Source organism: Pseudoalteromonas sp. SA25 (genome assembly GCF_011378705.1).
Taxonomy (GTDB): Bacteria; Pseudomonadota; Gammaproteobacteria; order Enterobacterales; family Alteromonadaceae; genus Pseudoalteromonas; species Pseudoalteromonas arctica.
The window spans coordinates 1-115,343 of the sequence record NZ_WTKV01000011.1 but is presented as its reverse complement, the minus strand read 5'-3'; the positions used below and the strand labels follow the sequence as shown (position 1 = coordinate 115,343).

Below are 115,343 nucleotides of genomic sequence, written 5' to 3'. Positions count from 1 at the left end.
ATAAGCATCCATCATCTGCTCTGCGGTTATCACTTCAATTTGATTAGGGTATGTGTTTAACCTGTAATGAGCTGCAACACGGGCAATTTCACCTTGGTACTCATCTAATAAATCAAAGGTCCAATCTGGGCCATCACTCATTCGTTTGTCTTTCATAATGCTACCTCGCTTTAGGCTATGCAGAGTTTTGCTGTTGACGACCTTTTTTAAATAGCTCCCTAAAAATTGGGTAAATATCTTCAACGCTTTGAATATGCTGTATGGCGAAATTATTATGGCTGTGTGTTATAGATTCATATTCGCGCCATAGGCTTTGATGGGCACGAGTGGTTATTTCAATATAAGCAAAATAGCGTACTGCGCTTAAGAGCTTATTACGCAAAATTTCACCACACTGCGGGGTGTCGTCCGCCCAGTTATCGCCATCAGAGGCTTGTGCGGCGTATACATTCCACTCGTTTGCGTGATAACGCTCTTTTATTATTTCGTTCATTAATTTAAGAGCGCTTGAAACAATAGTGCCGCCAGTTTCTTGAGAATAAAAAAACTCTTGCTCGTCTACTTCTTTTGCTTGTGTGTGGTGGCGAATATAAACAACTTCTATGTCTTTATAGCTGCGTGTTAAAAATTGATAGAGCAAAATATAAAAACGCTTTGCCATGTCTTTTGTTGGCTGATCCATTGAGCCTGACACATCCATAATACAAAACATCACCGCTTTGCTGGTGGGGTGAGGGCGCTTTTCGTAATTACGAAAACGTAAATCGTAGTTATCAATAAACGGAACCGACTTAATTTGCACTTTTAATGCAGCAATTTCTTTTTGTAATAAAGCAATTGCTGCTTTATCGTTATGTGGACCAGCAAGCAGCAGAGCAAGTTGTTCTTCGAGCTCTTTTAAACGGCGTTTTTTACCTGCACTCATTGCCACACGCCGGGCAAGCGAGCCTTGAAGAGAGCGGACAATATCAATATTGCTAGGCATACCATCACTACAAAACCCTGCGCGATGGGTTTTCATTTGCACTAACTTATCAAGTTGGTTTTCTTGTAAGTTAGGAAGTTCTAAATCTTCAAACAGTAAATCAAGGTATTCATCTTTTGATATCGAAAATACAAACTCATCTTGCCCTTCGCCAGAATCGCTGGCGTCACCTTCACCGGCACCGCCGCCTTGTCCGCCTTTAGGGCGCTCAATTTTATCACCCGTAGAAAATTGATCGTTGCCTGGGTGAATTTGTTCTCTATTCCCGCCTTGCCCTTGATGAAACGTAGGTTCGCTGATATCGCGTTGTGGAATAGAAATACTCTCACCAGAGCTTGAATCTGTAACGCTGCGTTTGTTAATTGCATCTGAAACTGCTTCTTTAATTTGCTTTTTATAGCGCCTAATAAAGCGCTGGCGATTAAGCGTACTTTTATTTTTGCCGTTTAAACGCCTATCTATAAAATGCGCCATAATGACCTCCTATATACTACGACTATGAAGGTTATTGCGATTTCCTAACCCGTAAATACCACTCAGAAAGCAAGCGAACTTGTTTTTGTGTATAGCCTTTTTCGACCATACGGTTTACAAAGTCTTCGTGCTTTTGCTGATCCTCAGCAGACGTTTTAGTATTAAACGAAATTACGGGGAGTAAATCTTCGGTATTAGAGAACATTTTTTTCTCAATCACCGTGCGTAGTTTTTCGTAGCTTGTCCATAGTGGGTTTTTACCGTTGTTATGCGCACGGGCACGTAATACAAAGTTCACTATTTCATTACGGAAATCTTTAGGGTTAGAAATACCTGCTGGCTTTTCTATTTTTTCAAGTTCGGCATTAAGTGCCTCACGGTCAAATAGTTGTCCCGTATCAGGATCGCGATATTCTTGGTCTTGTATCCAAAAGTCTGCATAAATAACATAACGGTCAAAAATGTTTTGTCCGTATTCTGAATACGATTCTAAATAAGCGGTTTGCAGTTCTTTACCTATAAACTCTACATATTGCGGAATTAAATAGCCTTTTAAAAAGCTTAAATAACGTTCTTCTATTTCACTCGAAAATTGCTCGCGCTCTATCTGTTGTTCAAGCACATAGAACAAATGCACCGGATTTGCAGCAACCTCAGTGGTATCAAAGTTAAACACGCGGGATAAAATTTTAAACGCAAAGCGAGTAGATAGCCCCGTCATGCCTTCATCAACACCTGCGTAATCACGATACTCTTGATACGATTTTGCTTTAGGGTCGGTGTCTTTTAGAGTTTCGCCATCGTATACCCGCATTTTTGAATAGATGCTTGAATTTTCTGGCTCTTTTAAACGTGATAGCGTTGTAAATTGCGCCAATGTTTTAAGTGTACCTGGTGCGCATGGCGCGTTGTATAGCTCGCTGTGCTCAAGTAATTTGTCGTAAATTTTAATTTCTTCAGTTACACGTAAGCAGTAAGGTACTTTTACAATATAAACACGGTCTAAAAATGCTTCGTTGTTTTTATTGTTTTTAAAAGTTTGCCACTCAGACTCATTAGAGTGAGCGAGGATCATGCCATTAAAGGGCAGGGCACTAATGCCTTCTGTGCCGTTGTAGTTACCTTCTTGGGTTGCGGTAAGTAAAGGGTGCAGCACTTTAATAGGCGCTTTAAACATTTCTACAAATTCCATCAGCCCTTGGTTAGCTAAACATAAAGAGCCAGAGTAGGCGTATGCATCAGGATCGTTTTGAGCAAAGTGCTCAAGCTGGCGAATATCGACCTTACCCACTAGCGCCGAAATATCTTGGTTGTTTTCATCTCCTGGTTCGGTTTTGGCAATCCCTATTTGGTTTAAAATTGAGGGGGAGCGCTTAACCACTCTAAACTGGCTAATATCACCATTGAATTCTTTTAAGCGTTTGCCAGCCCAAGGGGACATAATGGTTTTTAAGTAGCGCGGTTTAATACCGTATTCTTTCTTAAGTACGTCAGCGTCCTCTATTAGGTCAAATAATGCAAGAGGATGGTCGTTTACCGGTGAGCCTTTAATTGAATAAATAGGCACTTGTTGCATTAAATATTTTAGTTTTTCAGCAATGGATGATTTACCCCCACCAACAGGTCCAAGTAAATAAAGCACTTGTTTGCATTCTTCAAGCCCTTGGGCGGCGTGTTTTAAATAAGAGACTATTTGCTCAATGGCGTCTTCCATACCATAAAAATCAGCAAAGGCAGGGTAGCGCGCAACTACTCTATTAGAAAATAACCGGCTTAGTCGTGCATCCGTTGCGGTATCTACCATGTTTGGTTCGCCAATTGCCATGAGTAGGCGTTCTGGTGCGCTGGCGTAGGCAGACTTATCGGTTTTACAAATCTCAAGAAATTCAGCGATACTGTATTCTTCTTCCTGTGCCGCTTCGTATCGTGCTTGGTAATGCTCAAAAATCGTCATAATAACCTCCGAAACCCGCTGTAAAAAGGTGCTTACCTTTTAAAGTCTAGTCACGAATCTGTATTTTTGTGCAATAAAATTAAAAATTTAAGTGAAAAAAGATCATGTTACTAAAAGTGTTTTATTAAATGATGAGGCGCTTGGGTGTGATAAATAAGAAACAAAAAAAGACGCCTAAGCGTCTTTTTTACATTAGCGTTTAAAGGCTAATTAAGCGAAGTTAGCGTTCGCGAATTCCCAGTTAACAAGCGACCAAAAACCTTTAAGGTAATCTGGACGAACGTTACGGTAATCAATGTAGTAAGCGTGTTCCCATAAATCCACTGTAAGGATTGGAGTAACGCCATCATCAGTTAATGGTGTAGCAGCGTTAGATGTATTAACGATGTCTAGTGAACCATCAGCAAGCTTAACTAACCACGTCCAGCTTGAACCAAAGTTATTTACTGCTTTGTCATTTAATGCATCTTTAAACGCATCAAAAGAACCCCATTTAGCGTTGATTGCATCAGCAACTGCGCCAGTAGGCTCGCCGCCGCCGTTTGGAGATAAGCTGTTCCAGTAAAAAGTATGGTTCCAGATTTGTGCTGCGTTGTTAAATACGCCGCCTTCTGATGAACATACGATCTCTTCTAGAGATTTGTTTTCAAACTCAGTACCAGGGATTAAACCATTAAGCTTAACCACGTAAGTGTTGTGGTGTTTGCCATGGTGAAACTCTAGTGTTTCTTTTGAAATATGTGGCTCAAGTGCGTCGATTGCATATGGTAGTGACGGTAGTTCAAATGCCATTTTTTTATCTCCATCTTCTTTGGTTGATAGTCCATTTGGTAATACGTAATGCCTGTTGAAACAGAGCAGTTACCTATACCAAGCGGTAATATAGTGTTACTATAATTGTTGAGTATTTTACTCAAGTTTAAGCAAACAGCAATGCTATTGCGAAAGACTATTTCAATTGCGGCTTTATTTGCCCATTTTAAGTTATATATTTGTGGTCACGATGAGTTATTTTCAAGACCTAAATATATTTAGCTATCGTTACTTTGAGGTTGTAGATGGAAACCATTGATAAAATTAAACAGCAAATTTCAGAAAACCCAATAATCCTTTTCATGAAAGGGTCACCAAAATTACCAAATTGTGGTTTTTCTTCACAAGCATCGCAAGCGTTAATGTCATGTGGTGAACCATTTGCATACGTTGATATTTTACTTAATCCAGACATTCGTGCTGAGCTTCCAGCATACGCAAATTGGCCAACATTCCCGCAATTATGGGTAGATGGCGAATTAGTTGGTGGTTGTGACATTATTATCGAAATGTTTCAACGCGGTGAATTACAGCCGTTAATTACAGAAACTGCTGCTAAATATAAAGAAGCTGACGCAGAGTAATTTATTACTCAACCTGCTATCAGGTTATTAAGCTCTTTAAACACAAAGCCACTTTTTAAGTGGCTTTGTTGTTTTTAATTTTTGTGAATTTACGAATAAGGAAGGCTCACTTGTACGTTTAAGCCGCCCTCTATTTTGTTATGTAAACTTATATGCCCCTGGTGCGCTTCTGCTATTTCTCTGCATAAGGCTAGCCCTAAACCACTCCCCGTACTTTTTGTAGAATAAAAGGGCACTAAAGCATTTGCCATTACTTGCTCGCTCATTCCTTTGCCGCAGTCGCTCACATTTATAACACAAGCTTGGGGTACAAATTCGACCTGAATATGTATTTCATTGGAGTTGGAGCCTGACTCGTGTGAATTTTTTAATAGGTTTATGAGCAGCTGCTCGAGTTGGGCTTGATCAGCTTGTAATTCATTGTGTGAATTTTTTATTTCGTAGCTAAATTGCCAGTGATTTTTTAAATTATTGAGTGTGTTTTGCCAGTTAATCCGTGTTTTTTGTGGCTGAGGTAATTTAGCAAACTTGCCATAGCCTTGTACAAATTCAGTTAAATGACTAATTCGCTCATCAATAGTTGCAAATACACGGGCAAGGCGGGGCTCATCAACTTTATTTGCGAGCAATTGTGCGCTGTGTAACATGGACGACATAGGGCCGAGTGAATTATTCAATTCGTGGCTGATAATGCGTATTACCTTTTTCCACACGGCAACTTCTTGGCGACTAAGCTCACGGGTTAATTGTTTAAATATATATAAATGATGCTTTTGGTTATTGAGTAAAAACTCTCCGGTGGCTAAATGCCAAGTTTGCGAGTCTTGATTCTCTATTTCTATATTAAAGAGGCCATCAACACCGTGCTCTATAGCTGCTATTAATTGCAGAGGGGAATTTTCGAGTAACTTACTTAGCTGCATACCTTCAAGGCGGGTTGCGCTATTAAATAAACTACGGCTAATTAAATTACTAAATACCACCGTATTATTATCATTGACCAGTAATAACGCTTGCGGCGAGCTTTGCAATACTTTATCAAGCATTAACTCGCGCTGGTAAATCCATTGTTTTTCTTGGCGAAGCTGTTTAGCGGTTTGATTATAAAGTCGGCATAGTTTTCCAAGTTCATCATTACTTTTATACGCTAGTAAGCTGGAGAGCTCACCATCTTTAAAATTAAGCAACCCGGTTTCGAGCGATTGCATGCCAAGCTTTATTGGTTTGGTGAGAGCTCTTGAAAGCAAGGTGCTAAATGCAAGCGTTAGTAATATTAAAAACAGAGTGTAGTACATATCAAAACCACTAAGTGCGGCAATAATAAAAACAGGCAGCGCGCTACAAAGTGCGCAAATTAACACAACCTTTTGGCTTAGGGTAAAGTGGCTAATAATGTTTGGCATTAATAATCAATACCCATTTTTTGTAATCGACGATAAAGAGCTTGTCGGCTTAACCCAAATTCACGGGCCACTTTGGCTATAACACCTTGATGAGCGCGCATTGCGTGTTCTATTTCCTGTTTGGTCGGTTCTGCTTTTGCTTCTTGTTGAGCAGTAACCGATGACGAAAGTGCAAAGTCATCGACTGTAAGCGCACCTGTTGGTTTTAGCACCGCTACACGTTTACAAGCATTTTCTAGCTCTCGAACGTTACCTGGCCATTTATAATGTTGAAGTGCTTGCTCTGTGTTTATAGTCAGCTCTCGGTGAGGTAAAAAATGGCTAATAAGTGCTAAAACATCATCTTGCCTTTCGCTAAGGGCAGGCACATTGAGTTCAATTACATTAAGGCGATAATATAAGTCTTCTCTAAATCGACCTTGTTCAATTGCTTGTAGTAAGTTTTCGTTAGTAGCCGATATTACTCGCACATTTACTTTTTGTGTTTGTGTTGAGCCTAAACGTTCAAACTCGCCGGTTTGTAGTACGCGTAGTAATTTTATTTGTCCTGAAAGTGGTAAATTACCAATTTCATCTAAAAATAACGTACCGCCATCAGCTGCTTCAAATCGACCAATACGTTGTTTGGTTATCCCCGTATATGCTCCGGCTTCAGCGCCAAAAAGTTCGGCCTCTATAAGTTCTTGCGGTAGTGCACCTGCGTTTACCTTAATAAAAGGCTGCGATACAAGCGGGGAGTTTTTTTGAATAATATGCGCAATACACTCTTTACCACTCCCATTAGGGCCTGTAATTAATGCAGATATATCAGATTTAGCCACTTGAAGCGCCATAGTAACCAGTCGTTCCATCGCAGTACTTTTAAATATTAGCCCAGCAAGGTCTGCGCTTTTAAATGTACCTTCACGTTCTTGTTGATGGCGATTATGTGTCGCCACTATTTTTTTAGCACTGCCTAGCTCTATTAAGTTACCGATACAAACTAGTAGTTTTGCATCATCCCAGGGTTTTGGTAAGTAATCAGCAGCACCTGCTTTTACAAGCTCAATGGCGGTGGCAAGTTCGGTCCAGGCTGTAATAAGTATAATAGGTAGGTGTGGGTTTATTTCTCGTAGTTCATAAAACAACGCTTTACCTTCTTCGCCAGAGGTGGTGTCACTGGTAAAGTTCATGTCTTGAATTACAAGCTCAATTCGTTGATAGCGAACTATTTGCAAAGCATCAAATGGATTTGTTGCAGTAACAACCGAAAAATCGTGGATCTCGAGCAACAATGAAAGTGCGTCGAGTACTGCTTGGTTATCATCAACAATGAGTATTTTATGAGTCATAGGTTATTTTTATAATTTTTTAATGGCTACACTGCCTTACTAAGCAGTGTAGCATAGTGATTTACATATTATTAAATAGTGCGAGTTGCGATACTGGGCGAAATATTAGCAGCGCGTTTAGCCGGCGCTAATACCGCAAGTAAGCTCATTAAAAATACGGCAATGGCGGTAACGGCTATATAACTTGGCGGTAGTGCAGCTACAGAAAAATACTGCATTAACATTTTCCCAAGCAGTATTGCTGTTACTACACCTAAGGCTAAACCTAGGCTACAAATTAATGCATTTTCTACTAAAAAGTAGCTAACAATAGCTGACTTTCTTGCGCCAAGTGCTCTGCGTGTACCAATTTGCTTAGTACGTTTGCTAATATTAAATAAGGTTAAGCCAAAAATACCGAGAGCGGTTATAAGCACTAAAATAGTGATTAATACTATGAGCATGCGCATCATGAGGCGATCTTGAGCGGTATACTCATTTTTTAATTCATCAAGTCCTTTAATGTTATTAATAACGCGTTTGCTGTAATTTTCGAGCATAGCATTTTCTATTTCTTTCATTACAGCTGCTCGCTGACCAGGCTCTGTACGAACGGCAACTTGTGCATAACTTGCTGCTTTAATATAAGGAATAAACGCAAGATTATCGGGTTTACTGTCTTTGAGCCACGGGCCTTTCATGTTTCCGATCACGCCAATAATTTTAAGTGGTAGGTCGCCAAAATAAACTATTTTCCCTAAACCATCTCCATCAGGGTAGAGCTCATCAAGTAAGGCTTTAGTGACTATAGTGACGTTGGTGCGCTTTTGTGTAATTTCGTTTGTAACTAGCACTTCATCTTCGGTAAAGTTTCGCCCAGCAATTAAGTTAACGCCGTAGGTATTAATTGCGTGGTCATCTATAAAAAAATAAGCGGTCCTGACACTTAGACCTTCTTGTGGAGCAGGTTTTAAATTAAAGCTCGAAGCGCTGCCACTCCCTGATAGTGGAATACTACTGCTTAATGCGGCATCGACCACGCCTGGCATTTTTCTAAGCATGCTTTCATCAAGCTCAAACTGCTGACTTAAGTTAATATCAGTACCAAAGGTCATTACATTAAACTTAAATATATCTTGTTCAGGGTAGCCCGTTTCTTGGTTTAAATAGCTAATTCTGTCTTGAATGATAAATGCAGCATTACTGACTATTGCCGTTGTGATTGCAATTTGAATTAGCAGTAATACAGCCCCCACCTTTGAGCGGCATAAGGCGTTGAATATAGGTTTTATTTCTAACATTGTTAAATTCCTTATTGGCTCTTAAGATAAATGGCAGGGTTGGTTTTACACACTAGCCAAGCTGGGTACAAACCAGCCAAAATGCAGGTTGTAATTGCAATCAATGGGGCGCTCAATAGCATGGTTAAATCCATTGTCGCTAAGTTTTCATAGTAGTCGTAGCTTTGCCCTACGCCCATTAAGCCAAGTTGTGCTAGTACAATTCCTAGCATGCCACCTATAAAGCCAAGCATGGCGACCTCAACTAAGTGCTGTAAAAATATTTGCCTTTTACTAGCACCTAATGCGCGTCTTACACCTACTTCTGGCGCTCTGCGTAAAAACTTAGCTAAAAGTAAACCTAAAATATTGGCTAAGCAGACACCTAAGAACATAAAGCTCAGGCCCACTAAAATTTTATTGTCTTCGGTGACGACGTTGTTGTATTGCATCCATTGGTTTACATCGCGAAGTTTATACTCAAGTTCTTTACGATTAAATCGACCACGTTTTTGTTGTTCTTGCATATAGGCTAATAAGTAATTTTGATAGGCTTGTTTTTGTTCAAGCGTATTTAGCTCTGCCCAAAACTGGATCCATACTTGCTCAGATTGCAGTTTATCTGCAAAGGTTGGCGTGTTTTCGTGCTTCCAACCATTGCTATTACCCCAACTAACGAGCTCTTTTGCTTTAATTAAACTAAAAGGCATAAATAAATCTTCGGCTTGATTAAATGCGCCGTTATTTAAATCATAATATTTAATATTCAGAGGCCAGTGCTTAACAACGCCAACTACTTGATAGCTGCCATCATCTAAGTAAATTAGCTCTCCGACGGAGTTTTGTCCTGCAAATAGTTTATCGTTTATCTCTTGGGTAATAACAACCACAGGTGCGGCTGAGTTTTCTTGCTCTTTGCTCCAAGCCCCTCCGTATAGAAATGACAAATTAAACATGCTAAAAAAGTCAGGCGTTGTCATGCGAGCATTACCTATAAAAGGTTTTATTTTGTCGGAGTCCAGATAAACTGAAAAGCCGGTACGCATCATAGCCACTTTTTTCTCTGACGTGGGTGCGTTTAATAAGTTCTCAGCATCTTGATAGGTCAGTTGCAGTGGCATGTTATCTTCTGTCCACCACGTACTACCATCGTCCATTGTTTGTAATTGCACACTGTAAAGTTGGCTGCTTTTTTCTGGGATAGGATCGGCCGACATCATGTGATAAACACTAAGGCTGGTCATTGTTATGCCTATACCTATCGCAATGGCAAGTACCATTAAAAAGCTAACCAGTGGGGTGCGCTTGAAGCTGCGCCAACTTAAATCTAAATAATGAATAAACATTAGTTAAACCCCCTATGCTGTTTTTATAGTTTGCGCGCCCTGATAAAGCGTAAAGTCGGCAAGTTGTCCATCAACTACTTGAATATTACGCGGAGCACGGCGGGCTAATTCGCTATCATGCGTTACCATTACAATAGTGGCACCGTCGCGATTTATTTGCTCAAGTAACTCCATAACTTGGCGAGCCATTAAGCTGTCAAGGTTACCTGTTGGCTCATCGGCTAGTAAAAAACGAGGTTCACCAGCAAGCGCACGGGCTATTGCAACACGTTGTTGCTGGCCACCGGAGAGTTGTTGAGGTAAGTGTTTAGCGCGAGATGCTAAACCAACTTGTTCAAGGCATTGCTCAATTCGACGTTTTCGCTCATTTGCTTTAATCCCTCTGTAGCGAAGAGGAACTTCTATGTTTTCATATAAATTTAAATCGGGGATCAAATTAAAGCCTTGGAATATAAAGCCAATTTTTTGATTACGTAAATCAGCACGTTGGTTATCGTTTAGGCTGCCAACATTAACGCCATCCAACAGGTATTCACCTTCGTTAAAAGGCTCGAGCATACCTGCAATATTTAAAAAGGTTGTTTTTCCTGAGCCGCTAGGACCAGTAACAGCAATAAATTCGCCTTCGTTTACTTGCAGATTAAAATCTCGAAGCGCATGGGTTTGTACCATTTCTGTTTGGTATACTTTACTTACATTGTTCATTTGTAACATGGTTGTTCCTAATTATTTTTAGCGTTGGTTGAGAACGTCTGTTTAATTTAATAAAATCGTGTTGGCTTGCTTAAAGTCGCTGTAGCTTGAAATAATAATTTCATCGTTTTCTTTTAGTCCGCTTAAAAGCTCAACCGCATTAATGCTGGTGGCGCCTATTGTAATAGGTATACGCTTTGCAATATTGCCTTCTACCTTATAAGCTATAATTCCGCCTTGCTGCATAAATGCACCACGCTTTACTTGCATTACACCTTCTCGGTTGTCGAGTAAAATACGTGCAGTTAAGCGTTGGTTCTGACGAATGTTGTTAGTAACACCTTTAAACCGGACGCGTGCTGTTACTTCACGATTATTAACTTCTGGTGATATGGCGGATAAATTCCCCATCACTGTTTCATTGCCTAACTTAAGCTCTACTTCCATACCGAGCCCTAATTCGTTTGCGTAACTTTCAGGAACCTGGAGTTCGGCTTCAAAATTACTTAAGTCGACGAGAGTCATAAGAGGTTGGCTTTGCGTCACTGCGGCTTTTTGTTGCACTAATAGGTTACCCACGATCCCTGTAACGGTAGCTTTAATAGATAGGTTGCTTACTTTTCGGATTAAGTCATCAACAATAAGTTGTTGGCGGGTTACATCACTTTTAGCAGCTTGTAGTTCAAAAGCGAGCGTGTCTTTGGCAAGCAATACCTCTTGCTGCGCATGCTTATAGGAGAGCTTAGCTCGGGATAAATCATCAACTGCTTTTTCTAGATCAATTTGGCTAATTAAGTGCTTTTGTATTGATAACTGTGCGCGACGATTTTCGCGCTCAGCGGCGTTAAGCTCGACTTGTGCCATATCGAGTGTTTTATTTAAGGTGAGTGTTTGGCGTCTTGCTTGCAAATGTTGCCTTTGCTGTTCGCCTTCAAGTCTTTTAAGTACAGACTCCTGTTGCTTCAATTCATTAGTTAACTCAGGGCTTTGCAGCAGGGCAAGTGTGTCGCCTTGCTTTACTGTATCGCCGGCCTTTACTTTTAAATCTATAAATCCACGTTCTGGACTGTAGATTTTAGGAGCATTAGCAGCAACAATTTTACCACTGGCGGCAATGTCTCGAATGAGCGCTTTAACATGTACTTTTGCAATCTGTACTTTTGAGCGGCTAATAGAGCTTTTAGCGCTATGGCTCGTTAAAAAAATATAAGCAATTGCAGAGACCACAATGAAAACAATCGCAATGATCATCGCGTATTTTTTATAGCTTATAGGTGCCTTTACCTGTACGTCTTGTGCGCTGGTATCTTTAATCATTTAATTTCCCCTAAATTGCTTTTATGTATTTTTCGCACAGCAGTAATAAAGCTGCTGTGCAAATAGCGGCAATAGGAGAGAGTAAAAATAAGCTTAGAGTAAACATAGTAATTCCAATTAGCGATTATATATAAAGCTATACGATTAATATACCAACTATTATCTTATTGATATTTAAGTGATTTTATTTTTTTGTTATTGAAATTTATGTCCGCGGACAGTTTATGTGTCCGCATCGGACATAGTTTTAAATAAAAATTCACTATTAACGTACAAAAAATGACATGAACTTTCATAACTATACTAATGAGCAGCAATAATCAGGGATGTTAAGCCATTAAAGTAATGAAATAGCATAAAACTATCTAAATGTTAACTGAATAGCCCCTCTAGCGCTGAATACTTATTCACTTTCGGCTGCCTTTACGTTTACGTAAGCTGTCACGCTGAAGACTCGTGTTTTTTACAATATGTTAAACTTGACACCAGTGTCATGAAAAAATAGTGGTTAAAATAACGCTAAATGTTAAAAATAATGATAAAAAGAAATCTTGCTATGAAGTGAGAAATATTCAAGAATGTGAATATGTATTCAAAGTGCTATTGACTCTATTTAAGATAGAGGCTAGTTTTGTCCGTCTGTTAGCAAATCGTCGAGCAGTTCATCCACGCTAACAGTGCAGCAAGGGGAGGGGTCTATGTTATACGACTCAAAGTTAGAAAAAGAAAATTGTGGCTTTGGCTTAATAGCCCAAGTTAATGGTCAAGCTAGTCATAGGCTTATTCGTACTGCTATTACGGGGCTTGATCGCATGCAGCACCGTGGTGGTATATCTGCCGATGGTAAAACAGGTGATGGCTGTGGTTTATTATTACAAAAACCAGATAGCTTTTTCCGTGCTATTGCTAGTGAACATAACTGGCACTTAGGCAAAAACTACGCAGTGGGTATGATATTTTTAAATTCAGATCCTGTTTTAGCGCAAGCTGCAAAAAAAATACTTAGCGAAGAATTAGAAAAAGAAACGTTAAATATTTTAGGTTGGCGCGTTGTGCCAACCGACCCATCTATGTTGGGTCCTATTGCTGTACAGCAATTACCTGGTTTTGAACAAATTTTTGTTAGCGCGCCAGAAGGTTGGCGTTCTAAAGACTTAGAGCGTCGCTTATATGTAGCACGCCGCCGCGCTGAAAAGCGCATTGTTGATGACGAAGCTTTCTATATCGCAAGTCTATCTGGTTTGGTAACTATCTATAAAGGCTTAATGATGCCTGCAGATTTACCAAATTTTTACCTAGATTTAGCTGATATTCGTATGACGAGTGCGATTTGTGTTTTCCATCAACGCTTTTCTACTAATACTCAGCCGCGTTGGCCTTTAGCTCAACCTTTCCGCTATTTAGCACACAATGGTGAAATTAATACTATTGAAGGTAACCGCCAGTGGGCACGCGCACGTTCATATAAGTTTGCGTCACCGCTTATTCCTGATTTACAAAGCGCAGCGCCGTTTGTAAACGAAACCGGCTCTGATTCATCAAGCCTAGATAATATGCTTGAGCTATTTTTAGCTGGTGGCATGGATTTATTCCGCGCTATGCGTATGCTCGTACCACCTGCATGGCAGAAAAACCGTGCAATGGACGACGATTTACGTGCATTTTACGACTTTAACTCTATGCATATGGAACCATGGGATGGCCCGGCAGGTATTGTTATGTCGGATGGTCGTTTTGCGGCTTGTAACCTTGACCGTAATGGACTTCGCCCAGCGCGTTATGTAATTACACAAGATGGCTTTATTACGCTTGCATCAGAAGTGGGTATTTGGGATTACACTGCCGATGAAGTAGTTGAAAAAGGCCGTGTTGGTCCAGGTGAATTATTAGTTATTGATACTAAGCTTGGCAAAATTTGGCACTCAGATGAAATCGATCAAGATTTAAAGTCTCGCCATCCTTACAAGTCATGGCTTGAGGAGAACGTTAAGCGTTTAGTACCATTTGAAGAGCTTACTGAGCAAGACGCCGGTAATCGCTCATTTGATGACGAAACGCTAGCTAAATATCAAAAAATGTTTGGTTATACCAACGAAGAGCTTGATAGCGTTATTCGTGTAATGGGTGAAAACGGCCAAGAAGCAACCGGCTCAATGGGTGATGACACGCCATTTGCAGTGCTTAGTGAAGGGCATCGTTCGCTTTATGATTACTTCCGCCAAAAATTTGCGCAAGTAACAAATCCACCTATCGATCCACTGCGTGAAAATCATGTAATGTCACTTGCGACATGTATTGGTAGTGAGCAAAACGTATTTAACGAAACAACAGGCCATGCTAAGCGCCTACAGTTTGATACGCCAATTTTAATGTACGCAGACATGCAGCAGCTATTAAATGCTGATGAAGCGCATTACAGCTACTGTAAAATTGATATTACCTACACAGTTGAAGAAGGTTTAGAAAATGCGGTCACGCGTATTTGTGACCAAGCACAAGAAAAAGCAGCCGCTGGTTGTATAATGCTTATTTTAACTGACCGTAACTTTAATGAAGCAAATTTGCCGATTCCGGCAGCTATGGCTGTAGGTGCGGTACAAAAACGATTAGTTGATAACAATCTTCGCTGTGAATCAAACATTATCATTGAAACCGGTAGCGTGCGTGATGCGCATCAGTTTGCTGTGTTATTAGGCTTTGGTGCTACGGCAATTTATCCATACCTTGCGTATGAATCGTTAGTTGCGATGAGCGACAGCAAAATTATTAATAAGTCGTATTGCGAAGTAACTCTTGCTTACCGTAAAGCCATTAACAAGGGCTTATACAAAATCATGTCTAAAATGGGCATAAGTACGGTTGCGTCATATCGCTGCTCAATGTTGTTTGAAGCGGTTGGTTTATCTGACGCTATTGTACAAATGTGCTTTAAAGGTGTGGCAAGTCGCATACAGGGCGCATGCTTTACCGACTTTGATGACGATCAGCAAAGCTTACACAAACTCGCTCTAAGTAAGCGTAAATTATTAAGCCACGGCGGCTTGTTTAAGTACGTACATGGCGGCGAGTATCATGCTTATAATCCTGATGTAATCCAAACCCTGCAAAAAGCAGTTCGTTCTGGTGAATATAGTGATTACAGTGAATATGCAAAACTTGTTAATACGCGTCCTATTGCCACTTTACGTGACATGCTTGCGCTTAAAATTCCAGAGCAAGGCATTAGCATCGATGATGTAGAGCCTGCAGAAAACCTATACAAGCGTTTCGATTCAGCAGCAATGAGTATTGGTGCATTATCGCCAGAAGCGCATGAGGCTCTAGCAATTGCAATGAACCGCTTAGGCGGTTGTTCAAACTCTGGTGAAGGCGGTGAAGATAAGCTGCGTTATGGTACCGAGAAAAACTCGCGTATTAAACAAGTTGCTTCAGGTCGATTTGGCGTAACGCCGCATTATTTACGCAGTGCTGACGTTATTCAAATTAAAGTAGCGCAAGGTGCAAAACCAGGCGAAGGCGGTCAATTACCGGGTGAAAAAGTAACCCCATACATTGCTAAACTTCGTTATTCGGTTCCCGGTGTTACGTTAATTTCGCCACCACCACATCACGATATTTATTCAATTGAAGATTTAGCGCAGCTAATTTTCGATTTGAAACAAGTAAACCCTAAAGCGCTAATTTCTGTAAAACTGGTTTCAGAACCAGGCGTAGGAACCATTGCAACGGGTGTTGCTAAAGCGTATGCCGATTTAATTACTATTTCTGGCTATGATGGTGGTACAGGCGCAAGCCCACTTACTTCAGTTAAATATGCAGGTAGCCCATGGGAGCTAGGACTTGCAGAAACGCAGCAAGCCCTTGTTGAAAATGGACTGCGTCATCGTATTCGCTTGCAAACAGATGGTGGCTTAAAAACGGGTTTAGATATAATTAAAGCGGCAATTTTAGGTGCAGAAAGTTTTGGCTTTGGTACCGGCCCAATGGTTGCGCTTGGTTGTAAATACTTACGAATTTGCCATTTAAACAACTGTGCGACCGGTGTTGCAACACAAGACGAAACACTTCGTCAAAAGCATTACCACGGCTTACCAGAAATGGCGATGAACTACTTTAAGTTTATAGCGCAAGAAGCACGTGAAATCATGGCTAGCTTGGGTGTTGTAAACTTAACTGATTTAATCGGTCGTTTAGATTTGCTTGAAGCAATTGAAGGCAAAACAGCAAAACAGAAGAAAATTGATTTATCTTCAGTAATTGCTCAGCCTAATAACCCAACTGGCGAAACACTTTATTGTAGTGCGCCTAATAGCTCACATTATTTAGGCAAGCTTAATGAGAGCCTACTTGCTAAGGCGCAAGAAGCAATTGATGCTTCAAGCGGTATTTCACTAGTAAGTCGTATTTGTAATACCGACAGATCGGTAGGTGCAATGCTTTCTGGCTATATTGCCGATAAATATGGCAACCAAGGAATGGCGGCAGATCCTGTAGCAATTGAGCTACACGGTACTGCGGGTCAATCATTTGGTGTGTGGAATGCCGGCGGCCTTGAAATGACACTGGTTGGCGATGCAAACGATTACGTAGGTAAAGGCATGGCGGGTGGCAAGTTAGTTATTCGTCCACCACTTGGCTCGTCGTTCGAAAGTCACAAAGCCACAATTGCAGGCAACACATGTTTATACGGTGCAACAGGCGGCAAACTGTTTGCTGCAGGTTGTGCAGGCGAGCGCTTTGCAGTTCGTAACTCAGGTGTGCAAGCGGTTGTTGAAGGTGTAGGTGACAACTGTTGTGAATACATGACGGGCGGCGTTGTATGTGTACTGGGCAATGTAGGCGTTAACTTTGGCGCGGGTATGACAGGTGGTTTTGCTTATATTTTAGATGAGCGAAATGATTTTGAAAAACGCATTAATCCAGAGCTTGTCGAAATAGTAACACTAGACGAATTAACGTCGCATCAAGAACATTTACGCGGCTTAATTGCTGAGCATTTAGAGCTTACGGGTTCGTGCAGAGCAGAAAGTATTTTGGCTAACTTTGAATTGTACTTACCGATGTTCAAATTAGTAAAACCAATATCAAGTGACGTAAAAAGTTTACTCGGGCATCGCGCTCGCAGTAGTGCCGAACTACGTGTTCAGGCGCAATAAGGGGGCAGTATGAGCGAAAATGTATATCAATTTATAGACGTGCAGCGTGTAGACCCACGCAAAAAACCAATCTCGTCACGTAAAAAATCTTTCGTAGAAATTTACGAACCCTTTTCAGAGAATCAGGTTAACTCACAAGCTGACCGTTGTTTAGATTGTGGTAACCCATACTGTGAGTGGAAATGTCCAGTACATAACTACATTCCACAATGGTTAAAGTTAATACGCACGGGCCGTATTATAGAGGCGGCTGAGCTTTCTCATCGTACAAATAGCTTACCAGAGGTTTGTGGGCGTGTTTGCCCACAAGACCGCTTGTGTGAAGGCTCGTGTACGCTCGATGAAGAGTTTGGTGCGGTTACAATAGGTAATATTGAAAAATACATTACTGATGAGGCATTTAAAATGGGCTGGAAGCCTGATATGTCTTATGTAACATGGACTGACAAAAAAGTAGCCATTATTGGTGCGGGCCCTGCAGGTTTAGGGTGTGCTGATATTTTGGTGCGTAACGGTGTTAAACCAGTAGTGTTTGATCGTCACCCAGAAATAGGTGGACTACTCACATTTGGTATTCCTTCTTTTAAACTTGAAAAATCAGTAATGCAAAAGCGCCGTGAAATTTTCACTGAAATGGGCGTAGAGTTTAAGTTAAATGTTGAAGTAGGTGTTGATATTACACTTGATCAAATTTTAGCTGATTACGACGCTGTGTTTTTAGGGGTTGGTACGTATCAGAGTATGCGTGCAGGTCTTGAAAATGAAGATGCAGCGGGTGTTCACGATGCATTGCCGTTTTTGATTGGTAACACGAACCGTGTAATGGGCTACGACGAGACAAAACAACCGTGTATTGATATGGCTAATCAAAAAGTAGTTGTACTTGGTGGTGGTGATACAGCGATGGACTGTGTGCGTACGTCTATTCGACAAAATGCTGCAAAAGTAACGTGTGCTTATCGTCGTGATAAAGAAAATATGCCAGGCTCTAAACGTGAAGTTAAAAACGCGAAAGAAGAAGGCGTTATATTTACGTATAACGTTCAGCCTAAAGGCATTGTACTGAACGATAAAGGTAAAGTGACCGGCGTTAAAATGGTTAAAACTAAATTAGGTGAACCTGACGCAAAAGGCAGAAGCCGTGCTGAAGAAGTACCTGGTTCAGAACATGTTATTGAAGCTGATCAAGTTATTATGGCGTTTGGTTTCCAACCTCACAAAATGGATTGGTTAGAAAAATACGATGTAGAAATAAACAACTGGGGCGGTATTAACGCACCAGAACAAGGTGAGTTTACACATCAAACTACTAACCCTAAAATATTTGCTGGTGGCGACATTGTACGTGGTTCAGATTTAGTGGTAACTGCTATTTTTGAAGGACGTAACGCTGCAGAAGGTATTATGGATTACTTAAAAGTTTAATTTTTCGTTTTAAAATAACGATATTTAAAGCAAGCCAAGTGGCTTGCTTTTTTATTTGTTTTATCCAAATGTAATGTCAACGTAATTAGTGACAAATGGGGCTATATTTATACCACCTTTTGTATGGCTTTCTTGAACAACACCTTTTGTTAGTAACTTCATGTAGAAACCTTATATAGTAACTTTCAGAGAAACTGCTTTGTTATTATGGGTTGTTCTTTATAAGCCAAATGCGATTTCTTTGGGTATCTACTAAGCGGCTTTCAGGGCTCATTTCATATATATAAACGTTATCGACACTTCTTTCTTCTATGTCGTTTATACACTCTAATACCAATTCGCTTAATTAAGTAATCTATTTTGAGATAACAAAATTATGTCGATAATGAGGCTAAAGTTTCGCTACTTAGGTGTTCTCGGCAATTACCTCTACATTGCTTTGTATTCATGCAGTCGTATCTCGAAAGTTTTAACGCAGTTAGCGCCAAGTTCAATCCTTGAAATTGATTGAGTATTATCGCGGATTGGTATAATGCGTGTATTTTTTTGTAACGGCACTTTTATTGATTAATGTGTTGTTTACTCGGTCCAGGCACAATTCATAGAATAGTTACTACCATCTTTAACTATGCAGGTTTAAATTATTTTTTGACTACCAGTCAGTTCGATTATTGCAGGAATAAAAGGGCGTACTTATATAATTTAGCAAATGGTATTAGTGCCAAGCAATTTAATATCGTAAAAATGTACTTACCTGAGATAAATGCAAGAGGCTAAAAATATGTGCACAATTGTCAGTGCTGATTACTAACCTTAATAGTTGATTTAAATATAAAGTAGGTTCATTATTGCACGCTGTTTACGGTTTGCTTACTTTATATCTATAAGTTTGCTTTTATACATTAATAAATAAATAGAAATTATGTACGAATATTCAAACAATTTAGAAAGGAAGCTCATTGTTCGGTTCTTTTCCTCAATAGGCTTTATAGCAACGTTTTCGATGGCTAGCTTAGCCTTTATTAACAGCAGCTATTTATTAGCATTTACTTTGGTTGTTTCTTCGTTTGTTTACTTATCTGCGTTTAATATAGGTAGAGGTGTAGAGAAGTCTGCAACTGTAATTTTATATAACCTGTATGCACTGATGTTTTATCTTGTACTTACAGGAGGAGCACAAGGTACAGGGCCTATATGGATATTTATAGTGTCTCCTGTTACTTATTCAATTCGAGGGCTTAAACGAGGGACGTTTGATATTGTTTTATTTTTATCGGCGATTGTTCTCGGTTTCTATTGCGCTGATACATTTACTATATATGACTACAATCCTGAGCAGTTTCCAGTCAGAATCATACTCGCTTTTATAATTGTTGCATCGCTGAGTGGTTATTACGAATTTTCAAGAGAAAAATACAGCAGTAAATTAATTGCTTTAAGCCAAAAAAATGAATTTTTAGCAACTATAGATCCACTCACTAATCTACCAAACCGTCGTTTCACTATGAATAAGCTTATAGCTTTTAAAAATGAGCTTAAAAATAATAATATTCCGTTTGTAATATTATTAGCTGATGTAGATAACTTTAAAAAAATTAATGATCAATTCGGCCATGATTTTGGCGATGAAGCTCTTATCCATTTAGCCAAAACATTTGAAAATAATATTCCGCAAAATGCGATTGCTTCACGTTGGGGCGGTGAGGAGTTTTTAATTGTGATTCCAAATGTAACCGTTGATGAGGGCGAGATCGTTGCAGAAAAAATCCATAATGCCCTTAAAGCTTCAGCTGTAAGCTTATTTTCAGATAGTGTAAATATAACGCTAAGTATTGGCATCACAGCTGCAAACGCTGAGCGCTCAATTGACCTAGATATTAAGCATGCTGATGAACTACTTTATAAAGCAAAAGAGCAAGGTAAAAACAGAACGTGCTCTTTTTAAATGTTTATTTACTTTAATCCATTGAAAACGAATCAAGGGATGGCCTTATTTTAGCCTTTCTGCGTTTTAAGCTCATGTAGCATATTACAATACACGCAATCTGCATTGTAATTAAAACCCAATAACTAACACCTAAATCACTTAGTCCATTTATTTTTTCGCTAGTAAAGTAATAGGCCACAACGATTAGTTGAAAAACTAAAAAGCTATTTAAAAACTTAAATAAACGTTGTTTAAAACAAGTATGTTTATATTTACTAAATATAATTAAACAGGTGCTTAGTACTAATAACAACCAACTTAAAATTATACAAAAATCAACTAAAGTACTGTGCATTATTTAATCCTTGAAGACGTTATTTACTAACACATTAGGCATGAGCCATTATTAGTTCTTTAGCATTTGCTTTAGCTGTTTTGCTTATGTTATCGCCGCCAAGTAAACGGGCTATTTCATTAATACGGCCATCTTTATTTAAAGGCAGCATATGAGTAAACGTTTCGCCTTGTGCTATTTCTTTAGCTACAAAAAATTGCTGATGTGCACTACTGGCAACTTGCGGTAAATGAGTAACACAAATTACTTGAGTTGATTTACCTAATTGGCGTAATAACTTACCTACAGCAGATGCCGTTGGGCCAGAAATACCTACATCAACTTCATCAAAAATAAGTGTTGGGGTTGTTACTTTTTGGGCAATAATTACCTGTATAGCAAGACTTATACGAGAAAGCTCACCACCTGATGCTACTTTAGCTAATGGCTGAAGTGGTTGCCCTGGATTAGTTGATACTAAAAACGAGACATTATCAAAGCCTAGGCTGTTTGGTGTACGATTACTCTCTTGAGTTAAGGCTATTTCAAAAACACCGTTTTCCATTGATAAATTAGCCATGCTTTCACTTATTAGTGTGTTAAGTGTATTAGCATACTCGCAGCGGCTTTTACTTAATTCATCAGCAGTTTGCTTGTAACTAAGTAACGCGCTTTCTATTTCTGACTCAAGCTGCTCCAGACGATTACTATTATTACTTATTGACTCAAGTTCTTGAGCAATCGATTGATGAAACTCAACTAACTGCTGTGGTTTTATATGATGCTTACGCGCTAAATCCATCGCTCCACTTAGCCTATTTTCTACTTCAACTAAGCGTGCCGGGTCTAAATCTGCTTGCTCAGTGTAATTGCGCACTTCGCGGCTTGCTTCTTCAACTTGTACAGCGGCTTCGCTAAGCATAGCAGCTACGCTTGCTAAACTTTCGTCATATTGAGCCAGTTCGGTAAATTGTTGAGCGCTGTGCTGTAGTAATGAGCAAGCGTTTTGCTCATCACTTTCATATAAGTGTTGTAACTCACGTTGGCACGATTCTAATATTGTTTGGCTATTGCTTAGTTTGTAATGCTCAGCCTCAATTAAATCAAACTCATTTTCTTGTAATGCAAATTCATCAAGCTCAGCAACTTGATACTCTAACAATTGTTTTTGCGCTGCTTGTTGCTGCTGTTGTTGTTCTAAGTGTTTAAATTCTTTTTGTAAGTTAGCAAACTGTTTATAGTTTTTATTTACTGAGTTTACTAAGTGGTGATGCCCTGCATAGGCATCTAAAAGCTGTAACTGATGCTCAGCTTTTAATAAATATTGGTGGGCATGTTGTCCATGAATAGATATTAAATATTGACCAAGTTCTTTTAATTGTGATGCGGTAACTGCACTACCATTAATATAGCTTTTACTACGGCCATTTTTACAAACAACACGACGTAATAAGCACTCGTTGTCAGAAGTGCTTAGCATATGTTGCTCTAAAAATGCTTGAGCAAGCGGTAGATCTGTTAAGTCAAATTGTGCACATACTTCCGCTTTATCAGAGCTTGGGCGAACTGCTGATGCTTCAGCGCGCTCACCTAAGCATAGCGATAGGGCATCAATAGCAATAGATTTACCAGCACCTGTCTCACCTGTGATCGCAGTCATACCGCTGCGCCATTCGGTGCTTAAATTACTTACGATTGCAAAATTTTTAACTTCTAAACCAATTAACATACTGTTTATCCATCCAGTCAATTAACTGTTAATTTATACAGTGTTTTGGTTTTTTGCAAATTAATTTTTTATTATTTAAGCAACACTTACATCTTGAGTAAACTGTGTATCGGAAGTTTGGGAAGATGCATCAATTTGATCATCAACAATATCAGTAGGTTGTATACTTTCTTCGGTTTTAAGCAGAGCAATGAGGGGAGGTAATGTATTAATATAAAAACTCTTATTGTATAAAATGCCTTGCTGGGGCAACTCAGATACAAAGTACTGTATATTATCAATCAATGGTTGAATTATATTTGTTTGATTGATTTTAATTAACTCGTTGGACAACGTATTAATTAGTAGGTCGGCAGTATCTTCAAGCTGTTGCAAGTTCTCGTCTGTATGTGATTGAACAACAAAAAAATTATTTACAATAGCTTGAATGCGAGGAACGTATTTTGGGCGAATTATTTTAGCATCAAGTAGATCATTAAGCTTTGCTTTAAGGCGCGTATTTACATGCGAAACACGTTCATTAAATAGCTTTTTTCTAGCTTCTATCGCTTTTTTACGGTTACTCTCAATTTTGAGGTAACTGTATAAAAGTGTAATTAATAGCAGTAAAGCAAAGAATACTACATAAGTCATTGCTACTCGTTCCTAAATTAGTTGATTATTATTTTAAGTCGCCATTTTGCTTTATAGTACTAAATTTGGCAATAAAATTAGTACAAACGACTACCCCAATTCAGTTTTGTACGTAAAACGTTGTAGTAAGAGTAATTTTTTGGATGAATTAAGCGCAATTGTTTATCGGCTTTTTTAATTACTACCTCATCGCCGGGTAATACGGCTAGCACTACGTGGCTGTCGCAGCTTACCTGTAGGCTATCTGTATTTTCTAGGCTTAGCTTTAAACGAACTTCATTATCGGCATCTACCACTAAAGGTCTGCTAGATAAGGTATGAGGAAACATAGGTACTAACGATATAGCATTTAGTTCTGGCGTTAATATTGGACCGCCACCTGAAAGTGAATACGCCGTAGAGCCTGTCGGGGTTGATACTATTAAACCATCGGAGCGCTGAGAAAACACAAAGTCATTATTTATAAAAGCTTCAAATTCAATCATGTGCGCTACTTTATCGGCATGAAGTACCGCTTCGTTAACGGCTGAGTTTGCACTTTTTAATTCGTTGTGGCGATATACTTCTACTTCTAATAAAAAACGTTTTTCTTCAAGATACTCACCACTGAGTACTTGCTCTAAGCTCGCTTCAAACCCTTCGGGGTTTAAATCAGTTAAAAAGCCAAGGTTGCCTCTATTTACACCAATTACAGCAATGTTAAAGCGCGCAAGTACGCGAGCTGCGCCAAGCATGTTACCGTCACCGCCTACAACAATGGCTAAATCGGCTTGTTCACCTAAGTCGACTAACTTAACAAGTTTGTCATGCGGAATATCGTCTAACTGACTCCCTGTGCGTTTTTCTACTATTACCTCAAAGCCAAGCGCAAGTAAAAAGGTATGTAAACGCTGAAGGGTAGCAGCGGCTCCCGGGTGATTAGGTTTGCCAATTAGGCCTATGGTGTTAAAAGGAGAGTCCATAATGTACGCACAAAGAGATTTAATAATAGTAGAGTAACTCAAAACAGAAGTGTTTGAAAATACAGATTATAGCAATATTATAAACCTTCAATTTTATTCGCAGTGAGTTAGCTGCACGACTTGAAAAAGAACTAAACGCCCCGATATCTCTTTCATGCAACAAGATGTAGATACCATGAAACTAAACCCACGAGATCAGCAAATTTTTTCAGCTGTTATGAACATGTACTGTAATGGTGAAGGCTTGCCTGTTCCATCAACAAAAATTGCCAAGCTCAAAGGCATGGCAGTGTGTTCGGCTACGGTTCGTAATGCTATGGCTCGCTTAGAAAAAGTGGGCTTATTGTATTCACCTCATACATCCGCAGGGCGAGTGCCGACAAATGAAGGGTTTGATTATTGGTTTGACGAATTTTTTGTGCTTGCTGATATTGCTAATTATTGGCAACCACAGCAGTCACAACTCGTTGAGCTAGCGCATGGTTTGAGCCAAAAATACCAAGTATGTTGTTGTGTTGGTTTACCTCAAGCCAGTTCACAGCAAGTGTTTAGAGTAGAAGTGCTTGATTTTGATTCTACCGACTGGCTTATTTTATTAATAGATAGGGCAGGGCAGAGTCACAATATTTGTATTGATAAACCTCATGATTCGTCAGACTCTGTTCGTTATCAATTTGCCACTTGGTTGAACACTGTATTTAGCCAACAAACCTTAATGGAAGGTTTGTACCGTATGCAAGCTATGGCAAATACAGCGCCTCGAAATTGCCATGATTCGCTTAATCAATGGACGCGACAACTAAGCCAAAAATTAGGCTCAGATAATAGTATTGTTGTTGGTGAAAATTACCTCTACAAACAAATAGACTGCGAACAAAGTTTAAATATTGGTGTTTCGTTTTTAAATTATGTAGAAGATAAACTCGCTTTTAAAAATGGTGTATCGGTACTTAATAGCGAAAAATTACCTTTTACTGAGTGCGATGAATTAATTGTAATAAGCGTGCCGTACTTTAAAAATCAAGAATATCAAAGCCGTTTTTGTATAATTTGTCCTAAATCAGCGCAGATTGAAGAAATAATTCAAGAATTTAAATTAATTGAGGCATCTAACTCTTGAATCTTTTTATTCAATCCCCATAATTACCGCAGTTGTAAAGAATTGGAGCACGTATTTTATGTCTGAGCAGACACAAAACCCTGAGCAAGAAGTAGAATTAAACGAAGAAATTTCTAAAATGCAGGCTGATGTAGAAGCAGCAGTAGAAGCCGCTGATCAGCATGCAGAACAAGAACAAAGCCCTGAAGCAGAAATTGCGATGTTATATGCAGAGCTTGAAGCTGCAAAGCAAACAATTGCTGATCAAAAAGACGGTGTTGTTCGTGCCGCAGCAGATGTAGATAATATTCGTCGTCGTGCAGCACAAGATGTAGAAAAAGCGCATAAATTTGCACTAGAAAAATTTGCTAACGAATTACTACCTGTAATTGATAACCTTGAACGTGCTATTGAATTTTCTGATAAAGAAAATGAGACACTAAAGCCGTTGCTTGAAGGTATCGATATGACGGTTAAGAGCTTTAATGACGCTGTTTCTAAATTTGGTGTTGAAATTGTAAACCCACAAGGTGAGCAGTTTAATCCAGATTTTCATCAAGCAATGTCAATTCAACCAAGTAACGATGTAACACCTAATACAGTACTTGCTGTTATGCAAAAAGGTTACACATTGAATGGTCGTTTATTACGCCCTGCAATGGTTATGGTTTCTAAAGCTGCTGACGCTTAATTAATTTAAGGTTATTAGCTTTGATAAAAATGCCTCATATTGAGGCATTTTTTTTGTCTTTTTTATAGTGAATTAGCTGTACGAGCATAGTGAGTAACACAGCACTAAACATTAAACTTGAAAATGGTACTGCGCTTTTTGCATGCATAATGGCGAGTAACGGGCCAACTAATGCACCACTACCAAAACGAAGTGTGCCAATTACGGCCGTTGCTGTACCTGTGTTTCTTTCAAACTTCATCAATATTAGCGAATCAGCATTACTTGCAGTGACACCTAAACTCATCATTAATGGCGCAATAGCAGCCACAATATAATAAAGTGATAAGTGCAATAAGCTAAATGTTAACAGCGAAAGGCCCGATACAAACCCACATACAAGCCCAATATAGAGCATTTTTCGAGAGCCCAGCCTTGGTACAATTCGCGTATTTAAAAAGTTACCAAACATCAGCGCCATTACATTAAACGCAAATAACACACCAAATAATTGTTCTGATACTTCATATAAATCCAAATATATAAAAGGTACTGAGGTTAAAAAGCAAAAAAATCCAAACGATACAAACATAGAACTGAGTATATCCGCACGTGCGTCTTTATTACTCAGTACTGTTTTATAGCTATCAAAAAATAGAGCGAGGCCTTTTTTCTCATTTTTATGAATAGGTATATCTATTAAATACACTTGTACAAACGCTAATATTAAAAAGCTATATCCAGCAAGAACCAAAAATATGGTTGACCAAACAGAAAATCCTAAAATAAACGAACCAACAGAGGGGGCTACTAACGGTGCTACCATCATGATCATCGACACATACGACATTCCCTTAGCTGTATTTTGCTGATAAATATGGCGAATAATACCCGGTACGACTACGGTTGCTGCCGCTCCGGTAAATGCTTGCACTGCTCTAAGAGTCCAAAACGCATGGATTTCGGTTGTAAATGCGAGTGCAAGTGAGCTTGCGCCAAATAGGGTTAAGCCAATACGTGCGAGCTTACGGCGGCCAATTTGATCGGCAATAGGGCCAAAAAATAACATCCCCAATGAATAACCCGCTAAGTAAATACTCAACGATATTTGTACATTTGGCATATTAGTTTGTAAATCGCTTGCAATTACCAGCATGGCAGGCAAATACATATCAATAGCCAAAGGAGTAATCGCCACGATACTGGCTAATAAAGGCAATAAAATACGGGTATTAAAAGACGAGGCTGAGGCGTCCATGTGTAAACTCAACAATCACTAAAAACAAGGGCTATAGTGTAACAGGGCATTGTATTTGGATAAACTTAGTTTGCCTGCTAAGTTTATCGTCTTATCGCATCCTTTTAATATAAAGGTATATAAAGCAAATATTTTAAATTGGTACTGTGTTTGCTATTCTACAAGCAATAAAAAATTCATTACTTAAGAGAATTATCATGAAAAAACTAGTACTTGCAGTATTAGCGACAGCCGTTTTAGTCGGTTGTAAAACGTCACCAACAGGACGCACTCAAATAGCGCTTTACTCAGATCAACAAATGAGTGAAATGGGCACTGCTAGTTTTGCGGATATGAAAAAAAGCCAACCAATTAATAAAGATGCAAAAACAAATGCATATGTAAATTGCATTGCTGAAAAAGTAGTGGCTGTATTACCAAAAGAATACGCGTCGCAAAATTGGGAAGTAGTTGTATTTGAAGATGAATCTGCTAACGCTTTTGCACTACCTGGTGGTTACATTGGGGTTCATACGGGCTTATTAAAAATAGCCACCAATCAAGACCAACTAGCAACAGTGCTAGGGCACGAAGTAGGGCACGTAATTGCTGAGCATTCTAATGAACGTGTTTCACAAAGCTCTATTTTAGATACCGGTATGCAACTTGGTAGTGCAGCACTTGAAATGGGTAACATTCAATACCGTAATGAAATTATGCAGGGTCTAGGCTTAGGCGCACAGTATGGTGTTGTTTTGCCATTTAGCCGTTCGCACGAGTCAGAAGCTGATGAAATTGGTTTAGATTTAATGGCTGAAGCAGGCTTTAATCCACAAGAATCAGTAACCCTTTGGCAAAATATGAGTGCAGCAGGTAGTGGTACAACACCTGAGTTTTTATCAACTCACCCAGCGCCAAGCAGTCGTATTAAAGACTTACAAGCACAAATGAGTAAAGCACTTAGCGAGCAAAGTACAGCTAAAACACAGGGTAAAAACCCACAATGTAAGCTGTAATCTAGTTTAATTACTAAATAAAAACCCCTGTGAGTAATTACTTACAGGGGTTTTTGTATTCAGTACTCACCTTTATTTAGTTGTAAGCGCTTTTTGTAATACATTTTTAAAGCGTTCAAAATCTTCAATGTGCGGCAGGTGCCCTAAGTTATCTAGTTCGAATAATTGTGCGTCAGGAATAAGTGTTGCAGCGTGTTTGCCTAATTTATCGTATCGACCAAGCTCGTAATCAACATCCTCTTTTTTCCAGTTACGGCCTGGACCGGTTCTATCGCGTGTACCAATAATTAATTTAACTGGCACAGTTAAATCTTTAAATTCGGTTATTACAGGTTGAGTGAAAATCATATCGTATGTTTTTGCATTCACCCATGCTATTTGTTCTTTATCTGGGCCTTGTATTTGCCCTGTTATAAAGTCAGTTAAGGCTGAATATGTTGTATTCCACTTACCATCGTAGTAATTTTTTTGCTGATAACGTTTAACGCCTTCCGGTGTTTTTGAAAGCTCGTTTTTATAGAAAAAATTAGTATCTTTGTAATCAACATACTGCAAGTAGTTTTCAAGCCCAATAGGGTTTAATAAAATTAGCTTTTTAGTGGCGTTTGGGTACATTAATGCAAAACGACTCGCTAGCATCCCGCCCATAGAGTGCCCAAGTACAATCGACTCTTTAATATTAAGTGAATCTATTAACGCGTGAGTATGATGAGCAAGCGTCGCAAACGAATACTGGTAATTAGTTGGCTTAGACGACTTGCCAAAACCAATTTGATCAGGGATTAATACCCCATAACCTAAAGATTGCAGATACTGAGCGGTTGTAGTCCAGTAGTCGGCGTTAAAATTTTTGCCATGCATAAGTGTAACTGTAGGCATACCGGCTTTAGTAGGCTTTAAGTAAATATAAGCCATTTTTAATGATTGTTTTTGCGACTCAAGTGCAAAGTAATTTACCTTAAAATCGTATTCGTAATTGCTTAATAGTGCATCATAAGAAAGGGCGGATGTATCTTGAGAAGGGCCAGCTAAGGTATTGTTTGTTAGTACTAATAAAGTAGAGAAACAAATAACTTTAATCGACGACATTCAGTTACTCCTATTAAAGGCGAACGCTTGGCTTAAAAAGAAGTACAACAATAACTAAGTATTTAAACCTGTTCAATTAAATGTTTTACGTGGACGAAAAAAAGCGAAGCTAAAATAGTGCTTCGCTTATTATTACTGAGTAAAGAGCTGATTGTTGAAGCTTAAAATGTCCACTCAATATGGATTTGTGGTACCGATTCAGTGACTTCAGTACCTAATTTGTTGTGCCAGTATTGTAATTCCATTCCCAGCAGTAGTGTGTTTTCTTTCATTTGTAGGGCGTGACCCATATCCCACACTAAAATAGGCTGTGCTAGTATCCAAGCTTGTACATCGTTACCAAATTCATCTTCACGCTCTGCGATGTATTCAGCGTGGCCTTTAAAGCTAAACTTTTGTGAGCCAATAGTGAAAGGATATTCAAAAGCTACATCAAGCATCCAACTATTAGTTTCAATAGGTGCGCCGCCTTTTGCTACACCTTCACTATCGTCAATGTAGGCTGTGAACAGCGTTTGAAAAAAGTTAAACCCAGGTACATCCCAGCTTAATTTAACACCTGGTAGATACTTCATTACTTTTGCATCACCAGCAACGTTAATACCGCCCGTTAGGCCAACATCTAATAATGCGCCAGAGCCAATTTGCTTACCAGTGATGGCAGATAAGCTAACCGTTGAGTACCACTCACCATAAAAATCAGCATCTTGGTAACCGTCATCTATATCGTCTTTACTGTAATCAATAAAAAAGAAATTATCGCCGTAGTCATAGCCCGATGCATGTTGAAGCGAGTAAACAGTGGTGTCTGACTCTTGCTTAGAAAATGGATTTTTTTGGCTGCCATTATTTATATGTACTGCTGTACTGCTCCAATTGGCAGCGAAAGCCGACGATGATAAAGCGAGAGAAGTAAGGGTAATAAAAGGGAGTGATTTTTTAAATTTCATAACTGTTTATAACTATAATTTTAGTGACACGCGGAAGCGGCAATTATAGCAGAAGAGATTGATTTGTTGATCGCTAATTTAACACATGTTGCAGCCTACTTAATAAGCTGCAACATGTAATGACTCAATTTATTACGCTTTATTACGGCGTAAACAAATAATAGTAATCGCCGTAAATGCTAAAATAAAACAGTAATAAGAAGACGTTGATACTTCCCACGGGCTAATTTTAAACGTAGCACCTAACAGTAGCGCTTGTGCGCCATAAGGAAGTGAGCCTTGCGTTACACAAGCAAATATATCAAGCAAACTTGCAGAGCGTTTACCGCTTATTTCACCATCATCTGCTAGCTTTTTAGCAATAGGGCCAGCAACAATAATTGATACGGTATTATTGGCAATACACATATTACTTGTCATAACCAATGCTGCAATACCTAATTGGTCAGCCACTTTACGGTGCCATTTTGCGATGATTTTAGTTATGGCTTGAATTTTTTGAGCAATGTAATCAAGGCCACCATTAATGCGAATAAATTCAGATAAGCCACCAATAAACATTGATAGTAAAAATATTTCCTGCATATCGGTAAAGCCCTTGTAAATGTCTTTTACAAAGCTTGCGCCTTCATAACTTCCTGTAAAGCCCATTAATGCAGCAAAAATAATACCGCTAAACAACACGACAAATACGTTCAAGCCAGCAACTGCTAACACTAAAATAAAGGCATAAGGAAGTACTAACCAAATATCGTAATCTTTGGTCTCAACTACTTGTGCTGCAGGTGTTAAATAAAACAACAAGCCAATAGTTAGTATTGCAGCAGGGACTGCAATTTTAAGATTCTCTTTAAATTTGTCTTTCATTTCACAGCCCTGCGTTCGCGTGGCTGCAATAGTGGTGTCGGAAATAATTGATAAGTTATCGCCAAACATAGCGCCAGATACAATCGTACCTGCCATTAATGCTGGATCGATACCTGTTTTAATTGATACTGCATAAGCAATAGGCCCAATAGCACCGATTGTTCCCATTGACGTCCCCATAGCTGTTGATACAACCGCTGCAATTAAAAATAAGCCAGGGAGCAATAACGCAGGAGGAATAAGTGATAAGCCAGCATTTACTACCGCATCTACACCACCGGTTGCACTGGCAACAGCAGAAAACGCACCTGCAAGTAAGTAGATTAAACACATGGTAATAATATTGTTGTGTCCGGCACCCTTAATAAAGGTCTCTACACATTCGTTTACTGTGCCTTTATTTAAAATAAACGCAAGCATAATGGCGGGTAATATAGCCACTGGAGCAGGAAGTTGATAAAAAGCGTAGTCAACCCCTTGCGATTGTAAATATAAACCAGAGCCCAAAAATAGTGCTACAAAGGTTAAAAGGGGTAGTAAAGAAAGTATTGCTTTATTTTTGTTAAATGATGGCTGCATCATAATCCTCGAAACCAGTTAATTTACAACAGCCAAAAATTCCTCTTTTAGCTGAATTTAGCAAATCTACCTACTATGTTAATCATTAACAAAATTAGGAGAGTGCAGCGCCCGCAAGCCAAAGACCAAATCGACGCGAAAGAGAAGTTTAAATGTATAGATGGCTAAAGTAAACTGGTATTGTTATTATTATTAAATTAAAAGGTCACCTGACTATTGCATGACTTTTAGATAATATCTACAAAGTAACGCTATTTTCAGCGATTAATATTTGTCCAACTGCATAAAAATGCCCAAGCGCGTATTTGTAATGCACCGGATATATACTCAGATTAGTAAAAAACGGATCCAAATTTAAATTAGGTAAAAACAATGACTACAAATCGAATAGGCGTTTTTGGTGCTAATGGCAGAATGGGCTTAGCTCTATTAGAAGCAGCGACAATTAAAGAGCAAACACAACTTACAGGTGCATACGTTCGTAGCAGTTCATCGTTATTAGGTATTAATGTAAATCAAGTAAATAGCGCAGCCGATAACAGTGTTAGCTTTAGCGAAGAAACCACAATAGATAATGTAGATGTTTTAATCGACTTTACGCTTCCCGCTGGTATGAAAAACCATTTAAAAACCGCTGTAGCACAAAAAATTCCTATGGTTATTGGTACAACGGGCTTAACAAGCGACGATATGGCACTTTTACACGATGCCGCTAAGCATATTCCTATTGTATTTGCGCGAAACTACAGTGTAGGAGTCAATGTATTACTGAACCTTGTGCAAACCGCAGCGACCAAATTTGGTGACGATTTAGATATTGAAATATTTGAAGCGCATCATCGTCATAAAATCGATGCGCCATCGGGCACAGCATTAGCCATTGGCGAATCAATTGCACAGGCTAAAGGCTGGGACCACGACGAGGTTGCTGTATATGACCGCAGCCAAGTGGAGACCGCTAAATCGCAAAATGAAATTGGTTATTCGGTACTAAGAGGGGGCGATATAGTAGGTGAACACACCGCATACTTCGCCACAATGGGCGAAAGACTCGAATTAACCCATAAAGCAAGTTCAAGAATGACATTCGCTCTAGGTGCTGTAAGGGCTGCAAGCTGGTTGAAAAACAAACCTGTAGGACTTTATGATATGCAAGATGTACTAGATCTGAAGTAGTTTAGTTACTTTTTTAACTGTTTGGGTCTAATTTTGCCTACAGTGACTTGTTTGTAACAATTTACTAAATAATATTAGACCTAAAAGCTAACTTAATGTACTATGCAGCCAATTTGCCAAAAATTACTAAATGCGTGTTTCCAATTATACCCAAGTGGCTAGTAAATCCGGGGTTTCAGTGGGAATAAAAATAGTTTTAGGCAAGAAAAAATGATTGAAGGTTGAATGCTTTACATCTGCATCATTTAAGACTGCGTAAAACAATTTAAGCTCACAGAAATCTGGTTTTGACGATCCCTCTGGGTATTGGCGGGGTGTTAAGCAATTGCTTACTCCCGTTTTTTACTGTTAGGAGGTTTAACTTGACTAAATCCGCTCTGTTAGTCCTAGAAGACGGCACAGTGTTTCGCGGTACTGCAATCGGCGCTGACGGCATGTCAGTCGGTGAAGTAGTATTCAATACGTCTATGACTGGTTATCAAGAAATTTTGACTGATCCATCATACGCGGAACAAATCGTAACTTTGACGTACCCACATATCGGTAATACGGGTACCAACAGCGAAGACGAAGAAGCGAATCAAATTTGGGCTAAAGGCCTAGTGATCCGTGATTTGCCACTGCTAGCAAGTAATTTTCGTAACGAGCAATCGTTAGATGATTACTTAAAAGAACGTAATATTTTAGGTATTGCGGACATCGACACCAGAAAGTTAACTCGAATTTTGCGTGATAAAGGCGCACAAAACGGGTGTATTATTGCTGGCGACGAGCTAGACGAAAATAAAGCGCTACAAGCCGCGCAAGCCTTCCCAGGCTTAAAAGGTATGGATTTAGCAAAAGTTGTCTCAACCAAGGAAAATTTTGAGTGGCGCGAATCAAGCTGGACATTAGGCGAAGGATTTAAAACCCTTGATGCTGCTGATGAAAAGTTTCATGTTGTTGCCTACGACTTCGGTGTAAAGCGTAATATTTTACGTATGCTTGTAGACCGTGGTTGTAAACTTACAGTAGTACCAGCGCAAACCTCTGCCGCTGACGTACTGGCTTTAAACCCTGATGGTATCTTCCTATCTAATGGCCCTGGCGATCCTGAGCCATGTACTTACGCTATTGATGCAATTAAAACCTTTTTAGAAACCGACACACCAATTTTTGGTATCTGTTTAGGTCATCAGTTATTAGCCCTTGCCTCAGGTGCTAAAACAGAAAAAATGAAATTTGGCCACCACGGCGCTAATCACCCAGTTAAAGACCTAGACCGCGATGTAGTTATGATCACAGCTCAAAACCATGGTTTTGCAGCTCAAGAGTCAAGCCTGCCAAGTACGCTTCGTGCTACGCACAAATCGTTATTTGACGGAACGCTTCAAGGTATTCATCGTACAGATAAACCTGCGTTTAGCTTCCAGGGTCACCCTGAAGCAAGCCCTGGTCCGCACGATGCAGCCCCATTATTTGACCACTTCATCGATTTGATGCAAGCGCGTAAACACTAATTTAACTGGAGTAATAATGCCAAAACGTACCGACATAAAAAGCATTCTTATCTTAGGCGCAGGCCCAATTGTAATTGGTCAAGCTTGTGAATTTGACTACTCTGGTGCTCAAGCGTGTAAAGCACTTAGAGAAGAAGGCTACAGAGTTATATTAGTTAACTCAAACCCTGCAACTATCATGACCGACCCTGATATGGCTGATGCAACATACATCGAGCCAATTCACTGGGAAGTGGTAGAAAAAATTATTGAAAAAGAAAAGCCAGATGCAGTACTGCCTACAATGGGTGGTCAAACGGCATTAAACTGTGCGCTCGAACTAGACAAGCACGGTGTATTGGCTAAACATGGTGTTGAACTAATTGGTGCAACGGCCGATGCAATCGACAAAGCAGAAAACCGTGAACGCTTTGACGTAGCAATGAAAAATATTGGTCTTGAATGTCCTCGTGCTGAGATTGCTCACTCTATGGATGAAGCCAAAGACATCATAACGCGCATTGGTTTACCATGTATTATCAGGCCTTCTTTTACTATGGGCGGCACCGGCGGCGGTGTGGCGTATAATTTAGAAGAGTTTGAAGAAATTTGTGAACGAGGCTTAGATTTATCGCCAACGAACGAATTACTAATTGATGAATCACTGATTGGTTGGAAAGAGTACGAAACAGAAGTTGTACGTGATAAAAACGACAACTGTATTATTGTTTGTACCATTGAAAACTTTGACCCTATGGGTGTTCACACTGGCGATTCAATCACCGTTGCACCAGCGCAAACGCTAACCGACAAAGAATACCAAATTATGCGTAACGCCTCTATGGCAGTATTACGTGAAATTGGTGTAGAAACTGGCGGATCTAACGTGCAGTTTGGTATTAATCCTGAAGATGGCCGTATGGTTATCATTGAGATGAACCCACGTGTATCACGTTCATCTGCATTAGCATCAAAAGCAACGGGTTTCCCAATTGCTAAAATTGCAGCAAAACTAGCCGTAGGTTATACGCTTGACGAGCTTCAAAACGACATTACGGGTGGCAAAACTCCCGCGTCTTTTGAGCCTTCAATCGATTACGTTGTTACAAAAATTCCTCGCTTTAACTTTGAAAAATTTGCCGGTGCAAACGACCGTTTAACTACGCAAATGAAATCAGTTGGCGAAGTAATGGCAATTGGTCGTAACCAACAAGAATCATTACACAAAGCATTACGTGGTCTTGAAGTGGGTGCAACGGGATTTAACCCGATAGTTGCGCTTGATGATCCTAAAGCAAAAGAAAAAATAATTCGTGAACTACGCGAGCCAGGCGCTGAGCGTATTTGGTACATTGCCGATGCAATGCGCCATGGTATGAGCGTTGATGATGTTTACGAACTGACTAAAGTTAACCGCTGGTTCTTAGTACAAATAGAAGACATTTTAAAAGACGAAGCAAAAATAGCGAAAGTAGGCATGGCGGGTTTAAATGCTGACTTCCTACGTAAACTTAAACGCAAAGGCTTTGCAGATCCGCGTATAGCAGAAATTGCAGGTGTATCTGAAGCTGAAATTCGTAAAAAACGTCATTTATTAAACATCGTGCCAGTATACAAACGTGTTGATACGTGTGCAGCAGAATTTAGCTCAGACACTGCTTACATGTACTCAACTTACGATGAAGAGTGTGAAGCTAACCCAACAGATCGTGATAAAATCATGGTTATTGGTGGTGGTCCAAACCGTATCGGTCAAGGTATTGAGTTTGATTACTGTTGTGTACATGCCTCGCTTGCGCTTCGCGAAGACGGTTACGAAACTATTATGGTTAACTGTAACCCTGAAACGGTATCTACCGATTACGATACATCTGACAGGTTATACTTTGAACCAATTACGCTTGAAGACGTACTCGAAATCGTACGTGTTGAAAAGCCAAAAGGCGTTATCGTGCAGTACGGTGGTCAAACACCACTTAAGCTAGCGCGTGAGCTTGAAGCCAATGGCGTACCAGTGATTGGTACTTCACCTGATGCGATTGACCGTGCAGAAGACCGCGAACGTTTCCAACAACTTGTTGAGCGTTTAAACTTACTTCAGCCAGAAAATGCAACAGTAACTTCAACCGAAGAAGCCTTACTTAAATCAGTTGAAATTGGCTTCCCGTTAGTAGTACGCCCGTCGTATGTACTAGGCGGTCGTGCGATGGAAATTGTATACGACGAAGATGATTTACGTCGCTACATGACCGAAGCTGTACAAGCATCAAACGAAGCACCTGTATTACTGGATCGTTTCTTAGATAACGCGATTGAAGTTGACGTTGACGCAATTTGTGACGGCGAGCAAGTAATTATCGGCGGTATCATGGAGCACATTGAGCAAGCGGGTGTTCACTCGGGTGACTCAGCCTGTTCATTACCAGCACATTCTTTATCACAAGAAGTGCAAGACGTAATGCGCAAGCAAGTAACCGACATGGCGCTTGAACTTGGTGTTGTTGGCTTGATGAATACACAGTTTGCAGTTAAAGATGGCAAAGTGTACTTAATCGAAGTTAACCCACGCGCTGCACGTACTGTACCGTTTGTATCTAAAGCAACCGGTGTGGCGCTTGCAAAAGTAGCTGCACGTTGTATGGCTGGTCAGTCTTTAGCAAGCCAAGGTATTACTAAAGAAGTGATCCCTCCTTACTACAGCGTTAAAGAAGTTGTTTTACCATTTGCTAAGTTTCAGGGTGTGGATCCAATCCGTGGTCCTGAGATGCGTTCAACAGGTGAAGTGATGGGTGTTGGTGATACTTTCGCCGAAGCATTCGCAAAAGCACAATTAGGTGCAAGCAACACTTTACCACGCGGTGGTCGCGCGCTATTATCTGTTCGTAATAGCGATAAGCCACGTATTGTTGAATTAGCCAAAATCATGACCGACTTAGGTTTTGAACTTGACGCAACTGGTGGCACGGCACAAGCTCTTGAAGAAGCTGGCATTGAAGTACGACGTGTAAACAAAGTATATGAAGGCCGCCCGCATATTCTTGATTATATCAAGAATAAAGAGTACAGCTATATCGTTAATACCACCGAAGGTCGCCAAGCGATCGAAGATTCGAAGGTGTTACGTCGTGGTGCATTGCAAAATAAAACCAACTATACGACAACCTTGAACGCGGCATTCGCTAACTGTACTGCTAATAAAGCAGATGACCGCAGCAAAGTGACGTCAGTTCAAGAGCTACATCTGCGATTGAACTAAGGAAATGTGCCAAGGCCAACTAGGGCCTTGGTGTTAAGTGAGAAAAGTATGCAATCAATTCCGATGACAGTTCGTGGCGCAGATTTACTGCGTAAAGAGCTTAACGAATTAAAAACAGTTACCCGTCCTAAAATCGTAAGTGATATTGCGGTTGCACGTGAACATGGTGACTTAAAAGAAAACGCTGAATACCACGCTGCGCGTGAGCAACAGGGTTTTTGTGAAGGGCGTATTCAAGAAATTGAAGCTAAACTTTCAAATGTTCAAATTATCGACGTAACTAAAATGCCAAATACCGGTAGAGTTATTTTTGGCACTACGGTGACTATTGTAAATATAGAAACCGATGCTGAAGTAAAATACCGTATTGTGGGCGATGACGAAGCAAATATTAAAAACAACTTAATATCTGTTAACTCACCGATTGCACGTGGCTTAATTGGTAAACAAATGGACGACGCAGTGTCTATTCAAACGCCAAAAGGTATTGTTGAGTTCGAAATTATTGAAGTTGAGTATCTTTAACGCATAACTCACTTTAACGTTTTTAAATAAAAACCGATGTAATTACATCGGTTTTTTTATGTCTATAATTTAACCTTTAATGGTAGGCGCGTTTGTACAGTATTCATGTTCTATAAATATGGTCTATGTTGGTATAGTAGGTACTTATATCAATTTACTAAAAACATGAGCATTTAGCGCATCAAATAACTCGCTGATTTAATGTAATTGGTATTAACGTATTCTCTAAAAAGGAAAATATATGCCTAATATACTTTACCCAGCGCCTTTAAAAGTAGGATCAAAAATAGCAATTTGTTCACTTTCATCAGGCCTTAAAGAAAAGTACCATGCACGGCTAGACATTGTTATTAATGGATTAAAACATCGAGGGTATGATGTTGTTGAAGGAGAGTTTTTACGTCAAAGCAAACCGCTTGGACAGCTTAACGCCAAAGCGCACGCTCAGCAGTTAATGGTTTTTTTATTAGATGATGAGATAGATGCAATTATGCCTCCATTTGGTGGCGAGCTTGCAATGGAAATACTGCCCCTACTTGATTTTAATGCAATTAAAGAAGCAAAGCCTAAATGGTTAGTTGGGTTCTCTGATGTAAGCACCATTGCATGCGCACTCACGGCAAGATGCCAATGGGCCACACTACACAGCGCTAATCTTATGCAGTTACATCCTGACGAAAAAAGTCCTTATTGCCTGCAAATATTTGAAACACTAAGTTATGAAGCAGGTAGCAAATTTGAGCAAGCACCGTCATCGCATTATCAAAAAAATAGACCTGATTACGTACAAAACCCGAATGCATTGTTTGAACACACAGAAGTTACTCAGTGGCAGTGTTTAAATTACTTTGATTCACGCACTATTGAAATGTCGGGTCGCTTATTTGGTGGGTGTTTAGATACAGTTGGCTTATTGCTCGACTCTCCATTTTTGGCTCTGCATGAATTTAAAAAACACAGTGCACCCGAAGGGCTTATTTTATACCTAGAAAACTCAGAGCTGACGCCAACAACCGTTGCACGGTTTTTACTTTCATTAAAATTAGCAGGTATATTTGACGATATAAACGGTATTATTATTGGTCGCAGCGTGATCACTCAAGGTCAAGATGCTTCTTTTGATTACCGCCACGCGCTTGACGTTGCACTAGGTGGGTGTTTATTTCCTGTGATTGTTGATGCCGATATTGGTCATGCTCCACCTAACTTGAATTTAGTAAACGGCGCTACTTGTACAATCACCGCTGACATAAATGAAGGTAAAGTAGTCAAAGCCTCATTAAATACCGAGCTTTGTTAGAAGTTTATTCACTTACCTTTGATAAGTAATTAAGTTAAAGGGTATAATAAGCCCGCTTTTATAGCGCTTTAGTTATAAAAGTACATTCTCAGGGCGGGGCGAAATTCCCCACCGGCGGTATGTCTAATGTTATTTATAACTTAAACGAGCCCGCGAGCGCTTTATTTAACCTAGGTTCAGTAAAGGTCAAGCAGATCTGGTGAGATGCCAGAGCCGACGGTTACAGTCCGGATGAAAGAGAATATGGCTTATTATACTAATACCAATTTTATTAAAGACACGATCATTGTATCGCGTTAAGTGAGCTATTTTTTAGCGTTATAATAGGTCACTAATTTAATGCCGTTGGTATAACAGTGTGCGCTGCTTTTTGCTGCGTGCTTTTTGTTATTTTATTTAAGCTATTTTGGTAGTGATCGTTTTAAATTTAAAGCGATATATTACTGATCCTTTCACAGTCCTGAATCTATTATTTTTTATTTGGAATATAATGATGATTCAGTCTCTACTTACTCAATTCGGCGAAAGCCATATCCGCGTACAAAGCGCAATTACTGCACTACAGCAAGGGCAAGGCGTACTTGTTGTTGATGATGAAAACCGTGAAAATGAAGGCGACTTTGTATTTTCAGCTGAGCATTTAACGACTTCTCAAATGGCCGAAATGATCCGCGAAGGCAGCGGTATTGTTTGCTTATGCATGGGGGAGGAGCGCATTAAACAGCTCGACTTACCGCAAATGGTAACCCACAACACAAGTCAAAATAACACCGCTTATACAGTCACTATTGAAGCTAAGCATGGCGTTACAACAGGCGTGTCTGCTGCTGATAGAGTAACTACTATAAAAGCAGCGACAGTCGATAACGCTAAACCAAGTGATTTATCGCGCCCAGGGCATGTATTTGGTTTAAAAGCACAAACGGGCGGCGTATTAGTTCGTCGTGGTCATACCGAAGCATCCGTTGATTTAATGCAGCTTGCCGGCTTAAAACCATTTGGCGTAATATGTGAACTAACAAATTCCGATGGTTCAATGGCGCGCTTACCTGAGGTGATTGATTATGCTAATAAACATAATATGACTGTGGTTTCTATTGAGGATTTAGTGCAATACATTCAGGCTGCACAGCTTCAAGTAGGTTAAATCACTTTGTGCTAGGGTCTGTTGATCTTTCAAGGTTAAATTTTCAGCAGTCTGTTTGGTATTTAGGCAAGGCAGAGCCTATGTAGTGTGGTTATTCCCCATAAATGGGCGATAACGTAGCATTAATGCCAAACAGGCGCTGCCCAAAGGGTTCTTCCTAGGGGCTATTTACTCTTTGTTGCTCGGTTTTTACTTAGCCCACTAGGTTACAAACCTCGCGCCGCGATTAAATAGCCCCTAGTTTGAACAAATTTTAATCCGCAAAGATCAACAGACCCTAGTACCCATTTTATTATAAAACCCAGCATTGACGCTGGGTTTTTATTACTAATAAAAAAGTTATTACTCGTTTTTATTTGAAAATGTTTCTCTCCAATGCGGGTTTTTCAAAAATTTATAGCCTGTAAACTTTACCTCAATAGTTAGTGCATCAGCACATAGTTTATTATTTAGGTGAAATTATGAAAATTAACACGTTATTGCTAGCAACTTCTCTTTTAGGCGCAAGTTCGTTTGCTGCAAAGGCAACTATTGAAGATCAAATAACATCCGCGCCGGGCATGGGAATATTTGCAAACTACAACGAACATATCACTAACACGCCATTTTTACTCAATCTTGATAGCCAACCTAAAGAGCAGATGGGGCCGTATTTAACACGTCAATATTTTCATGGTACACAATCTACGTTTGTAAAATGGGTGGCTAAAAAAGGCGGTAAAGTGCCTTTACACAAACACCCAAACGAGCAAGTAACGTGGATCATTTCTGGCGAGGCCAAAGTGTTCTCCGGTGGTAAACAATATCTTATGAAAGCAGGCGATATGATGGTAATACCTGCTAACGTACCGCACGAGTTTCACTTCAATGAAGATACTGTAGATATCGACTTTTTTGCCCCAGCGCGTCAAGACTGGATAGATGGTACTGCTAATTACATTCAACAAAAGTAGGGTAAGTTATGTTTTTAAATAAATCTAAATTAGGCTTAACGGCAATTGCCATACTTGTAAGCTCAACAGTAATGGCTGAGCCTGAAACGGTTAAGTCAGAGATTTACGCACAAACAGATGCCGCAGTAGGCGGTATTACATATACGCAAAATAAGCGCTTTATTTTCAGCTATCATCCATTTTATAACCCCAAGGTTAAAGTAGGCGAGCTTTTAAAAAATGGTGATGTAGTGCCATTTCCTAATGCGCAAATGCAAAACGCATATAAAAGTGATGGCAGTTTAAAAAATCCTGCTGATTACTTAAATTGGGTACTCGGTGTAAGAGCCGACGATACTGGTAATGTGTGGATATTAGACTCTGGTCAAGCAGTGCCGCGTACAACACCAAAGTTGATAGCGTGGGATGCGATAAGCAATAAGTTAGATAAAATTATTTACTTACCAAGCCCTATCTCTTTGCCACAATCGCAACTTAATGACTTAGCTATTTCTAGCAAATACCATACGCTAGTCATTGCAGACGAAGGCATTGCCGATGGCGGAAATGGCAAGCAAGCAGCACTGATTGTGGTTAATACACAAACAGGAGCGAGTCGCCGTGTGCTGCAAGGGCACGATAGTGCTTTACCCGATTACTCAATGCCAATAATAATAGATAAAGGTACGAGTGAACAAAAGCAACTTGATGCCTTTATTGGTGCCGATGGCATTGTGCTTGATAACGCACAGCAGTGGCTTTATTTTGCTCCACTTAATAAAAAATATGTTTACCGTATTAAAATGGCCGATATCGCCAATGAACAATTAACCAATAAGCAAATAGGTGAGCGCGTAGAGCAATACGCACAAAAACCAGTAAATGGTGGTTTGAGCATAGATGCAGACAATAACCTGTACTTAACTATTGTTGGTGAACGTACGGTCGGCGTTATAGATGCTAAAACGCGCCAGTACCGCGATTACACCTATGATAAAGAGATGATATGGCCTGATGGTGTAAGTATTGGCCCTGAGGGTTACATGTACACAGGTGCAGCGCAGTTACCGTTATCAGCACAACTCAACAATGGAAAGGCAGAAAACAAAGCCCCTTATTATATATTCAGATTTAAACCTTTAGCTGAGGGAGTAATAGGGCGCTAAGCACTATTACCAAAGCTAAATACTTACTTTATTAAACACGCTTAGCAGCGTGTTTTTTTATGCGACTTAAAGTTGAATAACGACTGAGCTAGTGTGTGTGGTATTTACTGGGGATTATCAATTAAATCATGATAATGTTTCAATCATTAGCGCGTTTTTCGCTACTCAATAGTTCGCTATATTACACATACCTTATTACTGACCCTTGGCATATACCATGAAATTATATACTTACTCACATTGTCCATTTTGTGCGCGTGTGAGCTATATAGCAGGAAAACTCAATATTAAGCTTGAAGAAGTTATTATTGATTATGATGACATTGAAACACCAACAAACTTAATTGGTAAAAAAATGGTACCTATTCTTGAAAAAGACGACGGCTCAATAATGGCTGAAAGTAATGATATTATTCGCTATTTTTTACAACAAAAAAATGTTGATGAACCAATGGAGCCATCAAAAAATAGTCTTCAATGGCAAAGCAGTGCTTTTTTACCGCTACAACAAATTGGTTATCCTCGCTGGCCGTTGCTTAGTCTAAATGAGTTTAAGACTGAGTCTAGCCGGGTGGCTTGGGAAGATAAAAAGCAAACAATTGATCTTAATTTTGTCCAACTATTAGCATCGACAAGTGACATTGTTTCTCAAGTAAACGCATTTTTAATCGGTAGTGAAAAGCTGCTTAATATTGAAGACGGAAAAAGTAATATTTCGTTGTTTGATAGTGCCATTTATTTTTCTATTTTAAGAGGCTTGTATTGTGAACCTACAATTACATGGCCGCAGCAATTAAATGTGTGGATGAATAATGAAGCACTAGATTCAGGCGTTCCTTTATTGAAGTAATAAGCCCATTTTTATAAATAGTGCGACTCCATTCGTATAGCGTTTCAGGCCAGTGACTTTGTTACTGGTCTTTTTTTGTTTCAAAAAATATTAGGCAACAAAAAGCCACTTTAAATATAAGTGGCTTAGTTTATTTTGATTTTGTGAATGCTAACGTTTGTTAGCCTTCACAGCTTTAAAAAAAGCTTATAGAACTTGGATTATTTGCTCTTTTGCTAAACGTGATTTAGGCAGTTTGGCGTTATAATCTTCAGAGTCATCATGGTAGCCAAGCACTAAAGCTACATCACAAATATAGCCATCCAGCTCTTTTTCAAAGATTTCACCAATAAGTTCAGCGTCTACGCCTTCCATTGGGGTTGAATCAATACCTAAACGTGCTGCTGCATGCATGGTGTTACCTAGCGCAATGTAAGTTTGTGCTTTAGTCCATGTTGCATTGTTACCTTGCTCATCGGTATTCATATCAACAAAGGCAAATGCACCAAAAGCCTGTTCGCGGTTTTCTGCTTTTGTACGACCATTTCTAATGTCAGCATCAATGATTTGTGCGTAATCTTCGCGTGTATATTTAGGGTTGTGAGCAAATAAAATAACGTGCGACGCTGTTTTAATATGAGGCTGATTAAATTGAAACTTATTAGCAAAGGTATTATGCATACGCTCTTTTGCTTCGTCAGACTCAATAACAATAAATTTCCAAGGTTGTGAGTTAATAGATGAAGGAGAAAGACGCATAGCTTCAAAAACTACGTCTAGGTCATCTTGAACAATACGCTTGGTTGTATAACGTTTAGTTGTGTAACGTTTTTCTAAATCACTAATAATTGGGTGAGTCATTTGTTTCTCCGTTAAGTGGCCTGTTTGACCGATGTTTACTATATTGAGCCGTTTTATTAAAAACAAAGCCCGTATAACTATTTAATTACTTACTGGTTGAGCCACTGGCGCGTTACGTCATCAAGTACTTGTCGCTCTTTGCTAACTTTATAATCAAGTGCGGCAATTATGTCGTTTGAAAAGTGTAATTTATCAAGTGTGTCTAATTGAGCTTGACTAAAGAGCGCTTGTTTATCATCACGCAGCAATAAAACTGCTCTATCAACGCAGCTAAGTAAACCTTGTGGATCGGCAAGTTCACGTATTTTATGTTTATGGTGTAAAAATTGAGGTTTCCAAAGGGGAACTACGCACCATGTGTGAGTTGCAACGGCGTTTTCAAAAGCGCTAAAGCAATCATCTTCTGTGCCAGTTAAAAATTCATAGCCAGCTTGAGATAACCCGTACTCTTTCATCATGTTAATTGAAAAGCGCGTAATGCCAGCACCGGCATTTATGCCCTGAATCGTTTTTTGCATTTTGGCAAGGACATCAGGTTTCAGTAAGTCGCTAATTTGGCTTACGGCATGCTCTGGTATGTAATCGGGTACGCCCCAGTGAGCATAAGGCTGGTAATGTAAGCCAAGTTCAATAAGTGGCATAACCAGCTCCACATCCGCTTTATAAATACCGTGGCTTGACGGAAGCCACGCAGAAGCGAGTAGGTCTATCTCACCTGATTTTAAATTTTTAAAGTTATCTTGATGCGGCGCGTAAATACGCTCAACGCTAAAGCCCATATCAGTTAAAACATGGCTGATAATTGAAGCGGTAACTCGATGAAATGATAAATCGGTTACACCTAATTTTAAATGTGGTGTACTCATAATGTATTACTCCATTTAATAGAGCAGCCCATGCTAGGTGTTTGCTGCTGAGGGCCTTTGCCTGTTGCGGCAATTTGGCGCATTGCATTAACTAACTCAGGGGTACGATGTGTGGTGCCATTCATTTTTGTATCGTCTAAGCGGCCACGGTATTGCAGTTGCCCATGCTTATTAAAACCAAAAAAGTCAGGTGTGCATACCGCGCCATAGGCTTTGCCTACGCGCTGGTCTTCATCAACCAAATAGGGAAATAAAAAGCCATGTTGTTTAGCAAATTTTTCCATATTGGCAGGAGAGTCTTCTGCTACATATTGGTAGTCGTTTGACATGATAGCTAATACATTAATGCCTTCACTAATAAGTGTCGCGGTGTCTTGGCTCAAGCGATTGGCTATACGTTGTACATAAGGGCAGTGGTTACAAATAAACATAATAAGTAAGCCATTTTCACCCAGATTATCGGCTAATGAAAACGACTCACCTAATGGGTTTTTTAGTGTGAAGCTAGGGGCTTGCCAGCTAAAATCACAAATTGGTGTATCTAATAACATACGTTAACTCCTAAAAAGCCAGCCCGTATGGCTGGCTTATAAAAATAATTAATTATTTTTGATTAAAGCGAAAACGCGTTAATACGTAAGGCGGTTTTGCATTACCAAAGCCTTGGCTAAATGCAGGGTGTTGGTGGAGTTGATCTTGTGTTACATAAATCCAACCATTGCTTACTGCTAGGCTGTCAGGCCATGATAATCGTTTATCTTGAACAATTATTTCGTAGTGGCCTTTAGTGGTTAAGCCAATCGCATTGTTTTCAAGGTCGGTTACCAAAATGCCGCCGCCAGGAACGTAGGTCATGCCATCGCTTGGATTTTTAGGGCCAAACACTTCAATATTCTTTGCTTTTTTAGTGTCGGAGTAACTGTTATTAGCCAATACTTTTGCTGGGATACGGTAAACCTTAGTGCCAGTAAATGAGCCAAAGTAAACCCATTCGTTATTGTCATCAATCGTTATTGGGTTTAAACCAAAGCGAAGATTAGTGGTTTTTCCTTCAGGTGATTTAGATGCAACTGGTGAGGCTTCAATAATTATATCGCGCTCCTGTGGCATTAGTGTGGCACTGCCTTCGAGTACGCGAGTAGACTCACCTGTGTTTAAATCAACCACAATAAAGGCGGGCTTGGTTGCGCCCATAAAATTACCAAATGACATATCAGCTATGTAAATTTTGTTATTAAGTTCATCAATTACAAAGTCTTGTAAGAATGAATTAGCAAGTACCGCCGATTTATTTAGTTTTATTGTGTTTACTAAGCTGTTATTTACGCTATCCCAAGCTATAAGTTTAGGGGTTACTTTTTCGCTCCCCATATCTAAAATCCACACAACGCCTTTACTGTCGCTGTGAATGCCGATAACTGCCGCAAGGCCTACCTCGCCAATTTCTGGGCCGTCTGCCCAATCGATAGTTGGAAATGGTTGCTGTACGCCATTAGCCATAATTTCAACAACGCGTGTTTTTGGGTTATCTAGCGGATGCATACTTACTAGTATCCTGCCTGCAGGTGTAATTGTAATACCTGCACCGCGATATTTAGTAAACGTAGTGACGGTTTCAAGTGGGCCGACTTCTAAGGCGTTAGCATTTGTTAAGACGCTTGCTACTAGTGAAAGCGTTGCTATGGCTAAAGTACTTTTAAATTTTTTCATTTTTTGCTACTCGCAGTATTTATCTGAATTTGAAGTGGTATAAATCACTTGCTCATTTATGAGCAGCTTTATTACTTGAGTGAATAATAAGCGGATATTAAAAAGCAATAAACAGCGTAATAATTGAATCTTTATCAAATAATAATAGATAATAAAAATAGCCAATAAAAAAACACCAATCTAAATTGGTGTTTTTATTAAAATCGCCACTTTTAACGAATAGTGGTTAGTTCATTAATAGTAAAAGAAGCAATGCAGCCTTCAACTTTTGCTAAGTAGTTTTTGATGCTTTGTGCTTCCATATGTTGTTGCCAAAGTTCATAATTTTGCCAGTTCTCATAAAACACAAAGTGAGCATCATCTTGATTATTTTGATGCAAGGTATATGTAACACACCCAGGCTCTTTTTGTGTTTGTTCAACAAGCAATAAAAGTGCACTTTTTACCGTGTCTATTTTATCGGTGTTAGCAAAAATATTAGCGATTATAGTAAGCTGAGTCATAACTTCCCTTATAATGAAAAATGGTATTTAAAAGCCTTCAAGTACAATTTTACCGATTGATTTACCCGCTTCTAGCTCTTCGTGAGCAATACGTAAATTGGCCGCATTAATAGTGCCTAAGTTTTTACCAATCGTGGTTTGAATGTAGCCTTGGTCAATCAAATCGGCAACATGATTTAATAACTTACTTTGCTCAATTAAATCTTTGGCGTTAAACATTGAGCGGGCAAACATAAATTCCCAATGTAGAGATAAACTCTTCATTTTTAATTTACTTACATCGAGTGACTCAGGATCGTCAATCATTGCAATTTTACCAAATGGTGCAAGTACCTCTGTATACGCTTCAAAGTAAGTATCAGTACTATGCAGGCTTGCTACATGTGTTACCGAGCCAATGTTTAATGCGTCAATTTGAGCAGGTAATGGTTTTGTATGGTCAATGACATAATCTGCGCCTAGTTTTTTAACCCATGCTTGCGAGCTTTTACGCGATGCCGTGGCAATCACCGTTGCGCCAGTAATCGCTTTAGCAAGCTGAATAAAAATAGAGCCAACGCCGCCTGCGGCACCTGTTACTAAAATAACTTCGTCTGATTTTGTTTTTGCATCAGCTGCTTGTTTTACAATGTTTAAATGCTCAAATAATAATTCGTACGCTGTTATTGCAGTAAGTGGTAATGCAGCAGCTTCAGCATCGTTTAAGCTCTGCGGTTTAAACCCTACAATGCGCTCATCCACTAATTGAAATTCTGCATTACTACCTGGGCGAGTAATATCACCTGCGTAATAAACCGCATCACCTGGTTTAAAGCCTGTAACAGCTTCACCTGTTGCAACCACTTCGCCAACTGCATCCCAACCAATTACTTTTACTTCACCGTTTGTTGGTGGCATATATAGGCGCACTTTATAATCGGCAGGGTTAACAGCAATAGCCTTAACTTTTATAAGTAAATCGCGACCTGTTGCAATTGGCTGTGGTAGCTCAACATCAATTAGCGACTCAGGGTTTGAAACAGGAAGTGATTGTGTATAACCAATGGCTTTCATAATAAATGTCCTAATTTGTTTACGTATAAGATGCAAGCCATGCTTTGGCTAGCTGATGGATATATAGTAGACCTTGCTTTAATGTAAATAAACCGCATAATCGTTGAATCATTATCAAATATAAATAGATAATATGAACATAGAAGATTTAAAACTTATTTTAAAAGTCGCTGAGTTTAGAAGTATTACGCTTGCAGCTGCTAAGTTAGATATGCGTACAGCCACAGCAAGCGCCGCTATTAAACGCGTGGAGTCAGCGCTCGGTAGCGAACTGTTTGTTCGTACAACACGTCATTTGAGGTTGTCGGCTGCTGGGGAGCGCTACATACCACAATGTGAACAGGCTCTAGCAGTGCTTGAACTCGCAAAGCAAAATCTAAAAGGCGAACACGGCGAGGTAGAAGGAAGGCTGCGTGTTGCACTTTCATCTGATTTAGGACGTAACTTAGTGATCCCATGGATTGATGAACTCATGGATAGTTACCCTAAATTAAGTTTAAGAGTGCATATAAGTGATAGTAATATCGACTTTTACCGCGATTCAGTTGATATAGCACTTCGTTATGGCTCGCCTAGTGATGCAAGTGTTTATGGTTTTAAAATTTGTAATGTACCGCGCTTGTTGTGTGCTAGCGAAGAATACCTGCTACAAAATGGAAGCCCTGTGCATCCCGATGATTTAGCGTCGCATCAAGGTTTGTTTTATCAGTTGCAGGATATTATAAATAATACGTGGGAATTTAGTGATGGTGAGTCAAAATATAAAGTTAAAATGGATGGCAGGCGCGCCTCAAACGATGGCGATTTAGTCAGGCGTTGGTGCGTTGCGGGTAAGGGCTTAGCTGTAAAGTCGGCTCTTGATATGGCCGACGATTTACTCAATGACAGAGTGGTTACTGTAATGCCAAATTATCAACATGTTAATGGTGAACTTTGGCTTATTTGCCCAAGTAGGCAGTCAATAACCCCAGCGGTGCGTTTACTACGTGATGCATGCAGAGCAAAATCCCAAGCTATTTTGCAGCAGTTGGTAAATAAAGGAATTATTGATAAAAGCGTATTAAAGGATTAATACGCAATCAGATCAACTTAGCTTATTATTAAAAAACTCAACGGTACGTTGCCATGCAAGCTCGGCATTGTCTTTATCATAACGACCTGTAGAGTCGTTATGAAATCCATGATTTGCCCCTTTATACATATGCATAGTGTATTCAACATTATTGGCTTTTAAGTCTTGTTCGTACTGTGACCACGACGCGTTTACACGTTTATCTAGCTCGCCCAATTGAATCATTAATGGTGCTTTAATATTTTTACGTAAACTTTCGCTGGCTGGAGTACCGTAAAAAGGCACTCCGGCGCTGATTAAATTGCTATCTACTGCCGCTAAATAATTAACAATGTAGCCGCCAAAACAAAAACCGACAGCGCCTAACTTACCGTTACTGTTAGCATGCGATTTTAAAAAGTGTGCTGCGGCTACAAAATCGTTTTGAATTTTAGCGCGATCCATGGTTTTTTGCATAGCGCGTCCTTCATCATCATTACCAGGGTAGCCACCCAGTGGAAATAGCGCATCGGGTGCAAATGCAATAAAACCGACCTTCGCTAAGCGTCTTGCTACATCCTTTACGTATGGGTTTAATCCACGGTTTTCGTGTATCACAAGAACAACAGGGAGCTTACCTTCTACATTTTTAGGGGTTGCTAAGTAACCTTTGCCTTTACCGTGCCCGTCTGGCGAATCAAATTCTTCGTATGTTGCTTTAATATCATCGTCATTAAACGATACTTGTTCAGCAAGTGCATAGTTAGGTAATAATGCTGATGTAAGTACAGCCATCGAAAAGCCAAGTGCAGCAAGGCCACCGAGTTTTTTCATAAAAGTACGTCGGTCCATTAAACCGTGGGCGTATTCGTCATACCAATCAAAGGCTTCTTGAGGAATGTGATCAGAGGGAGATGTATTCATGGCTGTTCCTTAACTTTATTATGTCTATTTATTATTTAAATACCATAACGTATTAGGGATAAAAAACGAGCAATATTTCTATCAATTATTAGGACTGTTGCTAAAGTTATCCATCAAGCAAGGAAAGGAGCACATTCCTTTGTTGTGCGGATATTAAAGAAACCATTTCAAGGTGATTTAAATCTTTTACCTCATAAATGCTCACTTTTGGGTTACTAAGAGTAAGCAACCCATTATATGGACTCACTTTGTCTGCATTACTTGAAAAGATGTAAGTTTGCCTTGCATGAGGGGTCTTATTTAGATTACTTAATATGTCGAGTTTATTAAGAGCTACTTTACTTTTTTCAATTACCTTAGCCGCGACTTCGTTTATATAATCATCACCTAACAGTTTGCTATAAACAGGGTATGATAACTTAGCAATTGTTCTTAGTGCGGCTTCAAAATTAATCATTGGAGCAAAAAGTATATGCTTATTAATATTGAGTTTGGTTGTGAGGTCGATGCTTGCAACTGCACCCATTGAGTAACTAAGCAATGAAATGTCGGTGTATTGGTGTTCATTTATATATTTTACTAATAAATCAAGGGAGTTTAAGCCATACTTAAATTCATCGTATTGATTACTTGCAGGCATCACTATTACATTCTTTCCAGTGATATGGCTAAGCCATCGGGCTTGCATGGTATAAACCAAACTATTTACGCCATATCCCGGAAAAATAATTAAAAGCCCATCGTTTGACTTACTCGGTAAGTTATCAGCATTGAGTTGATATTCAAAAGTATCGTCTTCAGTGCTTCTTTTACTAATTAAAGTTAATGTTAACGTATTGCCACTTAGTAGATAATTATCAATATCCTTAGGTGAAATAACCCTAAAATCAAGACAATCTATTTCGCTGCTACAGTAATGGGTTTGTGCTCCAGATAAAGCGATAGAGCTCTCAAATTCTTTAGGGAGAACTTTCTCAGGAGGCTTAGTTATTTGATAAGTGATATAGCTCTGGCAACCACTTAAAAAAATAACTAAAGAAATAATCAGTATGTATAAGCGCATTAAAGTCCCTTTAATTTTCAAGCTAAAATTTTTATTGATTAATTAATGCCTGATATCCCTTCATCTACGCCGATTAAAAAGTCGAGCCCTACAAACGCAAACGATATTGCAACGGCGCCTAATAGCATTAAGTTACGGTTATTCTTTTTGTAGCCAATTGTGGTTAGTACAGCAAATACAATAAATAAAATAAGTTGAAGTGTGCCCATTATTATTCCTTTTGAGGGTTATATTTATAGAGTCAAACTATCAGTAAGATAAAGACTTGGCAAATAGGTGAATATCATTTTTAAGCTAAAAATAAAAAGCTCGGCATAATATGCCGAGCTTTTTTGGTTGGGATGTTACTTAATTTAGCTGTGAGTAGGCGCTGGTTGGGCATCTACTAGTGGTGGCTTGCCACGCATTTTACGTACTAATCGTTTAGCATCTTCTAGTGCAACATACTGGCACGGTATAAGTATCAGTGTAATTACTGTGGCAAATAACACACCAAAAGCAAGTGATACAGCCATCGGGATAACAATTTTAGCTTGTAAACTCGTTTCAAAAATAATTGGCATGACACCAATAAAGGTAGTGATTGAGGTGAGTAATATTGCTCTAAAGCGACGAGCACCGGCTTGCATTACAGCATCCTTAATCGAAACACCTTCAGCGCGGGCTTTGTTTACAAAATCAACCATAACGAGGGAATCATTTACGACCACACCCGCTACAGCAATAATGCCAAACATCGATAAGCTACTCATGGTCATACCTAAAATCATATGGCCAAACATAGCGCCCACTACACCAAACGGAATAACCGACATTATAATAAGTGGCTGCGAGTAAGAGCGAAGTGGAATCGCTAACAAGGCAAATATAATCATCATTGATATACCAAAATCACGAAGCTGCTCTGAAGCGCTATCCATCTCTTCTTGAATGCGCCCAGCTACATCACTTGTAACGCCAGGGTAGCTTTTAAGTAATGTTGGTAAGTATTCGTCACGAATTTCCTCAGCAATCGCAAATGGTTCGGCTTGGTCGGTATTTACCGCAGCCCATACATTTACAGTACGTTTAGAGTTTTCGCGGCGAATACGGTTTACACCGTCAACCAGCTTAACTTCGGCTACTTCGCTAAGTGGTACTTCAGCGCCAGTAGGCGTAATAATACGCACACTTGCTATGTCGCTAATTGAGTTACGTTCGTCTTCTGGATAGCGGATCATAACTTTAATTTCTTCGCCTTCACGCAATATTCGCTGCGCTTCTAAGCCGTAGTAACTAAAGCTAACTTGCGACGCTACATCAGCAAGCGTTAAACCCATGCTGTAAGCGAGTGGTTTTAAATCAAGTTGCACTTCGTCGGTAGCGCTTTGCATTGAGTCGTTTACGTCGCCAACGCCTTCCATTGTTTGTAATTTGGCTTTTAATTTACCAGCCACTTCTTTTAGCTCGTCAGCATTTTTGCCTTCAAGTTTAAAGCTAACGTCGCCATCATCTCGACCGCCATTCATTATACTGTCTTGAATGGTCATGGTTTTAATGCCTGGTAAAGCGGGCATTTGCTCACGCCATAATGCACTTAGGGCAAAGGTATCGATAGGGCGTAAATCAGGCTCTACCAAAATGGCCATAATATTTGCTTGCGTTCGTCCGCGCAGGCTTACCGATAAATCGCGGATCATCGGTTTACCGTATTGCTCTTGTAGTTGCTGATCGACCTTTAACAACACGCTTTCTATTTTACGTGCGGTTTCAAGCGTTGCTTGCTCAGATGAAGCAAGGTTCATCTCTATATCAATACGCGGAAAGTCGTGCGGTATTTTAGGGTTTGGTACAAACTTAACTAAACCACCTGCAAACATACCTGCGCTTACAATAAGCAAACACATAAAGCCAACAATTACGGTATAGCGGTAGTGAATACAGCGGCTAACAAAAGGAAGGTAGTAGTTATTCACAAAGTCTTTTAAACCACTATCAATCACCATACGTAAGCGATGTAATAGATTTTTAGGATTTGGTTTACGCGGGTTCATTGCTGCAATATGCGCAGGTAAAATAAGTTTTGATTCAATGAGTGAAAAAATCAAACATAAAATAATCACGCCACCAATTGCCTTAGAAAAAGCAGCACCAGGGCCGGTTGCGAGTGTTTGTGGTAAAAATGCCGCAATAGTTGTTAGTACACCAAAGGTTGCTGGCATCGCAACACGTTTTACGCCGCGTACTACATTATCAAGTGTATGGCCGTATTTTTCTATTTCGGCACTGGCTGACTCGCCCACAACAATGGCGTCATCAACAACAATTCCGAGCACAAGTATAAAGGCAAAAAGAGAGGCTAGGTTAATTGTTACGTCTAAAAAGCCAATGGGCATAAACAAAAAGGCACCCAGAAAAGACACCGGTAAACCCATCATTACCCAAAATGCCAAGCGTAACGGTAAAAATAGTGCCAGCACTATCATTACTAACAAGCCACCCCAAATCATGTTATCGACCATCATATCGAGTCGACCTTCAAGGTAGTAAGTTAAATCAACAATAGGAGATAGCTTAACACCTGCAGGTAAAAGTGGCTCTTTAGCCGCCATGTAGCTTTTAAGGACTTTTGCTACATCGGTAATATCTTGATCTTTTGATGCGTTAACTTCAAACGAGAGTGAATTTTTACCATTGTATTTTGAATACTGCAGACCTTCTTCAAAGCCATCATTAATAGTTGCAACATCGCCTAAATAAATTTGTGCGCCATCAGCAAGGGTAATAAGGGGGAGTTTTTCAAACTCAAAACCACGGTAGGCTTGTTTTTCAACACGCATCGAAATATAACCGTTTTCAGAGCGTATTTGCCCCGCCGACATATTGGCCGAAAAGTTTTGCACAGCGCCTGCAATATCTCTAAATGTTAAGCCGTACTCGCGCAGTTTATCAGGGCTGACTTCTATACCAATTTCGTATTCTAAGCCGCCGTTAAAATTAACAAGATTCACGTGAGGCAGTGCTTGTAACTCGTCTTTTATATCGTTGCCAAGCTCTTTTAACTGGTAGTTACTCATGTCGCCATAAAGCGCGAGTATCATTACTTCTTGCTCAAACTTATCGCGGCGAACAACAGGGCGCTCCATTCCCGCAGGAAAGGTGTTTATTGAATCAACTTGTACTTTAATTTCATCAAGTACTTCTTGTGGATTGTATTGTTCTTCTATTTCAATCCACGCTTGTGAAAAACCACGGTTAGAGTAAGTAATTAGGCGTTTAATGCCTTCAATACCTTCGAGGTTTTCCTCAACTTTTATGGTTATGCCTTCTTCAACTTCTTGCGGGGCGGCACCTGGGTAAACCGCTTGTACGCTTATCCAGTTACTTTCAAACTGTGGGAACATTTGTTTGCGAATGGTCATCGCCATTAAAATACCGCCCACTAATATAAATATCATTAGTAGGTTGGCAGCAACCGGGTTTCGGGCAAACCATGCTATTAACCCTGTTTCACGAGTGTTCATGATTATTCCTCTTTCAGCGCAAGTTGAGTTACATCAGTTTTATCAGGCGCAATATCTTCAACTTTTACTGCCATACCTTCAGTTGGATACTCAAGCGCTGAGGTAACAATTTGCTCGCCATTTTTTAGCCCTTGGCTGGCTATAATCATGCCGTTTTGTTCGCGTATAATATTGAGAGTTTTAAACGATAATGTTAAATCGTCATTTAAAATTACAATTTTATTATCTTTAACTAAATGATGCGCAACAATAATTGCGTTATCAAGCGGGCGACCTTCAATGGTAGCGTTAATGTATGAACCAAAACGAAGAGGGCGTGTTTTATCGCCATAAGGTGTTGCAAGTTGCGCAACCAAGTAGCTCATACGGCTTGTTTGATCAACCACACCTTCGGTGCGAATTACTTTGGCTTGCCACATTGTTTGCTTACCCGCGTATTCTGCGTTAAATGTAACATTTGAGCCTACGCCGCCATTTTTTAAATATTGTAGTTCTTGATCGGCAACGGGTAAACGTACCTCTGCAACTGAGGTTGCACTCAATGCACCAAAACTATTACCTGGGTTTACTACTGAACCCAAGCTAATTGTGCGTTCATTAATAATGGCATCGTATGGGGCTTTAATATAAGTACGTTCAAGATTACGGCTAGCACGTTTAACACTTGCTTGAGCAGAGCGGTAACGCGCTAATTTTTCGGCCAGTTGTGGTTTACGTAAATAAAGTTCTGAGGCAATAGCTTCGCTTGAGTCCGATTTAATACGCTCCCATTCAGCTTTTGCTACATGTGCTTGTGCGCGTTCTATTTCAAGTGCTGAGCTTGCTTGTGCTAAACCTGCTTGCGCTTCAATAAAGTCTGCCTCGTAATCATTTGCATCAATTCGTGCTAAAATATCGCCTTGCTTTACAAACGCGCCTTCAACAAATTGATCTGATACCGAAATAACTTGCCCACTAACTTGTGCTATCAGCTCGGTACGGTCCTTTGGTTTAACAATGCCGTACGATTTAACATCAAGCGTTATAGAATCTAAAAGTATGCTTTGTGTTGCAACTAAAGGGCGTAAATCTTGCTCTGGCTTTTCTTCGGGTGGTTTTTTCATTGCCATAAAGGCGAAAGCTAAAGCAATACCGCCTGCTAAAACAGCAATTGGGAGTATTATTTGTTTTGTAGTAGCCACAAGGCATTCCTTCATAATTGGTGGTGACAGAGCAATAATACGCAATAAAGTGTTTACAAGGCGTTTTAAGATGTAACAAAGCATTACATATGTACATTACAACTCAACATGCGGCTAATTACGTTCCTAAAAAGGAATTAAAGTAAGTGTGTTTTATTCAGAGGATATTATGAAAACCGAATCGATGAGTTGCAGGCTAGGCTGCGGCGCATGTTGTATTGCGCCAAGTATTAGTTCGCCTATTCCAGGTATGCCAAATGGTAAAAAGGCCGGAGAGCGCTGTATTCAGCTGGACGAACGTAATTTATGTAAGTTATTTGGTGATTCAAGCCGACCTAAAGTATGCAGTGATTTTAGCGCCACGCTTGATGTGTGCGGGTCAACAAATGCACAAGCTTTAGCACTTATTACAGAGCTTGAAGAGCTAACTTAATCCTCGTTTTTAATACACATCTATTTACAATATATTATTAATAAAAATCTTCACAAGGTTATTAAAAGCAGTCGTTAATTTATTTGATGGCGAAATATTAGACATATTTAATTTTGTTGCTAATATAGGAAATTGTAAGATACTTTTTATAAATCTCATTTATAGGTGATTTCGTTCAATCTTAATTTTTAAAAGGAAAGAAAAATGAAAAATTTACTTACAGCATTTACATTAGGTGTGACTTTATTAGGTTGTTCAAACTTACCCATTAAAACCGATATTAAAGAAGACCACTTTAGACTCGAAAACTTTAAAAGAGAGCAGGGAGTAGATCTAGAATATGTCCACTTGATGTGCTTTAACAAAAAACCTACACAATGGGCTGAACCAAAGCAGTATATCAGTGGTGAGCATGATTTATGGGTAAAGGCGAGTGTTTCAAACCCTGATGTTTTAAATAGTCAAAAAGAAGCTTTTGTTAATTTTAACGTTAATTTAGATTCTGATAAAAGCTACATGCTAAATAGAAAAAGGGAAGGGGATAAAATATCAATCTGGATACAAGAAGTTGAAACCGGTACGGTTGTTTCGCAGGTTCTTACAGATGAGCTTAGTCGCCCTTTACAAATTGATAATGAGCTAAGAAAAAGACAATGTCGTTCTGGTTCAATATAAGCTGAGTAATCAAAGCTCTTAATATTTAGTATGCCGTTTATTTTTTGCTAAATATTTATTCAAAGACCTGTTTTAAATAAACAGGTCTTTGAATGTGATAGCTCAATTCTACCAACTATACGTTGCGCTTAACGTATATTGCTCACCTCGCCCTGGTGTACCAGGTATCTCTTCAAACGATTCACCCCATAAGTTATCTGCTGCTAAAGTAATAAATAAGTTTTTTAGCATTGGCGGCGTAATTTTTAACGTTAAATGGGTAAATAAAGCATCGTCGTCACTACCGCGCAGCGCATTTTCGTGCTGTTTGCGCCACTCGTTATCTATTCTAAACTGCAATATATCAGTAGGATTCCACACTGCGCCGAGTGTTAGGCGGTGATCAGGAAAGTTTAATGCGTAAAAACTAGCATCAATATCTGCCGCACCGTAATTTTCTGATTTATGAAGGTAGGTGTAACTCGCTACAATTTCGGTTGTTTCAAAGTGTTTAGTTGCTAAGAACTCAATGCCCGTCGTATTTATATCTACAGGGTTTGCAAAGCGCGCAGAGCTTGAATCAAAATTAAACGTCCAATCGGTTAAGTTGTCATCTTTGCGATAAAAAATAGCCGAATTAAGTTGCCAAGTTTGCTCATCAACTAATAAACCCAGCTCTAGGCTTTTAGTCGTTTCGCGCTCAAGGGTGTAATTACTTCTAAATAACCCGCCTGAATCACTTCCGCCAATGGCGGTATAGCCTGCCACTTGGCTTGCCTCTGCGTACGATAAATAAAACGTGCGCTCAAAACCTTTGCTGCTTTGTGTATTAAGCGTTATATCACCAATAAGTGACAGTTCAGAGTCGTCTCTATTTGTATCGTCAAACGCAGCACCTAAACGAAATGTAAGTTGTTTATTATCCTCAAGCGCCATTTTGTATTCAGGCAATACGCTTAATTTATAATACTTACGAGAGGTAAAGTTGTTTTCAAGCGTGGTAGATTCAATTGAGTCGTCAATAAACTGTGCTGAATAATTTACAGCAAATACATCGCTTTGAGCATGATGCCCCGATAGCGCTAACGACTTAACTTCACTTTTGTGGAACGCTTCAAAAGCGCTTGGATTTTCGCGAGAGTAAATATAATGATCGTCGTGTGTGCGGTAATAAGCCGACACTTCAAAGTTACTATCCTGCGCATAATTTTGCTTATGGTTTAGCATTAATAAGCGGGTTTCTAGCTCTTCTGTTTCGTTAACGCCAAATGGAGTGTACAAATTTGGCCAACCAAAAAACTTATCTTGTGAGCCAAAAAACAAATCTGTTTGAGAATTAGCGCCAGCTAATTGAACGCGACCCGATGCACGCGTAAAGTCGTGATCGCCGTTATCAATAGTGCCATCGCTTTGTGAGTGAGAAATCTCACCTTCAAAACCAAGCTTCCAATCCTTTGCGCCTTCTAGGGGCATACTCACACCTGCATGTAAGCTTTGTAAGTTAAAATCGTTTGTGCCAGTACCTACCGATACACTGCCGCCCGTGCTAATTGGTTTCCAGCCAAACGATACAGTGCCTACAGAGCTATTAGCACCATTAAGTGCATTGTCTGCGCCTGTTAAAATATAAGGGCCGGTAAGCATTTGCGGTGCAATAGGAATTTCAGCAAAGTAATGACCAGACTGTGGGTCAAGTAAAGTAGCACTACCAACTCTAAAGCCGGTATTTTCAAAAATACCACCGCGTATAGTTACATCGGCTTGCGCTTCAGCCATATTACGTGATTGTAAATCAACACGTGGGTCATACTCTAAATTAGATACCGGAGAGTCAAATGTACCTACAGGTAATGTGTTTGCAGTGGGCGATGCCTCAACCGTTATTTTTTCGATTGCCGGTGATGCTTCAGTTTTATCAGTTATAGCTTCGCCGTAGGCAAAACTGCTCACGCTGCATAGCAATGCAGGGAGTATAAAGTGCGGTGACCATTTCATGTTGTGTGTCTCATTTTTTATATGCAATTACGGTAATAATTAAATTCAGAACACACTTTTAAGGCGTGATAAAATAATTCAATTAAACAACTGCGATTTTGGCGCGATTGTACATTAATTCATTAAAAACTGCATTTGATAATCATTTGCAACGTTAATGCATCTAACAAATTTGGTCACATTTATTATGAATATAAAACAGCAAGATACTATTTACTTTGCAGGTGGCTGCCTGTGGGGCGTGCAAGAGTTTTTAAAGCACTTACCTGGTGTAATAAGTACTGAAGCAGGGCGGGCTAATGGAAAAAACAATAATACACAAGGCGAATACGACGGTTATGCTGAGTGTGTAAAAGTAATATTTAGTACAAAAGAGGTTAGCTTAAACGAGCTGTTTGGCTTCTTTTTTGAGATTATTGATCCGTATAGCGTTAACAAACAAGGGGATGACGTAGGCCCTAAATATCGCACTGCCATTTATAGCAAAAGCCAAGATCATTTAAAGGTCGCTAGCAATTATATAAGCCAGCGAAGTGATGCCGATAAAATTGTGGTAGGGGTAGAGCTGCTAACTAACTACGTGCCAAGCGATCCTGAGCATCAAGACCGCTTAACTAATCATCCTGATGATTACTGCCACATACCGCTTGAGTTACTGCATAAGTATAAATCGTAAATTTGAGTAGTGTAAGCGCACAAAGATAAGTAATTAGAAGCTATCGCTTCTCGCGCAAGCAAGCTTAGCGCCTACAGGTAAAGTTTAATCCGGTGTTTGTTTTGTAGACGTGCAGCTTGCTGACGTGACGAGCGCAGCTCGTAATTTAAGGTTGAATATAGCGTTAGGTAAAGGTAAGTGATTAGAAGCTATCGCTTCTCGCGCAAGCAAGCTTAGCGCCTACAGGTAAAGTTTAATCCGGTGTTTATTTTGTAGACGTGCAGCTTGCTGACGTGACGGGCGTAGCTCGTAATTACTTTATTTTAAAAGTTCCAAAAATACACACCCACAAAAAAGCTCACGTACTGTGAGCTCTTTTAAAACTTAATTATAGCTAATTTTAACTTACTGCTGCTTTTGCGGCGGGAAGTTACTTAAAATTTCGCTCACTGTTTTATTAATTGATGCTTCACGTTGTTCTGGCGATTGATTTTTCTTTAATCGACCTTCTTTTGCGCCGCGCCATACTAGCTGGTTAGATTCACGATCCACAATATCAATAATCAGTGTACCCACTTCGTATTCACGCGCAGTTGTATCGCGTTGAAAACCAGTACCCCAATAACCCCAATGCGGGCGGTAGTTTATATTGAAGTTGTCTACTTCAAGCTCTTTGTCTACCGATGCATGATAGTTAACAAGTACATCAGCTTGCGCTGCATCAACTAAGCTCATACCTAGTGTTTGGCTCAATTCTGCATTAACGGCAGTGCGAACACGCTTTTCCATCAGGCCATTAATTTGATAGTTATTTGTGTCTTTAGTTAGGCTGGCGTTTTCTACCCAAGCAAATGTTTTAAAATTACTAAAGTTAGCTGATTTATCGTAATCCCAATCTGGGGTTTGTGTACAGGCTGTAAGAAGTGCTAGCGCTGCAACAATAAGTATATTTTTCATTACGTTTGCTCCAATAAAATGCATTAATTTAAAATAACACACATAGTTTAAATGTGTATTATTTAAACGTCCTATATTTTAGTTTAGTTGGTTTGCCTTAACGGCCAATTAATTGTGTTCAACTTCAATCCAATCTTTTTCATCTACCCAGTTTTGTGCACCGTCTTTTACCGAGCGAATAGGCACAATGTAGTCACAACTTATTTGTGGCTTAACTGAGGCAAATATAGGCACAAAACCAAAGCTTAGTGCGGTTTCTATGATTGCTTTTTGATTTTGTGGGTCAATGTCGGCCGCTTCATCTATATAAATAGGTATACGGTATAGGTTTTGTTCCTGGTCACTCAATAAGTAACGAATAAACAACATGCCACACAATAACTTAATCGTAATACGTGTGCCGTTTGAACCCGCCGAATCTATTTTTTCAAAGTGCTCTGTTTCACCTGCGCGGTTAACCACTTCAAATCGAATATCAAATAAATCGGTAAGCGTTAAACCCGCTTTATCTGATGCGAGTTTAATTAAGTGATCTTTCGCTTCGTTTACCGCACTTTCGCTGTACGGTTCTTGGCTCAGTAAATCAAGCGTGTCGCCTTGTTCAAACTGATGCGACGTGCTGATAATGGTATCTATACTATCAACCAGCATTTTGCGCGGTATTACGTTAATTTTAAACGCTTGCAGGTTTGAAATACGGTGCTGGCTTATACCTTTATTAAAGCTGTTCATTTCGCGGCGAAGTCGGTCTAAATCTTCTCGTAAGCCTTTAATAGTTGCAGCCACTTCGGTAAGCGCAACACGAGCTTGGCGCTCAACAGCATCGCGTTCGTTATCAATATTATGAAAGGCGCTTATTAGCTTTTGGTACTTAGTATATTCGTCGTTTTCGTTGTCGAATTTAGTAATACCCGCGTTATATACATGTAAATAGGTGTTGCGCACGTTTATGTCAAAATTACGCAGCTCTTGGCAGTCTTTATTAAAATGATGAACAAGGTCGCTTAAGTTATCAAAGTCGACTGTAATATCAATCATGTATGGAGTTACTTTACCGCTGTATAAATCAAGCGTGTGGTCAATTCGCTCGCTTTTAACTTGGCGCAGACGCTCAGTTTGGCGATTAATTTGCTCTTGTTTCGATTTAATTAACGAGCGACGATCGGCAATTGAGCCACTATTTTTTTGAATATCTTGCAGGTAGTCGTCAACTTGTTCGCGCTCAGCTAATAATTGCTCTTTTAGCATGGCTTGCGCTTCAACCGACTGCTGCATTACCTCAAACTGCTCTAAGCGTTTTAGGGCGCTCTCTGCGCTCATAAGCTCATCGTATAACGCGTCTTTTTCTTTTTGCTTGTCGGCAACGTTTGCTGCAACATCGCGCTGTTGCTTAAACTCTTTAAGTGAATGCTCAAGTGCATTTAGCTGAGCGGTTAATTGCTCTTTGTTTTCGCCGCTTTGCATTTGCACAGGCGAGAGCTTTTTAAGCTTAATGCTCGCCCCTGGTAGCGTTAGTACACCGCCTTTAACGTTTTCGCTAAGTAGCGATAAAAATTCACCAAACGCGTCTTCGTCATCAATGGTTATATCGCCATTAGTGGTGGTCGCAAATGAGAGAATATCAGGGTTTAAAATGCGCGATATTTCTTCTACTTCTTTTAACGAGAGGTCTTCGCGCATACGGGTAAACAAATTAAACTCAAGATTTTTAAGTTGCAGCTTTAAGCTCTTAATTTGTTTTTGTGTTTCGCTAATGCGATAGTCAAGCGTATGTAGGCTTTGCCCTTGTGCGCTGGTTATAGAGTGTGAAAGCGACTCGTAATCTTGCTTTAACTGAGTCAGGCTGGTTTTAAGGGTGGCTTTATTTACCAGTTCAAATTCGCTTTTAAGCGCATCGTAATCTAAAAACCACTGCTCAATTTGTGTTTGTCTGCGCTCTATGTCGCGCGATTGCTGTACGTATAGGCTTTGCTTTTGCTCAAACTCGTGTTTTTCGTGCTCTATATCTTCAAGCGCTATACCCAGCTCAGAGAGTTGCGATTCTTGATAGGTATCAAAATCAATCAGTGCTTGGTCAATTTTAGGCGCATACGCGGCTAATTTACCTTTAAGCACGGTTTGGTTTTCAAGCATTGATTCAAGCGCAGCTATTGGCTCTTGCATTGACTCAAGGGCTTTTAGTTCGCGTTTTGAGCGATTTACTTTATCAAACGAGCGACGCCATACTTCATAAAAGTCGACCTTAGAGTTCGACATATGGCGTTCAAACACGCGTAGCATAAAGCGTTTTACGTCGCTTGCGCCTAATTTGTGTAAGTTAAGAATACGTCTAAATATTTCTTTATAAATAGAAGAGTCTTGCACATTATTAAGCGGGATCATTTTTAAGTTAATGTCGCCGTCAAATGGGGTTGCGCCGCCAGTAAGTAGCGCGTTTAACTCTTGTGCTTTAAGCTCAATAGGGTTGTAGTTAAGCGATTTTAAATGGTTGAACAGCTTGGTAAATTTAATAATAGTTTTACCTTGCGTGTACTGCTCTAAATCAAGCTTTCCTTGATAACAAAAGTACTGATGCGCGTAACCGGCAATTTTACCCAGCCCTGCTACGCCTATTACTACCGAGCCATGAGGCAAGTTAGCTTCTAGTAAAATGTACGACTGATCGGATGAAAAATAAAACTTACGGGTTTCATCTAAATCGTGTCCGTCCCATTCTGTTAAGCGTAAATCGTTAATAAGCGGAAACTGCAGGGCGTTAATAACCGAGCTTTTACCTGTGTTATTGGGCGCGCAAATAGAGCTGCTTTTATCAAGCGGGATCACACATTTTGCATAGCCTGCGGTGTTAAGTAGGGCGAGTTTACTTAGTCCGTATAGATTTTTCATTCCTCGTCCTCTGTAATGTAGGTTTCTTCGTTTACTTCCATGAGTGCATCTATGTAGCGGTGAATTGGCGCTTGTAGCATAAAGCCGCCTTCTACTTCACGGGCTAAACCTAAGCGCACCATGCGCAGGTAAACGTCTTTGCGCAGGTCCGATCCCGAAAATATCTCAAGCTGGTCAAACAAATGTTTGTTAATTTGCACCAGCGTTTGCATAAGCTCTAAATCGTTTACGTCGTCAAACAATGCGCGCATTGGATCTTTACCCGTATTGGCGTAGTGCTCAATTAAAATGTAAATGGTGAGTGCGATAGCGCGAGATATTTTGCCCATATTTGGTGTGCTTTCGTCGCTACCAAAATAATAAAAGCCACGGCTGTCGCGTTTTAAATCGTTACCTAAAGCGGTAAATAGGGCGGTGTAGTCTTCTATGTGTTGGTCAAGCTCTTGCCACATTACGTTGTCTTGCTCGCAAATGTGATAACCCGCTACTAATTTTTTATTAATGGCTTGTAGGTGGGTTAGCTCGTCTAAGTTTATGTGTGTCATGGTTTATTTACCTGCCTTTGGATCTGGCTGAGGCTCTGAATTAAATGGATATAAAGAAAAGTGCTGACCGGCAATTTTTACGCGGGCTTTTTCATCGCTTTGAATTATTTTAATATCGCTGTCGCTGACTAATTTTTGATACAAAAATAGCATTTCGTCGGCATCGAGATCTGGATAGCTTTCGTCTAAAAATTGCAGCAAGGGCTGCGGCTTTTTGCGTTTTTTATTAAAGCGCTTAGCAAAGCTGGTTTTAACATCGTTGTAGTCAGGAATATTAGGTGTAACAAATGCAGGCACGTCTTGCTGGTCAGGCAATTGGTATTCTTCGTGTTCAAATTCAACCAAGCTTGCCATGTAAGCCACGATATGGCGTTGCTGACCAAGCGAATATCGCTGCGCGTCGCTCACAAAATGTGGCTGCACCGCACTTAGCATATTGTCTACGCCATTTTTACGTACAAGCCCAAGTACTTTGGCTGCTTGGCGAGTAATTAAGTTATTACGGCGTAACTCTTCACGTAGCGGCATAAGCATGTCGGCACTTTTACGTAAGCTTGTGCGACCCACTAAATGCATCTCTAATATACGGGTACGCAATTGCTCTAACATGCGTTTGTCGTTATACGCTTTACCTGAGCGTTCAATGTGCAGTATTTGTTTACTTATTTGCTCTTCAATGAGGGTAAAACAGGCATGAAAATCCCCCCGAATATCAACCATTTCAAGCATGGGCTCTATGTATTCGTCAAAGGCTTCTATTACTGCTTTATAACGCTTTTGCAGCGATTGCACCGCATTATTAGATTTAGCTTGTTCAACAATATTTAAAATTGCGTTTTCGTTGTGTGCGTATAGCTTCATTATTTTACGCACCCGATCATCCATAATGCGGCTGTAGCGGCGTAAATCGTCAAAGTCTTCTATTTCGCCAGCGTTATCTAGGCGGTTACCTAAACGTGCAAGGTCGTCGACTAATACGCTAATTTCTTGCGCTAAACCTAAATGCTCTTCTTGCAGTAAAAACGTAGCAAAATCGGCAATAGCACGATTTATTTCAAGCTGAGAAGATTTAGCCAGTGGAATTAAAATATCTTGGTTTAACAAACGATTTGTTTCTTTATAAATGCGTTCGTTTGACCACGTAGGCTGCTTTTGCTTAATCGCGTTTTGTACGTCTTTTAGGCTAAAGTCAGCCATTTTAAAACGTTTAAATAATAGCGCTAATACACCCCAATGTTCGGTTATGGTGTTTAGCAGCTTTTTAGCTGGGATCATAAGAGGTTACAACATCCTAGTATTTTATTATTGAGTTCTTTTAGAAGACTCATTATTACGTATTTTTAATTAACCTTGTCTGTATATAGTATTCGTTTTTAAGACCATTTAATAATAGTTTTTGCATAGAGGCAGTGCTAAAATTCGCGCCGAAAATAGGCACATGAAATGGAATGTTATTTGTGTGTTCTTTAAAACTATATCAAAGGTTGTTTAACTACCATGGTTTCCTCGATTATTCTAACCCTGATAGCGATTGCATTTTTACTGATCGTTATAGAAGATATAATTCATGTCAATAAAGCTAAAACCACGCTGTTTTTTGGTACGCTTTGCTGGATTCTTCTTTTTATATACCCTCTACACGGGCAAAGCCCCGATACGATTCAACACCTTTTAAATGAAAATATTTTAGAAATTGCCTCTCTATGGCTATTTTTAATGGCTGCGATGACCTTTGTAGCGTATTTAAATTCAAAGGGGTTTATAGAAAATATTGTGCACCGTGTTATGCCAAAAAGTATTAGCGAAAAAAAGCTCATGTTTTTGGTGGGTGGTTTTGCATTTTTGTTTTCGTCGATTTCAGACAACGTAACAGCTACGCTTATATCGCTCGCGGTTGTTATGTCGTTAAAACTTGAACCTAAAAAGCTCATTAAATACGCCACGCTTATTGTGTTTGGGGTTAACTCAGGTGGGGTATCGCTAATAACCGGTGACGTAACCACACTAATGATATTTTTAGATGGCAAAGTAACCATTGCTCATTTATTACTACTTATAGCGCCAGCTCTTGCAAGCGTTATGCTGCTAGCCGCGTTACTGTCTATCGGTATGAAAGGGCGTGTTGAGTTTGCTGGTGCAGGTAAAACCCGCATTGAAAAAACCGACATAACCATTGCTGTTATATTTTTATCTACCGTAGTGAGCACACTTATGCTGAGTGTAGTTTACAGCGTACCGCCGTTATTAACCTTCTTGTTTGGCTTGTCAGTGATGTTTTTAGTAGCGCAGTTTTTAATGCGCAAAAAAGACATTAACAAAGACATAATCGACTTTGTTCGCGATATAGAATACGACACATTATTGTTTTTTGTAGGTGTACTTTTACTTGTAGGCGCACTTAAAGAAATTGGTATGTTGAGTAAATTTACCGACCTATATACGGTAATGGCACCTGAGTACGCAAACTACTTAATGGGCATATTATCAGCAGGGGTCGATAACGTACCGCTTACCGCTGCATTATTAAAAGCCGATATAGTAATGAGCCAACAACACTGGTTGTCGTTTACATATGCAACGGGCGTGGGTGGTTCAATGCTTATTATTGGTTCGGCTGCGGGCATTATTGCCATGAGCAAAGTTAAAGCGCTTACCTTTATGAGCTACTTGCGTTTATCGCTGCATTTATTAATTTGTTACACCGTAGGATATGCGGGCTCGTATTACATGGGCAGTTTTATTTAACTCATAGATTATTAAATGCTTGACAGCTAGACGTCTAAACGATAACTTTCAAAGCCCCGCTACTTAGTGGGGTTTTGTTTTATTAGCCACTGGTTAATAAAGCATTCAGAAGAGGTGCGATACTTAGGTACTTAATGTTAGGCGACGAAAGCCGATGATCATTAAGGAGGGAAGTACTCGCCGAGGAAAATAATGGTACGTCGTCATTGTTTTTCGGTTTATGGGGCTGAATCCTCAAAACTGTCACCAATATAGGTGGAGAGCTTCTGGCAGTGGACTTATCTTCAAGCATTCCTTTGCCAAGTTCTTCTTGTTTTATTGCGATTTGGATATCGCGAAAGGAGACTAAATGACTACCCAATCAGCGCCACAAACAGTGCCTCAAACAGAGTTAAGCGCAAAATCAGATTACATCGTTGCCAAGTTTGGCGGAACAAGTGTTGCAAACTTTGAAGCGATGAGTCGCTGTAGCGAAATTATTGTTGCAGATAAAAGCGTACGTATTGTTGCCGTGAGCGCCAGTGCCGGCGTAACTAACCACTTAGTTGCACTGTGTAAATCAAGTATTACCTCAAGTGAGCGCCAAGAACACATAAACGGCGTGCTTGCTATTCAACAAACTATTTTAGATGAGTTATCGCTAGATGCCGATTTAGCGGTTGGCTTTAACGAAACCCTAAAAGCATTTCAAACATTGGCTCAAGAGTCACTAACAACCGATCAGCAACACGACGAGCTACTTAGCTTTGGTGAGCGTTTGTCGTCTTATTTATTTGCTCAGGTGCTGCGTTTACAAGGTTTAAACGCCGATCGCTTTGATGTGCGCAAGGTGCTTAAAACCGACAGCCAATTTGGTAAAGCAACGCCTAATGTTGCAGCCACAGCGCAAGCCGCTAAAGAACATTTAATCCCGTTATTAAACGCTCAAGTAATTGTGACTCAGGGCTTTATTGGCAGTGACGAATACGGTCAAACCACAACGCTAGGACGTGGTGGTTCAGACTACAGCGCTGCATTATTAGCTGAAGCAATTAACGCTAAAAGTGTGCATATTTGGACCGACGTAGTGGGTATTTTTAGCACCGACCCGCGTTTGTGCGCAAAAGCGACGCCAATTGCACGTTTAAGTTTTGACGAAGCCGCTGAAATGGCGACCTTTGGCGCAAAAGTATTGCACCCAGCGACTATTTTACCAGCAAGCCGGAGCCACATTAACGTGTTTGTTGGTTCTAGCCGAGAGCCAGAGCGTGGTGGTACATGGATTGAGCGCGAAAAATCGCAGCAACCAGGCATACGCGCAGTAACGCAACGTAAAAACCAAATATTGCTTACGCTTAAAAGCCCAGAAATGCTACTAGCTAGTGGCTTTTTAGCACGCGTATTTACACTATTAAGTGAATACAATATATCGGTCGATTTGGTAACTACATCAGAAATTAGCGTAGCTATAACCCTTGATAACGCGCAAAACGCCTCGCGCCCAGAGCTCGATCAAGAATGCCTAGATAAGCTTGCAGAGTTTTGCCATGTTTCGGTAGAAAACAACCTAACATTGGTGGCACTTATTGGCTCTGAGATTCAATTACGCCAACACGAAATGAACTTAATGAGTGTACTAAAAGACTTTAACATTCGATTAATTTGCCACGGTGCTAGTAAGCACAATCTGTGCTTTTTAGTAGAGCAAACTGAGTCAGATAACGTAGTACAGTCTATTCATAGCCGTTTATTAGAAAATGATTTTGCTGCGTAAATAACCGTTATTCAGGAAAATCACCTAGTAAAATCAGTTGATAAAGTCACTTAATAAAGTTACTTAATAAAGTCATTTAATAAAAAGCATCGCCAGTCGATGCTTTTTTTATGCACCACACTTACATCAAAGCAAACATTGCTGTCACTGCTATCAGCTACAGTAACGCGATTACTGCTAGCACTCAGCTTTGCACTATGTAATTCGTCAAACACATTGGGGCTAAGTAATTTTGCAATAGGGCGGCTGGTGGCTTTAGCAAGTGACTCTTTTAATGTCCAAATTCTAAAAAACGTATCTGCTTGGGCTTGGGTATTAGTAGGTTCAGTGATAAGTGTAATTTCATCATTATGATAAAAATGCTTAGCGAGCTTTTCAAACGGGCGCTTTAGGCTTACTTTTTCAATATCAAACCCAAACTCACTTTTATCAAAATTTAGCGCTACGCCAACCAAACCATGCGAGTGCGAAATACAGGTATTAATAACATCACCATTTACGTGTATTTGCAGCTTTGAGCTTGCCTCGTCAAATTCGGTACTTATTTTATTAAGGGCTACACGCGCATGTTGCGGCTGCGCTACTTTAATAAGGTGTTTTAACAATAACCGCGTCGCTAAATACTCTTGCTTAGCTTGCGGACTTTTACGGCGGTTTATAATAGTTAACTCAAATGGGCTTAAGCAATCGGGCAAATTAAAGTCACTAAGCTCAAGTGTTTTAGCATTAAATAATAAAATACTGTTACTCGCTAAAGACAAGTTTGCCAATTGAGTTGAAGTAATACTCAAGGCGTTTTTAAAATAGTGTTCAGTCATAAAAGCCCTAAAGCAAAAGAAGTCGCTGATATTGTGAGCGGTTAACGCCACTAATAAAGGCTGGGTACAATTTTATTACTCAGCTGGCATGAAATATGGTTTAATTCACAATAATCAAAATAATAACAGATTTGTAGATGTATGGCACAAGTGCGTGATGGGTTTCAAAGCCGACTTGGTTTTGTTTTAGCCGCTGCTGGCGCAGCAGTGGGTTTAGGTAATATTTGGGGTTTTCCTACGCAAGCGGCCAACCATGGTGGCGGTGCATTTTTACTGGTTTACTTTATTGTTATATTTTTACTTGCGCTTCCTGCGCTGTATACAGAACTTTATTTAGGTCACAAAGCACAAGCTAACCCTGTAAAAGCATTGGGCGACGCATGGCAAAACACTAACCGTAAAGTAGGTGCGGCAGCAGGTTATATTGGCCTTGCGGGCGCAGTTGTTATGCTAAGTTTTTACTCAATAGTAGCTGGGTGGATGCTCTCATACGCTATTGAACCCATAACCACCTTTTTTGGGTTTACAGGCGCAAGCGAGTTTTTACATAGCGACTCAGTGCTGCGTAATTTTGTATTTACGCCGCTTATGCTTATTTTAACTGCCAGTATTATTTTAAAAGGTGTTAAATCGGGAATAGAAACCTGGTCGCGCCGTTTAATGCCACTGTTACTTGTGCTGCTTGTTGGTTTAATTGCTTACATTGCTACACTTGATGGCGCAAGCGAAGGCTTTGCCGCGTATTTAATTCCTGATTTTAGCCAAATACTCGACCCTAATTTAATTATTGCTGCAATGGGGCAAGCGTTCTTTTCGCTCTCTTTAGGTGTGGGCTGTATGATGATTTACGGCTCGTATTTACAGCCAGATGCTAATTTACCAAAGCTCACCGCAGGTGTTGCACTACTTGATACTGGCGTTGCTTTTTTAGCGGGCTTACTTATTATTCCTGCTATTTATGTGGCGCAGCACAACGGTGTAGAGGTATTTAGTGGTGGTAAATTGATTGGCGAAGGGCAACTTATTTTTGCTATTTTACCTGAGCTATTTAGCACCATGGGCGAAATTGGCTTATTAGTTGGTTTATTATTTTTTGTATTAATGTCTATCGCATCGGTTACGTCAACTATATCGACCACCGAAATTCCGGTAGCGTTTTTAGTCGAAAACCACAAGGTTAGCCGCACCAAAGCAACATGGGCGGTAAGCGCCGTTGTTCTTGTGTGTGCAAGCGCGATTATATTAAATTTTGATTGGTTATTTGGCTTAGTTATTATGCTATTTACTCAATACCAATTGCCGCTTATGGGCTTGTTTTACTTTATTACGGTAGGTTGGATGTGGCAGCGTGGTAATAAATTACATCAAGCAACAACAGGCGTACATTACTGGTTTGCTCAGTATATTCGTTTTGTTTGCCCAATATTAATGACCTTGGTATTTGCAAACGTCGCGTTTGGCTAAGCTCTATTTAAAGTGAATTTTTAAACAAAAAAGCGAATAGGGCTCACCTTATTCGCTTTTTTTGTACCTGTTATTTAGGTATAGCCAAGAACTTTATAAAACCTCATTAGTCAGAGGCCTACCTTCATTTACTTCAAGCGCGTTAAGTAGGGTTGTGTTTGCTATCTCGGTGAGTGCCTCTTGGGTAAAAAAGCCCTGATGCCCCGTTACTAATACATTTTTAAAGCTCACTAAGCGCGAAAATATATCGTCTTGATTTATTTCGTCGCTGTGGTTTTTAAAAAACAGCTCCGACTCTTGCTCGTAAACGTCGAGCCCTAAATACCCTAGTTTTTTAGTTTTAAGCGCATTAATGCACGCTTTGCTGTTAAGCAGTGCACCACGAGAGGTGTTAATAAGCATAACGCCGGTTTTCATTTTGCTAAATGCCTCGTCATTTATTAAATGATGAGTTTGCTCCGTTAAAGGGCAATGCAAAGAAATCACATCGCTTTGGCTAAGTAAGGTGTCTATATCGGTAATTGTATAATTGCCAGGTTGTGCGTAGGGGTCGCACACTAATACATTAGCGCCAAAGCCATTTAAAATGTTACACAGCGCAAGGCCAATTTTACCGCAACCTACAATACCCACGGTTTTATTGTGCAAGTTAAAACCAAGCAATCCATTTAAATCAAAATTGTCTTCGCGTACGCGGTTATACGCTTTATGTGTTTTACGGCTAAGCGTTAGCATAAGTGCAATACAATGCTCGGCTACGGCCTCAGGGCTGTAAGCAGGAACACGTAATACTTTAATTTTATGTGCTTTTGCTGCAGGTAAATCAACATTATTAAATCCTGCACAACGTAGCAAAATAGTATTTATGCCTTGGCTTGCCAATTGTTCAATAACAGTGGCGTTTACGGTGTCGTTTACAAATACGCATATGGCATCAAACCCGTTTGTTAAAATGGCCGTTTGTTCGCTCAGGGCTTGCTCAAAATACGTTATTTTTATATCACGGTGATCGCGTGTACTTTGTTCAAAAAAAGGCAGTTCGTACTTTTGAGTACTAAAAAAAGCAATGTTCATGGTAATAGCCTCGACGCTTAAGGAGTATTATTTATTACTAATACAATAAACTACTTTATAAACCTGTGCTTTAGTAACACGCATTTTATTGATTTAAATTAAGCCCTAATTTATGCCTTAGCCGACGTAAACAAAGGTATTTTTGACGATACTTTTTTACCACCTCTAGCAGCGCTTAACTTTGCGGCTTGCAGTAGGTTGCTTTCTATTACTTGTTTAAGTGTTTCGGGCTTAGTACGTGGTGCATAGCGTGCAACAAGTTGCCCTTGTGAGTTAATTAAAAACTTAGTGAAATTCCACTTAATTGCACGATTTTGCGAAATACCCCGCGTATGCGACTTTAAATAATTAAACAACGGATGTGTTTCTGGCCCGTTTACCATTACCTTACCAAATACCTCAAATGAGACATTAAATTGATCTTGGTAAAAGTCTTTAATGGCTAAATTATCAAGCGGCTCATTTTGGCCAAACTGGTTACACGGAAACGCAAGTACAGTAAAACCATTGCTTTTGTATTGCTGATAGAGCTTTTCGAGCGCATTTAATTGCACCGAAAAATTACACTTACTCGCTGTATTAACAATAAGGACGGTTTTGCCCTGTAATTGGCTAAGAGAAAAATTTTCGCTGTTAAAAAGTGGTGCATTAAATTGATAAATACTGTCCATAGGTTACCTACTTACCTTTCCCGCTAAGGAAATTTTATAAAGACTTTCATTCGCTTTTTTATCGACCGGTTGACATAATCGAGGTCTAGTTTCTAAGTTATCAGTTTAATAGGTCATTTTTATGTCAATGAAAGTCGCATTTATAGGTTTAGGCGTAATGGGTTACCCAATGGCGGGGCATTTAGCAAAAGCAGGGCACAGCGTATGCGTGTATAACCGTACTCAAGCTAAAGCACAAACGTGGACTGCAGAACATTCAGGAAGCTTTGCACCAACCCCGCGCGAAGCTGCCAGTAATGCCGACATCGTATTTATGTGTGTTGGTAACGATGACGATTTACGCTCAGTAGTGTATGGCGACGACGGCGTGTTAGCGGGCATGTTGCCGCACACTATTTTGGTTGATCACACCACAACCTCAGCTGAAGTAGCACGCGAAGTGGCTGCAAAAGCGGCTCTGCAAAATATCGACTTTATAGATGCGCCTGTATCGGGCGGACAAGCTGGCGCCGAAAACGGCGTATTAACGGTTATGGCGGGTGGCAGTGAAGCCGTATTTGCTAAAGTGCAGCCAGTTATGGCGGCGTTTAGTCGTTTTAGCCAACTGTTAGGCGGCGTTGGCTCGGGACAACTTTGTAAAATGGTTAATCAAATTTGTATTGCTGGTGTAGTGCAGGGTTTAGCCGAAGGCTTACATTTTGCCAAGCAAGCTGGGCTTGATGGTGAAAAAGTTATAGAAACCATTTCTAAAGGTGCAGCCGGTTCGTGGCAAATGGAAAACCGCTACAAAACAATGTGGGCGGGTGAATATGAGTTTGGTTTTGCCGTAGATTGGATGCGTAAAGATTTAGGTATTGCACTCGATGAAGCTAAAAACAACGGTGCAACACTGCCAATGACCGCAACGGTCGATCAATACTACGCCGACGTACAAGCACTTGGCGGTGGCAGATACGACACCTCAAGCTTACTAGCACGCATTGAAGCGCTGCATAAAAAGTAACGTTTACGTTGAGTATGTCGATGTAGACGCGAAGCTTGCTGGCGTGACGGGCAAAGCCCGTAAAGTAATTTATTCACAAAGAGGTTATGAGGCGCTGCGCTTTTAGAGGAAGTAATAGATCTAAAAAACTATTGTTTTTATGTTTCTCATTTACTCCTCATTCGCTTCTCTTTGTGAAATAAATTTTGCTTTCTTTGTAGTGATACAGATATTAATAAACAAAAACGCGACGCTTTATTGCTAAAGCGTCGCGTTTTTAATGCGTTATACAAACAAAATTACATGCTTTGAGCGTAGTTATATAGCGCCTTTAAAATAGTAAGATTTTTTTCGCTGTCGTCATGTTCATGCGCTAGGTTTTCAAGGGTGATCATAAAATCTTGCGCATTAATCGATGGTTGATCTTCCCCGTGCATTAACTTGTTTTGGCAATACTGGCGCCATTGGTCAAGCTCTTGCTGGTTTAGCGTTTCAGGCCAGTTACGGGCGCGGTACCTAAACAATAACGTATTAAACTTTTTATCTTCAAAGTCTAACTTCAACCCTGCTAATTCATCTGGTTTTGCATCACGAATAATCGCAAATTTAGCTTTATCAGCATGGCTTGTAAACCCATCGTAAAGTAAGTAGTCAACGTTAGTGGTTGCGCTGTAATCGCCTTGCTCGTTAAACACTTCGGTTACTTTATCGCGAAGATCGGTATTGGCTTTTAAAACAGCTAAGTTAGCTAAACACTGCTCGCGGTCAATCCCAAGGCGCGCGGCGTTTTCAGGCAATAACGTTTTAGCTGGGGCTAAAATAGGGCACTTGTTTAAATGCACTAGTTTTAAGCCAACAGGTAAATCGTCCTCGGCTAAATCTACACGTTTGGTGTATAAACGTTTGCGTAATTCTTCTACGTTTAAATCAATGAGTACTTGCGGGTTTTGAGTTAAATCAAAACAAATAACCGCGTTTTTATTTACTGGATGAAAGCTCATTGGTGCAACCCAGCTTGTACAGCCTTGTGTTGCAGGTATGCGCGACGTGGTATGCACAAGCGGCGTCATGTTAAAAACATCAACCAATTCGGCAAGGGCTTTTTTGCCACGCAGCCCAAAAAAGAAGTTATATAGCTTTGGTTGCTTTTCTTTTATTAGCTTAGCCAGTGCAATAGTGGCGGTTACATCGCTTAGTGCATCATGCGCTGCGGCGTGTTCAATACTATTGGCTACGGTTAAATGTTCTAGCTTAAAGCTTGGGCTGCCGTCTTCTTTTAACGGCCATTCAATGCCTTCAGGACGCAGTGCGTAACAAGCACGTACTAAATCAATAATATCCCAGCGGCTATTGTTATTTTTGTATTCACGCTCGTATGGGTCGTAAAAGTTACGGTAAAAGCTATAACGGCTTACTTCGTCATCAAACCGAATACTGTTATAACCGGCAACACAGGTGTTTGGCACGCTAAATTCGGCATGAATTTTTGCTATAAACTCAGCTTCAACTAAGCCTTTTTTCATCGCTACTTGTGGCGTAATACCCGTAATTAAACACGCCTCAGGGTGGGGCAAGTAATCCGCTTGCGGCTTACAATATTCAATAAGCGGCTCGCCAATAATATTTAAATCAAGATCGGTACGAATACCCGCAAATTGGCTTGGCTTATCCTTTTGAGGGCTTGCCCCCCACGTCTCGTAGTCGTGCCAATAGATTGTTGCTTGATTTTGCTCTTGATATGCCATGCTGAAAACCCTGAGTAGTTAACTTAAAAGCGCCTAAATACGCGCCAAGTTACTAAAATAATGAATTATTTAGATTATGGCATATGGGCGAGGGAGTTTATAGGTTTGGGTGAGAAAACTAGTTTTATTATAAGGAGCTAGCTGTCTTATATTTGCAAGGTTATAAATATAAGAAAGCCCGTAAAAGCGGGTTTTCTTTGCTGCGGTTATTTACTTTTGAGCGGATTTAGCTTTTCGACCAATGGGGTAAGTTACTTATTACATTGCCTTCGAGCAACTAAGGTTTATGCTTTAATCCAACCCTGTTCAATTGCATATAACTTAACCTTATCGGTCAACCTGAATACATCTAACATACAACCGTAATTGGTTATATATTCTCTATTTCTTTTGATTAAATTATCGGTAAGTAATTCATTAATGTAGATTTCAGCAAATATTTTAGAACATCCTAGCATCTGATGAAGATCCTCAAAGATAAAAAAATCTACTCCTTGATTATAAAGTTTTACCCATTCTTTGAGTAGATCGGTTTTCTTATCTGCAACGCTTTCTAATGGTCTTGCGGTTACAGACTCAAATGGATTGTTACCGATTTTAGGCTCTTTAAATAAAGGAGCTTGATGAATCTCACGTAAAAGGTTGTCAAATTGTAATTCATATTCATCTTCGCGAGAAAAGTTAATATGCAAACGGGTTTTTAAAAATGTAGGTACGTTATGAGTGCCATTTTGACGAATCAGAGGGATTACTTTATTGCTATCAATATTAGTCATATATTCAGCGGTCATAATCATTTTCTCATATCCAACGCCACCTAAACCGCTATTAGCTTTAGTAACATAATTATCAGTACATACCATAATAATACGGTCAGATTCAGCTACACTTTTTTCCATGAAGCCGCCCAAGTCATCTCCAAGGCCTACACGAAATTGATCTAAGATCGCATCGACACCAGAATTGCGTAAACGTTGAGCTAATTCTAGAACCCATTTTTTATGGGCTTGTGTGTCATGGGAATATGAAATAAATACTTTAGGGACATTAACACTCATGGAGTTTCCTTATATTTGTTATCCGGTTTTACTTCTTATTAACTGATTTATTATAAGAATTAATGAGGGCATCAGTTAGTCCATCCGTAACCCTTGCAGTATTAGAAAATTGTTCAATTGCATTATAAAGATTCGGGTGCTGTAATTGAGTTGCTACTTGCGTTAACGAACTATAATTCATAATTTCTGTTTGTAGATTAGTAACTAAGCTAGAAATATCATCTGTTGATGTTTTGTTTTTCAACTTTTCTAATAGATCATTGATTTTATTTTTGTGTTCTTGGTTCTCGTTTTCTAACCTGTCAACTTCAGTTTTATTGTGTTGGATCATCGTACTTAAGGCTTTTACAAATGAGCCCATCTCATCTGCACTACCAGATAGCCTATTAAATATATCTAAAAATGCACCAATATCTGCATTATTAGAAAAGTTTGGATATCTAATTTTATGATCAATTTCACTCCAACCTTCTTCAAAAATAGTTCTTACTTGAACTTCTACGAATACTTTTGATTTATAAGGTGATGTGGAAAAAACAAAATGTATTGAACGATAACCAGCTTTATGCTCTTTAATCTCCCAAGCATCTTGTTCTTTGTATTCTTTCTCGCTATCGCCTTTTCTGATATATGCAGTTATAGCCTCGGATTTTCCCCAAGTGTCTTCTAATTCGTTTATTACTTCGACACAATCTTGCTTAAATAAGTGTAAAGCACGTATTCCAATTAAGTCGGTTACCATTTCAATGTAGTTCTCAACAGAAATATTCAGATATTCCTTGTTGTAATAACCAGAGCGTTTTGTAGTTTTACGTACAATTTTTTCCATTAAGTGCTCTGCATTTTTGACTCTCCAACGAACAGAGTGAACTTTATCAAAGCGTTGGATTGTTTTTGTACATGACTCTGCTAAATCTTCAAGTTTATCTATATTTGATTGATGGTTCACTCCAATTGATTTTATTAATTCCCAATCAAGTTCGCATTTTTCAAAATCTTCAGCTGTAATATTGTTTCGTGACAAAAAAGCGTCTAACCCCATCTCTGCAATATTCATGTTATTTCCTTATTTTAAAGTGATTTACCGGTAAAAATAACTCTTCTAACTAACGTACAATTACCATTAATTGCTCAGACCAGTTTGGATTGGCGGCTTTTAGGAACTTGTGGCCATTTTCAATAATGAGTTGTTTAAAAGTAGCTTAGTTATCGTTTAGGTGGGGCTAGTACATACGAACCGAGAAAGTACTTTGCTTCAAGGTCTACAAACCCACATCATGCTCATTAAACTTAAGTACCATGCTCACGTATTTTAAACTCTAAAGGATCTAATTTTATTTGTACCTAATATTACTAGAAACTATACATAAAAATGCTTAATATTGTAAGATTATTTCAATGACACTTCCTATTTATAACAATGAAATCATTAATAAAAGTTATTATTTATTGCTCACTTTTCATCACACATAGTGCCTTAGCTGAACTGGCTAAAGTTCAAGTAAATGGCCTTGATGTTGAATACGAATTAGCAGGTAAAGGTAAACATACTATTTTACTTGAAGCGGGTGGTTCTGCTGGTTTAAGTGATTGGGATCCTGTTTTTGAATCACTTACCAAGCACGCTAAAGTTATACGGTATTCTCGTATTGGTAATGGCGGTTCTGCACAAATAAAGAAAAACTATAGCTCAGAAGAATATGCAGCTGAGGCTGCGTTATTACTCAAAACACTGAAAATAGAAGAGCCTGTTGTGTATGTTGCGCACTCTTATGGTGCTTATATTGCACGTGTATTTGCTGCAACATACCCTAATCAAATTAAAGCGTTGATGTTAATTGAGCCTGCATCAGAGCACGATGTAGATATTATGCGCGCAATTGATTTGCTACGCGCTGAAAAAGAAATTGCAGCTATAAAGCTCGACGATATGAAAAATGGAATGTCGAATCAGTATTTAGATTTTTGGGCAAAACGTCCACTGCCTGATTATCCACAAATTGCTGACATACCAGTGACTGTTATAGCCTCAGTTAAAAAATATAAAAGTCCATCGGTATTATTTTTTACCGACAAAGCGCGGGAAATGTGGGGCGACTTACATTCAAAGTGGGCTAATACATTTCCTCAAGGTGAAGTAGTTATAACAAATAAAAGCTATCACTACCCGCAAAAAGATGAGCCAGAAATGGTTGTAGCCCAAGTAGTTAAGTTGCTTGAACGTACTAAATAAAGTGTTGGTTTGGTTGCTGATTGTATAAATACCAATTGCCGTAAATTAGTAATTTGGTATTAGACTAAAGTCTATAGGTTAGTTTTATTCACTTATTAGGTTTGTTTTAATCGTTTGTCGGTTTTGTGTTAATTCTCTAAAGTTCAGTTGTCGGCAACAAGCACGGCTTAACCAACAGGACTACGACCATGAAACTTACTCTTATCAAAACTATCGCTCTTAGCTCACTACTTACATGTTCAGCTGCTGCAATGGCTGAGCAAAGTGATTACAAATTAATGGTTATTGAAACTGCAACAGCGCCACAGCCACTTGAGCAATCATTTAATAGCTGCGCACTGAATGTTAAGTCAAAAAATTATGCTGAAGCCGAAGCAATTTGTACTAAAGCAATCGCGCTTTTAAAAGACGCAGATGGCCCTAAATTTAAAGTACGCCAACTTACGTCATTTGCATTAAGTAACCGTGGTGTTGCACGTTTAAAAGCGAACAACGACACTGCTGGCCTTGCTGATTTATACGAAGCAAACCAAATGTCTACAAGTACAATGGTATCGCACAACTTAACTCGCGCTAAAGAAGAGCTTTCTTTATAAGTACTTTATAAACGCCTTTATAAAGTGCTTACCAAAAGCATGTTATAAAATAGCGAGAGTAAAAAAGCCCATGTTAGGTTAATTCCTAACATGGGCTTTTTTGTTTTATTTAATGCGTAAGTTAATACCTTAAATACGTTAATAGAGTAGGGTGTATATTTATAATTAATATTTTGGGTATGCTTGTTTAGGCTACGCGAATATAATGCGAGATAACCGTATAAAAAATAATAACCCTTCTGCTTTGCTTATTTTGAGCAAGGTATCATTAAATAAATATTGAGATTTAAACCATGGCACCAGGAACCAGCCTAAGCGTACTTGAAATAAGTGCGATATTTTTATCAATTACCGCGTTACTCACCTATGTAAACCATCGCTTTATTGGCTTGCCAACAACCATTGGCGTTATGGTTATTTCGATGCTTTTATCTATCGGCGCTTTATTTAGTACTTCCTTTGCTTGGTTTTGATTTAGCGTTTATTTGGTGTTTACTGTTTGGCGCATTAATTTCGCCAACTGATCCGATTGCGGTAATGGGTATTTTACAATCTGCGGGTGCGCCTAAAAGTATTGAAACCGTGATTGCGGGTGAATCGTTGTTTAACGATGGTATTGGCGTGGTTATTTTTGTGCTTTTATTGGGTGTTTTATCAAGTGGTGATATTCCTACAACCTATTATGTAGCGCACACGCTGGCGGTTGAAGCGGGTGGTGGTATTGTTTTTGGTTTGGTATTAGGTGGTATTTTATATTACTTACTAAAAAGTATTGATAGTTACCAAGAAGAAGTACTACTTACTTTAGCGGGCGTTATTGGTGGTTATGCATTGGCAAGCCATTGGCATTTGTCGGGCCCACTTGCAATGGTAATGATGGGGTTAATGGTGGGTAATCATGGTCGTAGTATGGCTATGAGCGATAAAACACGCCATTACGTTGATTTATTTTGGGAGCTGATTGACGAAATTTTAAATGCCATTTTATTTGTACTCATAGGGCTTGAAGTCGTCATGATTGCATTTTCGAGTAATTTATTTATTGCTGGTGGCTTAACTATTTTAATAGCGTTACTCGCACGTTTAATTGTTGTGGGTATAACAACCACTACATTTAATAAGCAATTAGAGTTGCCATCTGGCGCATGGAAAGTTTTAACCTGGGGTGGCTTGCGTGGTGGTATTTCGGTTGCATTGGTATTGCAACTACCTGATGGGAACGAGCGCGATATTTTATTGGCTCTTACTTATGCGGTTGTGGTTTTTTCTATTTTAATTCAGGGTTTGAGTATTGGTAAAGTAGCCAAAACTATCCGTTAAAAATAAATTGGTTAGATTAAACCTGTTAAATGTATTTTTTAAAAAGCGTGTGAAATAGCTGTATTTCACACGCTTTTTATTTTTCTTATAAAACAAAAGGGGAGTTAAAACGTAAAGCTGAGCTGCACACCGCTGTAAATATGTTCTTGTGCTTCCCAGTAGTCGCCATCTATTTGGCGCGCACGGGTAAATACTTCTATTTTAAATGGCTTAAAGTGATAACCCGCACCTATACCTGCGTAACCGTCTATGTCGTTGTTCGATTTTTCTATTTGGTAGGTGTTATAGCCCCTATCGTTTTTAAAGGCGAGTTCGAACAGATCTAAGCCAAGCTCGGCGTATATAAAAAAGTCATTAAAATAACCAAGCTTCATGCCATTGTCCCACGTTATAAATTCTTCTTGCTCGCCTTGTTTATTATCGATTACTGCCGCGCCAATTGCGCTTGTAAAAACAACACCAAAGTTACTGTAATTTTGTTTGACCATCATTTCTACACCCGCAGATGTAATGCTGCTATCGCCATTAAATTCTGATTTTATAAACATACCGGTGTTAGGCATGTCATTACCGAGCAAAAGCCTTGCGTTAGCATTTTGGCTAAATGATAAAAGCGTGCTTAATAAAACAAAAAGAGGAAGTGTGTGTTTCAAAAAAGTTAATCCATTAATGATGAAAAGTTACCAGAGGCATAATTATAAATACATGACTTAGTATTGCATGTAATTAAATGTATAAATTTGTTTGATTGTTACTCAGCTATGCCAAAGTAAGGTGTTTAAAATAAAACCAACTAAAAAAAGACATAAATAATTATATACATTTTAAAACGTAAAGTAGCGATTTTAGGCACGATTATTAGTTCGTAAGTTATTTAAATATATGGAAAAAGTTTAAACGTATTAGACTAAGGTCTATAGGTTAATTTTTCTCACTTATTAGGTTTGTTTTAATCGTTTGTCGGGGTTGTGGTAATTCTCTAAAGTTCAATTGTCGGCAACAAGCACGGCTTAACTAATCAGGAATATGACCATGAAACTTACACTTATCAAAACTATCGCTCTTAGCTCACTATTAACATGTTCAGCTGCTGCAATGGCTGATCAAAGTGATTACAAATTAATGGTTATTGAAACTGCAACAGCGCCACAGCCACTTGAGCAATCATTTAATAGCTGCGCACTGAATGTTAAGTCAAAAAATTATGCGCAAGCCGAAGCAATTTGTACTAAAGCAATCGCACTTTTAAAAGACGCAGATGGCCCTAAATTTAAAGTACGCCAACTTACGTCATTCGCATTAAGCAACCGTGGTGTTGCACGTTTAAAAGCGCATAACGATACAGCTGCACTTGCTGATTTATATGAAGCATCAAAATTGTCTAACAGCTCAATGGTATCGCACAACTTAACTCGCGCTAAAGAAGAGTTATCGTTATAAAAAACCTTTATAACGCGTTTTATAAAGTGCTTACTAAAGCATGATATAAAATAGCGAGAGTAAAAAAGCCGATGTTGGGTTAAACCCTAACATCGGCTTTTTCGTGTTTATTAACTTTGTATTGTGTTATTAAAAAAAAAAAATGTATTCTGCTATTTACTGTTTAGTTGTTTTTATGGATTTTAACCAATTGTAATTACTAAGTATTTTTACAGGTGTTAGACTAAAGTCTATAGGTTAGATTTATTCACTTATTAGGTTTGTTTTTATCGTTTGTGGTAATTGCGCTAACACTCTAAAGTTTAGTTGTCGGCAACAAATACGACTAACAAATACCAATTTTATTAAAACATGATTATTTTAGCGAATTAAATAACTCACTAACGGCGTTAAAAAATTACTTATATAGAACGACTATATTTCATAATTTTTGCCTTGTTATTAAGCTATTTACTTGACGCTAAAAAAGATCACTAGTTTAAACAATTGCCATAACAGGAATATAATCATGAAATTTACACTTTTAAAAACCATCGCTCTTGGCTCATTATTAACTTGCTCAGCTGCTGCAATGGCTAATCAAGGTGATTATAAATTAATGGTTATTGAAGACTCAGTAACAGCAGCCCCAGCATTTGAAAAATCGTTTAATAGCTGTGCTTTAACTGTTGAATCAAAAAACTACGAAGAAGCAGAAGCTATTTGTACACAAGCAATTGCTTTACTTAAGCAAAGCCATGGTCCGCGTTTAAAAGTACGCGAACTTACATCGTTTGCATTAAGTAACCGTGGTGTAGCGCGTATTAAGGCTCAAAAAGACACTGCGGGTATTTCTGATTTATATGAAGCGGTTCAAATTTCTAAAAACTCACTTGTAACGCATAACTTAACTCGCGCTAAAAAAGAGTTATCTTTATAAGAATGCTTGCATAAAGCGATTATAATTTAGCGAGAGTATAAAAGCCCATATTAGGTAGCACCTAATATGGGCTTTTTTGTATGTTTGCATAACAGTAGTTACTTATAAATACACTCATTTTAATAAAACAGCTTTACTGAATAATAGTGCTCTTAAGAGTGATTTTTAGAGCCTTACGCTACTAATTTATATTGGTAAGTACTTGTTACCTAAAACATAGATCTATAAATATAAAAGTATAGGTAAAAATATTATTTTTTGACGTGACTAAACTATCCAGTAAAACAGGATTATTTTATTTAAGTTGTTGTTTTTAATTGACAATAAAACCTAATGTCTTTGACTTTAATCTGTTTTTATTTAAAAATCGAAGTAATATATATTTTATAGCATTGACGCCACGTGGATGCTAATCACTGTTTTGTGATGAATAGCTAGATATGGCTTTTGTTTTATTTTTAGTCCCACCTCAATATTACTAAAAATCAAACAGGGAATAGAGTAGTTATTAACTTGCGCAATAAAAATAAAAAGCGCAAATAAAGGGATTTAAAAATGCAATTCAAACTAAAAAAAATAGCTGCCTTGTTATTCGGAGTAGGTATAAGCGTTTCTGTATTTGCCGAAGATATAGAACTATACGTAAACCATAATGTTGAAACCGACGAAAACCCTCGTGTACTTATTATTTTTGATACTTCAGGAAGTATGGGAACATACATTGATTATCCAAATGAGACACGTTTAACTGCTGCAAAAGGCGCTATGAAGCAATTAGTAACTGATAACGCGACTATTGATTTTGGGTTAATGCGTTTCAATTATTACTCTGGTGGGTATGTAATGGCTGGCTTAGGGGCTGAGCACTCCTCTGTAAAAACTCAAATACAAAATTTGCCAGCTAATGGTAATACCCCCGTTACAGAAACTTTATGGGAAGCTTACTTATACTTAACAGGTCAAAAAGTTCATTATGGGTATAGCTCAACTATTTATAACCGCGATTACAAGCGTGACTTAAGTGCTGAAACTGCCACTTCTTATAGCCAGAGTAATTCTTCTTATATCTCTCCTTTTAAACAAGTAATAGGTTCTGATGAGCGTTGTGATAACTCTATTAATTTGATTTTAATGACAGATGGCGACCCAGTGAGTGATAACGAAAGCGATAGTTCTATAAAGACTCTATACAAATCTACTTTTGACTCAAACCCATCTAAAACAAGTGGTAGCTATTTAGCCGCTTTAGCTCAAATAATACACGGTACAAGAGATGTTGAAGTTGACTTGTACGAGACTACGCCAGAGATTGCCGATACGGGGCGAGTTTTTACTATCGGTTTTGGTAGTGGCATGAGCACAAATGGTAAAAAGCTATTAGAAAAAACCGCTTTATTGGGCGGCGGCGAGTACTTACATGCCGATACATCGACTGAACTTTCTGAAGCGCTTAATAATACAATATCGAAAATACGCGAAGTTAACGATAGTTTTTCATCTCCTACGGTAGCAAGTAATAATGTTGACCAAACACGTAGCCGAGAGTCAATTTACTTTGCGATGTTTTACCCAGAAACAGGCGCACGTTGGAGCGGGAATTTAAAAAAGCTAAAAGTATCAGGCGCAAACATAGTCGATTCAACTGATAAAATAGCCCTTGATGAAAATGGGTTAATTGATGAGAAAGCGCGAACATTTTGGTTGCCAACTAATAAGCCTGCAGATGGGAATTTAGTAGCTCAGGGTGGCGTAAATTTACTTTTATCAACTTTAGACCCTGATAGCCGTAAAATTTATATAGATAAAACGGGCAGTATTATTGATTTTACTTTTGATAAAGTACAAACCATTTTAAATTTAGCGACAAGTACAGTTACCGATCTTGCTCCTGATTTGATTCCTAATATTGGGTTAACTTTACAGGAAAGTGATATTAGCTGGGCACGAGGAATTGATGTTGATAATGAAGATGGTGATAACTCATCAGTTGATCAGCGAATCAATATTTTTGGCGACCCTTTGCATTCAAAGCCGGTATCTATAGATTACGGCGATGGAAGTATTCACATACTTGTTGGTACTAATGCCGGCTTTTTGCATATGTTTGAGGACAAAGGCGATACGGTTGAAGAAAAGTGGGCTTTTACACCTGCTGCCTTATTAAAAAATATTCCTGCTTTGCGTAGTAATCTTGCAAATACAAAAGTGTATGGCATGGATGGACCTATAAGTGTGTTCTTTAATAATAAAGGCTCAAACAGTGAAGGTTTAAATGATGGTGTTATTAGAGCAAGTGATAATGATGAAGTGTGGGCATTTGCAGGCATGCGCAGAGGCGGTAAAAATTACTACGCGCTGGATATAAGTGACCCCAACGAACCTAAAAAACTATGGAATAAGCCTATTGTTGGTGGCTCAGAAGAATTTAAATATTTGGCGCAAACATGGTCTAAACCTCAAATTGCATACATTAAAGCCTTTGGTGAGGATCCATTGCTAATATTTGGCGCAGGCTACGATACAAACAAAGATAATGCGATTAGAACAACAGATGACACCGGGCTGGGTATTTACATTGTTAATGCTAAAACTGGCGAAAAGGTATGGGCGCTCACTCCAGATGAACATGGTTTTACCGGTGAGCACAGTATTGCAGCGGATGTAACTACGCTTGACTCAGATTATGACGGGTATATTGACCGAATTTATGCAACCGATACTGGCGGTAATATTTGGCGAGTAGATATTCCTAGTGACGATGAAGATGATATTACTCATTTTAAACTTGCGGAGCTTGGCAGTACATTAGCGTCGCAAGACAGACGTTTTTTTTACAAACCGTTAGTTGCGAGAACGCTGTTTAGTAAAGTCACTAAAACCAATTATGGTGGTGAAATGATCACTACCCGTTTAGATACCCCGTACGACGCAATAGTAATAGGTAGCGGAAATCGTTCAAACCCACTAGCTACTAATGAGCAAGATCAGCTGTATATGATCCGCGATGAAAATACCGTAACAAAAATATTTACTGAATTTCCAGCCCCAATAGTGCCAGATGATTTAATGAAAATGAATGAAGACCCATTCGGTAATGCACTTGATGACGTAGATAAATTTGTTGATCTTGAAGTTGATTTAGCCGAATTTAAAGGGTGGCGATATGAATTAGGGACGGGCGAAAAATCCCTTGCAGCAGCAACGGTCGTTGGTGGGGTTGCTTACTTTACTTCCTTTACGCCTGCATCTTCATCATCAACACAAAACCAATGTTCGTTAACGGGGGGCGGTGGTTCGCTTTATGCCTTTCATTTGCATTATGGAACGAAGGTTTATGACGATGTGAAATTTGCAACAAGTAATGATGTACCAGATACACCGCAGCTATTTTTTGGGGAAGGCCCGTCGTGTGCAGATAATGATGCAGATGGTAAGTGCGATTGGGATGATGAAACGGATGTAACGCAAGTTAGTCAGTTTTATTTAATAGGCCCTGGTATTGAAGGCTCTGATAAGCCAATAAAAGCGATTGAAATACTTGGACCAAATTTAAATGTTGAAGGTGGAAAAGTTAAGCTAGTAAATGGCGCTGAACCAATTGGTTTTGGCTTTAAAACCCAACAAACATATATTTATAAACGCGAAGAAAACGATAGTAACTAATATTTAAAAATAAGCTCAAAAATAAGTAGTTATAAAACGGCCGCCCTAATCAGGTGGCTTTTTTATTAATATAAACCTACTTTTCGATGCTCAGTATAATTTCAGTTTTAAATTTATTCGTGATTATTTAATCTGTTTTTTGCTTGGGTTTAATGTAAAATCATCGGCTTAACAAATTTGTATCAATTTTTACAAGTGTTATTACTGATAAATATTCTAACCAATTTAAGTAGATCTTATGATTATTTATATTATTGGGCTAAGTTTACTTGTTATTATTTTATGCGTTGCACTTTATGTAATTTACAGCAACGTACATAAAAGTCGGGTAAGAAAATCCAAGGAATACAACGTACTGTTTGATAAAGACACGATAGTGGATGATTTAATCACTCAACTAACAGAAAAAAATCAAACACAAGAAAACCAAGATAAAACAGCTAAAGGTAAAGAAGAAATCCTTGCAACATTTGTTGAGTTACATCGCTCTGGTAGCTTTTGCGCACATTTGAGTGAACAGGAAATTATTTACTTTGTTAAAAAGAAATTAAACATGGAGAGTAATAAAAATGGATAGCGAAAAAGCAGTCCCAGCAGTAAAAAGTGACTCATTTATGAGTCGATTTGGTCGTCGTAATGTAATTGTTGTTTCATCAATTGTTGTTGTATTAGCCGTAATTGCAACGCTTACATCGCAAGTTGTTTCGTGGAATGAAGCAGATGAGCGTTTAGTACATCAATCGGCTTTTACAGGTAACTTAACCGTAATAAATCAAGCCGGCCCTTATTTAAAAGCGTTTGGTACTACATCGGCTTATAAAAAAGTAATTTCGATTAACTTTACGGGCGATGCCGGTGCAACAGCAAGCGCAATTGTACCGCTAATACCAATTCGATTTTTAGATACGACAACAGGTGGCGCACGAGGTGTTTCACGTTTTAGATTGCCAGGCAATGTACCAGCAGCTGAATCGGGTGCTTTACGTGGTTTACTTAAAATACACGAAGAGTTTGGTTCACAAGAAACATTAATATCTAATTTATTAATGCGTGCAACCACTGAAAATGTAAAAGCGTCGGCGCGTATGATGTCGGTAGAGCAACATTACTCTGGTGGTAATGGTCAATTAAGCCAAGATTTTGCTGATCAATTAACAAACGGTATTTTTGTTACTGAACAAATTATTAGTACGGGTGAGCGCGATAAATCTGACGATTTAGGTAATTTAAGTAAACAGCAGCGTGTCACTATTAATATTAAAATGGACGATGAAGGTAATACACTGCGTAATGCACCTATTTTAGGCGCTTACGGTATTACAGTAGTTGATGCCAGCATTATTGATATTGACTACGAAAGCAAAGTAAATGCTCGCCTTGAAGCCCAAAAGCAAGCTGCTGCTGATGAAGCACTAGCGCGTCAAAATCTTAAAAAAGCTGAGCAACAAGCGCGTACCGAAGTGGCTTTAGGTGAACAAGCAATTGCTAAACAACGTGCTGAATCTGAAAAGCTTAAAATTAAAGAGCAAATTGATGCTGAACGAATTAAGGCAAATGCTATTATTTCTGCGCAGCAACGAGTGGCTGTAAAAGCCGAGCTTGCAAAAGAACAAGAAGAGATTTTAAAGCAACAACGCTTAGAAGCATTAGGTATGGACGTTTTAGCTGAGGCTCGCTTAAGAGCTAAGTCTGCTGCACTTGATCCTAAGTATGTATTTGATGAAACGCTAAAAGCAGAAGTGAAAATTCAAACTGCTTTATTTACGAGCTTAGGTAATAGCCGTTTAGTGCCTGAAATTGTGATTGGTGCAGGCCAAGGCGAGCAAAGTAATGGCTCTGAATTTATGCGTTTATTAGCCGCTGACGCTGCATTAAGTCTTAAAAAGCGTTTAGAAAAAGATAAAAAATAAACGATTAGTTAAGTATTGCACAAACAATAAAAACGTTGGCTGATTCGCATCGGCCAGCGTTTTTTATTGCGTAAATTTTGTTATTATATGGTGCGGTTTAGCTTGTGAAAACAAGCTCTTTAAATTATGAAATAAAAGAGTGAGCAGTACTTATGGACTCCAGTAATCAGTTTATTTTAGATTTAGGGCAAGAGCATATTACTATTCAGCGTCGATATGAAGCGCTGGGAGCGTTTAACGATTTTTTAATTGCAGTGTGGTTTTTAATCGGCAGTTTTTTCTTTTTAAATGACTCACTAATAGAAAGTGGCACATGGTTGTTTATAGCGGGCAGTGCTCAATTACTTATAAAACCTGTTTTGAAATTGATCAGCTTAGTGCATGTTAGTCGGGTATTTCATTCAAATAAAACTCCATAAATAAAACATAAATACGACTCATGATGAGTTCAGTTATTATGGCTAATAATTTACCAGTATAAGTTATTTAGATATCAAGGATTGAAAAGTGAAAGTACTTAAGTGGATTGCAATTGGAATAGCTACTTTATTAATTATAGGCTTACTAATTCCCGAAAAAATAATGATTCCGGTACAAGGTGCCACAAGTAAAGATTGGAACCATAACACGTTTTGGTACGAGCCTTGGGGTAGGTCGGGTGTGCATAAAGGGATTGATATTTTTGGCACAAAAAATACTCCCGTAGTTGCCTCAACAAGCGGTGTTGTTATATTTGCAGGTGAGTTAACTCGCGGTGGTAAAGTGGTTGCGGTGCTTGGGCCTAAATGGCGCGTGCATTACTTTGCACATTTAAATGACTACTCGGTAAGTACAGGTGATGTGGTAAGCATAAACAGTCAAATTGGCTTACTGGGCGATACCGGAAATGCCGCAGGAAAACAGCCTCATGTGCATTATTCTATTTTGTCGTTAGTGCCCATGCCGTGGCTTTTTACAACGCAAAACCAAGGGTGGAAAAAGATGTTTTTTTTGAGCCCACATAAAAAACTCACTGCTAAATAATTACTTCATTATTTATAAATGACCTTTGTGTGAATAATAGTTTTAGCTGTTAAAGCAAGGTATTTAACAGCTAGAATTAGTTAATAAGCAAGCGTGTATTTAAGCTAAAAGTTAACCTGCAACTGGGGTTTTACCCGCGCGAATATTTTTAATGCTTTTAATAAACATATAAATACAGGTAGTGATTAAACAGCCTGCTAAATAAAACACAATACCATTGGGTGCATCAGATAAATTTGCGGCGAGCATAGGGCCAAATACCGAACCAATACTATAACTGAGCAGCATAACCTCAGTTGCCGATACTATTTTTGCCATTGGCAGTGAGTCGCACGCAAGTGTTATAGCAATCGGGTAAATTGCAAAGCTGCATGCGCCTAGTATTAAGTAGCTCACTATTAATCCTGCTAAAGTGTTTGCTTGTAATATACCCACAGCACCGGCTGCGCCTACTAAACAAAACATACCCATCAATAAGCTTTTTTCAAGCCGAGTAGATAAGTAACTCACAAGCGGCTGCACGACCATGCCGCCTAAAATAATAACCGCCATAAGTGTCCCTGTGTACTGAGCTTGATCAGCCTGCGCTGAAATATAAACCGGCATTAAGCCGTAAATAGGGCCGAGTAATAAGCCCGATGCTAAGCATCCGAGCATTGCAGGGTGGCTTAGTGTTTTTATTTCTTTTAGTGGTAGTTTTTCAAGATGCTGTTTTTCGGGCTGACCTTTGGTTATTAATAAAGGCGCTAAAATAGCTAAAAATAATAACGAGGCTACAAATAAATAAGGCGTTGAACCTTCGGTGCCAAGCGGCCCTATAGCAAGCTGGCCTACGGCGCTGCCCCCATAAAGTGAGGTCATGTATAAGCCCAAACGTTTAGCACGCGACTTTGCTGTGTTGGTCATTAATAACCAAGACTCAACAACTACAAACACACCGGCAACAGCAATGCCCGCTACAAACCGAGCAATTAACCAGTTAATGGTATTTGGCAGTGTAAGTTGTGCAAGCACACTTACTATTAATAAACTTAAAAATAATATAAATGCGAATCGATGACCAATTTTTACCACAATGCGCTCTATTGTGGTGGCGCCAATAAGTAAGCCAAAGTAAAAAATGCTCGCAAGCCAAGGTGCTAGGTTTTCATCAAGTTTAAATGCGGGTAACGACAGCGGAATAAGGCTCATTAAAAAGCCGGATGCGATAGCAAAAAATGACAGCCCTATAACAGGCGCTAAAGGGTTGTTAGAGGTGCTTGTAGCGGCTGATTCGGCCATTTGTGTTTATCGACTCATCAAGGTAAATAACCACTGTTTTAAAGTTTGAGAGGTTACTTTAATAATAAAATTTGCGCGAATTTAGAGCCAAATTAAAAATAAGTAAAGTGATATTTTATTAAACAATATAAATAAACTTTAAAACGATCATTTTGGTAAATTATCGGATCTATTATGCTTTTTATTGTAGTGTTTTTATGTAGATATTGTTTTATATTTGTGAGCATTTATTAGGGCGTGTTGATCTTTGTGGATTGAAATTTGTTCAATCTAGGGGCGATTTAATCGCGGCGTGAGGTTTGTAACCTAGCGGGCTCGATAACTGCTCCTGCGTTATTCTACTGACTTACATCCATGTAAGAATAAGTAAAAACCGAGCAACAAAGAGTTAATCGTCCCTAGAAAGAACCCAAAGGGCAGCGCATGTTTGGCATTTATGCTGCGTTATCGCCTATTTATGGGGAATAACCACACTACATAGGCTCTGCCTTGCTTAAATACCAGACAGTCTGCTGCAAAATCAATCACGAAAGGTCAACACGCCCTAATGTTAAACCCTATGTAAAATAGGGTTTAACCGTTTTTTAAAGTGATAAAATTAGCACTTATTTGTTTATTGCATTACTAGTGCAAGGTGGTGATATAAACCAATTCCAACAATCACATTAAACGGAAAAGTTACACCGAGAGAGCTCAGCATAGCAAGACCAATATCGGCTTTAGGAATTGCCGCTTTTATTGCAGCGGGCGCGGCTATGTAAGAGGCGCTGGCCACTAAACTGCCCAATATAACTACTGAGCCTAATTCTAAATTTAAAAGTGTGCCTACTGCTGTGCCAATCGTGCCTAAAAATAGCGGGGTGACAATAGCAAATACCGCTAGTTTCCAATGTTTCCAAGGGATAGGGCGAAGAGTTTGCGCAGCTACTAAACCCATTTCTAGTAAAAATAATGCCAGTACAACTTTAAAGCTACTTGTTAAAAGACTCGTTACTTGGCTACCTTGCACCGTGCCGTACATCATACCTATTACTACACCGCCAACGAGTAAAATTACACTTTTGTTCGTGAGAGTTTCATGCCAAAGCGCCTTTAACGACAGCTCATTGTTTTGGCTGTTTTCTTTATCAAGCTTTCGGTAAAGCAATAAACCAACAATGATTGCAGGAAGTTCTAGCATCACTAAATACAAGGTGACTTCTGCGCCTACTACCAACTTAGCTGACTCGGCATAGGCGAGTGCAACAGCAAATGTACCTGCACTCACTGAGCCGTAATGCGCGGCAATACTGGCGCTATTAGCAACAGAGAGTTTAATCACGTATTTTAAAATAGGGTAAAGCATGAGGGGTATAAATGCACCAAGCAGCATTACCGACCCCATTTCGGGCAGTAGTTGCCAGCTTAAGTTACCGTGCAGTACCATCCCGCCTTTTAAGCCTATGGTTAACATGAGTAATAAACTTAATGTGTCGTAGGTGGCTTTTGGAATGGCCAAGTCCGAGCGTAAAACACCCGCTACTAATCCTAAAATAAAAAACATAACAACAATATCTGGCACTGGCTTTCCTTACTAGTTGGTAAATTAAGTAGCGCTATTGTAGATAAAACTTTGTATAGTAAATAATAAAATAAATACGAGTTAGTTATAGATAACTATCTATAGGTTACTTGTTAAATAGCTATTATTAGATAAAGATTATGAGGTAGGTATGGATTTACGACATATATCGTTTAGGTTGCTTGAAGTATTTATGAGCGTGGTTAAAACGGGTTCAATCAGCGAAAGCGCAAGGCGATTATACCTAACGCAGCCAACGGTATCGCTACAAATAAAGCGGCTGCAAGAAGCAGTAGGCGAGCCATTACTCCTTATACAACAGCAAAAGCTACACGTGACCGATGCGGGGCTTGAACTATTTAAAACATGCCAACAGGTATTTGGGCATTTTGAAGATTACCAAGATTTTTTAACCGAACTTAATGGTGGATCGCGCGGCCGTTGTAAAATTGCCATGGTTAATACCGCGCAATATATTTTACCAAAATTGCTTGGACCTTATAGTAATTTACATCCCCATGTTGAGCTCCCGCTTGAAATAGGTAACAGGGCTGAGGTGCTTGATAGGTTTGAGCGAGGGGAGGACGATATTTATGTATTTAGCCACCCGCCGTCGCTTGAACACGCACAAGCTGCGCGTTTTTTGCATAATCCACTGGAATTTATAGTGCCGCTAAACCATCCGTTAGCTCATGTAAAAGCCGTTAAATTAACTGATTTAATGCAGTATCGTTTTTTACTACGAGAAAATGGCTCAGCAACACGTATGTTATTTGAAAGCGAGTTACAAAGCCGAGGGTTAGTGCTGAGCGATAGCGTGCAAATGGCGAGTAATGAAGCAATACGCGTCGCGGTTGCATCGGGTATGGGTATTGCGGTTTTATCACGCCATGTTCTTGCAACAGACGATACTAGTTTTAAAATTTTAAACGTAACCGATGCCCATTTAGCGAGTCATTGGTATTTTGTAATGCGAACAGATAGACACATATCGCATGCTGCACGTAACTTTTTAAAGTTTGCGCAGCAGCACGTAGAGCAATATTTAGATACGCAGTGGGTGCGTAACGAGTTACATAACTTAGATTTAAACTAGATTTAAATTAGGTTTAAAGTTAATTAATATCGGGTGTAGAGTCTCTTAAAATAAGCTTTGGCTGAAACACGTGCTTTACTGTTATGCCGCTTTTTTTGTAAATGTCTTTAAGCACTAAGTTAGCCGCAGCTCGGCCCATTTCGGGAACTGGGTTATCTATTGTAGTCAGTGTTGGGTAGAGGTAATTGGTAAAAATTACGTTATCGAACCCAATAATGGCTAAATCTTTTGGTAGGTTAAAACCGTGTTCGCGGGCGTATTTCATAGCACCCGATGCCATTTCGTCATTGGCACATACAAGGGCGGTTATTTGCGCTTTATTTTGAATAAAATGCCTTAAGCCGTCGCTTCCGCCGGTTTCTTTAAAGTCGCCTATGTAAAATAGCTTTTCGTCAAAGGTTAGGTTGTACTCTGCTAGGGCTTGTTTGTGACCTTTTAAACGATTTGACGCGTCTTCTTTAAACTGCGGGCCTGCTATGTACGCAATGTTTTTATGACCTTTGTTGATCATGGCTTTAGTGGCTAAGTAGCCGCCCATTACGTTGTCGAGGCTAATGCAGTTTTCTTCAATTTCTTTAACGTAGCGGCTCATTAAGTAAATAGGGGTTTTGCCTTTACTTAACTCAATTAGGTACTCGTTTGATACCGCTTCTACGTGGGCAATAATAGCGTCGCAATTACGGCCTATTAAAAACTCAAAGCCGCTTTTTTCTTTTTTCTCGTCACTGTGCCCAGGCGTAATAATAACGTGTTTACCTGCAATACGAAGGTGCTCTTCAATGGCTGACATCATTTGACCAAAAAACGGACCATCCAACTCAGAAACTAAAATACCGACGCTGTTTGTAGTGCTAGACGCCAAAGAGCGAGCAATAGAACTTGGCTGATAGCCTAGCTCTTTCATTGCTTCTAATACCTTTTTTTTAGTTTTTTTGCTTACGTAGTCGTTGTCGTTAAGTACCCTTGAAACAGTTGATAAAGACACACCTGCCATTTCTGATACTTGATAAATTGTCGCCATTGATGTCCTAGCTTATATGTGTTTTTACTCGCGCTTTATAAGAATATAAAGCGCGAAGAATCATTAAAAGTTAATTTACACATTACTGCGTCTAATTGCTAAGTCTTCTGTTATTTTTTGCGTCATCGCTGAAGTAAGCGGATAAATAAGCATCAATGCGGCACCTAAAAAAGCAAATGCGGCAGGTATCCAGCTCATAAGTAACTGCATACCAGGTAGAGCTTGCGTAATTGTTAGCTCATCCATACCGTTATAGCCGTAGCCTGCAAGTACCACTAATACTAATGCACCTGCAAAACCACCTCCGGTTTTTTGCACAAATGTACCCGCAGAATAAATAAGACCTGTAGCGCGGCGTTTGTTTTTCCACTCTGAATAATCGGCTGAATCACCAAGCATACTAAAAAATAATGTTGGCATCATCGCGGCAAAAAATTCAGCAGCGCAACCAAAGGTAAATACAGCGACCAGGTTATTGCTAGGCACCCAGTAAAATGCAGTAGTGAGTATGCCGCTTAGCATTAATGATGCTATAAATAGGTTTCGTTTACCCATAATTTCGGCCAGTTTACCTGTGGCAAGTGCGCCTAATATAGATACAACCAATAAGGCTATAAAGTATTGCCCAGCCATGAGTTCATTGGCTACGTGGTACTTAAAGTAGTACGCAATTACACCGTATTTTATGCCATTAAACATCATGGTTAAAAAGCCAATGCCGAGTAATACCAACCAAGGTTTGTTGGTCAGAAGATCAACCATGTCGCGCTGTGATCCCGTTAAGCTTTGCTTATCTTTATTGAGCAATTTTTTAATAACGAATGTCATTGCAGCCATAACAAGGGCAAAAAATACGCCGCTGTATAAATCGCGGTAATAAAAAAACAGGGTAGTAGCAAGCAAAGGTAGGATTATAAATGGCAGGCTTTTGGTTAAATCAAACAACTCTGATTTTAAATTGCCTTCATTTGAGGCGTGCGGTGTTACACGCTCTTTGGTGGTCGCAAACGTTATAATCATTAAAATAATAAGTAAGCTGGCAAATAGGTACATAGTAAGCTGATAGCCTTTGGCATCGTCGCCGCCACCAAAAAAAGCTACTAGCTCAGGTAAAAAACCCATAACCAATAAGCCACCAGTAAACGCACCTGCAAACCTAAAACCAGAGAGCTTTGTGCGCTCTGTATCGTCTGGTGTCATTACGCCCATAAGTGCCGAGTAGGGCACGTTACTTACGGTGTAAGCAAGCGTTAAACCTATATAAGTTACGTAGGCATAAATAAGTTTGTTGGTGGTGCTAAAGTCGGGTGTAGTAAAACACAACACCATAAACAAGCCCAAAAATGGTGCCGAGTAGAGTATCCATGGGCGAAATTTACCAAAGCGCGACTGCGTTCTGTCGGCAATCATACCCATAATAATATCGGTTACGCCATCTGATAGCCTTACCACCAAAAACAACATGGCAGCGGCGGCTGCCGATATGCCAAATGTATCGGTGTAAAACACCGCTAAATAAGCAAGCGCACCGCGCCATACTAAGTTAGCGCCGGCATCGCCCATGGCGTAACCGACTTTTTCGTATAAAGGGAGTTTGTTCACAGTGTGTATTCTTATTGTTATAAGCCGATAAATTATCGGCTTGTTATTAGTTTACTGTACGCTTTACCGCTGGCTTTAACAGTTCGTTTTTGTGTGTTGTAGTCTACGTGTACTATTCCAAAACGCTTTAAATATCCTTCAGCCCATTCAAAGTTATCCATTAGGCTCCACGCAAAGTAACCATCTACTTTAACGCCTTGCTCTGCTGCGTTATGCAGGGCATTTAAATGTTCGTGGTAATATTCAATACGGTCGATATCTTTTACTTCACCGTCTTTAAATTCGTCAGCCATGGCTGCACCGTTTTCGGTAATATAAATAGGTGGTAGGGTGTATTTTTCGTTTAACGATACAAGTAATTCTGTAAGCGCTTTAGGGTAAATTTCCCAGCCAATATCGGTCATTGGCGCTTTATGTGGCAGCTCATGGTAAAAGTCGGTTTCGCTTGCTTGATAATGCATGCGGGTATAAAAGTTAACCCCTAGGTAATCTAGCGGTTGAGCAATTATTTCCATATCGCCATCTAAAATATCAGGGCGGTGGGCTTTAGGTAATTGCTTAATAATATCAGGGTATTTACCTTGCATTACAGGCTGCATGTACCATTGGTTTATATAGTCATCAGCAAATGCAGTGGCTTTTAAATCGTCTTCACTTTGGGTAACGGAGTAACAAGGCGTAAAGTTAAGTACAATACCGTTTAGCGTATTTGGGCTATTTTTAGCAAGTACTTGCATAGCTAAACCGTGACCTAGTAATAAGTGGTGCGCGGCTTTACGACCAAATTCACGACCTACAATGCCAGGCGCATGTACGCCAATTTCGTAACCTAAGTAAGAGCTACAAAACGGTTCGTTTAAGGTGGCGTAAGAGTGCACACGTTCACCAAAAGCTTTGGTAATTAAATCTGCGTAATGGGCAAATTCGTAAGCGGTGTTACGGTTTAGCCAGCCACCTTCGTCTTCAATGTGTTGTGGTAAATCCCAGTGGTATAGCGTTACAAAAGCTTTAATGTTACGGCGTTTTAATTCATCTAAAATGTCGGTATAAAACTTAACGCCTGTCGGGTTTAAGTGACCGCTTTTAGTCATTACGCGTGGCCACGAAATAGAAAGTCTGTAAGCGTCTACACCTAATGATTCAATTAAGTTTATATCGTCTTTCCAGCGAGTGTAGTGCTCGCAGGCTACATCGCCATTTGAATTATCGACTATTTTGCCTTCTTTACTGCAAAAGGTATCCCAAATACATGGCAAGCGATCAGCTGCGCCGCCTTCAATTTGAAATGAGGCCGTAGCTACACCATAAGTAAAATTTTTGGCTAAAAGTGGTGAGCCACTAGGTAAAGATAATTGTTTCATTAAGAGAAAACCTCTGCTTCTTTGTAGTAAATTTTGCTTTTATTTATAGTTTATAAATTGCATTGATGGAAGCGCTTCCATATTTAATTTGATTAATCACTAAGGATGGTATTTAATAACTTTAAGGAAGCGCTTCCATGTTTAGGTTAGTGGCTATTGTTAAGCAGGTCAATAGTTAAATTTAAATAACAAATAGGCGTTTCACAAAAACACACTGACACAACACAGGGCTATAAAAATGAAAAAAAGCTTAAACACTAACAGGTTACACATTCTCCCCATTTTAATAGGAGGACTGTGCGTTTTAAGTGCGTGTAATAAACAAGAGGTTACCGCTAATAATAGCCAAGGCGCCTTAGCCAAAAAGGCTGAGCATGAGCAAGGTGATTTATCACTTTGGCCAACGCTTAAAAGTAAGGTAGTGAAAACGCCTGAAATTGAAAATACGATTGCACAGTATTTAAAAACAATGACGCTTGAGCAAAAAGTAGCGCAGATGATCCAACCTGAAATTCGCGATATAACCGCTGCAGACATGCGCAAATATGGTTTTGGTTCGTATTTAAATGGCGGTGGCTCGTTCCCGAATGCTAATAAGCATGCAACGCCTGCAGATTGGATAACGCTTGCTGAAAGCATGTATCAGGCATCAGTTGATGACTCAATTGATGGCAGTAAAATTCCGACCATGTGGGGCACCGATGCAGTACATGGCCATAATAATGTGATTGGGGCGACGTTATTCCCTCACAATATTGGTTTAGGTGCTGCTAATAACCCCGCATTAATTGAGCGAATTGCAGCAGCTACTGCAATAGAAGTAATGGCAACAGGGATAGATTGGGTATTTGCACCGACTGTTGCGGTTGTGCGCGATGACCGATGGGGCAGAACGTACGAAGGCTACTCAGAAGACCCTGCAATTGTACGTGAGTATTCAGCCGCAATTGTAAACGGATTGCAAGGCAGAGCCGATGAGGACTTTTTAAGTGATAAACGCGTAATTAGTACCGTTAAGCACTTTTTAGGCGATGGCGGCACGGTAGATGGCGACGATCAAGGGGACAACATTGATAGCGAAGAGACGTTATATAACATTCATGCACAAGGTTATATAGGAGGCTTAACCGCAGGTAGTCAGTCGGTTATGGCATCGTTTAATAGCTGGAATGGTAAAAAAAATCACGGCAATAAATACCTACTTACTGATGTGTTAAAAACAAAAATGGGTTTTGATGGCTTTGTTGTAGGAGATTGGAACGGGCACGGACAAGTTGCCGGCTGTACAAATGAAAGTTGCCCGCAGGCTGTTAATGCGGGGCTTGATATTTTTATGGTGCCAACGGGTGCATGGAAACCACTTTATGAAAATACAATTAAACAAGTAAAAGCGGGCACAATAACAATGGCGCGAATAGATGACGCCGTAGCACGTATTTTACGCGTTAAATTACGCGCGGGTTTATTTGATAAACCAAGCCCTGCAAATCGGAAATATTCAGGTAAATTAGAACTAATAGGTGCGCCAGCACATCGCGATATTGCCCGCCAAGCCGTACAAGAGTCGTTAGTACTGCTTAAAAACAACAACCATTTATTACCGCTTAACCCATCAAGCAATATACTGATTGCAGGCTATGCGGCCGATAACATAGGCAAGCAATCGGGCGGTTGGAGTATTACGTGGCAGGGAACTAATAATCAAAATGCAGATTTCCCTGGAGCAACGTCTATTTATGCGGGGCTAAAAACGCAAATAGAGGCTGCTGGCGGTAACGCTATTTTAAGCCCAACGGGTGAATTTAATACCAAACCCGATGTAGCCATTGTTGTATTTGGTGAAGAACCATACGCAGAGGGGCATGGCGATAAAGACAACCTTGAGTTTGAACGTAACAATAAACGCTCTCTTAAAATATTAAAAACATTAAAGCAGCAAGGTATTGCGGTGGTATCGGTGTTTATATCGGGCAGACCAATGTGGGTTAACAGCGAGCTAAACGCGTCAGATGCATTTGTAGCAGCATGGCTTCCTGGCACTGAAGGACAAGGCATTGCAGATGTTTTACTAGCGGATGCAAGTGGGCAGGTACAATACGACTTTAAAGGTAAGTTGTCGTTCTCGTGGCCTAAATCGCCACTACAAACCGCAGTAAATAAGGGCGATGCTGATTACTCACCATTATTACCCTATGGCTTTGGCTTAACGTATAAAGATGAAAGTACGCTTAGCAATAATCTAAATGAAGACTCAGGTGTTGATATTAGTAACCTTGCGCCGCTATCTATATTTAATGGCAGTTTTAAAACGCCGTGGCGTTTGTTTTTAAATTCAAACAGCGAGCAGCACCAAGTAGCAAGTAACAGTGTAAAGCTCGGCGGCATTACTTATCGCACTGAAGACAAAGCGATTCAAGAAGATGCGATGCAATTTAATTTTGATGGCACTGCAGCCAGCTACATCGAAATTAATAGTAACTTTACCGAAGACAAAGTGGCCTACATTGAAGCAAATTCGGCCCTTAGCTTTAGCTATAAAGTAAACCAAATACCTAGCTCACAGACATACCTTGCAATGAAATGCGAACAAGGCTGTGGTGGCGAGCTTGATATTACCAATGAGCTTGAAAATGCTGATTTAAATACATGGCAAACCATGAGCATAGATTTAACGTGTTTTGCTAAAAAGGGTGTTGATTTTGCCAGAGTAACCAGCCCTTTTATTATTAAAACGGCAGGCGAGCTTAACGTTTCAGTTGCAGATATTAGCTTTGAACCACAAAGCGCTAAAAGCGCCGTGGTTAAGTGTGAATAATAAAACGTAAAAGTTGTTGTGTGTACCAAAAACCCTTAGTAATAAGGGTTTTTTATGAAGGGCAATACTGTTTTAAAAACTCATGGTGAGGTGGTAATTGGCTGACGCGTTGCTCTATTTGTTGCTTAATACCGTGTAAAAAACGGGTGAGTTCTTCATCGCTCATCATGCTGGCTATTAAGTGATGTTGATTAGGCTCAATACCTTGACCAAGCATAACTTGCACCCACGAATCGACTCTAAAAATATCGCCATCGTCTAAAAACACACGGCCGGTTTGTTTAAACAAATCAATTTTATGCTGAAGTGTTTTTGGCACCTCCATGGCGCTACAGTGTTGCCAAAACTCACTGTCATTGCGATTAGTTACTTTGTAGTGCAGCACAATAAAGTCGCGAATATTTTCAATTTCGCTTTTAAGCTGTTTGTTGTATTCGTCAATGGCGTGATTAGTAATGCCATTAAACGGAAATAAACGCATAAAGCGAATAATACCCGACATAATTAAGTGAATGCTGGTGGATTCAAGTGGCTCTACAAAACCGCTAGCAAGGCCAAGCGCTAAGCAGTTTTTGTTCCAGCCTTTTAAGCGCCGCCCTGTTTTAAATTTAATAATACGGGGCTCTGTAAGCGGCTCACCTTCAATGTTATTTAATAATAGCGCTTTGGCTTGTTCGTCATCCATATATTGGCTGCAATAAACTAATCCGTTGCCGACACGGTTTTGCAGCGGTATACGCCATTGCCAGCCGCTTTTATGGGCAATAGAGCGGGTAAGTGGCAATACGGTATCGCTGGTTGATTTTGTTTGCACCGCAATGGCGCTGTTACACGGTAGTAAATGCGACCAGTCTTCGTAGCCAGTATGTAATGCTTGCTCTATTAATAAGCCTCTAAAGCCGGTGCAATCAATAAAGAAGTCGCCGTTAATATGCTCGCCATTATTTAAAGTAAGTGATTCTATATGGCCTGTTTTAGGTTTTTTTACTACTTTTTGTATTTTACCTTCAATGCGTTTTACACCTAATGGCTCTGAAAATTCACGTAAAAACTGCGCGTAACGTGTGGCATCCGTATGGTAGGCATAGTTAATGGGATTTTGCTGATTAAACGCAAATTTACCGCCTTTAGCTGCTTGCAGCTCGTAGCAGAAATCGCCAAATGGGTTGTTTATTCCTAAAGTTTTACCTTGCAACCAAAAGTGATGAAATTCACCCGCCCAACATTCTTTGCCCGTTGCGCCAAATGAGTGAATATAATGCGTGTTTTCATCGCCCCAGTTTTCAAAGCTAATACCTAATTTAAAACTGGCTTGAGTGGCTTTCATAAATGCTTGCTCGTTTATACCCAGCAATTTATGAAATGTACGAATAGGCGGAATTGTTGCTTCGCCAACACCTACAGTGCCAATATCGTCAGATTCAACAAGGGTTATGTTTATATTGTTACCAACTAGTTTAGCAAGTGCCGCTGCGGCCATCCAACCTGCAGTGCCGCCTCCAGCAATTACTACGTTTTTAACAGCGTTTGTTTTAGTCATTATTTGGCTGCCCATTATTTAATAAAAGGTGATTTAAAAGCGCGCGATTACTTGGCAGTCCATTTAAACACTGCGCTATTTTTTCGCGATTTTGCTGATAATAGTAATCCCCAGCACTTGGGTCGTTAAATGTATTTTGTGCAGATACTGTTTGTGTATTAAAGCCCATGCCATATAAAACGTATTGATAACTGCTTGATGAAAACACTTCTTCGTTTTCAATAAAATCAAAGCGGCTAGGGGGCTGAAATTGCCAAAGTTTAAGTAAGTTTTGCAGGCGCTCGGGTGCGGTATTTAAATTACTAATATCTTGCCAATAAGGAGTGTCGTCGCGCTCGCTTAGCACATAATGAAGTTTTAAAAACTCAATAACGCGCTGCCAACGAGTGCTAAAACGCTCATTAAAACGCGTTTCAAGCTGGCTCATGTGGGTGCGGTTTTGCGGTAGTTGCTCGCTTATCATGCTAATTGAAAGCTCAACCATGGCAAGTGCTGACGCTTCAAGTGGCTCTAAAAAGCCAGCAGACATACCCACGGCAACACAGTTTTTAATCCAAATTTTTTGCCTGTAACCAGAGCTGAATTTTAATACGCGGTAGTTAAGTTGCTCAGCTTGTTGCTCACTGGTAGTTTTAGCTATGTAGCTTTTTAGAGTATTTGTTGCGCTTTCATCACTTTGATATTTACTACTAAATACATAACCTGTGCCACGGCGTGTTGGCAGGGCTATATCCCAAATCCAACCGTTACTTTGCGCTGTAGATAGCGTAGCAGAGGCAATTGGTTGATCGGTGTGTGCATTAGGTATTTGCGCCGCAACAGCGCTGTTATTAAATAAAATATGATCTTGCGCTATAAACTCACTATTAAAATGCTCACCAATTAAACGAGCGCAAGAGCCTGAGCAATCTATAAATAAATCACCCGTCATATCGCCATTATTATGTGTTTTTAATGAAACAATATAGCCATGCTCGTCGTTAATAACCTCGGTTACATCGTCAGTAATATGCGTAACGTTTAGGTTTTTAACACAATGATTTTTTAAAAACTCAGCAAATTTACCCGCATCTAAATGATAACCATAGTTGGTAACTGCTGCATATTCAGGTGTTTGTAATTGCTTTGGTGCAAGTGCGGCTTGGCATACAAAGCTTTGCATATTAACAACGTCGGCAAATTTTTGGTTAGGTGCAATACGTTGCCAGCTGGCGTGTAAATTAGTGCGCTCGTAGCCTTGTGGATTCATAAAAGGGTGGTAGTAGTTTTCTCCCTCGCTGAGGTTACGCCAATTTATAAATTTAGAACCTTGCTTAAATGACGCGTCGCACTGGGTTATAAAATCAATTTCTTTAATGCCAATGCGTTGCAGCGTGTTGCGCATTGACGGCCACGTGCCTTCGCCCACACCCAATATAGGCACATTTGCCGACTCCACTAACGTTACATTAAGGTGCGGGTGTTCGGCGGCTAATAAGCCTGCGCTTAGCCAGCCGGCAGTACCACCACCTAAAACGACTATTTTTGTTATTGGTTTGGTCATGAGTTAACACCCTAAAGTTGATAACAATTAAACTAGCATTAATACTGTTTTAAATACAAAAAAGCCGCTAGTAAAAACTAACGGCTTTACTTTGTATTACCTTTAGAAGTTGTAACGCATACCAATATTGTAACGTGCACCTAGCTGTTGTAGGTTCCACAATTGTACTGACGTACGGCCATGTTCGCGGCTATTTTGTTCAGTAATATTAAGGCCTTCAACAAAAAACGATAGTTGCTCGCTGTAGTTGTACGCAACATTAAAGTCGATTTGATAATATTCTTCAGTAAAGCCTGGCTCATTTACGTATCGAGCTGCGCTATTTAAAAACTTATCACGCCAGTTGTAAGCAATACGTGCTTGAAAATCATCGTTTTCGTACATTGCTATAAAGTTAGCTGTATCGCTTAAACCCACTAGTGCAAATTGTGTTGTAGTAGGGTCAGCGTTTACATCAAAGTCTATGTCGCCATTAACAGTGGTGTAGTTTGCTTGCACACCAAAACCGCTTTCACCAAAAAAGTGCTGAAAGGCAACTTCAAAACCATCAATGGTGGCATTTTTATTGTTGGTAGGTACTTGCGCTGTAAATTCTAGTAATGGGTCATCGCTGTTAGCAATTACATCGTAAGCGGCTTCAAACTCTTCGTAGGTCATAGAGTCAAAATCAACATTGTTTTCTGTTGCGGCAACCATTTGAAATAAGTTTGAATCGGTTACTGCAAGTCCGCGAGATTCTAGCTCAGCAATGGCAGCTTGAGCGCGAGGACCCGCTGTTGCATCGCGCAATCCGTAGTAGTTTTGCGTCACGGGTGTTAAACCAATAAAGTTTTCGATGTCTTTAGTGTAATAACCTACCGACACATAACTTGTTTCTGCAAAGTACCACTCAGCCGATACATCAATATTATCTGATTCAAGCGGCACTAAACCTGGATTACCCGTTGACGCTGTAGCCGGTGAAGAACCCGCTAAAAGAGTAGGGGCACCTGGTACACCAACAGTCGCTGCTGAACTTAAGTTGTCGTAAGTTGGGCGAGCAATCGTAGTGCTATAAGAAAAACGCGCTTTTACGTTTTCGATTACTTCTATGTCAAAGTCAAAGCTTGGTAAAAAGTGATCGTAGCTAGATTTAAGCGTGAAATCTTCTTTATCTGAGCCAAAGCGAACGTTAAAGTCGTTATTACCTTCCCATGCTACTGCGTTAGGTAAGTCGATATTAGCCGTTGAGGTAATGTCGGTAGACTCTTGGCGTGCGCCAATAACAATGTTGTATGGCATATCGCCAATGTAACCATTGTAAGTAAATTGCACAAACGCTGCGGTTATATCTTCTTCAATGGTGCGGTTAGTTGCAAATGCGCCATCGGCTGCAAAGTTAAAGCCGTATTCTTCACCTGCCCAGTAACCAATTTGCGATGCGCTGCCGGTATAACCTTGGTTGAACGAGCCCGATGTATCGTAGTCGTCAAACTCAGCTAAAAAGTTTGTTGGGTTTAGGTAGCCATCAGGTAGTTCGCCTGGGTTTTCGATACCCCAGTTACCCATTGTATTACGTGTAAGTGATTGCAGTGAATGGCTTTCCATAGAGCGAGACTCTATACCAAAGTCAATTGCGCCGTTTTCAATTTCGTATTTACCATGGATTCTAAATTCTGTGATTTCAGACTCTTGGCGAGCAAAGTTAGAATCTAAAATAGACGTACCCACATCAGAGGCATCTAACGTGTTATTACAATTTAGGTTGTCTCGGCGGCAATCATCAAAATCGATACTCATTGATGGCAGTTCGCGGCTAAAATCAACTTCTTGTGCGTTAACTACGTTTGCGCCCAAGCCTGCGTTTACCCAGCTGCCGTAAGGTGCATCTGGTTTGCTAGTGGCTTTTGAATTGTGCGCATCAAACATAAAGCTCAATTCTGAATTGAAATAGTATTCAACGTTTAAACCAATAGAGTCGTTTTGGTTAACTTGGTTTAGCTCTTGAAACGCTAAACCTAAATCGCGTGTTTGCTGATCGCGACGTTCTTCTCGGTAGTAAATAGGGGTTTTTACCGTGTTGTCGTCAAATGTTAGCGCGCTTTTGTAGTTATCCATCCATATTGATTGCTCAGCACGGGCTTCGAACAAATCTTGCTTAGAATACGTGTAATCAAGCGTGGCTGTTAAATCGTCAATTGGGCTGTACTGCAGCGTTAATTGTGCGTTTGTACGAGTACGTTCTCTGTCGGCAATGGTGTAGCGCAAATCTGATGGCATTGAATAAAGCTGACCAACAGCGGGTGCATTAGTTAAAACAATATCGTCAGCAGCTTGTGGGATTGTGCCGTCAAAAGCAGATGTATTCCATTGATTTACAAACGCACCTGTTGATGAGCTATCGCGCTGTTGCATGCTTGCAGTTAACGAGGCACCAAATTTAGCTTCACTGTCGGTCCAGCTAATTAAGCCCGAAAGCTCGGGTGTTATGTCATCACCAACGCGGTTTGTTGAATCGTGTAATGCTTTTACGCCAATGCTTGAAACAAAACCAGGATTGTCGAGTGGGCGAGCCGTATTAATATTAATTGTTGCGCCAATACCACCTGATGCAATACTTGCTTTACCTGTTTTATATACTTCAACCGATTTAACGCTATCAGACGCTAAGTTTGCAAAGTCAAAAGCACGAGAGCTTGGTGTACCACCGCCTGAAGGCAATGAAGCTGCCGGCATAGTTCGACCGTTTAGGGTTACCATATTGTAGTCGGGACCAAAACCACGAACCGTTACTTTAGAGCCTTCACCATTTGAACGATCAATCGACACACCTGTAATACGCTGTAGCGACTCGGCTAAGTTGGTATCGGGGAATTTACCAATATCTTCAGCTGATATAGCATCTACAACACCGGCGGCGTCGCGTTTTAAACGAGTCGACTCTTTAATACTGCTTTTAAAACCAGTAACTTGAATTACTTCAACATCTGTATTTGCTTCTTGTGCATATACAGGTAAAGAGATTGATGCGCCTAAAATCAGAGATAGGCTGGTCGCTATCTTTGTTTTTCTTACAATATGGTTGGACATTCGGTTTCCCTCGCACTTTTATCATTATTATTAACAGCTGTATGGGGCTGTTATTGTGTAATTATAAACATTGTCAAATGTATGGAAGCGCTTCCAGAAAAGTTTATTTAACTGAGCTTTGTGGAAGCGCTTCCAGAAATGCTAGTTTAAATTTTAAAAAGGGTCAACTATTGTTTTAATAAAATGGGACTAAATTGTTTTTAAAATGTATGTTTTTTAGATTTAATTTTATTTAAATTATAAATTACAAGTGGTTATAAAAAGCCGTTTTAAATAGTTGTGTAACAACATTTTATTATAAGAAAACCGATTATTGATTCATTTAGTTATTTACACACATTTATAAGGTGTTTAAATCAGCTTTTAGTAAGGGCTAAAATTAATAAGTAGGCCGTTGGTCACTCAACTAGGACAAAACTTAAATTAGTTATTACACTCAGCCATAGACTCAACTGAAAACACTATTTATAGGTATTAATAATTATGAGCAATGTAAAACAAGGGTTAGCTGCAACCGCTTTAATTATGGCGTCGTTTAGTAGTATTGGCGCGCAGCAATGTAGTGATGTAAGTTTGCAAATTTTAGGCTCGGGCGGCCCTGAGCTTGACGATGGTCGCGCATCAACAAGTTACCTTATATGGCACGAAGATAAAGCCAGAGTGTTAGTTGACGTAGGCTCTGGTGCCAGTATTGGGTTTGATAAAGCAGGTGCAAAATTTAGTGATGTTGATGCCATTTTATTAAGCCATTTACACACTGATCATGCTGGCGATTTACCTAGTTTTATAAAAGGCAGTTACTTTACATCACGCGATAAAGTACTTGCGATATTTGGCCCCCAGGGCAACCGTGTAATGGCTTCTACTAACGAATATGCACAAGCGTTACTAGGTAAGCAGGGCGCATTTAGATACTTAAGTGATTACGTAGAAGGTAATGAAAACTACAAATTAGATATTCGTTCTGTTGCACCAACAAAACAAAATGAATTTAAACAATCACTACAAAGTGATTTGGCTGTTAATGCAATGACAGTTAACCATGGACCTATTCCTGCTTTAGCGTGGAAAGTGAGTATAGCAGGATGCGAACTTGTGTTTGCAGGCGACATGACCGACAAGTTCGGCACATTTACTGACTTTGCTAAAAATGCCGATGTAGTGGTTATGCACAACGCAATTGATGAAAACGCATCGGGTGGGGCTAAAAATTTACACATTACCCCAAGTAAAATCACTAAGGTACTAATTGAGGCTGCACCTAAAACGGCGGTTCTATCTCATTTTATGAATCGGTCATTAAAAAATCAGCAATTGTTTAAAAAATCGTTAATTAAATCACTAAAAAGTAACGTAGTTTTTGCAGAAGATGGTTTAAAAATAAACTTATAAAGTATTGCGCATAAGAGTGTTGCGGGTCGCTAGTTTTATCGCTATTTTAAAGGCTCTCTCATAGATGGATTTTATTATGCGCATTAAATTTTTAGCGAGCTTTTATTCTTTCTTCTTGTTTGCACTGTTTGGTTGTGACGACCAAAGCATGGCAATGCAAGATAGCCCTCAGCTAAATAGTAATGCAAGTAACTTACCCTCTGATCTCAAAGTAAACACACCTCCAGCAGCTCAAACAAACGAACCCGCTTTAGTGGTCGGTATGCTAGCAACACATTGTAAAAGTAATGAAGCGGCCTACATTAACGCAAAAATGCATAAAGTTGTGCGTAACCCAGATGAAAGTACAGCCTACAAGTTAGAGCCTACCGATAAAGTGCTTTCTATTTGTGTTGCAAAAGATGACTCATCGCTTAGTTATCGATTTGGTAGAGTTAATGACATAGGGCTTGAAAAAGAAGCAACACCAGATGCACCATTTGGTAGTTACTACAGGCAAGTAGGGCGTATTGGCGAGAGTATTTTATTTTTTAGTAACGGCGAATATCATTACTATATTATTAACTCAGGCGGTATGGGCAGCGGTGTAACCGTTAATGTTTATAAAAACGACACATTAATAACTGAGCTGTTTTCGGGTAATGATCCTTACGATGATTTTGTTATAGCAACCGATTTAAATTTCCCTAAAAAATTGGTTATCGAAAAACAGCCATTTAATAAGCAAATGCAGTAAATAATGACTCCACAGCAACAAAACGTTATAGAGCAAGGGCATTGGTTTAAAAACCGTAGCGCTTATTTAAAAAGCTTTTTATTAACGCAGGGCAAAACGCTCTCGCTAAAAGCTCAGCAATCATTATTTTTGCGAGGTGATAAGCACGATGGAATTTATGCAGTGCTTAGCGGCGTGGTGCGTATTAGTGGCGTAAGTAACGAAGGCAAAGAAGCCGTATTGAGCTTTATTGATTCATCACTGTGGTTTGGCGAAGTTACCTTGTTTGATGGTGGCCTGCGTACTCATGACGTATATGCACAAACTGATGTTGTGCTTTTTTACGTGCCCCAACGCGAGCTTGAACAGCTATTAAACGAACAGCCACAATATTGGCAAGAGTTTGGTTTATTGTTGGCACAAAAGTTACGCCTAATGTTTACCTCAATGGAAGATCACGCATTACTAAGCGCTGAGCAAAAAGTATGCAATCGACTTTTAATGCTTAGCGAACATACAGAGCACTTAACACCACTTGTTTTATCTCAGCAGCAACTTGCTGATATGACCTACCTAACGCGCCAAACTATTAATCAAATACTGCAACAGCTTGTTAGCTTACAAGCTATTAGTTTGGGGTATCAACGCATAACTGTTTTAGATAAACAAAAGTTACAGGCCCGTGCTACACAAGCTTAAATAAAGGCCGCTTTATTTAGTTGGAACCAAAATTGCTACAGATAATGTAACGCAACAATGGATTTGAGCTAATGACTACAATAACCTTTAAAAATCAATATAGTAATTATAACTCTCCTACAGTAAATAAAGCGGCAGGTCCAAGCGAAGTTGCGGCAACTAATACCCTCCCTAACGTAAAAACAAGTGATACTAAAGGCATTACCTCAACCGCTAAAGAACCAACATTTTTAGAAAGTGCCCAAGAAGCGCTGGTTTATCAGCGCTTAGGTGTAAACAAAAACAAAATAGACGAGCTAAAAGCGACAATAGAAGAGCTTATTAAAGAACAGCAAAGTGAGGGCGCAGACCCTAGCGCAATTGCTGATAAAATAGAGGAACTTCAAAAAATGCTTGACCAAGAGTATCAAAGAGGGCGCGAGCGAACGGATATGAAAGGTGAGCATGAGCCGGGTAAAATAATTTCTGCATTTGTTTAATTTACAAAATGTCGGATACCTGACATTTTTGCTGTGCTTACTTTTGCTAAAGTAAGTTTTATATATAAAAATAAAGGCAAAACAATGAAAACACTTCAACAGCAACTTGGTAAATATGGTTTGTATCATCGTTCTAAGCGTAATGTACTAACGCACTTTATTGGTATTCCGCTCATTGTATTTGCGGCGTTGTGTTTACTAGCGCGCATTCAAATACCCCTTGGTAGTGTAGTAATTGATGGCGGACAACTTTTTGTATTAGCGTCGGTTGTTTATTATTTTATGCTGAGCTTTTCGCTTGGCTTTATTATGGCCGTGATATTCACTTTACTCCTTGTTGGTGCTCAGCCTATTGCGGCAATGGCGTTTTGGCCGTGGTTGAGTATTGGCGTAGGTGTGTTTGTATTTGGCTGGGTACTGCAGTTTATCGGGCACTATTACGAAGGTAAAAAACCGGCGTTTGTAGATGACCTAATTGGTTTAATTATTGGCCCTTTGTACGTAACTGTTGAACTACTATTTTTAATGGGTTTTTACAAAACATTAGAAGATGAAGTAAACGCAATAGCAGGTCCTACAAAGGCGTAAAATATTTTACTAAGTACCTTTATAAAACCTAATAAATAACAATAAAAGGGCAGATAACGCATGCAATATAATAATAAAACCGTGTGGATCACCGGCGCATCATCAGGTATTGGTAAAGAGCTTGCTATACAATTTGCCGAGCTTGGATCGCGCGTTATTTTATCGGCGCGCAATGTAGATAAACTAAACGATTTAAAAGCAACGCTTAAAGGCGAAGGGCACTTAGTTGTGCCGCTGGACTTAGCACAGCCAGAGCATGTACTGAGTACAATAACAGCAAAAATGAGCGAGCTTCCTGCAATTGATATTTTAATTAATAACGGCGGCGTATCGCAGCGCAGTTTATTTTTAGAAAACGACTTTAACGTGTACCGCCAATTAATGGAGGTTAATTACTTTGGCTTAATTGCACTTACTAAAGCTGTATTACCTACTATGGTGGCAAGGCGCAGTGGTTCAATTGTGTCTATTAGTAGTGTGGCGGGTAAAGTAGGTTCAAAATTTAGAACGGGTTATTCGGGTTCTAAATATGCGGTTGTTGGTTTTATGGATTGCCTACGTGCAGAAGTAGCACAACATAATATTCATTGCTTAACAATTTGCCCAGGCTCTATTAAAACAGCAATTGCGCATAACTCACTAAACGAGCAAGGCATAGCGCAAAATAAACCAGAAGAGTCGATAGAAAATGGCATGGATGTAAGCGTAGCGGCTTCAAAAATGATTCGTGCCATTAGTAATAAAAAAGACGAAGTGATTATTGGCAAAGGTTTAAGTGGTTGGGCGCCTACAATTAAGCGCTTTTTTCCTACTTTGTTTAATCGCATTACCGCAAAAACAAACTATAGGTAGCGTCGTTTATTTCAAAGGCGTAAAATGCCGTAAATTTGATCAATTTAGAAAAGGATTCTAAATGAAGTATTTATGGCTGAGCCTGTTTTTTATTGTATTAATTTGGTCTGGTATTAACCCAAAAGATCAATTTACATGGTTGCTTGAAGTTATCCCCGCAATTATTGGTTTAGTGCTGCTAGCAAGTACCTATAGCCACTTTAAACTTACCCCTATTTTATATACATTTATTTTAGCGCATTGCATAGTGCTGATGATTGGCGGGCATTACACCTACGCCGAAGTCCCTTTTTTCGACAACCTATTTGGTAGTGAGCGTAATAACTACGATAAAGTAGGGCACTTTTTTCAAGGGTTTGTACCTGCACTACTAGCACGCGAAATTTTACTGCGCAAAAAAGTAGTAAATGGTCGAGGCTGGTTAATCACCTTTGTTATTTCGGTATGTTTAGCATTTAGCGCCTTTTACGAATTAATAGAGTGGTGGGTTGCAGTGTTAAGCGGCGAAAACGCAGAAGCATTTTTAGGCACGCAAGGTTACGTGTGGGATACCCAATCAGATATGGGACTGGCGTTATTTGGGGCTATTTGCTCGCTATTAGTACTTTCAAAAGTACACGACAAACAGCTAAAAAACGTTAAAGATTATTTATAGGCTATAGGAACGTTAAAGACTATTTATAGGAACGTTCTATAGAAATGTTTATAAAAAAATTGATAAAAAGACTATTAACTTATGACCGCAAACATTAGTAACTACTCAATTAGCACAGACAAAAGCAAACTTAATTTTAACGTTATTTATAACTTTATTGCTAATAGCTATTGGGCCAAAGGCATTCCTAAAAGCGTGATGCAATCAGCTATTGATAACTCAATGTGCTTTGGTGTTTACAGCGCTCATAACGAGCAAGTTGGCTTTGCCAGGGTAGTGACCGATAAAGCAACCTTTGCCTATTTAGCCGATGTATTTATTGCCCCGCACTCGCAAGGTAATGGGCTGAGTAAGTTACTTATTAATACGATAGTAGAGCACCCTGAGCTGCAAGGGCTCAGGCGCTTTTTATTAGCGACTTCTGATGCGCATGGCCTTTATGCGCAATACGGGTTTAAGCCAATAGATAACCCAGCACTGCTAATGCAAATAAACCCTGCAAATGTGTATAGTAATAGTAAGTAGAGAATACATTCTAAAGTGGGGATTATTATTGATGATTCATTATATAGCTAATTAGTAAGCTATTTTTTAAGTTATCAACTTTCTGACAGCAGGTATTAACACTCTTTTAAATACGATATTTTTTCTTAATTGATAGAGAGAAAGAAAGTATAAATAGAGCCACCCACCAAGCAGCAAATACCCACAATCCAGGCTTAAGTTCACACCATTCCGTAATGTTAATAACACCATATATGAACAGACTTAGAGAGATGAATGGTAAAATAAATAAGGAGTAAAACAGATATATAATAAAGTTTGATAGAAGTTTTTGATACAGTTTACGCTCATTATCAGAGCGAAACTCGATCATTAAAAAAATACATTGTGAAGATATAAGTAAGATGATTACTTGTAATAAACACCAGCCTAAAGCCGCTAGAATCGCTATCCATTGCATTGTCATTTTTCGTTTTCCTTGCGCTTTTACTTGAAGAGACCGTTATGAAGCTATTGGTACGTTTTACCTTTGTGCTTTAACCAACCATCAACGTGATGTCCATTTGGATCTTTATGAGTCCAATGTACTACGCCCCCTTTTTTATTCCACTCATACTCACCATAAAATTGAACAGTATCACCCTTTGAAATCAAATTAATTCTTGGGGCAAGGTCAATATTATGTGCAATTAAAATGGTAATACCTGTACTTAATTTAAGAATGAATTTTTGATGACGTGAGCCTTGATTATCATCGTTTAATATACGAACAACGATTCCCGAATCTTGTACTTGAACGTTACTTTGGTGATTTTTGTATGCTTCATTCAAAGATGTAGCATTTACAAAATTTGACCACTGTAGAAAAGTAAACCCTATTAAACTAGACAGCCACTCCAAATAAATAAAGTCAATCTACGCCAGATTCAAGGTAATTAGGATGGGTGTCATCCTAATTTTGTTTTTTGATAATTTAGCATAATTATACGTATCAAAGAAAAAATCGGAATCATTATTTCCAGCCATCGCAAAGGTTGGAATAAGTACAAACAGGCTAGAACATATTACTTTTTTCAATTGATTACCTCATTATAAAAAGGGGAACTCAGTAAAACATAACGTTTTTGTAACAGGCTGATTTTTGCGAAGCAGTTTGTGTGATACTGACGCGCAGCGGCAAAAAAAAATGAGTAGTTAAAATTTGTCATCGTTGACAAACTTGTTATATGCGATTTTTATATTCAACTATATCAGCAACAAACAAGTTATTTTCTTTATTATTCATATCTGTTTTTTCACTAAAGAAACCTTTTATGACTCTGAACATACTATTTGGGGAAGCGATATCATTTTCCTGAGGCAGCCAGTTTGACATGAGTATGAGAGTTTCTTGCATTACAACTGATACGAATTCTGCGACTTCTGGTTTTAAGACATACCGATTTAAAAGTAATTCACGAGTGTCCGTTTCAAAATACCCACTATCGTAAACGACAAATCTTGAGTCATGGGCAGTAGACTTCATTAGTAGTAATTTATCGTCATTCGCAGGATTTAGTGTTTTTCCATCCACAACTTTAAATTCAATCCCTTTCTCTGCACATGCTTTAAAGTTTTCTTGGTTTTTATATATCAACTCCAACTCCGTTAAGTTGTTTGATATTTTTAATAACCCGATGGAATCTAAATGGGATGAAAATTTCAAGAAAATACTGTCTTTACCTATTTCATTAAATAGACTTCTTACTTCCGATGAAGATTTAAATATTTGAAAACCCAAATAACTTTGGTTTGCCACGTGGTTTTTAATCTCACCTTTCTTTAATTTTGCTATACCCATAATATTTTCAATTGTATTCGTATCAAGGTTATAGCCATAAACTATTTTTTTCACGAAGTACAAATAGCTAAATATGCTAGATGATATTTGCTGTCTAATATGTTGATGGATATATCGAAGTTCCTTTTTTAGGATAAACTGCCTAACAACATCGTAGAAAAAGTAAGCGATAAAAAAGAATATCCCATTAGCTCCTACAGATAAGAGTACATTCTTAAAATCATCTTCTGGAATAAAAACAGTTGAAATGAAACACAGTAAAGTAACTGTTCCTAAAGATAGGTATGGCAACACTCTATTTTCTAAATTCATCAACTCTACCTATGGATGTACACGAGCATATAACGAGCCTGTAGATTAACTCGTTTTTTTATTTATTTTTATTGATAAACAAACCATAGCTGAGTTCCTATTTTGGTTCAATCGATTACTGTATTTTATGCAGAACGTAAAGTGGGAATTTGGTATTGTTTTAATTGGCGTTTTGGAAGGGATTAAGGGTGGTTGAGTGGCTTTTATTTAGGGTAAAAGGGCTTACCCTTCTTAATGCATCGTGTTTTGCAGCTTTTCTATATTATGAACAAGACAATACAGTTGCCATTGCGCATTCACTTTCATTTGACCCCGTAAGGTCAATTTATTCATGCCTTTATTCACCGTAATATTCCCGAACACTGGTTCGATACACCCGAGTCGTTTGCTATATTGTCGTCGACCTATGGGGCTGTCTATTTTTACTTTCATCTTATCAACATAGCTCAGCTTTTTGCGCGATTCATTATTTATAAACTGTACTTGTCGCCCCGTTTTAATGGGTGGCTTTCGCATGCATTGC

The 115,343-nt window shown here is 39.3% G+C and carries 97 protein-coding genes and 2 riboswitches (1 of these 99 running past the window's edge); of the genes, 45 read left to right on the top strand and 52 right to left on the bottom strand.

Annotated elements, in window-relative coordinates; translation table 11 throughout:
• The 4 genes from GQR45_RS10945 to GQR45_RS10930 all read right to left on the bottom strand — a co-directional run.
• Positions 1-156, bottom strand: partial view of a SpoVR family protein gene (locus tag GQR45_RS10945; RefSeq protein WP_165725911.1) — the beginning only. 1,359 nt of this gene lie to the left of the window's left edge; the window shows 156 of its 1,515 coding nt (coding positions 1-156); its start codon is at positions 154-156; the stop codon falls past the left edge of the window.
• A 19-nt stretch (positions 157-175) separates the two neighbouring features.
• Positions 176-1,459, bottom strand: a complete 1,284-nt coding sequence (locus tag GQR45_RS10940) for a YeaH/YhbH family protein (protein ID WP_007375849.1) — start codon at positions 1,457-1,459, stop codon at positions 176-178.
• A 31-nt stretch (positions 1,460-1,490) separates the two neighbouring features.
• Positions 1,491-3,413: a PrkA family serine protein kinase gene (locus GQR45_RS10935; protein ID WP_165725910.1), complete on the bottom strand. Its 1,923-nt coding sequence runs from the start codon at positions 3,411-3,413 to the stop codon at positions 1,491-1,493.
• Positions 3,414-3,623: 210 nt separating this feature from the next.
• Positions 3,624-4,205: a Fe-Mn family superoxide dismutase gene (locus GQR45_RS10930; RefSeq protein WP_002960323.1), complete on the bottom strand. Its 582-nt coding sequence runs from the start codon at positions 4,203-4,205 to the stop codon at positions 3,624-3,626.
• Between the two features lie 266 nt (positions 4,206-4,471).
• Here GQR45_RS10930 and GQR45_RS10925 point away from each other — a divergent pair, with 266 nt between their 5' ends.
• The gene (locus GQR45_RS10925) at positions 4,472-4,810 is read left to right on the top strand and encodes a Grx4 family monothiol glutaredoxin (RefSeq protein WP_004335359.1); all 339 of its coding nucleotides are present in this window, start codon (positions 4,472-4,474) and stop codon (positions 4,808-4,810) included.
• Positions 4,811-4,899: 89 nt separating this feature from the next.
• Here the strand turns inward: GQR45_RS10925 and GQR45_RS10920 are convergent, their stop codons facing one another.
• The 6 genes from GQR45_RS10920 to GQR45_RS10895 all read right to left on the bottom strand — a co-directional run bounded on the left by GQR45_RS10920 (position 4,900) and on the right by GQR45_RS10895 (position 12,159).
• Positions 4,900-6,213 carry an ATP-binding protein gene (locus tag GQR45_RS10920; RefSeq protein WP_024592689.1) on the bottom strand — a complete coding sequence of 438 codons (1,314 nt, stop codon included), beginning with the start codon at positions 6,211-6,213 and terminating at the stop codon, positions 4,900-4,902.
• Positions 6,213-7,544 (bottom strand): sigma-54 dependent transcriptional regulator, encoded by a 1,332-nt coding sequence (locus GQR45_RS10915; protein ID WP_165725909.1) that lies wholly within the window; start codon positions 7,542-7,544, stop codon positions 6,213-6,215. The genes GQR45_RS10920 and GQR45_RS10915 overlap by 1 nt, the downstream gene beginning before the upstream one ends.
• A 71-nt stretch (positions 7,545-7,615) precedes the next feature.
• Complete coding sequence (locus tag GQR45_RS10910) at positions 7,616-8,824, bottom strand: FtsX-like permease family protein (RefSeq protein WP_165722497.1); 1,209 nt, start codon at positions 8,822-8,824, stop codon at positions 7,616-7,618.
• 11 nt (positions 8,825-8,835) lie between these two features.
• The gene (locus GQR45_RS10905) at positions 8,836-10,149 is read right to left on the bottom strand and encodes an ABC transporter permease (protein WP_165725908.1); all 1,314 of its coding nucleotides are present in this window, start codon (positions 10,147-10,149) and stop codon (positions 8,836-8,838) included.
• Positions 10,150-10,161: 12 nt separating this feature from the next.
• Positions 10,162-10,863: an ABC transporter ATP-binding protein gene (locus tag GQR45_RS10900; protein ID WP_165725907.1), complete on the bottom strand. Its 702-nt coding sequence runs from the start codon at positions 10,861-10,863 to the stop codon at positions 10,162-10,164.
• 42 nt (positions 10,864-10,905) lie between these two features.
• The gene (locus tag GQR45_RS10895) at positions 10,906-12,159 is read right to left on the bottom strand and encodes an HlyD family efflux transporter periplasmic adaptor subunit (RefSeq protein ID WP_165725906.1); all 1,254 of its coding nucleotides are present in this window, start codon (positions 12,157-12,159) and stop codon (positions 10,906-10,908) included.
• 698 nt (positions 12,160-12,857) lie between these two features.
• Between GQR45_RS10895 and gltB the strand changes: the two genes are divergently transcribed.
• The 3 genes from gltB to GQR45_RS10880 all read left to right on the top strand — a co-directional run bounded on the left by gltB (position 12,858) and on the right by GQR45_RS10880 (position 20,685).
• Positions 12,858-17,315 (top strand): glutamate synthase large subunit, encoded by a 4,458-nt coding sequence (gltB, locus tag GQR45_RS10890; protein ID WP_165725905.1) that lies wholly within the window; start codon positions 12,858-12,860, stop codon positions 17,313-17,315.
• 9 nt (positions 17,316-17,324) lie between these two features.
• Complete coding sequence (locus GQR45_RS10885) at positions 17,325-18,740, top strand: FAD-dependent oxidoreductase (protein WP_007584567.1); 1,416 nt, start codon at positions 17,325-17,327, stop codon at positions 18,738-18,740.
• 922 nt (positions 18,741-19,662) lie between these two features.
• Positions 19,663-20,685, top strand: a complete 1,023-nt coding sequence (locus GQR45_RS10880; protein WP_240920220.1) for a GGDEF domain-containing protein — start codon at positions 19,663-19,665, stop codon at positions 20,683-20,685.
• A gap of 371 nt (positions 20,686-21,056) precedes the next feature.
• Here GQR45_RS10880 and recN read toward each other — a convergent pair whose 3' ends face one another.
• From recN to nadK, 3 genes are all read right to left on the bottom strand, one after another.
• Positions 21,057-22,730 carry a DNA repair protein RecN gene (gene recN, locus GQR45_RS10875; RefSeq protein ID WP_007584560.1) on the bottom strand — a complete coding sequence of 558 codons (1,674 nt, stop codon included), beginning with the start codon at positions 22,728-22,730 and terminating at the stop codon, positions 21,057-21,059.
• Between the two features lie 75 nt (positions 22,731-22,805).
• A complete protein-coding gene (locus GQR45_RS10870; protein WP_007584558.1) occupies positions 22,806-23,363 on the bottom strand; it encodes a hypothetical protein in 558 nt (185 codons plus the stop codon).
• Between the two features lie 77 nt (positions 23,364-23,440).
• Positions 23,441-24,325 (bottom strand): NAD(+) kinase, encoded by an 885-nt coding sequence (nadK, locus tag GQR45_RS10865; protein WP_004335384.1) that lies wholly within the window; start codon positions 24,323-24,325, stop codon positions 23,441-23,443.
• Positions 24,326-24,479: 154 nt separating this feature from the next.
• On the opposite strand from nadK, the gene GQR45_RS10860 reads away from it, so the two are divergent.
• Both GQR45_RS10860 and grpE read left to right on the top strand, forming a co-directional pair.
• Positions 24,480-25,445 carry an HrcA family transcriptional regulator gene (locus tag GQR45_RS10860; protein ID WP_024590838.1) on the top strand — a complete coding sequence of 322 codons (966 nt, stop codon included), beginning with the start codon at positions 24,480-24,482 and terminating at the stop codon, positions 25,443-25,445.
• 58 nt (positions 25,446-25,503) lie between these two features.
• Positions 25,504-26,115 carry a nucleotide exchange factor GrpE gene (grpE, locus tag GQR45_RS10855; protein ID WP_007375833.1) on the top strand — a complete coding sequence of 204 codons (612 nt, stop codon included), beginning with the start codon at positions 25,504-25,506 and terminating at the stop codon, positions 26,113-26,115.
• A gap of 34 nt (positions 26,116-26,149) precedes the next feature.
• Here grpE and GQR45_RS10850 read toward each other — a convergent pair whose 3' ends face one another.
• Entirely contained in the window at positions 26,150-27,352 is a 1,203-nt protein-coding gene (locus GQR45_RS10850; protein WP_165725904.1) for a Bcr/CflA family efflux MFS transporter, read from the bottom strand.
• 197 nt (positions 27,353-27,549) lie between these two features.
• Between GQR45_RS10850 and GQR45_RS10845 the strand changes: the two genes are divergently transcribed.
• On the top strand, positions 27,550-28,347 hold the full coding sequence (locus GQR45_RS10845; protein ID WP_165725903.1) for a M48 family metallopeptidase: 798 nt from the start codon (positions 27,550-27,552) through the stop codon (positions 28,345-28,347).
• Between the two features lie 72 nt (positions 28,348-28,419).
• On the opposite strand, the gene GQR45_RS10840 is transcribed toward GQR45_RS10845, so the two are convergent.
• From GQR45_RS10840 to GQR45_RS10830, 3 genes are all read right to left on the bottom strand, one after another.
• Positions 28,420-29,436 carry an alpha/beta hydrolase gene (locus tag GQR45_RS10840; RefSeq protein WP_165725902.1) on the bottom strand — a complete coding sequence of 339 codons (1,017 nt, stop codon included), beginning with the start codon at positions 29,434-29,436 and terminating at the stop codon, positions 28,420-28,422.
• Positions 29,437-29,597: 161 nt separating this feature from the next.
• On the bottom strand, positions 29,598-30,386 hold the full coding sequence (locus tag GQR45_RS10835) for a nucleoside-binding protein (RefSeq protein ID WP_165725901.1): 789 nt from the start codon (positions 30,384-30,386) through the stop codon (positions 29,598-29,600).
• A 132-nt stretch (positions 30,387-30,518) separates the two neighbouring features.
• Positions 30,519-31,832 (bottom strand): Na+/H+ antiporter NhaC family protein, encoded by a 1,314-nt coding sequence (locus GQR45_RS10830; RefSeq protein WP_165725900.1) that lies wholly within the window; start codon positions 31,830-31,832, stop codon positions 30,519-30,521.
• 372 nt (positions 31,833-32,204) lie between these two features.
• Here GQR45_RS10830 and dapB point away from each other — a divergent pair, with 372 nt between their 5' ends.
• The 9 genes from dapB to grxB all read left to right on the top strand — a co-directional run bounded on the left by dapB (position 32,205) and on the right by grxB (position 43,662).
• The gene (gene dapB / locus GQR45_RS10825; protein WP_024592675.1) at positions 32,205-33,008 is read left to right on the top strand and encodes a 4-hydroxy-tetrahydrodipicolinate reductase; all 804 of its coding nucleotides are present in this window, start codon (positions 32,205-32,207) and stop codon (positions 33,006-33,008) included.
• 362 nt (positions 33,009-33,370) lie between these two features.
• A complete protein-coding gene (carA, locus tag GQR45_RS10820) occupies positions 33,371-34,507 on the top strand; it encodes a glutamine-hydrolyzing carbamoyl-phosphate synthase small subunit (RefSeq protein ID WP_007375827.1) in 1,137 nt (378 codons plus the stop codon).
• Positions 34,508-34,523: 16 nt separating this feature from the next.
• Positions 34,524-37,742, top strand: a complete 3,219-nt coding sequence (gene carB / locus GQR45_RS10815; protein ID WP_165725899.1) for a carbamoyl-phosphate synthase large subunit — start codon at positions 34,524-34,526, stop codon at positions 37,740-37,742.
• 48 nt (positions 37,743-37,790) lie between these two features.
• Positions 37,791-38,267 (top strand): transcription elongation factor GreA, encoded by a 477-nt coding sequence (gene greA / locus GQR45_RS10810; protein ID WP_010553419.1) that lies wholly within the window; start codon positions 37,791-37,793, stop codon positions 38,265-38,267.
• 241 nt (positions 38,268-38,508) lie between these two features.
• A complete protein-coding gene (locus GQR45_RS10805) occupies positions 38,509-39,567 on the top strand; it encodes a S66 peptidase family protein (protein ID WP_165725898.1) in 1,059 nt (352 codons plus the stop codon).
• 80 nt (positions 39,568-39,647) lie between these two features.
• A riboswitch (FMN riboswitch) is annotated at positions 39,648-39,814 on the top strand.
• 246 nt (positions 39,815-40,060) lie between these two features.
• Entirely contained in the window at positions 40,061-40,714 is a 654-nt protein-coding gene (gene ribB / locus GQR45_RS10800) for a 3,4-dihydroxy-2-butanone-4-phosphate synthase (protein WP_165725924.1), read from the top strand.
• Between the two features lie 461 nt (positions 40,715-41,175).
• Complete coding sequence (locus GQR45_RS10795; protein ID WP_165725897.1) at positions 41,176-41,667, top strand: cupin domain-containing protein; 492 nt, start codon at positions 41,176-41,178, stop codon at positions 41,665-41,667.
• Positions 41,668-41,675: 8 nt separating this feature from the next.
• Positions 41,676-42,812 carry an L-dopachrome tautomerase-related protein gene (locus tag GQR45_RS10790; protein ID WP_165725896.1) on the top strand — a complete coding sequence of 379 codons (1,137 nt, stop codon included), beginning with the start codon at positions 41,676-41,678 and terminating at the stop codon, positions 42,810-42,812.
• Between the two features lie 217 nt (positions 42,813-43,029).
• On the top strand, positions 43,030-43,662 hold the full coding sequence (gene grxB / locus GQR45_RS10785; protein WP_165725895.1) for a glutaredoxin 2: 633 nt from the start codon (positions 43,030-43,032) through the stop codon (positions 43,660-43,662).
• A gap of 186 nt (positions 43,663-43,848) precedes the next feature.
• Here the strand turns inward: grxB and GQR45_RS10780 are convergent, their stop codons facing one another.
• The 6 genes from GQR45_RS10780 to GQR45_RS10755 form a co-directional block, all read right to left on the bottom strand.
• Positions 43,849-44,502, bottom strand: a complete 654-nt coding sequence (locus GQR45_RS10780; RefSeq protein ID WP_165725894.1) for a nitroreductase family protein — start codon at positions 44,500-44,502, stop codon at positions 43,849-43,851.
• An 89-nt stretch (positions 44,503-44,591) separates the two neighbouring features.
• Entirely contained in the window at positions 44,592-45,368 is a 777-nt protein-coding gene (locus GQR45_RS10775; RefSeq protein WP_165725893.1) for a glycine betaine ABC transporter substrate-binding protein, read from the bottom strand.
• Positions 45,365-45,919: a thioredoxin family protein gene (locus tag GQR45_RS10770; RefSeq protein WP_165725892.1), complete on the bottom strand. Its 555-nt coding sequence runs from the start codon at positions 45,917-45,919 to the stop codon at positions 45,365-45,367. The genes GQR45_RS10775 and GQR45_RS10770 overlap by 4 nt, the downstream gene beginning before the upstream one ends.
• Positions 45,920-45,971: 52 nt before the next feature.
• Complete coding sequence (locus GQR45_RS10765) at positions 45,972-47,078, bottom strand: L-dopachrome tautomerase-related protein (protein WP_165725891.1); 1,107 nt, start codon at positions 47,076-47,078, stop codon at positions 45,972-45,974.
• Between the two features lie 212 nt (positions 47,079-47,290).
• The gene (locus tag GQR45_RS10760; protein ID WP_165725890.1) at positions 47,291-47,581 is read right to left on the bottom strand and encodes a putative quinol monooxygenase; all 291 of its coding nucleotides are present in this window, start codon (positions 47,579-47,581) and stop codon (positions 47,291-47,293) included.
• Between the two features lie 27 nt (positions 47,582-47,608).
• Complete coding sequence (locus GQR45_RS10755; RefSeq protein ID WP_165725889.1) at positions 47,609-48,634, bottom strand: zinc-binding alcohol dehydrogenase family protein; 1,026 nt, start codon at positions 48,632-48,634, stop codon at positions 47,609-47,611.
• A 133-nt stretch (positions 48,635-48,767) separates the two neighbouring features.
• Here GQR45_RS10755 and GQR45_RS10750 point away from each other — a divergent pair, with 133 nt between their 5' ends.
• Positions 48,768-49,706 carry a LysR family transcriptional regulator gene (locus tag GQR45_RS10750; protein ID WP_165725888.1) on the top strand — a complete coding sequence of 313 codons (939 nt, stop codon included), beginning with the start codon at positions 48,768-48,770 and terminating at the stop codon, positions 49,704-49,706.
• 12 nt (positions 49,707-49,718) lie between these two features.
• On the opposite strand, the gene GQR45_RS10745 is transcribed toward GQR45_RS10750, so the two are convergent.
• The 5 genes from GQR45_RS10745 to GQR45_RS10725 all read right to left on the bottom strand — a co-directional run bounded on the left by GQR45_RS10745 (position 49,719) and on the right by GQR45_RS10725 (position 56,356).
• A complete protein-coding gene (locus tag GQR45_RS10745) occupies positions 49,719-50,609 on the bottom strand; it encodes a dienelactone hydrolase family protein (protein ID WP_165725887.1) in 891 nt (296 codons plus the stop codon).
• A gap of 106 nt (positions 50,610-50,715) precedes the next feature.
• Positions 50,716-51,693, bottom strand: a complete 978-nt coding sequence (locus GQR45_RS10740) for an alpha/beta hydrolase (RefSeq protein ID WP_240920217.1) — start codon at positions 51,691-51,693, stop codon at positions 50,716-50,718.
• Between the two features lie 17 nt (positions 51,694-51,710).
• The gene (locus tag GQR45_RS10735; protein ID WP_165722537.1) at positions 51,711-51,881 is read right to left on the bottom strand and encodes a hypothetical protein; all 171 of its coding nucleotides are present in this window, start codon (positions 51,879-51,881) and stop codon (positions 51,711-51,713) included.
• A 144-nt stretch (positions 51,882-52,025) separates the two neighbouring features.
• Positions 52,026-55,175: an efflux RND transporter permease subunit gene (locus tag GQR45_RS10730; protein ID WP_165725886.1), complete on the bottom strand. Its 3,150-nt coding sequence runs from the start codon at positions 55,173-55,175 to the stop codon at positions 52,026-52,028.
• A gap of 2 nt (positions 55,176-55,177) precedes the next feature.
• Complete coding sequence (locus tag GQR45_RS10725) at positions 55,178-56,356, bottom strand: efflux RND transporter periplasmic adaptor subunit (RefSeq protein WP_007581894.1); 1,179 nt, start codon at positions 56,354-56,356, stop codon at positions 55,178-55,180.
• Positions 56,357-56,525: 169 nt separating this feature from the next.
• On the opposite strand from GQR45_RS10725, the gene GQR45_RS10720 reads away from it, so the two are divergent.
• Both GQR45_RS10720 and GQR45_RS10715 read left to right on the top strand, forming a co-directional pair.
• Positions 56,526-56,789 (top strand): YkgJ family cysteine cluster protein, encoded by a 264-nt coding sequence (locus GQR45_RS10720; protein WP_007581895.1) that lies wholly within the window; start codon positions 56,526-56,528, stop codon positions 56,787-56,789.
• 204 nt (positions 56,790-56,993) lie between these two features.
• Positions 56,994-57,464, top strand: coding sequence for a hypothetical protein (locus GQR45_RS10715; RefSeq protein ID WP_007581896.1), 471 nt, complete (start codon positions 56,994-56,996; stop codon positions 57,462-57,464).
• Between the two features lie 108 nt (positions 57,465-57,572).
• Here the strand turns inward: GQR45_RS10715 and GQR45_RS10710 are convergent, their stop codons facing one another.
• Positions 57,573-59,438 carry a TonB-dependent receptor gene (locus GQR45_RS10710; RefSeq protein ID WP_165725885.1) on the bottom strand — a complete coding sequence of 622 codons (1,866 nt, stop codon included), beginning with the start codon at positions 59,436-59,438 and terminating at the stop codon, positions 57,573-57,575.
• Positions 59,439-59,625: 187 nt separating this feature from the next.
• On the opposite strand from GQR45_RS10710, the gene GQR45_RS10705 reads away from it, so the two are divergent.
• Positions 59,626-60,114: a peptide-methionine (S)-S-oxide reductase gene (locus tag GQR45_RS10705; protein ID WP_165725884.1), complete on the top strand. Its 489-nt coding sequence runs from the start codon at positions 59,626-59,628 to the stop codon at positions 60,112-60,114.
• A 384-nt stretch (positions 60,115-60,498) separates the two neighbouring features.
• On the opposite strand, the gene GQR45_RS10700 is transcribed toward GQR45_RS10705, so the two are convergent.
• The 4 genes from GQR45_RS10700 to GQR45_RS10685 all read right to left on the bottom strand — a co-directional run bounded on the left by GQR45_RS10700 (position 60,499) and on the right by GQR45_RS10685 (position 65,756).
• The gene (locus tag GQR45_RS10700) at positions 60,499-61,050 is read right to left on the bottom strand and encodes a DUF4136 domain-containing protein (protein ID WP_008134542.1); all 552 of its coding nucleotides are present in this window, start codon (positions 61,048-61,050) and stop codon (positions 60,499-60,501) included.
• A gap of 108 nt (positions 61,051-61,158) precedes the next feature.
• Positions 61,159-63,936: an ATPase gene (locus GQR45_RS10695; protein ID WP_165725883.1), complete on the bottom strand. Its 2,778-nt coding sequence runs from the start codon at positions 63,934-63,936 to the stop codon at positions 61,159-61,161.
• Positions 63,933-64,481 carry a hypothetical protein gene (locus tag GQR45_RS10690; RefSeq protein WP_010553432.1) on the bottom strand — a complete coding sequence of 183 codons (549 nt, stop codon included), beginning with the start codon at positions 64,479-64,481 and terminating at the stop codon, positions 63,933-63,935. Before GQR45_RS10690 ends, GQR45_RS10695 begins: the two co-directional genes overlap by 4 nt.
• Before the next feature lie 3 nt (positions 64,482-64,484).
• Complete coding sequence (locus tag GQR45_RS10685; RefSeq protein WP_165725882.1) at positions 64,485-65,756, bottom strand: hypothetical protein; 1,272 nt, start codon at positions 65,754-65,756, stop codon at positions 64,485-64,487.
• A 222-nt stretch (positions 65,757-65,978) separates the two neighbouring features.
• On the opposite strand from GQR45_RS10685, the gene nhaD reads away from it, so the two are divergent.
• Complete coding sequence (nhaD, locus tag GQR45_RS10680; protein ID WP_007375803.1) at positions 65,979-67,226, top strand: sodium:proton antiporter NhaD; 1,248 nt, start codon at positions 65,979-65,981, stop codon at positions 67,224-67,226.
• 101 nt (positions 67,227-67,327) lie between these two features.
• Positions 67,328-67,500: riboswitch (Lysine riboswitch) on the top strand.
• 75 nt (positions 67,501-67,575) lie between these two features.
• A complete protein-coding gene (lysC, locus tag GQR45_RS10675) occupies positions 67,576-68,979 on the top strand; it encodes a lysine-sensitive aspartokinase 3 (RefSeq protein ID WP_165725881.1) in 1,404 nt (467 codons plus the stop codon).
• A gap of 59 nt (positions 68,980-69,038) precedes the next feature.
• Here lysC and GQR45_RS10670 read toward each other — a convergent pair whose 3' ends face one another.
• The gene (locus GQR45_RS10670) at positions 69,039-69,797 is read right to left on the bottom strand and encodes a 4'-phosphopantetheinyl transferase superfamily protein (RefSeq protein WP_165725880.1); all 759 of its coding nucleotides are present in this window, start codon (positions 69,795-69,797) and stop codon (positions 69,039-69,041) included.
• Between the two features lie 141 nt (positions 69,798-69,938).
• On the opposite strand from GQR45_RS10670, the gene GQR45_RS10665 reads away from it, so the two are divergent.
• The gene (locus tag GQR45_RS10665; RefSeq protein ID WP_165725879.1) at positions 69,939-71,261 is read left to right on the top strand and encodes a sodium-dependent transporter; all 1,323 of its coding nucleotides are present in this window, start codon (positions 69,939-69,941) and stop codon (positions 71,259-71,261) included.
• A gap of 93 nt (positions 71,262-71,354) precedes the next feature.
• On the opposite strand, the gene GQR45_RS10660 is transcribed toward GQR45_RS10665, so the two are convergent.
• Both GQR45_RS10660 and GQR45_RS10655 read right to left on the bottom strand, forming a co-directional pair.
• Positions 71,355-72,335, bottom strand: a complete 981-nt coding sequence (locus GQR45_RS10660) for a 2-hydroxyacid dehydrogenase (protein WP_165725878.1) — start codon at positions 72,333-72,335, stop codon at positions 71,355-71,357.
• A 110-nt stretch (positions 72,336-72,445) separates the two neighbouring features.
• Complete coding sequence (locus GQR45_RS10655) at positions 72,446-73,006, bottom strand: glutathione peroxidase (RefSeq protein WP_165725877.1); 561 nt, start codon at positions 73,004-73,006, stop codon at positions 72,446-72,448.
• A gap of 121 nt (positions 73,007-73,127) precedes the next feature.
• On the opposite strand from GQR45_RS10655, the gene GQR45_RS10650 reads away from it, so the two are divergent.
• A complete protein-coding gene (locus tag GQR45_RS10650) occupies positions 73,128-74,009 on the top strand; it encodes an NAD(P)-dependent oxidoreductase (RefSeq protein ID WP_165725876.1) in 882 nt (293 codons plus the stop codon).
• A 278-nt stretch (positions 74,010-74,287) separates the two neighbouring features.
• Here the strand turns inward: GQR45_RS10650 and sbcB are convergent, their stop codons facing one another.
• From sbcB to GQR45_RS10635, 3 genes are all read right to left on the bottom strand, one after another.
• Positions 74,288-75,733: an exodeoxyribonuclease I gene (gene sbcB, locus GQR45_RS10645; protein ID WP_165725875.1), complete on the bottom strand. Its 1,446-nt coding sequence runs from the start codon at positions 75,731-75,733 to the stop codon at positions 74,288-74,290.
• Between the two features lie 284 nt (positions 75,734-76,017).
• On the bottom strand, positions 76,018-76,791 hold the full coding sequence (locus GQR45_RS10640; protein WP_165725874.1) for a toll/interleukin-1 receptor domain-containing protein: 774 nt from the start codon (positions 76,789-76,791) through the stop codon (positions 76,018-76,020).
• A gap of 28 nt (positions 76,792-76,819) precedes the next feature.
• Positions 76,820-77,848 carry a hypothetical protein gene (locus GQR45_RS10635; protein ID WP_165725873.1) on the bottom strand — a complete coding sequence of 343 codons (1,029 nt, stop codon included), beginning with the start codon at positions 77,846-77,848 and terminating at the stop codon, positions 76,820-76,822.
• 363 nt (positions 77,849-78,211) lie between these two features.
• Here GQR45_RS10635 and GQR45_RS10630 point away from each other — a divergent pair, with 363 nt between their 5' ends.
• The 4 genes from GQR45_RS10630 to GQR45_RS10620 all read left to right on the top strand — a co-directional run bounded on the left by GQR45_RS10630 (position 78,212) and on the right by GQR45_RS10620 (position 80,940).
• Positions 78,212-79,024: an alpha/beta hydrolase gene (locus GQR45_RS10630; RefSeq protein ID WP_165725872.1), complete on the top strand. Its 813-nt coding sequence runs from the start codon at positions 78,212-78,214 to the stop codon at positions 79,022-79,024.
• Positions 79,025-79,212: 188 nt separating this feature from the next.
• Positions 79,213-79,620 carry a hypothetical protein gene (locus GQR45_RS10625; RefSeq protein WP_101162764.1) on the top strand — a complete coding sequence of 136 codons (408 nt, stop codon included), beginning with the start codon at positions 79,213-79,215 and terminating at the stop codon, positions 79,618-79,620.
• 293 nt (positions 79,621-79,913) lie between these two features.
• The gene (locus GQR45_RS21370; RefSeq protein ID WP_240920214.1) at positions 79,914-80,093 is read left to right on the top strand and encodes a hypothetical protein; all 180 of its coding nucleotides are present in this window, start codon (positions 79,914-79,916) and stop codon (positions 80,091-80,093) included.
• The gene (locus GQR45_RS10620; protein WP_240920212.1) at positions 80,080-80,940 is read left to right on the top strand and encodes a sodium:proton antiporter; all 861 of its coding nucleotides are present in this window, start codon (positions 80,080-80,082) and stop codon (positions 80,938-80,940) included. Before GQR45_RS21370 ends, GQR45_RS10620 begins: the two co-directional genes overlap by 14 nt.
• Positions 80,941-81,044: 104 nt before the next feature.
• On the opposite strand, the gene GQR45_RS10615 is transcribed toward GQR45_RS10620, so the two are convergent.
• Positions 81,045-81,593, bottom strand: a complete 549-nt coding sequence (locus tag GQR45_RS10615) for a hypothetical protein (RefSeq protein WP_165725871.1) — start codon at positions 81,591-81,593, stop codon at positions 81,045-81,047.
• Positions 81,594-81,972: 379 nt separating this feature from the next.
• Between GQR45_RS10615 and GQR45_RS10610 the strand changes: the two genes are divergently transcribed.
• From GQR45_RS10610 to GQR45_RS10580, 7 genes are all read left to right on the top strand, one after another.
• Complete coding sequence (locus GQR45_RS10610) at positions 81,973-82,380, top strand: hypothetical protein (protein WP_007583292.1); 408 nt, start codon at positions 81,973-81,975, stop codon at positions 82,378-82,380.
• A gap of 508 nt (positions 82,381-82,888) precedes the next feature.
• The gene (locus GQR45_RS10605) at positions 82,889-83,299 is read left to right on the top strand and encodes a hypothetical protein (protein ID WP_010553497.1); all 411 of its coding nucleotides are present in this window, start codon (positions 82,889-82,891) and stop codon (positions 83,297-83,299) included.
• 555 nt (positions 83,300-83,854) lie between these two features.
• The gene (locus GQR45_RS10600; RefSeq protein ID WP_165725870.1) at positions 83,855-86,962 is read left to right on the top strand and encodes a PilC/PilY family type IV pilus protein; all 3,108 of its coding nucleotides are present in this window, start codon (positions 83,855-83,857) and stop codon (positions 86,960-86,962) included.
• Between the two features lie 238 nt (positions 86,963-87,200).
• On the top strand, positions 87,201-87,539 hold the full coding sequence (locus GQR45_RS10595) for a methanolan biosynthesis protein EpsI (protein ID WP_165725869.1): 339 nt from the start codon (positions 87,201-87,203) through the stop codon (positions 87,537-87,539).
• Positions 87,532-88,872 carry an SPFH domain-containing protein gene (locus tag GQR45_RS10590; RefSeq protein ID WP_010553499.1) on the top strand — a complete coding sequence of 447 codons (1,341 nt, stop codon included), beginning with the start codon at positions 87,532-87,534 and terminating at the stop codon, positions 88,870-88,872. The genes GQR45_RS10595 and GQR45_RS10590 overlap by 8 nt, the downstream gene beginning before the upstream one ends.
• A 152-nt stretch (positions 88,873-89,024) precedes the next feature.
• Positions 89,025-89,291, top strand: a complete 267-nt coding sequence (locus tag GQR45_RS10585; RefSeq protein ID WP_007375491.1) for a YrhK family protein — start codon at positions 89,025-89,027, stop codon at positions 89,289-89,291.
• Between the two features lie 88 nt (positions 89,292-89,379).
• Positions 89,380-89,895, top strand: a complete 516-nt coding sequence (locus tag GQR45_RS10580; protein ID WP_024590877.1) for a M23 family metallopeptidase — start codon at positions 89,380-89,382, stop codon at positions 89,893-89,895.
• A 111-nt stretch (positions 89,896-90,006) separates the two neighbouring features.
• Here GQR45_RS10580 and GQR45_RS10575 read toward each other — a convergent pair whose 3' ends face one another.
• Both GQR45_RS10575 and GQR45_RS10570 read right to left on the bottom strand, forming a co-directional pair.
• Positions 90,007-91,176, bottom strand: coding sequence for an MFS transporter (locus tag GQR45_RS10575; protein ID WP_165725868.1), 1,170 nt, complete (start codon positions 91,174-91,176; stop codon positions 90,007-90,009).
• A 613-nt stretch (positions 91,177-91,789) separates the two neighbouring features.
• Positions 91,790-92,737 carry a sodium-dependent bicarbonate transport family permease gene (locus tag GQR45_RS10570; protein ID WP_165725867.1) on the bottom strand — a complete coding sequence of 316 codons (948 nt, stop codon included), beginning with the start codon at positions 92,735-92,737 and terminating at the stop codon, positions 91,790-91,792.
• A gap of 151 nt (positions 92,738-92,888) precedes the next feature.
• Here GQR45_RS10570 and GQR45_RS10565 point away from each other — a divergent pair, with 151 nt between their 5' ends.
• Positions 92,889-93,833: a LysR family transcriptional regulator gene (locus GQR45_RS10565; RefSeq protein WP_165725866.1), complete on the top strand. Its 945-nt coding sequence runs from the start codon at positions 92,889-92,891 to the stop codon at positions 93,831-93,833.
• A 19-nt stretch (positions 93,834-93,852) separates the two neighbouring features.
• Here GQR45_RS10565 and GQR45_RS10560 read toward each other — a convergent pair whose 3' ends face one another.
• From GQR45_RS10560 to GQR45_RS10550, 3 genes are all read right to left on the bottom strand, one after another.
• Positions 93,853-94,854, bottom strand: a complete 1,002-nt coding sequence (locus tag GQR45_RS10560) for a LacI family DNA-binding transcriptional regulator (RefSeq protein WP_010553502.1) — start codon at positions 94,852-94,854, stop codon at positions 93,853-93,855.
• A 75-nt stretch (positions 94,855-94,929) separates the two neighbouring features.
• A complete protein-coding gene (locus tag GQR45_RS10555; RefSeq protein WP_165723003.1) occupies positions 94,930-96,456 on the bottom strand; it encodes an MFS transporter in 1,527 nt (508 codons plus the stop codon).
• Between the two features lie 32 nt (positions 96,457-96,488).
• The gene (locus tag GQR45_RS10550; RefSeq protein ID WP_165725865.1) at positions 96,489-97,817 is read right to left on the bottom strand and encodes a GH1 family beta-glucosidase; all 1,329 of its coding nucleotides are present in this window, start codon (positions 97,815-97,817) and stop codon (positions 96,489-96,491) included.
• Positions 97,818-98,055: 238 nt separating this feature from the next.
• Between GQR45_RS10550 and GQR45_RS10545 the strand changes: the two genes are divergently transcribed.
• On the top strand, positions 98,056-100,632 hold the full coding sequence (locus tag GQR45_RS10545) for an exo 1,3/1,4-beta-D-glucan glucohydrolase (RefSeq protein ID WP_165725864.1): 2,577 nt from the start codon (positions 98,056-98,058) through the stop codon (positions 100,630-100,632).
• Positions 100,633-100,684: 52 nt separating this feature from the next.
• Here the strand turns inward: GQR45_RS10545 and GQR45_RS10540 are convergent, their stop codons facing one another.
• The 3 genes from GQR45_RS10540 to GQR45_RS10530 all read right to left on the bottom strand — a co-directional run bounded on the left by GQR45_RS10540 (position 100,685) and on the right by GQR45_RS10530 (position 106,784).
• Positions 100,685-102,172, bottom strand: a complete 1,488-nt coding sequence (locus GQR45_RS10540) for a tryptophan halogenase family protein (RefSeq protein WP_165725863.1) — start codon at positions 102,170-102,172, stop codon at positions 100,685-100,687.
• A complete protein-coding gene (locus tag GQR45_RS10535) occupies positions 102,165-103,715 on the bottom strand; it encodes a tryptophan halogenase family protein (RefSeq protein ID WP_165725862.1) in 1,551 nt (516 codons plus the stop codon). The genes GQR45_RS10540 and GQR45_RS10535 overlap by 8 nt, the downstream gene beginning before the upstream one ends.
• Positions 103,716-103,817: 102 nt before the next feature.
• A complete protein-coding gene (locus GQR45_RS10530) occupies positions 103,818-106,784 on the bottom strand; it encodes a TonB-dependent receptor (protein WP_165725861.1) in 2,967 nt (988 codons plus the stop codon).
• A gap of 483 nt (positions 106,785-107,267) precedes the next feature.
• Here GQR45_RS10530 and GQR45_RS10525 point away from each other — a divergent pair, with 483 nt between their 5' ends.
• The 8 genes from GQR45_RS10525 (at position 107,268) to GQR45_RS10490 (ending at position 112,689) form a co-directional block, all read left to right on the top strand.
• On the top strand, positions 107,268-108,176 hold the full coding sequence (locus tag GQR45_RS10525) for an MBL fold metallo-hydrolase (RefSeq protein ID WP_165725860.1): 909 nt from the start codon (positions 107,268-107,270) through the stop codon (positions 108,174-108,176).
• A 76-nt stretch (positions 108,177-108,252) separates the two neighbouring features.
• A complete protein-coding gene (locus tag GQR45_RS10520) occupies positions 108,253-108,912 on the top strand; it encodes a hypothetical protein (protein WP_225913197.1) in 660 nt (219 codons plus the stop codon).
• 3 nt (positions 108,913-108,915) lie between these two features.
• Positions 108,916-109,590, top strand: coding sequence for a Crp/Fnr family transcriptional regulator (locus GQR45_RS10515; protein WP_010553509.1), 675 nt, complete (start codon positions 108,916-108,918; stop codon positions 109,588-109,590).
• 71 nt (positions 109,591-109,661) lie between these two features.
• A complete protein-coding gene (locus tag GQR45_RS10510; protein WP_165725859.1) occupies positions 109,662-110,069 on the top strand; it encodes a hypothetical protein in 408 nt (135 codons plus the stop codon).
• An 84-nt stretch (positions 110,070-110,153) separates the two neighbouring features.
• Positions 110,154-110,657 carry an Mpo1-like protein gene (locus GQR45_RS10505; RefSeq protein WP_165725858.1) on the top strand — a complete coding sequence of 168 codons (504 nt, stop codon included), beginning with the start codon at positions 110,154-110,156 and terminating at the stop codon, positions 110,655-110,657.
• Positions 110,658-110,717: 60 nt separating this feature from the next.
• The gene (locus tag GQR45_RS10500) at positions 110,718-111,509 is read left to right on the top strand and encodes an SDR family oxidoreductase (protein WP_165725857.1); all 792 of its coding nucleotides are present in this window, start codon (positions 110,718-110,720) and stop codon (positions 111,507-111,509) included.
• A 61-nt stretch (positions 111,510-111,570) separates the two neighbouring features.
• On the top strand, positions 111,571-112,164 hold the full coding sequence (locus GQR45_RS10495; protein ID WP_007583339.1) for a DUF2238 domain-containing protein: 594 nt from the start codon (positions 111,571-111,573) through the stop codon (positions 112,162-112,164).
• 81 nt (positions 112,165-112,245) lie between these two features.
• Positions 112,246-112,689, top strand: coding sequence for a GNAT family N-acetyltransferase (locus tag GQR45_RS10490; protein WP_165725856.1), 444 nt, complete (start codon positions 112,246-112,248; stop codon positions 112,687-112,689).
• 106 nt (positions 112,690-112,795) lie between these two features.
• Here GQR45_RS10490 and GQR45_RS10485 read toward each other — a convergent pair whose 3' ends face one another.
• The 4 genes from GQR45_RS10485 to GQR45_RS10470 form a co-directional block, all read right to left on the bottom strand.
• The gene (locus GQR45_RS10485) at positions 112,796-113,134 is read right to left on the bottom strand and encodes a hypothetical protein (RefSeq protein WP_165725855.1); all 339 of its coding nucleotides are present in this window, start codon (positions 113,132-113,134) and stop codon (positions 112,796-112,798) included.
• Positions 113,135-113,178: 44 nt separating this feature from the next.
• Positions 113,179-113,568 (bottom strand): DUF3465 domain-containing protein, encoded by a 390-nt coding sequence (locus tag GQR45_RS10480; protein ID WP_206008623.1) that lies wholly within the window; start codon positions 113,566-113,568, stop codon positions 113,179-113,181.
• Between the two features lie 322 nt (positions 113,569-113,890).
• On the bottom strand, positions 113,891-114,820 hold the full coding sequence (locus GQR45_RS10475) for a hypothetical protein (protein ID WP_165725854.1): 930 nt from the start codon (positions 114,818-114,820) through the stop codon (positions 113,891-113,893).
• Between the two features lie 231 nt (positions 114,821-115,051).
• Positions 115,052-115,343 (bottom strand): transposase (locus GQR45_RS10470; RefSeq protein WP_240920210.1); only part of this gene is annotated, 292 nt, incomplete at its 5' end.

Coding starts and splice junctions, on each gene's coding strand:
- GQR45_RS10940 (WP_007375849.1), bottom strand. CDS start 1,459: ATGGCGCATTTTATAGATAGGCGTTTAAACGGCAAAAATAAAAGTACG.
- GQR45_RS10935 (WP_165725910.1), bottom strand. CDS start 3,413: ATGACGATTTTTGAGCATTACCAAGCACGATACGAAGCGGCACAGGAA.
- GQR45_RS10930 (WP_002960323.1), bottom strand. CDS start 4,205: ATGGCATTTGAACTACCGTCACTACCATATGCAATCGACGCACTTGAG.
- GQR45_RS10925 (WP_004335359.1), top strand. CDS start 4,472: ATGGAAACCATTGATAAAATTAAACAGCAAATTTCAGAAAACCCAATA.
- GQR45_RS10920 (WP_024592689.1), bottom strand. CDS start 6,213: ATGCCAAACATTATTAGCCACTTTACCCTAAGCCAAAAGGTTGTGTTA.
- GQR45_RS10915 (WP_165725909.1), bottom strand. CDS start 7,544: ATGACTCATAAAATACTCATTGTTGATGATAACCAAGCAGTACTCGAC.
- GQR45_RS10910 (WP_165722497.1), bottom strand. CDS start 8,824: ATGTTAGAAATAAAACCTATATTCAACGCCTTATGCCGCTCAAAGGTG.
- GQR45_RS10905 (WP_165725908.1), bottom strand. CDS start 10,149: ATGTTTATTCATTATTTAGATTTAAGTTGGCGCAGCTTCAAGCGCACC.
- GQR45_RS10900 (WP_165725907.1), bottom strand. CDS start 10,863: ATGTTACAAATGAACAATGTAAGTAAAGTATACCAAACAGAAATGGTA.
- GQR45_RS10895 (WP_165725906.1), bottom strand. CDS start 12,159: ATGATTAAAGATACCAGCGCACAAGACGTACAGGTAAAGGCACCTATA.
- gltB (WP_165725905.1), top strand. CDS start 12,858: ATGTTATACGACTCAAAGTTAGAAAAAGAAAATTGTGGCTTTGGCTTA.
- GQR45_RS10885 (WP_007584567.1), top strand. CDS start 17,325: ATGAGCGAAAATGTATATCAATTTATAGACGTGCAGCGTGTAGACCCA.
- GQR45_RS10880 (WP_240920220.1), top strand. CDS start 19,663: ATGTACGAATATTCAAACAATTTAGAAAGGAAGCTCATTGTTCGGTTC.
- recN (WP_007584560.1), bottom strand. CDS start 22,730: ATGTTAATTGGTTTAGAAGTTAAAAATTTTGCAATCGTAAGTAATTTA.
- GQR45_RS10870 (WP_007584558.1), bottom strand. CDS start 23,363: ATGACTTATGTAGTATTCTTTGCTTTACTGCTATTAATTACACTTTTA.
- nadK (WP_004335384.1), bottom strand. CDS start 24,325: ATGGACTCTCCTTTTAACACCATAGGCCTAATTGGCAAACCTAATCAC.
- GQR45_RS10860 (WP_024590838.1), top strand. CDS start 24,480: ATGCAACAAGATGTAGATACCATGAAACTAAACCCACGAGATCAGCAA.
- grpE (WP_007375833.1), top strand. CDS start 25,504: ATGTCTGAGCAGACACAAAACCCTGAGCAAGAAGTAGAATTAAACGAA.
- GQR45_RS10850 (WP_165725904.1), bottom strand. CDS start 27,352: ATGGACGCCTCAGCCTCGTCTTTTAATACCCGTATTTTATTGCCTTTA.
- GQR45_RS10845 (WP_165725903.1), top strand. CDS start 27,550: ATGAAAAAACTAGTACTTGCAGTATTAGCGACAGCCGTTTTAGTCGGT.
- GQR45_RS10840 (WP_165725902.1), bottom strand. CDS start 29,436: ATGTCGTCGATTAAAGTTATTTGTTTCTCTACTTTATTAGTACTAACA.
- GQR45_RS10835 (WP_165725901.1), bottom strand. CDS start 30,386: ATGAAATTTAAAAAATCACTCCCTTTTATTACCCTTACTTCTCTCGCT.
- GQR45_RS10830 (WP_165725900.1), bottom strand. CDS start 31,832: ATGCAGCCATCATTTAACAAAAATAAAGCAATACTTTCTTTACTACCC.
- dapB (WP_024592675.1), top strand. CDS start 32,205: ATGACTACAAATCGAATAGGCGTTTTTGGTGCTAATGGCAGAATGGGC.
- carB (WP_165725899.1), top strand. CDS start 34,524: ATGCCAAAACGTACCGACATAAAAAGCATTCTTATCTTAGGCGCAGGC.
- greA (WP_010553419.1), top strand. CDS start 37,791: ATGCAATCAATTCCGATGACAGTTCGTGGCGCAGATTTACTGCGTAAA.
- GQR45_RS10805 (WP_165725898.1), top strand. CDS start 38,509: ATGCCTAATATACTTTACCCAGCGCCTTTAAAAGTAGGATCAAAAATA.
- ribB (WP_165725924.1), top strand. CDS start 40,061: ATGATTCAGTCTCTACTTACTCAATTCGGCGAAAGCCATATCCGCGTA.
- GQR45_RS10795 (WP_165725897.1), top strand. CDS start 41,176: ATGAAAATTAACACGTTATTGCTAGCAACTTCTCTTTTAGGCGCAAGT.
- GQR45_RS10790 (WP_165725896.1), top strand. CDS start 41,676: ATGTTTTTAAATAAATCTAAATTAGGCTTAACGGCAATTGCCATACTT.
- grxB (WP_165725895.1), top strand. CDS start 43,030: ATGAAATTATATACTTACTCACATTGTCCATTTTGTGCGCGTGTGAGC.
- GQR45_RS10780 (WP_165725894.1), bottom strand. CDS start 44,502: ATGACTCACCCAATTATTAGTGATTTAGAAAAACGTTACACAACTAAA.
- GQR45_RS10775 (WP_165725893.1), bottom strand. CDS start 45,368: ATGAGTACACCACATTTAAAATTAGGTGTAACCGATTTATCATTTCAT.
- GQR45_RS10770 (WP_165725892.1), bottom strand. CDS start 45,919: ATGTTATTAGATACACCAATTTGTGATTTTAGCTGGCAAGCCCCTAGC.
- GQR45_RS10765 (WP_165725891.1), bottom strand. CDS start 47,078: ATGAAAAAATTTAAAAGTACTTTAGCCATAGCAACGCTTTCACTAGTA.
- GQR45_RS10760 (WP_165725890.1), bottom strand. CDS start 47,581: ATGACTCAGCTTACTATAATCGCTAATATTTTTGCTAACACCGATAAA.
- GQR45_RS10755 (WP_165725889.1), bottom strand. CDS start 48,634: ATGAAAGCCATTGGTTATACACAATCACTTCCTGTTTCAAACCCTGAG.
- GQR45_RS10750 (WP_165725888.1), top strand. CDS start 48,768: ATGAACATAGAAGATTTAAAACTTATTTTAAAAGTCGCTGAGTTTAGA.
- GQR45_RS10745 (WP_165725887.1), bottom strand. CDS start 50,609: ATGAATACATCTCCCTCTGATCACATTCCTCAAGAAGCCTTTGATTGG.
- GQR45_RS10735 (WP_165722537.1), bottom strand. CDS start 51,881: ATGGGCACACTTCAACTTATTTTATTTATTGTATTTGCTGTACTAACC.
- GQR45_RS10730 (WP_165725886.1), bottom strand. CDS start 55,175: ATGAACACTCGTGAAACAGGGTTAATAGCATGGTTTGCCCGAAACCCG.
- GQR45_RS10720 (WP_007581895.1), top strand. CDS start 56,526: ATGAAAACCGAATCGATGAGTTGCAGGCTAGGCTGCGGCGCATGTTGT.
- GQR45_RS10715 (WP_007581896.1), top strand. CDS start 56,994: ATGAAAAATTTACTTACAGCATTTACATTAGGTGTGACTTTATTAGGT.
- GQR45_RS10710 (WP_165725885.1), bottom strand. CDS start 59,438: ATGAAATGGTCACCGCACTTTATACTCCCTGCATTGCTATGCAGCGTG.
- GQR45_RS10705 (WP_165725884.1), top strand. CDS start 59,626: ATGAATATAAAACAGCAAGATACTATTTACTTTGCAGGTGGCTGCCTG.
- GQR45_RS10700 (WP_008134542.1), bottom strand. CDS start 61,050: ATGAAAAATATACTTATTGTTGCAGCGCTAGCACTTCTTACAGCCTGT.
- GQR45_RS10695 (WP_165725883.1), bottom strand. CDS start 63,936: ATGAAAAATCTATACGGACTAAGTAAACTCGCCCTACTTAACACCGCA.
- GQR45_RS10690 (WP_010553432.1), bottom strand. CDS start 64,481: ATGACACACATAAACTTAGACGAGCTAACCCACCTACAAGCCATTAAT.
- GQR45_RS10685 (WP_165725882.1), bottom strand. CDS start 65,756: ATGATCCCAGCTAAAAAGCTGCTAAACACCATAACCGAACATTGGGGT.
- nhaD (WP_007375803.1), top strand. CDS start 65,979: ATGGTTTCCTCGATTATTCTAACCCTGATAGCGATTGCATTTTTACTG.
- lysC (WP_165725881.1), top strand. CDS start 67,576: ATGACTACCCAATCAGCGCCACAAACAGTGCCTCAAACAGAGTTAAGC.
- GQR45_RS10670 (WP_165725880.1), bottom strand. CDS start 69,797: ATGACTGAACACTATTTTAAAAACGCCTTGAGTATTACTTCAACTCAA.
- GQR45_RS10665 (WP_165725879.1), top strand. CDS start 69,939: ATGGCACAAGTGCGTGATGGGTTTCAAAGCCGACTTGGTTTTGTTTTA.
- GQR45_RS10660 (WP_165725878.1), bottom strand. CDS start 72,335: ATGAACATTGCTTTTTTTAGTACTCAAAAGTACGAACTGCCTTTTTTT.
- GQR45_RS10655 (WP_165725877.1), bottom strand. CDS start 73,006: ATGGACAGTATTTATCAATTTAATGCACCACTTTTTAACAGCGAAAAT.
- GQR45_RS10650 (WP_165725876.1), top strand. CDS start 73,128: ATGTCAATGAAAGTCGCATTTATAGGTTTAGGCGTAATGGGTTACCCA.
- sbcB (WP_165725875.1), bottom strand. CDS start 75,733: ATGGCATATCAAGAGCAAAATCAAGCAACAATCTATTGGCACGACTAC.
- GQR45_RS10640 (WP_165725874.1), bottom strand. CDS start 76,791: ATGAGTGTTAATGTCCCTAAAGTATTTATTTCATATTCCCATGACACA.
- GQR45_RS10635 (WP_165725873.1), bottom strand. CDS start 77,848: ATGAATATTGCAGAGATGGGGTTAGACGCTTTTTTGTCACGAAACAAT.
- GQR45_RS10630 (WP_165725872.1), top strand. CDS start 78,212: ATGAAATCATTAATAAAAGTTATTATTTATTGCTCACTTTTCATCACA.
- GQR45_RS10625 (WP_101162764.1), top strand. CDS start 79,213: ATGAAACTTACTCTTATCAAAACTATCGCTCTTAGCTCACTACTTACA.
- GQR45_RS21370 (WP_240920214.1), top strand. CDS start 79,914: ATGGCACCAGGAACCAGCCTAAGCGTACTTGAAATAAGTGCGATATTT.
- GQR45_RS10610 (WP_007583292.1), top strand. CDS start 81,973: ATGAAACTTACACTTATCAAAACTATCGCTCTTAGCTCACTATTAACA.
- GQR45_RS10605 (WP_010553497.1), top strand. CDS start 82,889: ATGAAATTTACACTTTTAAAAACCATCGCTCTTGGCTCATTATTAACT.
- GQR45_RS10600 (WP_165725870.1), top strand. CDS start 83,855: ATGCAATTCAAACTAAAAAAAATAGCTGCCTTGTTATTCGGAGTAGGT.
- GQR45_RS10595 (WP_165725869.1), top strand. CDS start 87,201: ATGATTATTTATATTATTGGGCTAAGTTTACTTGTTATTATTTTATGC.
- GQR45_RS10590 (WP_010553499.1), top strand. CDS start 87,532: ATGGATAGCGAAAAAGCAGTCCCAGCAGTAAAAAGTGACTCATTTATG.
- GQR45_RS10585 (WP_007375491.1), top strand. CDS start 89,025: ATGGACTCCAGTAATCAGTTTATTTTAGATTTAGGGCAAGAGCATATT.
- GQR45_RS10575 (WP_165725868.1), bottom strand. CDS start 91,176: ATGGCCGAATCAGCCGCTACAAGCACCTCTAACAACCCTTTAGCGCCT.
- GQR45_RS10565 (WP_165725866.1), top strand. CDS start 92,889: ATGGATTTACGACATATATCGTTTAGGTTGCTTGAAGTATTTATGAGC.
- GQR45_RS10560 (WP_010553502.1), bottom strand. CDS start 94,854: ATGGCGACAATTTATCAAGTATCAGAAATGGCAGGTGTGTCTTTATCA.
- GQR45_RS10550 (WP_165725865.1), bottom strand. CDS start 97,817: ATGAAACAATTATCTTTACCTAGTGGCTCACCACTTTTAGCCAAAAAT.
- GQR45_RS10545 (WP_165725864.1), top strand. CDS start 98,056: ATGAAAAAAAGCTTAAACACTAACAGGTTACACATTCTCCCCATTTTA.
- GQR45_RS10540 (WP_165725863.1), bottom strand. CDS start 102,172: ATGACTAAAACAAACGCTGTTAAAAACGTAGTAATTGCTGGAGGCGGC.
- GQR45_RS10535 (WP_165725862.1), bottom strand. CDS start 103,715: ATGACCAAACCAATAACAAAAATAGTCGTTTTAGGTGGTGGTACTGCC.
- GQR45_RS10530 (WP_165725861.1), bottom strand. CDS start 106,784: ATGTCCAACCATATTGTAAGAAAAACAAAGATAGCGACCAGCCTATCT.
- GQR45_RS10525 (WP_165725860.1), top strand. CDS start 107,268: ATGAGCAATGTAAAACAAGGGTTAGCTGCAACCGCTTTAATTATGGCG.
- GQR45_RS10520 (WP_225913197.1), top strand. CDS start 108,253: ATGCGCATTAAATTTTTAGCGAGCTTTTATTCTTTCTTCTTGTTTGCA.
- GQR45_RS10515 (WP_010553509.1), top strand. CDS start 108,916: ATGACTCCACAGCAACAAAACGTTATAGAGCAAGGGCATTGGTTTAAA.
- GQR45_RS10510 (WP_165725859.1), top strand. CDS start 109,662: ATGACTACAATAACCTTTAAAAATCAATATAGTAATTATAACTCTCCT.
- GQR45_RS10505 (WP_165725858.1), top strand. CDS start 110,154: ATGAAAACACTTCAACAGCAACTTGGTAAATATGGTTTGTATCATCGT.
- GQR45_RS10500 (WP_165725857.1), top strand. CDS start 110,718: ATGCAATATAATAATAAAACCGTGTGGATCACCGGCGCATCATCAGGT.
- GQR45_RS10495 (WP_007583339.1), top strand. CDS start 111,571: ATGAAGTATTTATGGCTGAGCCTGTTTTTTATTGTATTAATTTGGTCT.
- GQR45_RS10490 (WP_165725856.1), top strand. CDS start 112,246: ATGACCGCAAACATTAGTAACTACTCAATTAGCACAGACAAAAGCAAA.
- GQR45_RS10485 (WP_165725855.1), bottom strand. CDS start 113,134: ATGACAATGCAATGGATAGCGATTCTAGCGGCTTTAGGCTGGTGTTTA.
- GQR45_RS10475 (WP_165725854.1), bottom strand. CDS start 114,820: ATGAATTTAGAAAATAGAGTGTTGCCATACCTATCTTTAGGAACAGTT.